The organism is Streptomyces anulatus (assembly GCF_014650675.1).
GTDB classification, from domain to species: Bacteria; Actinomycetota; Actinomycetes; order Streptomycetales; family Streptomycetaceae; genus Streptomyces; species Streptomyces anulatus.
This window is the reverse complement of sequence record NZ_BMVK01000002.1, coordinates 581,208-696,550: the sequence shown is the minus strand read 5'-3', so window position 1 is coordinate 696,550 and position 115,343 is coordinate 581,208. Positions and strand designations below refer to the sequence as shown.

93 protein-coding genes and 3 pseudogenes (2 of these 96 cut by a window edge) are annotated in these 115,343 nt (G+C 72.1%); 46 read left to right on the top strand and 50 right to left on the bottom strand.

Going from position 1 to position 115,343, the window contains the following annotated elements; all coding sequences use genetic code 11:
• Positions 1-138, top strand: the end of a protein-coding gene (locus tag IE272_RS07745) for a transglycosylase domain-containing protein (protein WP_190006512.1). Its footprint begins 2,097 nt before the window's first position; only the last 138 of its 2,235 coding nucleotides appear in the window; its start codon lies beyond the left edge, outside the window; it ends in the stop codon at positions 136-138.
• Positions 139-209: 71 nt separating this feature from the next.
• On the opposite strand, the pseudogene IE272_RS07740 reads toward IE272_RS07745, so the two are convergent.
• The 3 genes and pseudogenes from IE272_RS07740 to IE272_RS07730 form a co-directional block, all read right to left on the bottom strand.
• Positions 210-2,118 (bottom strand): annotated as a pseudogene (locus tag IE272_RS07740) (SpoIIE family protein phosphatase).
• 384 nt (positions 2,119-2,502) lie between these two features.
• Positions 2,503-3,189 carry a cytidylyl-2-hydroxypropylphosphonate hydrolase gene (fomD, locus tag IE272_RS07735; RefSeq protein ID WP_047178536.1) on the bottom strand — a complete coding sequence of 229 codons (687 nt, stop codon included), beginning with the start codon at positions 3,187-3,189 and terminating at the stop codon, positions 2,503-2,505.
• A gap of 124 nt (positions 3,190-3,313) precedes the next feature.
• On the bottom strand, positions 3,314-4,729 hold the full coding sequence (locus IE272_RS07730; RefSeq protein ID WP_050360685.1) for a class II fumarate hydratase: 1,416 nt from the start codon (positions 4,727-4,729) through the stop codon (positions 3,314-3,316).
• A gap of 105 nt (positions 4,730-4,834) precedes the next feature.
• Here IE272_RS07730 and IE272_RS07725 point away from each other — a divergent pair, with 105 nt between their 5' ends.
• Positions 4,835-6,388: a ricin-type beta-trefoil lectin domain protein gene (locus tag IE272_RS07725; RefSeq protein WP_056700882.1), complete on the top strand. Its 1,554-nt coding sequence runs from the start codon at positions 4,835-4,837 to the stop codon at positions 6,386-6,388.
• A gap of 60 nt (positions 6,389-6,448) precedes the next feature.
• On the opposite strand, the gene IE272_RS07720 is transcribed toward IE272_RS07725, so the two are convergent.
• The 7 genes from IE272_RS07720 to IE272_RS07690 form a co-directional block, all read right to left on the bottom strand.
• Positions 6,449-9,043: an amino acid adenylation domain-containing protein gene (locus tag IE272_RS07720; protein ID WP_190006511.1), complete on the bottom strand. Its 2,595-nt coding sequence runs from the start codon at positions 9,041-9,043 to the stop codon at positions 6,449-6,451.
• Positions 9,044-9,080: 37 nt separating this feature from the next.
• Positions 9,081-9,947, bottom strand: coding sequence for an SDR family oxidoreductase (locus tag IE272_RS07715; protein ID WP_190006569.1), 867 nt, complete (start codon positions 9,945-9,947; stop codon positions 9,081-9,083).
• A 77-nt stretch (positions 9,948-10,024) separates the two neighbouring features.
• Positions 10,025-10,759 (bottom strand): thioesterase II family protein, encoded by a 735-nt coding sequence (locus IE272_RS07710; RefSeq protein WP_050360682.1) that lies wholly within the window; start codon positions 10,757-10,759, stop codon positions 10,025-10,027.
• 64 nt (positions 10,760-10,823) lie between these two features.
• On the bottom strand, positions 10,824-12,125 hold the full coding sequence (locus IE272_RS07705) for a M18 family aminopeptidase (protein ID WP_050360681.1): 1,302 nt from the start codon (positions 12,123-12,125) through the stop codon (positions 10,824-10,826).
• Complete coding sequence (locus tag IE272_RS07700; protein ID WP_229897230.1) at positions 12,122-17,944, bottom strand: MupA/Atu3671 family FMN-dependent luciferase-like monooxygenase; 5,823 nt, start codon at positions 17,942-17,944, stop codon at positions 12,122-12,124. The genes IE272_RS07705 and IE272_RS07700 overlap by 4 nt, the downstream gene beginning before the upstream one ends.
• On the bottom strand, positions 17,941-21,312 hold the full coding sequence (locus tag IE272_RS07695; protein WP_190006510.1) for a type I polyketide synthase: 3,372 nt from the start codon (positions 21,310-21,312) through the stop codon (positions 17,941-17,943). The genes IE272_RS07700 and IE272_RS07695 overlap by 4 nt, the downstream gene beginning before the upstream one ends.
• Complete coding sequence (locus IE272_RS07690; protein ID WP_190006567.1) at positions 21,257-22,684, bottom strand: MFS transporter; 1,428 nt, start codon at positions 22,682-22,684, stop codon at positions 21,257-21,259. The genes IE272_RS07695 and IE272_RS07690 overlap by 56 nt, the downstream gene beginning before the upstream one ends.
• A gap of 82 nt (positions 22,685-22,766) precedes the next feature.
• On the opposite strand from IE272_RS07690, the gene IE272_RS07685 reads away from it, so the two are divergent.
• Positions 22,767-23,768 (top strand): LuxR C-terminal-related transcriptional regulator, encoded by a 1,002-nt coding sequence (locus IE272_RS07685; RefSeq protein WP_050360678.1) that lies wholly within the window; start codon positions 22,767-22,769, stop codon positions 23,766-23,768.
• 66 nt (positions 23,769-23,834) lie between these two features.
• On the opposite strand, the gene IE272_RS07680 is transcribed toward IE272_RS07685, so the two are convergent.
• Positions 23,835-25,505, bottom strand: coding sequence for a fumarate hydratase (locus IE272_RS07680; protein WP_032790107.1), 1,671 nt, complete (start codon positions 25,503-25,505; stop codon positions 23,835-23,837).
• A 190-nt stretch (positions 25,506-25,695) separates the two neighbouring features.
• Between IE272_RS07680 and IE272_RS07675 the strand changes: the two genes are divergently transcribed.
• Positions 25,696-26,388, top strand: coding sequence for a DUF1707 SHOCT-like domain-containing protein (locus IE272_RS07675; RefSeq protein WP_050360677.1), 693 nt, complete (start codon positions 25,696-25,698; stop codon positions 26,386-26,388).
• 165 nt (positions 26,389-26,553) lie between these two features.
• On the top strand, positions 26,554-26,925 hold the full coding sequence (locus IE272_RS07670; RefSeq protein WP_050360676.1) for a WhiB family transcriptional regulator: 372 nt from the start codon (positions 26,554-26,556) through the stop codon (positions 26,923-26,925).
• A 103-nt stretch (positions 26,926-27,028) separates the two neighbouring features.
• Here IE272_RS07670 and glpX read toward each other — a convergent pair whose 3' ends face one another.
• Positions 27,029-28,060, bottom strand: coding sequence for a class II fructose-bisphosphatase (gene glpX / locus IE272_RS07665; protein ID WP_007446943.1), 1,032 nt, complete (start codon positions 28,058-28,060; stop codon positions 27,029-27,031).
• Positions 28,061-28,218: 158 nt separating this feature from the next.
• Here glpX and IE272_RS07660 point away from each other — a divergent pair, with 158 nt between their 5' ends.
• Positions 28,219-28,767 (top strand): DUF4245 domain-containing protein, encoded by a 549-nt coding sequence (locus IE272_RS07660; protein ID WP_073957789.1) that lies wholly within the window; start codon positions 28,219-28,221, stop codon positions 28,765-28,767.
• A gap of 101 nt (positions 28,768-28,868) precedes the next feature.
• Here IE272_RS07660 and IE272_RS07655 read toward each other — a convergent pair whose 3' ends face one another.
• The 4 genes from IE272_RS07655 to IE272_RS07640 form a co-directional block, all read right to left on the bottom strand.
• On the bottom strand, positions 28,869-29,459 hold the full coding sequence (locus tag IE272_RS07655; protein ID WP_050360674.1) for a malonic semialdehyde reductase: 591 nt from the start codon (positions 29,457-29,459) through the stop codon (positions 28,869-28,871).
• 327 nt (positions 29,460-29,786) lie between these two features.
• Positions 29,787-30,029, bottom strand: coding sequence for an exodeoxyribonuclease VII small subunit (locus IE272_RS07650; protein WP_050360673.1), 243 nt, complete (start codon positions 30,027-30,029; stop codon positions 29,787-29,789).
• 138 nt (positions 30,030-30,167) lie between these two features.
• Positions 30,168-31,379 carry an exodeoxyribonuclease VII large subunit gene (gene xseA, locus IE272_RS07645; protein WP_050360672.1) on the bottom strand — a complete coding sequence of 404 codons (1,212 nt, stop codon included), beginning with the start codon at positions 31,377-31,379 and terminating at the stop codon, positions 30,168-30,170.
• 209 nt (positions 31,380-31,588) lie between these two features.
• Positions 31,589-33,022: an APC family permease gene (locus IE272_RS07640; protein ID WP_190006509.1), complete on the bottom strand. Its 1,434-nt coding sequence runs from the start codon at positions 33,020-33,022 to the stop codon at positions 31,589-31,591.
• Between the two features lie 93 nt (positions 33,023-33,115).
• On the opposite strand from IE272_RS07640, the gene IE272_RS07635 reads away from it, so the two are divergent.
• On the top strand, positions 33,116-34,105 hold the full coding sequence (locus tag IE272_RS07635) for a 4-hydroxy-3-methylbut-2-enyl diphosphate reductase (protein ID WP_073957787.1): 990 nt from the start codon (positions 33,116-33,118) through the stop codon (positions 34,103-34,105).
• A 38-nt stretch (positions 34,106-34,143) separates the two neighbouring features.
• Positions 34,144-34,893: a polyphosphate--glucose phosphotransferase gene (gene ppgK / locus IE272_RS07630; RefSeq protein ID WP_050360669.1), complete on the top strand. Its 750-nt coding sequence runs from the start codon at positions 34,144-34,146 to the stop codon at positions 34,891-34,893.
• A 91-nt stretch (positions 34,894-34,984) separates the two neighbouring features.
• On the opposite strand, the gene IE272_RS07625 is transcribed toward ppgK, so the two are convergent.
• Positions 34,985-35,560, bottom strand: coding sequence for a DUF6542 domain-containing protein (locus IE272_RS07625; RefSeq protein ID WP_190006566.1), 576 nt, complete (start codon positions 35,558-35,560; stop codon positions 34,985-34,987).
• A 401-nt stretch (positions 35,561-35,961) separates the two neighbouring features.
• On the opposite strand from IE272_RS07625, the gene ychF reads away from it, so the two are divergent.
• Positions 35,962-37,050: a redox-regulated ATPase YchF gene (gene ychF / locus IE272_RS07620; RefSeq protein WP_007446963.1), complete on the top strand. Its 1,089-nt coding sequence runs from the start codon at positions 35,962-35,964 to the stop codon at positions 37,048-37,050.
• 133 nt (positions 37,051-37,183) lie between these two features.
• On the opposite strand, the gene IE272_RS07615 is transcribed toward ychF, so the two are convergent.
• The 7 genes and pseudogenes from IE272_RS07615 to IE272_RS39460 form a co-directional block, all read right to left on the bottom strand.
• Complete coding sequence (locus IE272_RS07615; RefSeq protein ID WP_190006508.1) at positions 37,184-37,447, bottom strand: type II toxin-antitoxin system RelE family toxin; 264 nt, start codon at positions 37,445-37,447, stop codon at positions 37,184-37,186.
• The gene (locus IE272_RS07610) at positions 37,440-37,706 is read right to left on the bottom strand and encodes a type II toxin-antitoxin system Phd/YefM family antitoxin (protein ID WP_007446980.1); all 267 of its coding nucleotides are present in this window, start codon (positions 37,704-37,706) and stop codon (positions 37,440-37,442) included. The genes IE272_RS07615 and IE272_RS07610 overlap by 8 nt, the downstream gene beginning before the upstream one ends.
• A 335-nt stretch (positions 37,707-38,041) precedes the next feature.
• Positions 38,042-39,130 (bottom strand): hypothetical protein, encoded by a 1,089-nt coding sequence (locus tag IE272_RS07605; protein WP_308433844.1) that lies wholly within the window; start codon positions 39,128-39,130, stop codon positions 38,042-38,044.
• A 53-nt stretch (positions 39,131-39,183) separates the two neighbouring features.
• Positions 39,184-41,163, bottom strand: coding sequence for a hypothetical protein (locus tag IE272_RS07600; protein WP_190006506.1), 1,980 nt, complete (start codon positions 41,161-41,163; stop codon positions 39,184-39,186).
• On the bottom strand, positions 41,160-41,954 hold the full coding sequence (locus IE272_RS07595; protein ID WP_190006505.1) for a toll/interleukin-1 receptor domain-containing protein: 795 nt from the start codon (positions 41,952-41,954) through the stop codon (positions 41,160-41,162). Before IE272_RS07595 ends, IE272_RS07600 begins: the two co-directional genes overlap by 4 nt.
• Positions 41,955-42,263: 309 nt before the next feature.
• Entirely contained in the window at positions 42,264-43,364 is a 1,101-nt protein-coding gene (locus IE272_RS07590; RefSeq protein ID WP_506555324.1) for an NsdA family TPR-like regulatory protein, read from the bottom strand.
• A 26-nt stretch (positions 43,365-43,390) separates the two neighbouring features.
• Positions 43,391-43,522, bottom strand: a pseudogene (locus IE272_RS39460) (helix-turn-helix domain-containing protein); the annotation flags it as partial.
• A 509-nt stretch (positions 43,523-44,031) separates the two neighbouring features.
• On the opposite strand from IE272_RS39460, the gene IE272_RS07585 reads away from it, so the two are divergent.
• From IE272_RS07585 to IE272_RS07575, 3 genes are all read left to right on the top strand, one after another.
• Positions 44,032-44,391 carry an effector-associated constant component EACC1 gene (locus IE272_RS07585; RefSeq protein WP_056700872.1) on the top strand — a complete coding sequence of 120 codons (360 nt, stop codon included), beginning with the start codon at positions 44,032-44,034 and terminating at the stop codon, positions 44,389-44,391.
• The gene (locus IE272_RS07580) at positions 44,388-49,622 is read left to right on the top strand and encodes a caspase, EACC1-associated type (protein ID WP_190006504.1); all 5,235 of its coding nucleotides are present in this window, start codon (positions 44,388-44,390) and stop codon (positions 49,620-49,622) included. Before IE272_RS07585 ends, IE272_RS07580 begins: the two co-directional genes overlap by 4 nt.
• 1,341 nt (positions 49,623-50,963) lie before the next feature.
• Positions 50,964-51,470: a response regulator transcription factor gene (locus IE272_RS07575; RefSeq protein ID WP_157875641.1), complete on the top strand. Its 507-nt coding sequence runs from the start codon at positions 50,964-50,966 to the stop codon at positions 51,468-51,470.
• A gap of 8 nt (positions 51,471-51,478) precedes the next feature.
• Here the strand turns inward: IE272_RS07575 and IE272_RS07570 are convergent, their stop codons facing one another.
• From IE272_RS07570 to IE272_RS07530, 9 genes are all read right to left on the bottom strand, one after another.
• Positions 51,479-52,510, bottom strand: a complete 1,032-nt coding sequence (locus tag IE272_RS07570; RefSeq protein ID WP_190006503.1) for a Gfo/Idh/MocA family protein — start codon at positions 52,508-52,510, stop codon at positions 51,479-51,481.
• Complete coding sequence (locus IE272_RS07565; RefSeq protein WP_190006502.1) at positions 52,507-54,003, bottom strand: NDP-hexose 2,3-dehydratase family protein; 1,497 nt, start codon at positions 54,001-54,003, stop codon at positions 52,507-52,509. The genes IE272_RS07570 and IE272_RS07565 overlap by 4 nt, the downstream gene beginning before the upstream one ends.
• On the bottom strand, positions 54,000-55,307 hold the full coding sequence (rfbH, locus tag IE272_RS07560) for a lipopolysaccharide biosynthesis protein RfbH (RefSeq protein WP_190006501.1): 1,308 nt from the start codon (positions 55,305-55,307) through the stop codon (positions 54,000-54,002). Before rfbH ends, IE272_RS07565 begins: the two co-directional genes overlap by 4 nt.
• A complete protein-coding gene (rfbB, locus tag IE272_RS07555) occupies positions 55,304-56,296 on the bottom strand; it encodes a dTDP-glucose 4,6-dehydratase (RefSeq protein WP_050360657.1) in 993 nt (330 codons plus the stop codon). Before rfbB ends, rfbH begins: the two co-directional genes overlap by 4 nt.
• The gene (locus IE272_RS07550) at positions 56,293-57,360 is read right to left on the bottom strand and encodes a glucose-1-phosphate thymidylyltransferase (protein WP_079045324.1); all 1,068 of its coding nucleotides are present in this window, start codon (positions 57,358-57,360) and stop codon (positions 56,293-56,295) included. The genes rfbB and IE272_RS07550 overlap by 4 nt, the downstream gene beginning before the upstream one ends.
• A 145-nt stretch (positions 57,361-57,505) precedes the next feature.
• Positions 57,506-58,657, bottom strand: coding sequence for a DegT/DnrJ/EryC1/StrS family aminotransferase (locus IE272_RS07545; RefSeq protein ID WP_050360656.1), 1,152 nt, complete (start codon positions 58,655-58,657; stop codon positions 57,506-57,508).
• A gap of 45 nt (positions 58,658-58,702) precedes the next feature.
• A complete protein-coding gene (locus IE272_RS07540) occupies positions 58,703-60,007 on the bottom strand; it encodes a nucleotide disphospho-sugar-binding domain-containing protein (protein ID WP_190006500.1) in 1,305 nt (434 codons plus the stop codon).
• Positions 60,008-60,029: 22 nt separating this feature from the next.
• A complete protein-coding gene (locus IE272_RS07535) occupies positions 60,030-60,671 on the bottom strand; it encodes a class I SAM-dependent methyltransferase (RefSeq protein ID WP_050360654.1) in 642 nt (213 codons plus the stop codon).
• 241 nt (positions 60,672-60,912) lie between these two features.
• Positions 60,913-61,623 carry a class I SAM-dependent methyltransferase gene (locus tag IE272_RS07530; RefSeq protein WP_190006565.1) on the bottom strand — a complete coding sequence of 237 codons (711 nt, stop codon included), beginning with the start codon at positions 61,621-61,623 and terminating at the stop codon, positions 60,913-60,915.
• 342 nt (positions 61,624-61,965) lie between these two features.
• On the opposite strand from IE272_RS07530, the gene IE272_RS07525 reads away from it, so the two are divergent.
• The 8 genes from IE272_RS07525 (at position 61,966) to IE272_RS07490 (ending at position 73,684) form a co-directional block, all read left to right on the top strand.
• Positions 61,966-63,111, top strand: a complete 1,146-nt coding sequence (locus IE272_RS07525; protein ID WP_179890722.1) for a hypothetical protein — start codon at positions 61,966-61,968, stop codon at positions 63,109-63,111.
• Positions 63,108-65,651: a lantibiotic dehydratase family protein gene (locus IE272_RS07520; RefSeq protein WP_056700864.1), complete on the top strand. Its 2,544-nt coding sequence runs from the start codon at positions 63,108-63,110 to the stop codon at positions 65,649-65,651. The genes IE272_RS07525 and IE272_RS07520 overlap by 4 nt, the downstream gene beginning before the upstream one ends.
• The gene (locus IE272_RS07515) at positions 65,648-67,465 is read left to right on the top strand and encodes a hypothetical protein (protein WP_190006499.1); all 1,818 of its coding nucleotides are present in this window, start codon (positions 65,648-65,650) and stop codon (positions 67,463-67,465) included. The genes IE272_RS07520 and IE272_RS07515 overlap by 4 nt, the downstream gene beginning before the upstream one ends.
• On the top strand, positions 67,458-69,389 hold the full coding sequence (locus tag IE272_RS07510; RefSeq protein ID WP_190006498.1) for a TOMM precursor leader peptide-binding protein: 1,932 nt from the start codon (positions 67,458-67,460) through the stop codon (positions 69,387-69,389). Before IE272_RS07515 ends, IE272_RS07510 begins: the two co-directional genes overlap by 8 nt.
• 82 nt (positions 69,390-69,471) lie before the next feature.
• Positions 69,472-70,956: a nitroreductase family protein gene (locus tag IE272_RS07505; protein WP_190006497.1), complete on the top strand. Its 1,485-nt coding sequence runs from the start codon at positions 69,472-69,474 to the stop codon at positions 70,954-70,956.
• A 14-nt stretch (positions 70,957-70,970) separates the two neighbouring features.
• Positions 70,971-71,996, top strand: coding sequence for a thiopeptide-type bacteriocin biosynthesis protein (locus tag IE272_RS07500; protein ID WP_057665541.1), 1,026 nt, complete (start codon positions 70,971-70,973; stop codon positions 71,994-71,996).
• Entirely contained in the window at positions 71,993-72,910 is a 918-nt protein-coding gene (locus tag IE272_RS07495; RefSeq protein WP_050360649.1) for an ABC transporter ATP-binding protein, read from the top strand. The genes IE272_RS07500 and IE272_RS07495 overlap by 4 nt, the downstream gene beginning before the upstream one ends.
• Before the next feature lie 33 nt (positions 72,911-72,943).
• Positions 72,944-73,684 carry an ABC transporter permease gene (locus tag IE272_RS07490; RefSeq protein WP_057665543.1) on the top strand — a complete coding sequence of 247 codons (741 nt, stop codon included), beginning with the start codon at positions 72,944-72,946 and terminating at the stop codon, positions 73,682-73,684.
• Here the strand turns inward: IE272_RS07490 and mhpA are convergent.
• The gene (gene mhpA, locus IE272_RS07485) at positions 73,675-75,363 is read right to left on the bottom strand and encodes a bifunctional 3-(3-hydroxy-phenyl)propionate/3-hydroxycinnamic acid hydroxylase MhpA (RefSeq protein WP_190006496.1); all 1,689 of its coding nucleotides are present in this window, start codon (positions 75,361-75,363) and stop codon (positions 73,675-73,677) included. The genes IE272_RS07490 and mhpA overlap by 10 nt on opposite strands.
• A 242-nt stretch (positions 75,364-75,605) precedes the next feature.
• Between mhpA and IE272_RS07480 the strand changes: the two genes are divergently transcribed.
• The 9 genes from IE272_RS07480 (at position 75,606) to IE272_RS07440 (ending at position 83,321) form a co-directional block, all read left to right on the top strand.
• Positions 75,606-75,770 (top strand): thiazolylpeptide-type bacteriocin, encoded by a 165-nt coding sequence (locus IE272_RS07480; protein ID WP_073740161.1) that lies wholly within the window; start codon positions 75,606-75,608, stop codon positions 75,768-75,770.
• A gap of 212 nt (positions 75,771-75,982) precedes the next feature.
• Positions 75,983-76,147, top strand: coding sequence for a thiazolylpeptide-type bacteriocin (locus tag IE272_RS07475; RefSeq protein ID WP_073957776.1), 165 nt, complete (start codon positions 75,983-75,985; stop codon positions 76,145-76,147).
• A gap of 396 nt (positions 76,148-76,543) precedes the next feature.
• Positions 76,544-76,714 (top strand): thiazolylpeptide-type bacteriocin, encoded by a 171-nt coding sequence (locus tag IE272_RS07470; protein WP_073957775.1) that lies wholly within the window; start codon positions 76,544-76,546, stop codon positions 76,712-76,714.
• A 115-nt stretch (positions 76,715-76,829) separates the two neighbouring features.
• Positions 76,830-78,476, top strand: coding sequence for a class I adenylate-forming enzyme family protein (locus tag IE272_RS07465; protein WP_190006495.1), 1,647 nt, complete (start codon positions 76,830-76,832; stop codon positions 78,474-78,476).
• Positions 78,473-79,315, top strand: a complete 843-nt coding sequence (locus IE272_RS07460; protein WP_050360644.1) for a 2-amino-3,7-dideoxy-D-threo-hept-6-ulosonate synthase — start codon at positions 78,473-78,475, stop codon at positions 79,313-79,315. The genes IE272_RS07465 and IE272_RS07460 overlap by 4 nt, the downstream gene beginning before the upstream one ends.
• Entirely contained in the window at positions 79,287-80,396 is a 1,110-nt protein-coding gene (locus IE272_RS07455) for a 3-dehydroquinate synthase II family protein (protein ID WP_056700857.1), read from the top strand. The genes IE272_RS07460 and IE272_RS07455 overlap by 29 nt, the downstream gene beginning before the upstream one ends.
• Complete coding sequence (locus IE272_RS07450) at positions 80,386-81,594, top strand: FAD-dependent monooxygenase (RefSeq protein ID WP_190006494.1); 1,209 nt, start codon at positions 80,386-80,388, stop codon at positions 81,592-81,594. Before IE272_RS07455 ends, IE272_RS07450 begins: the two co-directional genes overlap by 11 nt.
• Before the next feature lie 150 nt (positions 81,595-81,744).
• Complete coding sequence (locus IE272_RS07445; RefSeq protein WP_057665551.1) at positions 81,745-82,182, top strand: NfeD family protein; 438 nt, start codon at positions 81,745-81,747, stop codon at positions 82,180-82,182.
• Between the two features lie 29 nt (positions 82,183-82,211).
• Positions 82,212-83,321: an SPFH domain-containing protein gene (locus IE272_RS07440; RefSeq protein ID WP_190006493.1), complete on the top strand. Its 1,110-nt coding sequence runs from the start codon at positions 82,212-82,214 to the stop codon at positions 83,319-83,321.
• 73 nt (positions 83,322-83,394) lie between these two features.
• On the opposite strand, the gene IE272_RS07435 is transcribed toward IE272_RS07440, so the two are convergent.
• The 3 genes from IE272_RS07435 to IE272_RS07425 form a co-directional block, all read right to left on the bottom strand.
• On the bottom strand, positions 83,395-83,643 hold the full coding sequence (locus tag IE272_RS07435; protein ID WP_050360639.1) for an SCO4226 family nickel-binding protein: 249 nt from the start codon (positions 83,641-83,643) through the stop codon (positions 83,395-83,397).
• Positions 83,644-83,744: 101 nt separating this feature from the next.
• Positions 83,745-86,408, bottom strand: a complete 2,664-nt coding sequence (locus IE272_RS07430; protein WP_190006492.1) for a discoidin domain-containing protein — start codon at positions 86,406-86,408, stop codon at positions 83,745-83,747.
• 247 nt (positions 86,409-86,655) lie between these two features.
• Positions 86,656-87,765, bottom strand: coding sequence for a threonine synthase (locus IE272_RS07425; RefSeq protein WP_229897226.1), 1,110 nt, complete (start codon positions 87,763-87,765; stop codon positions 86,656-86,658).
• Between the two features lie 242 nt (positions 87,766-88,007).
• On the opposite strand from IE272_RS07425, the gene IE272_RS07420 reads away from it, so the two are divergent.
• Positions 88,008-89,594 carry a S8 family peptidase gene (locus IE272_RS07420; RefSeq protein WP_050360636.1) on the top strand — a complete coding sequence of 529 codons (1,587 nt, stop codon included), beginning with the start codon at positions 88,008-88,010 and terminating at the stop codon, positions 89,592-89,594.
• A 94-nt stretch (positions 89,595-89,688) separates the two neighbouring features.
• On the opposite strand, the gene IE272_RS07415 is transcribed toward IE272_RS07420, so the two are convergent.
• Positions 89,689-91,086: a glycoside hydrolase family 18 protein gene (locus IE272_RS07415; RefSeq protein WP_073957770.1), complete on the bottom strand. Its 1,398-nt coding sequence runs from the start codon at positions 91,084-91,086 to the stop codon at positions 89,689-89,691.
• 335 nt (positions 91,087-91,421) lie between these two features.
• Here IE272_RS07415 and IE272_RS07410 point away from each other — a divergent pair, with 335 nt between their 5' ends.
• The 5 genes from IE272_RS07410 (at position 91,422) to IE272_RS07390 (ending at position 96,579) form a co-directional block, all read left to right on the top strand.
• On the top strand, positions 91,422-92,174 hold the full coding sequence (locus IE272_RS07410; RefSeq protein ID WP_050360634.1) for a GntR family transcriptional regulator: 753 nt from the start codon (positions 91,422-91,424) through the stop codon (positions 92,172-92,174).
• 249 nt (positions 92,175-92,423) lie between these two features.
• Positions 92,424-92,624, top strand: a complete 201-nt coding sequence (locus IE272_RS07405) for a hypothetical protein (RefSeq protein WP_050360633.1) — start codon at positions 92,424-92,426, stop codon at positions 92,622-92,624.
• Between the two features lie 194 nt (positions 92,625-92,818).
• Positions 92,819-93,223, top strand: a complete 405-nt coding sequence (locus IE272_RS07400) for an NUDIX hydrolase (RefSeq protein ID WP_190006490.1) — start codon at positions 92,819-92,821, stop codon at positions 93,221-93,223.
• Between the two features lie 130 nt (positions 93,224-93,353).
• A complete protein-coding gene (locus IE272_RS07395; RefSeq protein WP_056700845.1) occupies positions 93,354-93,797 on the top strand; it encodes an ATP-binding protein in 444 nt (147 codons plus the stop codon).
• A 214-nt stretch (positions 93,798-94,011) separates the two neighbouring features.
• Positions 94,012-96,579, top strand: a complete 2,568-nt coding sequence (locus tag IE272_RS07390; protein WP_190006564.1) for a SpoIIE family protein phosphatase — start codon at positions 94,012-94,014, stop codon at positions 96,577-96,579.
• A 26-nt stretch (positions 96,580-96,605) separates the two neighbouring features.
• On the opposite strand, the gene IE272_RS07385 is transcribed toward IE272_RS07390, so the two are convergent.
• Positions 96,606-97,319, bottom strand: coding sequence for a PspA/IM30 family protein (locus IE272_RS07385; RefSeq protein ID WP_050360629.1), 714 nt, complete (start codon positions 97,317-97,319; stop codon positions 96,606-96,608).
• Positions 97,320-97,390: 71 nt separating this feature from the next.
• Positions 97,391-99,547 carry a TPM domain-containing protein gene (locus IE272_RS07380; RefSeq protein ID WP_373304160.1) on the bottom strand — a complete coding sequence of 719 codons (2,157 nt, stop codon included), beginning with the start codon at positions 99,545-99,547 and terminating at the stop codon, positions 97,391-97,393.
• 257 nt (positions 99,548-99,804) lie between these two features.
• Between IE272_RS07380 and IE272_RS07375 the strand changes: the two genes are divergently transcribed.
• Positions 99,805-101,313 carry a glycosyltransferase gene (locus tag IE272_RS07375; protein WP_050360628.1) on the top strand — a complete coding sequence of 503 codons (1,509 nt, stop codon included), beginning with the start codon at positions 99,805-99,807 and terminating at the stop codon, positions 101,311-101,313.
• A 9-nt stretch (positions 101,314-101,322) separates the two neighbouring features.
• Positions 101,323-102,834: a DUF6056 family protein gene (locus IE272_RS07370; RefSeq protein WP_050360627.1), complete on the top strand. Its 1,512-nt coding sequence runs from the start codon at positions 101,323-101,325 to the stop codon at positions 102,832-102,834.
• Positions 102,835-102,841: 7 nt separating this feature from the next.
• Here the strand turns inward: IE272_RS07370 and IE272_RS07365 are convergent, their stop codons facing one another.
• Both IE272_RS07365 and melC1 read right to left on the bottom strand, forming a co-directional pair.
• Positions 102,842-103,666 (bottom strand): tyrosinase family protein, encoded by an 825-nt coding sequence (locus tag IE272_RS07365; protein ID WP_050360626.1) that lies wholly within the window; start codon positions 103,664-103,666, stop codon positions 102,842-102,844.
• 16 nt (positions 103,667-103,682) lie between these two features.
• Entirely contained in the window at positions 103,683-104,105 is a 423-nt protein-coding gene (gene melC1, locus IE272_RS07360) for an apotyrosinase chaperone MelC1 (protein WP_190006489.1), read from the bottom strand.
• A 578-nt stretch (positions 104,106-104,683) separates the two neighbouring features.
• Between melC1 and IE272_RS07355 the strand changes: the two genes are divergently transcribed.
• Complete coding sequence (locus IE272_RS07355) at positions 104,684-105,352, top strand: DUF4232 domain-containing protein (protein WP_190006488.1); 669 nt, start codon at positions 104,684-104,686, stop codon at positions 105,350-105,352.
• Between the two features lie 55 nt (positions 105,353-105,407).
• Here the strand turns inward: IE272_RS07355 and IE272_RS07350 are convergent, their stop codons facing one another.
• Positions 105,408-106,427, bottom strand: coding sequence for a TY-Chap domain-containing protein (locus IE272_RS07350; RefSeq protein WP_190006487.1), 1,020 nt, complete (start codon positions 106,425-106,427; stop codon positions 105,408-105,410).
• 104 nt (positions 106,428-106,531) lie between these two features.
• On the opposite strand from IE272_RS07350, the gene IE272_RS07345 reads away from it, so the two are divergent.
• Complete coding sequence (locus tag IE272_RS07345) at positions 106,532-106,963, top strand: PaaI family thioesterase (RefSeq protein WP_050360622.1); 432 nt, start codon at positions 106,532-106,534, stop codon at positions 106,961-106,963.
• 73 nt (positions 106,964-107,036) lie between these two features.
• Here IE272_RS07345 and IE272_RS07340 read toward each other — a convergent pair whose 3' ends face one another.
• Positions 107,037-107,819: a D-Ala-D-Ala carboxypeptidase family metallohydrolase gene (locus IE272_RS07340; RefSeq protein WP_050360621.1), complete on the bottom strand. Its 783-nt coding sequence runs from the start codon at positions 107,817-107,819 to the stop codon at positions 107,037-107,039.
• A 131-nt stretch (positions 107,820-107,950) separates the two neighbouring features.
• On the opposite strand from IE272_RS07340, the gene IE272_RS07335 reads away from it, so the two are divergent.
• Positions 107,951-108,481 (top strand): MepB family protein, encoded by a 531-nt coding sequence (locus IE272_RS07335; RefSeq protein ID WP_190006486.1) that lies wholly within the window; start codon positions 107,951-107,953, stop codon positions 108,479-108,481.
• A gap of 72 nt (positions 108,482-108,553) precedes the next feature.
• Here IE272_RS07335 and IE272_RS07330 read toward each other — a convergent pair whose 3' ends face one another.
• From IE272_RS07330 to IE272_RS07315, 4 genes are all read right to left on the bottom strand, one after another.
• Positions 108,554-109,207 (bottom strand): class I SAM-dependent methyltransferase, encoded by a 654-nt coding sequence (locus tag IE272_RS07330; protein WP_057665593.1) that lies wholly within the window; start codon positions 109,205-109,207, stop codon positions 108,554-108,556.
• A 48-nt stretch (positions 109,208-109,255) separates the two neighbouring features.
• The gene (locus IE272_RS07325) at positions 109,256-109,579 is read right to left on the bottom strand and encodes a hypothetical protein (RefSeq protein WP_056700822.1); all 324 of its coding nucleotides are present in this window, start codon (positions 109,577-109,579) and stop codon (positions 109,256-109,258) included.
• Between the two features lie 440 nt (positions 109,580-110,019).
• Positions 110,020-110,235 carry a DUF397 domain-containing protein gene (locus IE272_RS07320; RefSeq protein WP_190006485.1) on the bottom strand — a complete coding sequence of 72 codons (216 nt, stop codon included), beginning with the start codon at positions 110,233-110,235 and terminating at the stop codon, positions 110,020-110,022.
• Positions 110,232-111,071 carry a DUF5753 domain-containing protein gene (locus IE272_RS07315; RefSeq protein WP_190006484.1) on the bottom strand — a complete coding sequence of 280 codons (840 nt, stop codon included), beginning with the start codon at positions 111,069-111,071 and terminating at the stop codon, positions 110,232-110,234. The genes IE272_RS07320 and IE272_RS07315 overlap by 4 nt, the downstream gene beginning before the upstream one ends.
• 93 nt (positions 111,072-111,164) lie before the next feature.
• On the opposite strand from IE272_RS07315, the gene IE272_RS07310 reads away from it, so the two are divergent.
• From IE272_RS07310 to IE272_RS38610, 5 genes and pseudogenes are all read left to right on the top strand, one after another.
• On the top strand, positions 111,165-111,425 hold the full coding sequence (locus tag IE272_RS07310; RefSeq protein WP_057665604.1) for a hypothetical protein: 261 nt from the start codon (positions 111,165-111,167) through the stop codon (positions 111,423-111,425).
• Positions 111,422-111,883: a hypothetical protein gene (locus IE272_RS07305; RefSeq protein ID WP_190006483.1), complete on the top strand. Its 462-nt coding sequence runs from the start codon at positions 111,422-111,424 to the stop codon at positions 111,881-111,883. The genes IE272_RS07310 and IE272_RS07305 overlap by 4 nt, the downstream gene beginning before the upstream one ends.
• Before the next feature lie 4 nt (positions 111,884-111,887).
• Positions 111,888-112,343 (top strand): hypothetical protein, encoded by a 456-nt coding sequence (locus tag IE272_RS07300; protein WP_190006482.1) that lies wholly within the window; start codon positions 111,888-111,890, stop codon positions 112,341-112,343.
• 24 nt (positions 112,344-112,367) lie between these two features.
• Positions 112,368-112,736, top strand: coding sequence for a hypothetical protein (locus IE272_RS07295; protein ID WP_190006481.1), 369 nt, complete (start codon positions 112,368-112,370; stop codon positions 112,734-112,736).
• A 28-nt stretch (positions 112,737-112,764) separates the two neighbouring features.
• Positions 112,765-112,929 (top strand): annotated as a pseudogene (locus IE272_RS38610) (transcriptional regulator); the annotation flags it as partial.
• Positions 112,930-113,093: 164 nt separating this feature from the next.
• Here the strand turns inward: IE272_RS38610 and IE272_RS07290 are convergent.
• Positions 113,094-114,035 carry an alpha/beta fold hydrolase gene (locus tag IE272_RS07290; RefSeq protein WP_190006480.1) on the bottom strand — a complete coding sequence of 314 codons (942 nt, stop codon included), beginning with the start codon at positions 114,033-114,035 and terminating at the stop codon, positions 113,094-113,096.
• A 116-nt stretch (positions 114,036-114,151) separates the two neighbouring features.
• Here IE272_RS07290 and IE272_RS07285 point away from each other — a divergent pair, with 116 nt between their 5' ends.
• Entirely contained in the window at positions 114,152-115,132 is a 981-nt protein-coding gene (locus IE272_RS07285) for a helix-turn-helix transcriptional regulator (RefSeq protein ID WP_190006562.1), read from the top strand.
• A 72-nt stretch (positions 115,133-115,204) separates the two neighbouring features.
• Here the strand turns inward: IE272_RS07285 and IE272_RS07280 are convergent, their stop codons facing one another.
• A protein-coding gene (locus IE272_RS07280; RefSeq protein ID WP_056700803.1) for a YdeI/OmpD-associated family protein crosses the window boundary here: on the bottom strand, positions 115,205-115,343 show its final stretch. It continues 473 nt past the right edge of the window; the window shows 139 of its 612 coding nt (coding positions 474-612); the start codon falls outside the window, past its right edge; the stop codon is at positions 115,205-115,207.

Here is a 115,343-nt window from a genome sequence, read left to right as displayed (position 1 = left end):
TCGTCGACGCCGCCTCCGTCCAGCAGCCCGCCCGCCACCACGCCTCCCACGAGCCCGGAGTTCCCGCCGCTGCCCGGGGACGGCGACGGCCAGCCGGGCGAACGGCCGGGCGGCGGCAACGGAGTGGCCCCGCAGTGAGGCCGTGATGACAGGAGGGGGCGGGCCCGCGGGCCCGCCCCCTCCTGTCGTGACGCCCGCGACGGCCGCCGCTACTGCCCCCGGGTCGCCATCTCGAACCAGACGACCTTGCCCGTCGACAGCCGCGTGGCCCCCCCACCGCCGGGCCAGCCGGTTGACCAGGAACAGCCCGCGTCCGCCCTCGTCCGTCTCCCGCGCCCGGCGCTGCCGGGGCAGCTGCGGGGAGTCGTCGCCGACCTCGCAGCGCAGGATGTCGGTCCGCAGCAGCCGCAGCGTCACCGGCCGCTCCGCATAGCGCACGGCATTGGTGACGACCTCGCTGACCAGCAGCTCCACCTCGTCGGCCAGGTCGTCCAGACCCCAGCGGCTCAGCGCCCGCCGGGCCAGCCTGCGGGCCCGGCCCGGAGCCGCGTCCTCCGGCTCCAGGTACCAGTACGCCACATCGCTCGGCGCGATCCCGTCGAAGCGGGCGGCGAGCAGCGCGATGTCGTCGTCCCGGTCACCCGGGCCGAGCATGTCCAGCACGTCGTCGCACAGGGCCTCCAGCGGCGGCGAATGGTCCGGGCCGGTGAGCTGCGCGGTCGCCGCGAGGCGCTCCCGCAGCTGCTCGATGCCCGTCCACACGTCCCGCAGCCGCGACTCCACCAGACCGTCGGTGTAGAGGAGCAGCGTGGCGCCGGCCGGGGCGTCCAGCTCGACGGCCTCGAAGTCGACGCCGCCCACCCCGATCGGGGCGCCCGGCGGCACCACCAGCACCTCGGCCCGCCCGCCCAGGTGCAGCAGCACGGGCGGCGGATGTCCGGCGTTGGCGATGGTGATCCGGTGCGCGACCGGATCGTAGACGGCGTACAGGCAGGTCGCCATCCGGTCGCTGCCCAGGCGCTGCGCCTGCTCGTCCAGGTGGTGCAGGACCTCCTGCGGCGGCAGGTCGAGCTGCGCCAGGGTCTGCGCCGTCGTCCGGAGCTGGCCCATGATCGCCGCCGAGGTCATGGAGTGGCCCATCACATCGCCGACGACCAGCGCGACCCGGCTGCCGGGCAGCGGGATCGCGTCATACCAGTCGCCGCCGACACGGGCCGTCTCGGCCGCCGGGAGGTAGCGCGAGGCGAGCCGGACGCCGGTGGGCTGGGGGAGCGAGTCGGGCAGCATCGTGCGCTGCAGCTCGTCGGCGATGTAGGCCTCGCGCCCGTACAGCACGGCCTTGTCGATGCCGAGCGCGGTGTGCGTCGCCAGTTGTGCCGCGACCAGCAGATCGCTGGCCTCGAACGGGGTGCGCTCGGTGCCGCGCACGAACACCGCGGCCCCGATGACCCGGCGCCGGCCGCGCAGCGGGGCGAGGATCGCCCGGTGCCCGGTGGGGACGGACCGGCCGGGGCCGAGCAGCTCCGGCAGGGCGGCCCGCGCCGCGGCTGAGTCGCCGAAGACCGGCCGCACCCCGCGCAGCACCTCGGCCAGCGCACCGCCCGCCCGCACCTCGCAGAGCTCGGCGGCGGGCATCAGGTCGGCCTGCGGGTCGAGGATCAGCGGGCGCAGCCGCTCGGTCTCGGAGCCGGACGCGTCGCCGCCCTCCTCGTCGGTGACGCGCAGCCGGTCGCTGCGGCGCAGCCGCAGGACGAACGGGCTCACCGGGCGCTCGTCGCCCACCGGGAGCGGGTCGCGCAGATAGACGAGGATCGCGTCGGAGAACGTCGGCACGCTGGCCCGGCACAGGCCGAGGACGATCTCGTCCAGGTCTATGCCCCGGGCGATCCGCCGGGTCGCCGCGCCGACGAAGCGCAGCCGGTCGCCCTCGCGGCGGGTGGCCGCCTGCGCCTCGGCGACGGCGGCCGCTCCTGGACCCGGGTTCGGCGCGGCGGCCGGAGCCGGGACCGCGGCAGCGGCGGCCGCGGCCGCGGCGTCCTGCTGCCGGGGCCGGGTGCGCTCCTGCTGCCGGGCCGCCAGAGGCTGCCGGCCTTCGTGGGAGGTGGGGTGCTCCGTCACGCGTGGGATTCCGTCCGTCCGGGCCGGTTGTATGAGGCAGTCACCTCGTGGGGCGCTACTGTGCCCCGGCAAGCGCGGGAAGAACAACGGCTGTCACCGGATGCCCCCGATGAAGGGGCCGAAACCGAGCGCCTCGGAGATGGCCGACAGGCGACCCCTCCGGTGGCGGACGCGGCGAGAGGGCAGCGGACAGCGTGCACGTCTCCACCCCCTCGTAGTGGCTTCCGCGACCGAACGGAACGTCCGGGTCCGTGGCCCGTCCCTCCGCACGACCGGTGTGGTGACTTGTGGTCAGTTCCGGTGTGGTGCCCGCTGGTTGCGGCGATCAGCCCTCCGTACGACCGGACCTGCCGACCGGACCGCCCGAAGGGTTCTTCCAGGGTCTCACGACGGCATACGGGCAGGGGTGCGGTCCCAGTCATCCGGCAGCGGCGGCACCTGCCACCGCGGATCGGGCCGCCAGTGCTCCCAGCCGTCCCGGAACGGCGCCCCCCACCCGGTGATCACCTCGACCGCCGCGAGGCCCGCCTCGCGGACCCGGGCGGCGGTCTCCCGGTCCATCAGACCGACCTGTTGCGCCTGGGCGAACTCGTCCTCGTCGAGCCATTTCCAGCTCCGGTCGGGGTTCACGGAGATGTCGAGAAAGTGATCCTCGGAATCCACCCCTCCGGACCACCGGGTCCGGGGCTCCTCCAGGTTCACGTACCAGTTGCGGAACATCCAGCCCCGGTCCCAGAACAGCCACACCGACCACGGGTCCCCGGGCGCGGCCAGCTTCAGCACCCCGGAGCCGAACCAGGTCGAGCGGGCCGTGGTGCGCGGCGCGGTGTAGCGGGTGGCCAGCGGTTCGGCGTGCACCTGGGTGCCGTCGGCCAGCACCGGCCGCACGCACTCGGTGCCGGGCGCCATCCACACGGCGAGCAGCTCGTCGGTGTCCTGGACGACGGTCACCGGACGGCAGATGTGCACGGGCGGGACGCCGGCCGTCCGGTGGGCCCGGCCGTTGTCGCGGTAGCGCCAGAGGATCCGGTCCCCCGGCGCCCAGCGTGCGTACTCTCCCGTACCTGTCATGGAGAGATCTTACGGAGCGCTCCCACCGGCCCGCTGCGACTCAGGTCACCCGGTCCTGATCCGGCCGGGAGCCCTCGGACGCCGCGGGGAGCCCCCCGGCGTCACCGGGCGCCCGGCGGCGCGCTCACGGACGCGTCATCCGCAGCACGTCCAGCGCCTCGTCGAGCTGCTCCATCGTCAGGTCGCCGCGCTCGACGTAGCCCGAGGCCAGGACCGTCTCGCGGATCGTCGTCCCGTCCTTGAGGGACTTCTTGGCGACCTTCGCCGCCTCCTCGTAGCCGATGTACTTGTTCAGCGGGGTCACCACGGACGGCGAGGACTCGGCGTAGGCGCGGGCCCGCTCCACGTCGGCGGTGATGCCGTCGACCGTACGGTCCGCGAGCAGCCGGGATGCGTTGGCCAGCAGCCGTACGGACTCCAGCAGGTTCTTCGCGATGACCGGGAGCATCACGTTCAGCTCGAAGTTGCCCGCGGCGCCGGCCGTGGCGACCGTCGCGTCGTTGCCGGTGACCTGGGCGGCGACCATCAGGACCGCCTCGGGGATCACCGGGTTGACCTTGCCCGGCATGATCGACGAGCCCGGCTGGAGGTCGGGCAGCGCGATCTCGGCGAGACCGGTGCGCGGGCCCGACGCCATCCACCGCAGATCGTTGGAGATCTTGGTCAGCGACACGGCGATGGTCCGCAGCTGGCCGGAGGTCTCCACCAGCCCGTCCCGCGCGCCCTGCGCCTCGAAGTGGTCGCGGGCCTCGGTGAGCGGCAGCCCCGTGGCGTCCGCGACCTCCGCGATCACGGCGGCGGAGAAGCCGGGCGGGGTGTTGATGCCGGTGCCCACCGCCGTACCTCCCAGAGGCAGTTCGGCGAGCCGGGGGAGGGAGGCGCGCAGCCGCTCCACGCCGTAGCGGATCTGGGCCGCGTAGCCGCCGAACTCCTGGCCGAGGGTGACCGGGGTGGCGTCCATCAGATGCGTACGGCCGGACTTCACGACCTCCGAGAATTCGGCCGATTTCCGCCCCAGGGATTCCGCCAGGTGATCCAGGGCGGGGATCAGGTCGGCGGTGACGGCGGCGGTGGCCGCGATGTGGATGGAGGACGGGAAGACGTCGTTGGACGACTGGGAGGCGTTCACATGGTCGTTGGGGTGGACCTCGCGGCCGAGGCGCTCGGTGGCGAGGGTGGCGATCACCTCGTTGGTGTTCATGTTCGACGAGGTGCCCGAACCCGTCTGGAACACGTCGACCGGGAAGTGCTCGTCCCAGCGGCCCGAGGCGACCTCGGCGGCGGCCTCCTGGATCGCGGCGGCGATGTCCGGATCCAGTACCTTCAGCTCGGCGTTGACCTTGGCCGCCGCCCCCTTGATCCGGGCCAGCGCCTCGATGTGCGCCCGCTCCAGACGCTGCCCGGAGACGGGGAAGTTCTCCACCGCCCGCTGGGTCTGGGCGCGCCATTTGGCGCCGACGGGGACCTTCACCTCACCCATCGAGTCGTGCTCGATCCGGAACCCGCTGCCACCGGGTGTGTCACCTGACGTGTCGACCATGGTGTTTAAACCTCCTGAAAAAGATGAGCACTTCTCTTGTTCTATGTATTCCCAAGTGGCCTACCGACCAGTAAATACCGGGGGTAACCACTACCGGGAGGCGCAATGAGGCGCACCAGCACCAGACTTCGAGGGCTCGGAAGCCTTCGCCGGCTCCGCTGTACGGTCGCGGCCGCCGTCGCTCTCGCGGCCGCCGTGGGCGGTATGGCCGCCGCCGGACCCGCGGGCGCGACGGAGTCGGGTACCAGCTCTATCGCATCCACCCCTCTCCCGCCCGCGCTGGAGGCCGTCCGGGCCGCCGAGGCCACCCAGCTGTACGGGAGCCCCGCCGAGCGGCCGCTCGGCGACCGCAAGACCGGGCTGATCTCGCTCGGCGACAGCGAGATCTCCGGCGAGGGCGTCGGCACCTACGACCCCGGCACCAACGGGCCGGACAACTGGTGCCACCGCTCACCGGACGCCGCCATCCACCGCACGGGCATCGCGGCGGACGTCACGTACAACGTCTCGTGCTCCGGCGCCTATACCGGGAACATCAAAATCGGCGGGAACAAGCAGTACGCCGATGAGCTCGTGCAGAGCGACAGCCTCGCGATCAAGGCCCGCAACACCCGGATCAAGATGATCGTCCTGGTCGCCGGGGCCAACGACGACCTCCAGTTCGGCCCGGTCATGACCGACTGCGTGGTCCGCTACATCAGCCTCCAGGGGCCCTGCGAGCCGAAGTACGCGGGCGGCTGGCAGGCCCGCGTCGACGCGCTGGTCCCCAAGGTCGAGCAGACCGTCCGCGATCTGCGCACCGTGATGACGGACGCCGGGTACGCCAACGGCGACTACAAGCTCGTCCTGATGGGCTACCCGAGCCCGATCGGCCCGGACTTCCGCGACAACCCGAAGTTCCCCGGCAAGCTGGTCTGCGGCGGACTCGGCTACGACTCCGACACCGTCTGGGGCCGCAACACCGCCGTGCCCGCCTTCCAGGTCGGCATGCGCAAGGCCGCGGCCGCCACCGGGGCCTCCTACCTGGACAACTCGCGGCTCTTCCACGGCCACGAGGTCTGCACCGAGAACACCTGGGCGCGCGGGCTGTTCATCGACGTGAGCAAGCCGGGCCTGCCCGACGAGAACTCCGTCCGGCAGTCCTTCCACCCCAACGCGGCCGGCCACCGGGCCTTCGCGTCCTGCCTCACCCAGCTGTACGACTCCGGGCTGCGCGAGGCGAGCTGTGCCGACCCGGCGAGCACCGGCAACCCGGTCCTGACCCGAGCGGCCTTCGACGACCTGTTCGTCCCGCTGAAGAACGTGGCGACCGGTTCCTGTGCGGACGTGCCCGCCTCGGTCACCCGTAACGGCACCGCGATCGGCGGCTGGGACTGCCACGGCGGGCGCAACCAGAACTGGTGGTACGACGCCGGTACGCAGACGGCCCGCACCGCGCTGAGCCACGACCGCTGCATGGACGTGCCGGGCGCGAAGTACGACGCCGGCGCCACGCTCGTCGTGTGGGACTGCTCGGGCGCGGCCAACCAGAAGTTCGTCCGGCAGGCGGGCACCCTCCGCCCGGCCGCCGCGACCAACCTGTGTCTGACGCTGGCGGGGGCCAAGGACCCGCTCAAGCTCCAGACATGCGACGGCGGCGCGAACCAGCGCTTCGTGTAACCACCGCGTGCGAGGGGGCGGCCACCGTTGTGCGGTCGCCCCTTCTCCATGCCCTTCGTCTCACACCCCCCGGGCCAGCGCTTCGGACAGCGCCCCCAGCGTCGGCGTCAGATACAGCTGACGCAGCGCCACATTGGGCAGCCCGCGCTCCCGGGCAAGCGTGCCGATCCGGATCGCGTACAGCGAATTGCCGCCCAGGTCCCAGAAATCGTCGTCCGGGCCGATCTCCTCGACGCCGAACACGTCCCGCCAGATGCCCGCGAGGACGGCGGCCGGGGCTTCGGGGGCGTCGGCCGCCGGAGCCGCCGGAGCCGCCGGGACTGCCGGAGCCGGGGTCCGGCGCGTTCCGGGCGCGGGCAGCCGGGCCGGGTCCAGCTTGCCGTTCGCGGTGAGGGGGAGGGCCGGCAGCACGGTCACCGTCGCGGGCACCATGTGCGGGGGGAGCAGCCGGGCGGCCCGGTCCCGTACGGACCCGGGGTCCTCGCCCGCACCCGGGGCCGGGACCACGTACGCGTCGATGCGCACGGCCGCCGCGTCCCCGCCCGCACCGCCGGTCACGGTGACCGCCGCCGCCGACACCGCCGGGTCCTCCAGCAGCACATGCCGGATCTCGCCCGGCTCGATCCGGAAGCCCCGCACCTTCACCTGGTCGTCGATCCGGCCCAGGTGCTCCAGCGTCCCGTCGGGCAGCAGCCGCCCCAGGTCGCCGCTGCGGTAGAGCCGCCCGGCCGGGTCCACGACGTCCGGGACGAAGCGTTCGGCGGTCGGGGCTGGCCGGTGCAGATAGCCGAGCGCCACGCCCGCCCCGCCCACGTGGATCTCCCCGGGCGCGCCCGGCGGCACCGGCCGCCCGTGCGGGTCCAGGACCCGGACCGACCAGCCGGGCAGGGGCCGCCCCACCGACCGGGATCCGGCGAGCGCCTCGCGGCGGGTCACCGTGGCCGCCGTGACATGGACCGTGGTCTCGGTGATCCCGTACATGTTGACCAGGCGGCAGCGGTCCTCCGGGTGCCGGTCGAACCAGCCCAGCAGCGGACGGGCGTCCAGCGGCTCGCCGCCCAGCACCACCAGCCGGAGGGCGGGCAGCCCGCCGCCCGTCCGGTCGGCCGCCGCGAGCTGGGTGAACGCCGAAGGGGTCTGGCTCAGCACGCTCACCCGCTCCCGGACCAGCAGCGCGTGGAAGTCCTCCGGCTGGCGCGAGGTCCAGTGGTCCACGACCACCAGCCGCCCGCCCGTCAGCAGCGCGCCCCAGATCTCCCACACCGAGAAGTCGAACGCCGCCGAGTGGAAGCACGTCCAGGCGTCGTCGGGGGAGAGCGCGAAGTCGTCGCGGACGGCGTCGACCAGGGCCGTGACATTGGCGTGCGGGACGAGGACCCCCTTGGGGCGGCCGGTCGAGCCCGAGGTGTGGATGACGTACGCGGGACCGGCGGCCGGACCCCGGGCCGCGGCGGGGCGGCGCGGGTGACCGGTGAGGGCGGCCGGGTCATCGACCGTCAGCCGCACCTTCGCGTCCCGTGCGGTGCGCTCCCGCCGGTCCGCCGGATGCTCCGGATCCAGCGGTACGTAGACGGCGTCCGCCTTCAGCGCGGCGAGCATCGCCGCCACCAGGTCGGCCCCGCGGGGCAGGCAGAGGCCCACGAGATCACCGGGGCGGACACCGTGGGCGTACAGGCCGTCCGCCAACTCCTCGGCCCGGTCGTCGAGTTCGGCGTAGGAGAGGGTGGCGGAACCGGCGGTGAGCGCGGGGGCGTCCGGGCGGGCGGCGACCTGCGCGGCGAAGACCTCGTCGATACGGAGGGGGGCGGCGGCCTTGTGCGGTGTGCGGAAGGCCAGTTGCTCCGCCGACTCCTCCCTGCTCAACGGATTCAGCTGCGAGAGCGGCGTGTTCGGCGCGCTGCCCGCCAACTGTTCCTGCACGAATCTCACTTGGTGGGCCGGTACGGGCAGGGCGTCCGGGCCGGTCGGCAGCATGGCCGGCCCGTCCCCGTCCCCGTCCCCGCCCGGTTCGCCCGCCACCAGCGTCAGCACGGGCGGATCGTCACCCTCGGCCGGAGCGGACGGCTCGGTGGCGAGCAGGTCCGCGACCGTGCGGCCGGGCGACAGGTCCGCCGTGAACACCGCGTACCCGTCGAGCGCCCCCAGCGCGTACGGAGGCCGGTCCCGGGCCGGTACGGGGACGGCGACGCGCACCGAGGCCGCACCCTCGTACCGTCCGACGGTGACCGCGAGCGCCGAGGCGAGCCCCCGGGTCTCCCCGTCCATGCGCAGGTCCGGGGGGAGCGGCCCGTCGAGCGGCGTCACGGCGTCCGGGGCCAGGTCGCCCCGCAGCACCCGGGCGACGAGCCGCAGCGAACGGGCGTCCAGGGCGGCTCCGCCGGCGGTCAGGACGAGGTCGGCCAGGTGCTCGCCCGCGTACCGCAGCAGCACCGCCCGCAGCCGGTGGCCGGGCGCGACCGGGCGGCGGGCCTCGGCAGCGCGCCGCCGGGCGGCGGTCCCGGATCCGGCCGGGGCGGGCACGGTCTCCGTCCACAGCCGGGGGCGGCGCTCCCCGGGCCACCACAGCTCCGCCGCCGTCGTCAGGGCGTCGGCGAGCGCGGCGTCGGCGGCGTCCGGCGGCAGGCGGACGATCAGGGCGTGATGGGCAGGCGGCACGTGCGCAACTCCTCGTCCACGGAAGGGAAAACGGCGGTCAGCGGGTGGTGAACCCGCCGTCCACGGTGACCACGCTGCCGGTCACCCGGCGGGACTCGTCCGAGGCCAGCCAGAGCACCGCGTCCGCCACATCGCCCGGCTCCACCAGCGCGTTCATCGGCTGGTCCCGGACGAAGGCGGCCTCGTGCTCCGCGACCGGCACCTCCAGCGAGCGGGCGATCTCCGCCAGCATCCGGCCCTCCATCGCCTCGTCGTCCCGCACCGAGCCCGGACACACCGCGTTGACCCGGACCTTGCGGGGCGCGTAGTCGAGGGCCACCGCCTTCGTCAGGCCGACCAGACCGTGCTTGGCCGCGACGTACCCCGCGAAGTGCCGGTAGCCCACCAGGCCCGCCGTCGAGGCGATGTTGACGATCGAACCGGACCCCTGGGCGGCCATCCGGCCGCCGACCGCGCGGATCGCCCGCCACGCCCCGCCCAGATCCACATCGATCATCAGCTGCCACTCGGCCTCGGTGATCTCGTGCGCCGGCCGGCCCGAAGGGGCGGCGATGCCCGCGTTGTTGACCAGGACGTCGATCCGCCCGAAGCGCTCCTCGGCCGCCTCCGCCGCCGACTCCAGCGCCGCCAGGTCCCGGACGTCGGCCTGCCGGGTCAGCACGGCGGACCCCGCCTCGCGGCAGAGCCGCCCGGTGTGCGCGAGCTGCGAGGCCGAACCGAGCGGATACGGCACCCCGGGCAGTTCGCCCGCCACGTCCAGCAGCACCAGGTCCGCACCCTCGCGGGCGAGGGCCAGCGCACAGGCCCGGCCGAGACCGCGCGCCGCTCCCGTGATCAGCGCCGTCCGCCCGGCGAGCCGGGCTCCGCCGCCGGCCGCACGACCCGCACCACCGCCGCCGGTCACCGGCCCCGGACCGCCACCGCCGGTCACCGGCCCCGGGCCGCCACCGCCGTTCACCGGCCCCGGGCCGCCACCGCCGGTCACCGGCCCCTCGCCGCGCGCACCTCGGCGGCCACCAGCTCCAGCAGCTCGCCCGGCCGCTCGGTGAGATACATGTGCCCGCCGGCCGGCTCGGCCACCGTCAGCTTCCCTGTCGTCGCCCGGCCCCACTCGGCCGCCTCCGCCGCCCCGACCAGGGTGTCCTCCCGCCCCCTGACCGAGACGACCGGGGCGTCCAGCTTCCGGTCCGTGGACGGGACATAGCTCTCGTGGAGCCGGACATCCGCCCGCAGCGTCGGCAGCAGCAGCTCCCGCATCTCCGGGTCGGCCAGCGCCGGGTGGTCGTAACCGGCGAACGCCCGGACCCGGGCGGCGAACTCCTCGTCCGGCAGCCCGTCCGCCCGGTCCGTGCGCGGCGTCCAGGGGCCCGGCGCGCCGCTGACGACGAGCGCGGCCAGGCGGACCGGCCCGCCCGACCGCTCGATCCGGTGCGCCAGTTCGTACGCGAGGACCGCACCCATGCTGTGCCCGAACAGCACGACCGGGCCGCCGCTCCCGTCCCCTCCCCCCAGGGCCGCCGTCACCTGCGCGTACGCGTCGTCGACGGCCGGGGCCACCGAGGTGTGGGCGGGCTCGGGGAACCGCTTCTCGCGGCCCGGCAGCGACACCGGGAGGATCCGCAGACCCTCCGGGGCCAGCCCCTGCCAGGGCGCGAAGAAGGAGGGGCCCGCCCCGGCGAAGGGCAGGCAGATGAGGACGGTCTCTTCGTCGGCCACGGTCGTTCCTGTTCTCTTCTGTTCTTCCGGATGCCGCGCCCGTCGGCGGAACCGGGCGGGTCTGTCAGTCCCCGACCATGATCGTGGTGAGGATCGCGGCGAGATAGCCCGGGTCGCGCACCCCGCACAGCTCGCGCGCCGAGTGCATCGACAGGCCGGGCACCCCGACGTCCACCGTGGTGACGCCGAGCCGGGCCGCCGTGAGCGGGCCGATCGACGTCCCGCAGGGCATCGCGTTGTTGGAGACGAACGGCTGCCAGGGAGCCCCGGCCCGCTCGGCCGCCGCCGTGAACACCGCGATGCCGGTGGAGTCGGTGGCGTACCGCTGGTTGACGTTCACCTTGAGCGTCGGGCCGCCGTTGGGGAGCGGGCGGTGGTCGGGGTCGTGCCGCTCCGCGTAGTTGGGGTGCACCGCGTGCGCCATGTCGGCGGAGACGCAGAACGCGCCCGCCAGCGCACGCGACCAGTCCTCGTCGCTGCCGCCGCGCGCCGACACGGACCGCGACAGGATCCGCTCCAGCAGCGGGCTCTGCGCCCCCGTCTCGGAACCGCTGCCGACCTCCTCGTGGTCGAAAGCGGCCAGCACCGGCACGAAGGAGGGCTGCGTGCCCCCCGTCGCCGCGTCCACCAGCGCGGTCACCCCGGCGTGCACCGAGACCTGGTTGTCCAGCCGGGACGCCACCACGAACTCCTGGTCCACGCCCAGGTATCCGGGCGGCTGGATGTCGTGCAGCATCAGGTCCCAGCCCAGCACGTCCGCCGGGTCCTCCCCGGCGGCCGACGCGACCCGGCGCAGCAGCTCGCCCTCCTGGGGATCGCCGAGCGCCCAGATCGGCGCGATGTGCCGCTGCCGGTCCAGGGCCACGCCCTCGTTCACCGTACGGTCCAGGTGGATGGCCAACTGGGGTACCCGCAGCAGGGGTTCGTCGATCTGTACGAGCCGGCTGCGGGGGGCTCCGTCGGGGCCGCGCAGGGCGAGCCGGCCGGAGATGCCCAGGTCCCGGTCGAGCCAGGTGTTCAGCGGGACCCCGCCGTAGATCTCCACCCCGATCTGCCGCCACCCCGAAGTCCCGGTGTCCGGTGCCGGTTTGATCCGCAGGTTCGGCGAGTCGGTGTGGGTGCCGATGATCCGGAACGGGGTGTGGGCGGGCGCGCCCTCGGGGACGTACCAGGCGATCAGCGCACCGGCGCGGCTGACGAAGCAGCCGCCGGTCGCCCCCGTCCAGTCGTCCGTGCCGCGCAGTTCGCGGAACCCGGCCTTCTCCAGACGCTGGGCCGCACTGGCCACCACGTGGTACGGGGAAGGGCTGGCGGCGATGAAGGAGAGCAGGTCGTCGGTGTGGCTGCGGTGGGGGGCCGGAGTCATACGGCGTCCGCCTTTCCGGTGTTCGGCAGTGACTGGGAGGGTGACGGTCCGCCGGGCCGGTCGGGCCCGGCGATGGCGTCCCCGGCGGAGCCTCCGGAGCCATGGCCCGGGGGCCCCTGCGAGGGGCGCTCCCCGAGGAGTTCCCGCACCGGCCGGTCGGGCCGGGCGCTGAACTCCGCGAGCACGTCGGTGTACGACGAGAGCAGGTCGTGGGCGGTCGTGTGGTCCCACAGGTCGGTGGAGAATTCCAGGAATGTTCGATAACCCTTCGCGGGGTCCCGGCGCGGCGCAAGCCCGAAGCACAGCTCGCTGCGGGAAAGAGGCGGTGCCAGATCGGCCACCTCGACCCGGAGCCCGGGGATCTCGATGTCCGTGTCGACGGAGTTCTGGAACGCCAGGACGTGCGGCACCCGGTCGGGGACGCTGACAGCGCCCGACTCCCGCATCGCCCGCATGATGCGCGCGGTGGGCAGCACATGTGCCATGGCGCCGAGCGCGCCCGCGCCCGTACGGACCGCCAGCTCCGCGCAGGTCTCGTCAAGATTGGCTGAATCCAGTCGTACGCGGACCATCACCGCGGTGGACGTCATCGCCACGAGCGACTCCGAGGCGGTGCCCTCGCGGTTGGCGTACGGGACGCTCAGCAAGGTGTCCTCCTCTCCCGACAGCCGGGTCAGGAACACCCCGAGAGCCGCCGCCGCGACCGCGAACGAGGTGGTGTGCCGGTCGGCCGCCAGCTTCTCCACCGCCGCCCGCACCGCACCCGTCGCGACCCCGCGCACCGTGTCCCCGTGCCCGCTCAGCTTCTGCGGACGCGGCCGGTCCGTCGGTACGGGGACGGCGGACGGCACCCCGTCCAGATAGCGGGCGCAGAACGCGGCCCGCTCCGCCTCGACGCCGGGATCCTGCTGCTCCCGCTGCCACCGGGCGTACCCGGGCGCCTGCATCGCCGGATCGGGCAGGCCGTGCGGGACGCCCGCGGCGGCCGCCGTGTACAGCGCGGCGATCTCCGCGAGCACCACGGACAGCGACCAGCCGTCGGCGCAGATGTGGTGCAGGACGAACATCAGCTCCCAGCGGTCCTCCTCGACCCGCAGCAGCCGCGTCCGGGGCACCAGAGGCCGCCCCAGGTCGAAGGGGGCCGCCGCGTCCGCCCGGCACAGGGCGTCCGCCCGCGGCCGCCGCTCGTCGGCCGGCAGCCCGGTCAGATCCTCCACCGGCAGCGCCACCGGCTCCGCGGCCAGGATCTCCTGCCACCACGGCCCGTCCGGCGCCCCCTCCTGCGCGAACCTGGTCCGCAGCCCGTCGTGCCGGGCGACCAGCTCGGACACGGCGGACCGCAAGGCCGCCGGGTCCAGCGCCCCGGTGAACGTGATGCGCGTCGGCACGTTCCACACGGCGGGGTCGGGCACGACGTGGTGCCCGGCGATCATCCGGGCCTGCTGGTCGCTGACGGGGGCGCGGTCGACGACGGCCCCGGCCTCCGCCTCGGGGCCGCCCGCCAGTTGCCCGGTCATGGCCCGCAGGGTGGCGTCGGCGAAGAAGTCCGCCAGCGGGTAGTCGACGCCGAGCGTGTCCCGGACCCGGTTCACCAGGCGGATCGCGGCGATCGAGTTGCCGCCCAGGTCGAAGAAGTTGCGCTCGGCGGGGAAGTCTCGCAGGCCGAGGACGGACTCCCAGACCTCCCGGAGGAGCGCGGCGGTCTCGGAGGAGGTCCGGGCGCCCGGCTCCGTCCTGGCCCCCGGCTCCCCGGCGCCGCCCGGCTCCGTCGTGCCCGCGCCTGCCGTGCCTGCCGCTCCTGTCGCTCCGGCCGTGCCTGCCGTGCCCGCTCCGGCCGTGCTGTCCTCAGCCGGGTCGTCTCCGGCCGGGTCGTCCTCGACCGGGTCCGACAGCGCGTCCAACTGCTCTTCCAGCTCGGCGAGATACCCCTCCGCCGTCGACGCGTCGAACAGGTCCGCGTCGTAACGCAGCCGCAGCCGCAGACTCCCGTCCTGGGCATGGGTGGCCATCAGCGCCAGCTCCAGCGGCGCCGACTCCGTCCCGGCCGCCACCGCCTCCGCCCGCAGCCCGGGCAGGTCGATTCCGGCCAGCGCCGCCCGGTCCAGATCGACCGAAACGGTCACGAGCGGGCGCGGATTCCCCGGGTCCGGATGGACGTCCGCCAGCAGCGCGTCCAAGTCCACCCCGCTGTGCTCGTCCGCCGCGAACAGCGCCCGCCCGGTGGCCCGTACGGCCTCCGGCGGCGAGGTCGCGTCGCTCGCGGACAGCGGCAACGGCAGCAGCGCCACATGGAACCCGACCGTGTCCGCCGTCGAGGGCGGCCGCCGCCCGAACGTCGTGCCCAGCAGGAACGTGTCCTGCCCCGACCGCCGGCGCAGCACCAGCTGCCAGGCCGTGCACAGCGTGGCGAACAGGGTCACGCCCTGCTGCCCGCTCCACTCCCGCAGCCGGTCGGCCCGCTCCCGGCCCACGGTCCTGGCCACCGCCCCGCCGCGCCCCGCCACCCGGCGACCGCGCGGCCGGTCAGTCGGCAGCACCAGCACCGGCGGCCGGTCGCCCAGCAGCTCGCGCCACCAGGCCAGGTCGGCCGTGTCGCCCGAGGGCTCGGGGGCCCCGACGGTCGTCCCGGCGGGACGGCCGAAGACCGGTGGGCGGCCGGCGCGGGCCGCCGTGTACAGCTCCCGGAGGTCCCCGGCGATCAGGGCGGACGAGTGCGCGTCCGTGATGATGTGGTGCGTGCCGAGCACCAGGACGTGGTCGTCCTCGGCCAGCCGCAGCAGCCGGGGCGTGAACAGCGGCCCCGCGGCCAGGTCGTAGGCCCGGGTGCTCTCCTCGGCGAGCAGTGCCCCGATCGCCCGCCCGGCGTCCTCGCCCGGGGCGTCGGTCACCGTCAGCGGGATACGGAGCCCGTCCCGGACGACCTGGACGACGCCCCCCTCGTCCTCGGCCCGGAACACCGTCCGGAGCCCCGCGTGCCTTTCGACCAGGCCGTCCACCGCCGCCCGCAGCGCCGCCACGTCCAGGGGGCCGCGCAGCCGTACGGCCCCCGTCTCGTTGTACGCCGCCGGGTTCTCCATCAACTGCGCGGCCAGCCACAGCCGCCGCTGCGCCGAGGTGGCGGGCGCGACGGTGTCCTCGGGCCGGGCGTCCCGCTCCCGCTCCTGCCCCCGCTCCTTCGTCCGGCGGCGCAGTACGTCCAGGCGCTCCAGCCCCGACCGCAGCCCCTCCCGGTCCATCCCGAAGTCGACCAGGGCGGCGATCTCGTCCACCCCGGCCCCGTGCAGCGCGTCGACCAGCGGGGCGACGCTCGCCGGCGTGCCGATCAGGGCCCGGCGGTCGCAGTAGCGGTTGTACGCCCGGCGGAACAGATAGTCCAGGTCCTCCTCGCTCGCCGCCGCCACGTCCTCGCGCCGGGACCCCGCGGCGGTGGCCGCCGAGCGCATCAGCAGCGAGGACCGCAGATACCGCACCATCGGCTCCAGCGCCTCGGCCCGGGCGGTGGCGTGGTCGTCGCCGAGATACGTGTGCACCAGCACCGTCACCCGCCCGGCCGCCGGGTCGAGCCCGCACTCCGCACGCGTACGCCGGTAGTGCGCGATGTTCGCGGCCAGCTCGTCCACGGTCTGGCTCATCAGGTTGGTGACGACCCCGAGGCCGTGCCGGGCCGCCTCCCCGTACGAGGCCCGCTGCCCGGAGGTGGCCAGGAAGAACGGCGGCTCCTCCTGCACCGGGCGCGGCCGGATCCGGAGCTCCGCCTCCGCGCCCTCGCCCGTGCGCCGCCGCACCGCCTCCCCGCGCCACAGCCGGCGCACCTCGTCGAGGTGGGCGAAGGCGATCCGCCGGCGGTCGGCGAACCGGTCCGGGTGCAGGGCGAAGTCCCGGGCGTGCCAGCCGGTGGCGCAGCCGATGCCGACCCGGCCGCCGGAGAGGTTGTCCACCACCGACCACTCCTCGGCGACCCGCACCGGATCGTGCAGCGGCAGCACCACCGAGCCCGCGTTGATCCGGACGCTCCCGGTCTCCCGGGCCACGGCGGCGGCCAGCACGGCGGGGTTCGGGAAGATCCCGCCGAAGGAGTCGAAGTGCCGCTCGGGCAGCCAGACGGAGGAGAAGCCGTGCTCGTCGGCGAAGCGCGCGGTCTCCAGGACGGTGTCATACGCCTCCGGGGTCCCGCCGCCGCTTCCGTCGGCCTCACCGGTCTCCGGGTAGTCGCCGAAGAAGTAGACGCCGAAGTCGGGTGCGGGCCGCCGCACTTCGGCCCGCCGGGCGGCTGCCGGGCGGGCGGGCCGGGGGAAGAACCCGCCGTCGCGCAGCTCCCGCAGCGAGCCCTCCACCGCCTCCGCGACCCGGTTCACGTCCTCCTGGGTGTGGGCGGTGGAGAGGTAGAAGCTGCGCCACTCCCATACGTACACGCCACGCAGTTGGAGGTGGTGGTAGAGCAACTCCAGGTCGGCGCGGTGCCTGAAGCGGAACATCGACCCGAAGTGGGCCAGCTCCAGCGGGAACTCCTCCTCGCGGAAGAACGCGTTGAGGCGGTCCGCGAGTGCCTGGGTGCGGGCGTTCAGTCCGCTCTGGAGCCCGGGGCCCCGCTCGGTGAGGTGGGTGAGCACCGCGCGGGCCGCCGCCATCGACAGCGGGTGCTGCATGTAGGTGCCGCCGATGAACGTGGTCTCGCGCGAGGGACCGCCGGGCTCGCCGTACCGCCAGAACCCGCCGTCCACCCCGTCGAGCAGATCCGCCCGCCCCGCCACCGCGCCGATCGGGAATCCGGCCCCGAGCGCCTTGCCGTACGTGGCGAGGTCCGGGACCACCCCGAAGTGCTCCTGTGCGCCGCGCGGGTGGGGTCGGAGCCCTGTCAGCATCTCGTCGAAGAGCAGCACGATGCCCCGGCGCGCGGTGAGTTCGCGCAGCGAGCGGACGAACTCCACCGGCCGCAGGCCCGGGTTGCGGCACTGCACGGGCTCGACGAGGACGGCCGCGATGCCGTCCCCGAGGGCCTCGATCGTCTCCAGGGACTCCTGGGCCCCGTACTCCAGCACGATCAGCTCCGCCACCGCGCTGGCCGGGATGCCCCGGGAGACGGGCACGGCGTGCTGCCCGGGCCCGCCCGGCCGGCCGAGGACGGAGTCGATGTGCCCGTGGTACGAGCCCCGGAACATGACGACCTTGTCCCGCCCGGTCGCGGCGCGGGCCAGCCGGATCGCGGCCGAGTTCGCCTCCGTGCCGGACGAGGCGAAGGCGACCCGGTCCAGGCCGGTCAGCGAGGCGAGCAGGGCCGCGGCCTCCCCGGTGTCGGCGGACCGGGAGCCGAAGCGCAGCCCGTCGGAGAGGTGGCGGCGCACGGCTTCGGTGACGGGCTCCGCCTCGTGGCCGAGGAGCAGCGCGCCGAACCCCATGGTGATGTCGGTGTAGGTGTTGCCGTCCACGTCGGTGAGCCGGGAGCCGTGCGCCGAACGGGCCGCGACCGGGTAGAGCATCTCCTTGGTGGCGTCCCGGAACCCCACGACGGCGCGGCTGTCGGCGAGCACCGAACGGTGCCGCTGCGCCAGCTCCTTGGAGGTGCGGGTGCGCTCGGTGAACCGCCGGACCAGGGAGGCGGTGTGGGCCCGCTGGGCCGCGTCGGCCCCCGCCCCGGCCATCCCGCCCGCCGCGTCCACGACGAGACGGGGACCGTGGCCGACAGCGGGTTCGGGCGTCGCGGTCACCGGCGCGGCCGGGACCCGCGTACGGGCCTCCGCGAGCCGGGCGGTGAGCGCGCGGGACAGCTCCGCCGCGCGGGCGACGGCCTCGGCGGCGGAGCCGGTCGTGCCCGCGCTCATCGGCCGTCCGTCCCGGTGGTGCGGGCGGTCAGCAGTGCGACGGCCTCGGAGAGCTGGGCAACCATCGCGGCCTGGACCTCGGCCAGTTGGCGTATCTGCTCGGACAGGGCGGCGACCTCGGCCCGGGTGGCGTACACGGGCGCGTCCGTGACCGGCGCGGGCGTCGGCTCCGTGGCCACCGGCACCGGCCGCATCGCCACGGGCGTCGGCGTCGGCTCCATGGCCACCGACGTCGGCTTCGCCGCCGTTGTTGCTGCTGCTGCTGCTGCCGCTGCCGGCGTCGTCGCGGGAGCCGTCCGCCCGGCTATGAGCGCTGCCGTCAGCCGGGGCGTGCCCGCCTCCTCCAGGACCTCCCGCATGCTGATCTCCGTGCCGAACTCGGCCTCCAACTGCCGCACCATCCCGATGAGCTGGAGCGAGTCCGCGCCGAGGCCGACGAAGGTGCGGTCGGCGGCGACCTCGTCGGGCCGGTGGCCGAGATGGCGCGCGGTCAGCTCCAGCACTCTGTCCAGTACGGCCTGTTCGGTCATGCGGTCCTCCGTGGAGCGTGCGGATGAAGGAGCGGCCCCGCCGGTCGGGGCGGGCGGCTCCGTGAGCGAGGCGGGCGGTGCCGGGGGTGTGTACGGGGCCGGGCCCCTCCAGTGCGACCGGCGCTGGAAGGGGTACGTGGGCAGCCGGACGCGCCGGCCACCGCAGCGGTCGAGCAGCGCGGCCCAGTCGACCCCGGCCCCGGCGCAGTGCAGCGCGGCCACCGCCCGCTCCCACTGCCGTGTCGGCACGCAGACCGCGTCCGGCAGCGACCGGCGGACCATCCCCGTCAGCACGGCGGACGGGCCCAGCTCCAGCAGCAGCGGGGACCCGGCCAGCCGGTCCAGGACGGCGGCGAAGTCGGCCGTGCGGCGGGCCTGCGCGACCAGGTAAGCGGCGTCCGGCCGCCACCCGGCGGGGTGGACCGTGCCGTCGATGCCGTCGACGAACTCCGTGTGCAGCGGCCGGATTTCCGCCTTGTCGGCCAGCACCCGGAAGTCCTCCAGCGCCGGGTCCAGCAGAGCCGTGTGGAACGCCCGGTCCACCGCCAGCACCTCGTACGCCTCCCCCCGCGCCGCCAGCAGCGCCCGTGCCGCGTCCACCGCCTCCGGGGGGCCGCCCAGCACATGGTGCGCGGCGCCGTTGACCACGGAGAGCTCAAGACCGGGGACGGCGGCCAGCAGCTCCCGCACCCGGGCCCGGGGGACGAACGCGGAGACCATCGCGCCCGGGGCCGCCCGCTCCAGCATCAGCCGCCCGCGCCCGCACACCAGCCGCATCGCGTCCCCGGTCTCCAGCGCCCCGGCCACGCACAGCGCCGCGTACGCGCCGACGCTGTGGCCGGCGACCCGGGCCGGGGTGATCCCGAGCCGCTCCCACAGCCGGGCCTGGGCGATCTGGAGGGCGAACAGGGCGGGCTGCGCGAAGGCGGTGTCCCACCGCCCGGGGCCCTGTCCGCCGACGATCCGGTCCAGGAAGTCGTCCTGTCCGGTCTCCTCCGCGTACACCCGGGCGCAGGCTTCCAGCACCTCGGCCACCACCGGGAAGCGCGCGGCGAGTTCCGCGCCCATGCCCGGATGCCCGCCGCCCTGGCCGCTGAAGAGGAACACCGGCCGCCTCTCCCGTACGCCGTCGGCGACCCCGGTCGTGTACGCCTCGCCCGCCGGGGCCCCGGACAGGAAGGCGTCGAGACCGGCCACCGGGTCGGCGGCCGTGACGACCAGCCGGTGCGGCAGGAGCCGCCGCCCGAGCGCGGTGGTGGTCAGCAGATCGGCGGGGGAGGGGGCGGAGTCGGCTTTGTCCGTCGGGTGGTCCGGCCCGTCGGCCGTATGGTCCGGCCTGTCCGGCAAGTGGTGCCGCCCGCCCGCCAGGTGGTCCCGCAGCAGGACGGCGTACGCCCGCAGCGCGTCCTCGTCCGCCGCCGAGAGCGGCAGCAGCGCGGGCACGGGCACATCGTCGGAGGCCGACGCGGTGCGCGGGGTCTCCGGCGCCTGTTCCAGGATCACATGAGCGTTCGTACCTCCCATGCCGATGGAGTGCACACCGGCTCGCCGCACACCCGCCAGCGGCCAGGGACTTTCCCGTACCGGCAGCAGGAACGGGCTGTCCTCCACCGCCAGCGCCGGGTTGGGCCGGGAGAAGTTCACCAGGGGCGGGACCACCCCGTGCCGCAGCACCTCGACGGCCTTGACCAGCCCCGCCAGCCCCGCCGCGCTGTCCAGGTGGCCGATGGCCGGCTTCGTCGAGCCGAGCGCGCAGAAGCCGGTCCGGTCGGTGTGTGCGCGGAACGCCTCGGTCAGGGCCGCGAACTCGATCGGGTCGCCCTTCAGCGTGCCCGTGCCGTGCGCCTCCACGTAGCCGATCGACGCCGCGCCCACGTCCGCCGCGCGCAGCGCCCCGAGCACCGCGTCCCGCTGCCCGGCGACCCCGGGGGCGGCGAAACCCCCGCGCCCCGTACCGTCGTTGGTCGCCTTGTCCGAGCCGTCGTTGGTGACCGCCGAGCCCAGGATCACGGCGTGCACGGTGTCGCCGTCGGCCAGCGCCCGTGCCAGCGGCTTGAGGAGGACGGCGGCCGCCCCGTTCCCCCCGACGGTGCCGTCCGCGTCCGCGTCGAAGGCCCGGACCGTGCCGGTGGGGGAGAGGGTGGAGCCCTTCACCGGGACCTGGCCGGTGACCCCCGGCAGATGCAGGGCGGCGGAGCCCACCAGCATCAGGTCCGCGTCCCCGGCGCGCAGCGCCTGGCAGGCCAGGTGCACCGAGACCAGAGCGCTGGAACAGGCCGTCGACACCGTCAGCGCGGGACCGGTCAGACCGAGCCGGAAGGCGGCCCGGGTGGCGGTGAAATCGGGGTAGTTGCCGACCTGGACCTGCTTGGCGGTCATCCAGTCCCCCGAGCCGGCCTCCGCCGCCAGGTTCTCCGCCAGATAGCTGTGCAGCGAGTACAGGCGGTAGCCGGAGCTGCCGTAGACCCCGATCCGTACGGAGTCGCCGTCGCCGCCCGCGTAACGGTCCTCGCCGCCCGCGTACCCCCCGTCCTCCAGGGCGTGGAAACAGCACTCCAGGAACAGCCGCTGCTGCGGATCGGTCAGCTCCGCCTCCCGCCCGCTCATCCCGAAGAACCCGGCGTCGAAGCCGTCCACGTCCCCCAGGAGTGCGCTCGCGCCGCCGAACCCCGGCCGTTCGTACTCCGCCGCCGGGATTCCCGCCGCGGCGAACTCGGCCCGGGTGAAACGGCGTACGCGGCCGGTCCCCGTCCGGATGTCGTGCCAGTACGCCCCGGGGGTGTCAGCCCCGGGAAACCTCAGCGCCGTCCCGATCACCGCGATCCGGTCGTCCCTCAACGGCTTCTTCCTTTCGCAGCCCCGTACGCTCCGCCCGCCGCACTCCCGCCACCCTCAGCAGGAACACCACGGCGACGACGATGGCGGCGCCGTGGGACCAGCCCACCACGGCCAGCGGGGAGAACCGGTCGAGGGCCGCCGCCACCAGGATCATGCCGACGCCGAAACCGAGGTTCTCGAAAGTGGCCGAAAGACCGAAGGCATGGCCGCGCAAGGTGGCCGGAAGTGTCTGGAGATGCGAGGTGTACGCGACCTCGGTGAGGCCGTCCGCGGCCCCCGCGATCAGCGCGATCACCGCTGTCACGGCCAGCGGGAACCCGGCGAACGCCGCGATGAACGCCGCCGACATCACCACCGTGCCGTAGCCGAATCCGAGCGCCCCCACGGAGCGTCCGGTGCGCTGCGCGTACCGCTGGATGACCTGCTGGGCCCCGATGTTGCCGAGCGCCCACACGCACCAGAACGCGCTGACGAACACCGCGGGATTCGACGCGTCGAGCGACGTGGAGTAGATCGGCAGCGCCGCGTTGTGGGAGGAGGAGCCGAACGCGTCGACCCCGCGCAGGGCCACCATCAGGCCCATCCCGGGGGCGGCGGCGAGCGCGAGGAAGGCCACGGGCCGCCAGCGCCTGCCGCTCTTCGCGGCCGAGGCGTCCTTCCCGGCCCCGGAGCCACCGGAGCTCTCGGAGCCCTCAGAGCCCTCAGAGCCCTCAGAGCCCTCGGAGGCCGATCCGCCGGCTCCCTTGCCTCCCGCGATCGGCAACAGGGCCACCGTCACCGCACAGGCCACGAACGTCGCCATGTCGACGAGGAAGGCGGCGGTGTACCCGACGAGGGACACCACCACGCCCGCCGAGGCGAAGCCCGCCACCATGGCCAGCGAACGGCCGGTGATCGAGAGGGAGTTCGCCCAGGCCCTGCGGTCCTCCCCGACCATCTCGGGGATCGAACTGCGCAACGCCACCATGAACAGCGTCCCGCACGCCCCGATCACCACCGAGACGGCCATCAGCGCCCCGGTCAGCATGCCGTCGGGCGCCAGGATGAGCACCAGCATCACGGCGCCCTGTCCGACATTCGCCCACAGCATGATGCTTTTCGCGCTGAAACGGGCGAGCAGACCGCCCACGACCAGACCGGCGACGAATCCCGAGGCGAGCCGCACCGCCATGAACAGCCCCATGGCCAGCGCCCGGCCCGTCGTCTCGTAGACGAAGAGATTGAGCGCCACCATATTCAGGAATGTGCCGTAGGAAGACACCGCGTATCCGGCGACGAGGAATCGAAAACGGCGCTCGGAGACCGCGGTGTCCCGGGCCTTCCGGGTGTCGCCGTCCGTCTCGTCCGCCTTCGGCCCGTCCGCACTGCCCATTCCAGATGTCACCCGGACATACTCGTCGAGCACGGACGCCGGACGGGGGACTCCCGATTGCACAAAGGTAATCTGCATCCTTGTGAAGGACGATCATTCCCCCTCACCGGTATGTGATTGCCGTGAATCACCCTCGGACCGGTCGATACCGGAACAACCCTGCGAGGCGGCGCTCGCGGCCTATCGCCGTGCGCTGACGGTGGGCGGCCTCCCGGCCGGCGCCGCGCCCCCCTGCCTGCGGTCCCTGCACCTGATGGTGGCCGACCAGGAGTCACCCGGCTACCTCATCCCCGTACCACCGGAGACCGCCTCGTTCGCCGCGCTCGCCCCGATCGAGGAGGCGATCGTCGAGCAGCGCCGCACCCTGCGCTCCGCCCGCGCCACCCTCGCCGCCTTCGAGGGCCTCTACGCCGAGATGCACCGGCAGGAACGCCCCGCCCTCACCCGGCTCTCCGGCGCGGCCGTCATCAGCAAGGCCCTGGACGCCGGGGTCAGCGGCTGCCGCGCCGAGGTGCGCACCGCCCACCCCGGCGGCGGGCGCCCGGCCCACGTCCTGGAGCAGTCGCTCCCGCGCGACCTGGGCAACCTGCGCCGCGGCATCCGGCAGCGGACCCTCTACCAGCACACCGTCCGCTCGGACCGCACCACGCTCGCCTACATCGAGCAGGTGACCGCCGAGGGCGCCGAGATCAGGACCCTTGCCGAGGTCGCGGACCGGTTCATCGTCTTCGACCGGGACCTCGCACTCATCCCGTTCTCCGACGAGCCGCACACCGCCCTGCGCGTCCAGCACCCGTCGCTGGTCCGCTTCCTGGTCCGCCACTTCGACGAGGCGTGGTCCCGCGCCGTCCCGGTCCGCCCCGAACGCGCGCCGCTGCGCAGCCCCGTCGTCACCTCCGACCTCCAGCGCGCCATCCTCCAGGCCGTCGTCAACGGCGAGACGGACGCCGCCATCGCCCGCCGGATCGGCATGAGCCGCCGCAGCGTCGCCGAGCACATGCGCAAGGTCTCCGAGCAGCTGGGCAGCAACAGCCGGGCGCAGCTGGGGTATCTGGTCGCGACCTCGGGCCTGCTGGACGACTGAGGACACGAGGGAGGGCCCGTCCGCGCGGACGGGCCCTCCCCGGGTACTGCTCCGTACGGAGCCGGGTCAGCCGAGACCCGGCCCCCGCACCGGAATGCTGGTGAACGTCGGAGCCGGGGCGGGCTCGGTGAAGAAGTCGTTGCCCTTGTCGTCGACGACGACGAACGCGGGGAAGTCCTCGACCTCGATGCGCCAGACCGCCTCCATGCCGAGCTCCTCGTACTCGACGACCTCGACCTTCTTGATGCAGTCCTGGGCGAGGCGGGCCGCGGGGCCGCCGATCGAGCCGAGGTAGAAGCCGCCGTGCGCGTCGCAGGCGTCGGTGACCTGTTTGCTGCGGTTGCCCTTGGCGAGCATCACCTTGGAGCCGCCCGCCGCCTGGAACTGCTCCACGTAGGAGTCCATCCGGCCGGCCGTCGTCGGGCCGAAGGAGCCGGAGGCGTACCCCTCGGGCGTCTTCGCCGGACCCGCGTAGTACACCGGGTGGTCCTTCAGGTACTGCGGCATCTCCTCGCCCGCGTCCAGCCGCTCCTTGATCTTGGCGTGCGCGATGTCGCGGGCCACGACCAGCGGGCCGGTCAGCGAGAGGCGGGTCTTGACCGGGTACTTGGTCAGCTCGGCCAGCACCTCGTCCATCGGCCGGTTGAGGTCGATCTCCACGACGTCACCGCCCGCCCCGTCGAGGTGCTCGTCGGTGGTGTCGGGGAGGAAGCGCGCCGGGTCCTTCTCCAGCTGCTCCAGGAAGACGCCCTCGGCGGTGATCTTCGCGGTGGCCTGGCGGTCGGCCGAGCAGGACACGGCGATGGCGACGGGCAGCGAGGCCCCGTGCCGGGGCAGGCGCACCACACGCACGTCGTGGCAGAAGTACTTGCCGCCGAACTGGGCGCCGATCCCGATCCTCTGCGTCAGCTCGAAGACCTTCTCCTCCAGCTCCTTGTCCCGGAAGCCGTGCCCGGTGGGGGAGCCCTCGGCGGGCAGCTCGTCCAGGTAGTGCGCGGAGGCGTACTTGGCGGTCTTCAGCGCGAACTCCGCCGACGTGCCGCCGACCACGATCGCCAGGTGGTACGGCGGGCAGGCCGCGGTCCCCAGCGAACGGATCTTCTCCTCCAGGAACTTCATCATGGAGGCCTCGTTCAGGACGGCCTTCGTCTCCTGGTAGAGGAACGACTTGTTGGCCGAGCCGCCGCCCTTCGCCATGAAGAGGAACTTGTACGCGCCGCCGTCGGTGGCGTACAGCTCGATCTGGGCCGGGAGGTTGGAGCCGGTGTTCTTCTCGTCCCACATGGTCAGCGGGGCCATCTGCGAGTAGCGCAGGTTGAGCTTGGTGTACGCGTCGTAGATCCCGTGCGACAGGGCCTCCTCGTCACCGCCCTCGGTCAGCACGTTCTGCCCGCGCTTGCCCATGACGATCGCCGTACCGGTGTCCTGGCACATCGGCAGTACGCCCGCGGCGGCGATGTTCGCGTTCTTCAGGAGGTCCAGCGCCACGAACTTGTCGTTGGAGGACGCCTCCGGGTCGTCGACGATCCGCCGCAGCTGCGCCAGGTGGGCCGGGCGCAGGTAGTGCGAGATGTCGTGCATCGCCTCGGCGGCCAGCGTGCGCAGCGCCTCCGGGTCGACCTTGAGGAACGTACGCCCGTCGGCCTCGAAGGTGGAGACACCCTCGGCGGTCACCAGACGGTACGGCGTGGTGTCCTCCCCCAGGGGGAGCAGATCGGAGTACGCAAACTCTGCCATGACGGCCATTCCTCACTCGGTGACAGCGGCTGACCTCCCTCGGGCAGCGCATCCACCAGGGTAGAGCGCCGCCGCCGGGAGGATCCTGTGAGGTAAGGCTCACCTGGACGCCGTCCCGGAGTGCGGCGCGGCCGGGGCACGCCGGTTGGAGGGGTGGTCGCGATCTATCGCGTCTGGGTACGCTGGGCCGGTGGACCTAGAGAAGCAGCCCCAGCAGCCCCTCGCACCGGCCGTCCCGCCGCCCGCCGAAGTCCTGGACGGCGATGACATCCGCGCCTCCGACGCCGACCGCGACCGGATCGCGGACATCCTGCGGGAGGCGATGGCCGAGGGCCGTCTGACGGCGGACGAGCACGCGGAGCGGATCGACCTGGTCTACCGGGCCAAGACCGTCGGCGAACTCCAGCCGATGGTCCGGGACCTGCCCGCGTCCTCCGGGCCCACGGTCCGCCCGGACTCCCAGCCGTACGTCTACGGCCCCGAGAGCCCCGACGGCCCCGCGGACAATCTTGTCGCGGTGTTCAGCAGCGCCACCCGCAAGGGTCGTTGGCGGGTCGGCGGCCGGACGAACGCCTTCGCGCTCTTCGGCAGCGTGGAGATCGATCTGACCGAAGCGCTTTTCGGCCAACGCTTCACCGTTATCAATGCGACGTCCATCTTCGGCAGCGTCGACATCCGGGTGCCGGAGAACATTTCGCTGCGCGGCAACGGCACGGGCGTCTTCGGCACCTTCGAAGTGCGCACGCTCGAATCGGCGGACGCGGAAGCGCCGGTGGTCGTGGTGAACGGCTATTCCGTGTTCGGGACCGTGGAAGCCAGGCCGAAGCGGGGGAAGTTCGTCGCTGACCTCCAGCGGCGGCTGCGCAAACATCTCGGCCACTGAATACGGCGGGACGGACGACCTCCGGTAATCGGCCAGAAAGCCGCAGGGGCGCATTGCGGTGCGCCGCGCGCCGGTGCCACGCAGTGCATAGGCGTACGCACAGCGGGTAGGGAGTGCTGCATCGACTCTCGCTCGCGAAGCCGTAGCCGTCGTCAGGAGTAGACCGTGCTGCAACCGCCGCATCATCCTCTGCAGGTCGCCGCCGTTCCGGCCCAGCGGACCCCCGCCCGGGAGGACGATGCGGGCCCCTGGCATTCCGAGGCGGCCTGCCGCCGGGACGAGGCCGGCCTGTTCTTCGCCCCGTCGAAGGAACCGACCGCTGCCCGGCTGGCCCGCGAGGAGGCCGCCAAGCGGGTCTGCGCCCGGTGTCCGGTCATGGTGGAGTGCCGGGAGCACGCGCTGATGCAGCCCGAGCCGTACGGGGTGTGGGGCGGGCTCACCGCCGCGGAGCGCCGGGTGGCGCTGGCCCGGCGACGGCGGCGGGACATCGAGCTCACGGCCGCGACGCCGTCGGAGCACATAGCCGCGGCGGGCTGAACGCGCACACGGGGGAGGGGGTGCGGGGAGCGATGATCCGCTCCCCGCACCCCCTCTCTGTCTCCGGTTCCGACTGCTTCGCGCTGCTACGCGCTGCTTCCCACTACTTCGCGCGGTCGAAGTCGATGGCGCTGTAGGCGCGCAGCTTCGACAGGCGGTGCGTCGAGGAGATCGTCCGGATCGTGCCGGACTTGGAGCGCATCACGATCGACTCGGTGGTCGCCGTCTCCGCGCGGTACCGCACACCGCGCATCAGCTCACCGTCGGTGATCCCCGTCGCCACGAAGAACACGTTGTCGCCGCTGACCAGGTCCTCGGTCGACAGCACCCGGTCCAGATCGTGGCCCGCGTCCAGCGCCCGCTGCCGCTCCGCCTCGTCCTTGGGCCAGAGCTTGCCCTGGATGACGCCGCCGAGGCACTTTATGGCGCACGCCGAGATGATGCCCTCGGGCGTCCCGCCGATGCCCATCAGCAGGTCGACGCCGGTGCCCTCGCGGGCCGCCATGATCGAGCCGGCGACGTCGCCGTCGGAGATGAACTTGATCCGCGCGCCGGTCTCCCGGATCTCCTTGACGATGCCCTCGTGCCGGGGCCGGTCGAGGATGACGACGGTGACGTCCTCGGGCATGGAGTTCTTCGCCCGTGCCACACGCCGGATGTTCACCGACACGGGCGCGTTGATGTCGACGAAGTCCGCCGCCTCGGGCCCCGTCACCAACTTGTCCATGTAGAAGACCGCGGACGGGTCGAACATCGCGCCGCGGTCGGCCGCGGCCAGCACGGCGATGGCGTTCGGCATGCCCTTGGCGTTGAGCGTGGTGCCGTCGATCGGGTCGACCGCGATGTCGACCTCGGCGCCGGTGCCGTCGCCGACCCGTTCGCCGTTGAACAGCATGGGCGCTTCGTCCTTCTCGCCCTCGCCGATGACGACGACGCCGTTCATCGAGACGGTCGAGACGAGGGTCCGCATGGCCTTCACGGCGGCGCCGTCGGCGCCGATCTTGTCGCCGCGGCCCACCCAGCGCCCGGCAGCCATGGCGGCGGCCTCGGTGACCCGGACCAACTCCAGGGCCAGGTTGCGGTCGGGGGCCTCCGGGGAGACCTCCAGTTGGGACGGCAGATGATGCTCGGACATCGGAGCGCACCTTTCTGTACGGCGACGACCGGATATGAGGGTGCTGCGACTCTATCGGTAGGTCGATAAAATGAGCAGGCCGGGTCACGCATGAGCGCCCCCGGCGTCGCGGCCGTGACGGGCACCCTGCGGCCGGGCGTGTCAGGCCGCGTGCCACCATGGATCCCGTGGCAAGCAAGCGAGGCAAGCAGACAGTCCGGGACATGATCCTGTCGACCTTGGTGATCGCCGCCTGCGCGGGCGTCATCTACATCTTCATTCCGAAGGACGAGAACGCCGATCCGATCAAGGCCGTCGACTTCACCGTGGAGCTGGCGACCGTGCGGACCGCCGCCCCCTACCCGGTGGCCGCGCCCGAGGGCCTGCCGAAGGAGTGGAAGGCGACCTCCGTCCGGTACGACGACGTCGAGGGCAACGCCTGGCACCTGGGCTTCCTCGACGCGGACCGCAGGTACGTCGCGGTCGAGCAGTCCACCACTGCCGCGGGTACGTACGTCCCCGAGGTCAGCCGGAAGGCCAAGGACACCGGGCGCACCGAGACGGTGGCCGGCCGGGAGTGGCAGTACTGGGAGGGCGCGAAGTACAACGCCCTCGTCCTGCCCGGCAAGGGCCACACCACGGTGGTGACCGGCTCGGCGCCGAAGGAGAGCCTGGTCGAGATGGCCGCAGCCCTGAAGACGACGCCGCCCGCCGCACCGGCTTCCTGACGCGCGGCCCGCTCCGCACCCGCGTACGCGAAGGGGCCCCGGAACACCAGGTGTTCCGGGGCCCCTTCGCGTACGGGCGGCCGGGCTGGGCCGTCGAAGGCTCAGACGGTCGTGACGACCTCGTCGAAGGAGAGGCGCGGGCTGCGCGGGAACCAGGCGTCCTCGCCCGGCTTGCCGATGTTGACGACCATCAGCGGCGCGTGGTCGTCGTCCAGGAACTCCTTCTGGATGCCCGCGGCGTCGTAGCCGGTCATCGGGCCGGCGGCCAGGCCGGCGGCGCGGACGCCGATGATGAAGTAGGCGGCCTGCAGCGCGGCGTTGAGGCCGGCGGCCGATTCGCGGACCGGGCGCTCCGCGAAGAACATGTCCTTGGCCTGCGGGAAGTGCGGGAGCAGCGCCGGGAGCTCCTCGTGGAACTCGTTGTCGGCGGCCAGGATCGCGACCAGCGGGGCCGTGGAGGTCTTCGGACGGTTGCCCTCGGCCATGTGCTGCACCAGGCGCTCGCGGCCCTCGGCGGAGCGGACCAGGACGACGCGCAGCGGCGACTGGTTGAAGGCGGTCGGTCCGAACTTGACCAGGTCGTAGATCGCCTGGACCTGCTCGTCGGTCACCGGCTCGTCGGTGAAGGTGTTGGCGGTACGGGCCTCACGGAAGAGGAGGTCCTGGGCTGCGGAGTCGAGAACGAGGGACATCTGGTGCAAACCTTCCGAACGTACGCGGTGGGGAGAAGTCCCGAACGTACGCCAGAGATAGGTTAACTTTCAACTAAAACTGGCCGGGAGTGATCCATTGCACAGTGCATCCGTCTTGCGCGAGGGCCTCCGCCCCGTACGCGGACGGCCCACCCCGAACGCTGACGGCCCGCCCCGGGGCGGCCGACGGCTGCGCCGCGCACACGGTCGGTTGCCCGCGCGCACGGTCGGTTGCGGCGCGCCCGTGCCGGGCCCCGCGCTCCCTGCCCGGACCCCGCGGCCCCGCCGGCCTCGCGCCCCCTGCCGGAGGACCCTGCGGGCGCTCGCTCAGCCCTGGTCGTCCTCCTGCGGGCGGGCCAGGGCCGCGTCCAGCCGGGCGCGGGCGCCCTCCAGCCAGTGCCGGCAGACCTTCGCCAGCTCCTCGCCCCGCTCCCACAGGGCCAGCGACTCCTCCAGCGTCGTGCCGCCCGCCTCCAGCCGGCGTACGACCTCGATCAGCTCGTCCCGCGCCTGCTCGTACCCGAGCGTGCCCGTGGCGGCAGCCGCCGTCGTCCCGTCGTCGTCCGTCATGTGATCCACCCTAAGCGTGAGCTGTTACGACAATGTGGGGGCTGCGGCCCCTGCGATGCGGCCGCCCGGCCGCCCTGCTCCCAGGCCGTGGCGAGCACGGCCGCCCCGCTCCCCGGTCCGGCGACCCCGCTCTCGGCCTCACCCGTCCACCCGCACCGTGAACTCGCCCTCCGACACCCGCGCCCGCAGCGGCTCGCCGGGCGCCCCGGCCTCCTCGGGGGAGCGGACCACGTGCCCGTCGGGCCGCTGGAGGACCGCGTAGCCCCGCTCCAGGGTCGCGGCCGGAGACAGCGAGACGACCCGGGCGAGCGTGTGCGACAGCTCCGAATCGGCCCGGTCCAGCAGATGACCCAGCACCCGGCGGCTGCGCCCGAGGAGCGCGTCCACCTCGGCCTCGCGCTCGTCCACCAGCCGCTGGGGCCGCTCCATCGCGGGACGCCCCAGCGCGTGCGCGAGCCCCCGCTCCTCGCGGTCCAGCAAGCCCCGTACGGTCCGCAGCGCCCGGTCCCGCAGCTGCTGCACCCGCTCCAGCTCCTCGCCCACGTCGGGGACGACCTTCTTGGCCGCGTCCGTGGGCGTGGAGGCACGCAGATCGGCGACCAGGTCCAGCAGCGGCGAATCGGGCTCGTGGCCGATCGCGGAGACCACCGGCGTACGGCAGGCGGCCACGGTCCGGATCAACTGCTCGTCGGAGAACGGCAGCAGATCCTCGACGCTGCCGCCGCCCCGCGCCACCACGATCACGTCGACCTCGTCCAGCGCGTCCAGCTCCTCGACCGCCTGCACCACCTGGGCGACCGCGTTCACCCCCTGCACGGCGGTGTTGCGGACCTCGAAGCGCACGGCGGGCCAGCGACGGCGGGCGTTCTCCAGCACATCGCGCTCGGCGGCGGAAGCCCGCCCGCAGACCAGCCCGACGAGCTGCGGGAGGAACGGAAGCGGCTTCTTGCGGTCCAGGGCGAAGAGCCCCTCGGCGGCGAGCGACTTCTTCAGCTGCTCCAGCCGCACGAGCAGCTCACCGATGCCGACCGGCCGTATGTCGGTGGCCCGCAGCGACAGCTGCCCCCGGGGGGCGTACCACTCGGGCTTGGCCAGCACGACGACGCGCGCGCCCTCCGTCACCACATCGGCGATCCGGTCGAAGACCTGCCGGAAACAGGTCACGCTCACGGAGATGTCGTGCGACGGATCGCGCAGCGTCAGGAAGACGACCCCGGCGCCCGGGCGCCGCGACAGCTGGGTGATCTGCCCCTCCACCCAGATGGCGCCGAGCCGGTCGATCCACCCGCCGATGAGCCGGGACACCTCACCGACGGGCAGCGGCGCTTCCGCGGACGTGTTGAGAGCCATACGGGCGAGCGTATCGGCCACCACCGACAGGACCCCAGCCCCGCGCGGAGGTCCGCGTCCACGCACAGCCGTACGGGACGCGAAGCCGTAGGGGGAGGCGCGAAGCGGTACGGGACGCGAAGCCCTACGGGGAGCGGAGCCGTACGGGGCACGAAGTCGTACGGGGAGCGGAGCCGTACGAGGCACGAAGTCGTACGGGCCGCAAAGCCCTACGGGACCGGGGCCCCCTTCTCCGACGGGCCGCCCGCGCCGCCCGGGCCCTCCATACCGCCCCGGCGGCCCGTCCCCTGCACCGCCAGCACCACGAGCCCCACCCCGAGCCAGCAGACGCCCACCACCTGGGAGGACGTCGTCGCCTCCACGATGACCGCGACGAGCACCCCCGCCCCGACCACCGGGACCAGGACGTGCCGCCACCACACCGGCGGGCCCTCCATCCGGCGTACGGCGAACCAGCCGACCACCGACGCGTGCAGCAGGATGAACGCCGTCAGCGCGCCGATGTCCACCACGGAGACCAGATGGTCCAGGCCGTCGTCGCGCCGGGCCGCCCACACGGCGGCCACCAGCGTCACGATCGCCGCGCCCAGGATCGCCACCCGCGGCACGCCCGACGAAGGGTCGACCTTCGCGAGGAACGGCGGCAGGCGCCGCTCCCGGGCCATCGCGAAGACGAGCCGGCCGGCGGCGGCCTGACCCGCCAGCGCGGCGAACGCGGCGCCGATCGCCTTGCTGACCGCCACCAGATCGTGCAGCCACGTCCCCACCGAGGCGTCCACCGCGTCGTAGAACGCCGACCCCTGCGCCGCCGGGTCCGCCGCCAGCTCCGCCGAGCTCACCGGCTCCAGCAGCGCCGCCAGATACGACTGCGCCACGAACAGGACACCGGCCAGCACCAGACAGAACAGCACCGCCCGCGCCACCTTCTGCGAGCCGCCCGTCACCTCCTCGGCGAACGAGGCGATGGCGTCGAAGCCCAGATAGGAGAGCACGGCGATCGACACGGCCCCCAGCACCGCAGTCATGGAGAACCCGGAGTCCCCCGTCAGCGGCGTCAGCCAGCCGCGCTGCGCCCCGTCCCGTACGAGCACGACCACGGCCGAGACCACGAAGACCAGCAGCACCACGATCTCCATGGCCAGCACCGCGAAGCCGACCCGGGCGGCCGCCCGTACGCCCCACAGGTTGAGCAGGGTGGTGATGAGCACCGCGATGGCGGTCCACACCCACCGCGAGACCTCCGGGACCAGCGCGTTCATCGCGATTCCGGAGAAGAGGTAGGCGACGGCCGGGATCAGCAGGTAGTCGAGCATGGCCATCCACCCGGCGATGAACCCGGGCCCTTCCCCGAGCCCCTTGCGGGCATACGTGAAGACCGAACCGGCGAAGGGGGCGACCCGCACCATCTGGGCGTAACTGAAGGCGGTGAACCCCATGACCACCGTGGCCACCACGTAGACGAGCGCGACCGCGCCGTCGGACTTCGCGTCCAGGGTGCCGAACACCCCGACGGGGGCCATCGGGGCGATGAACAGGAGCCCGTAGACGACCAGATCCCGGAACCCCAGCGTCCGCCGCAGCCTGCCCGGCCCCGTACTGCTCCCCGCACCGCTGCCCGAACCGCTCTCCGGCACCGACGTCATCGCCCCTCCATCACCATCCGTCATGGCTCACGAACGCACCGCGACCAGTCTCCCGATCCGGCCGTCCTCGCGCCTGTTCGCCACGGCCTTACGATGGGACGCATGACTGCAACTCCTGCCCGTCGTGTCCTGCTCGCCGCACCCCGTGGCTACTGCGCGGGCGTGGACCGTGCCGTGATCGCCGTCGAGAAGGCCCTGGAGCAGTACGGGGCCCCGATCTACGTGCGCCACGAGATCGTGCACAACAAGTACGTCGTGCAGACCCTGGAGAAGAAGGGCGCGATCTTCGTGGACGTCACCGCGGAGGTGCCCGAGGGCTCCATCGTGATGTTCTCCGCGCACGGAGTCGCGCCCACCGTCCACGCGGAGGCCGCCGAGCGCAAGCTCGCCACCATCGACGCGACCTGCCCGCTGGTCACCAAGGTCCACAAGGAAGCCGTCCGGTACGCCAAGGAGGACTACGACATCCTCCTGATCGGCCATGAGGGTCACGAGGAGGTCATCGGCACCTCCGGCGAGGCCCCCGACCACATCACGCTGGTCGACGGCCCCGAGGACGTCGCGAACGTCAAGGTCCGCGACGAGTCGAAGGTCGTCTGGCTCTCCCAGACCACCCTGTCCGTCGACGAGACGATGGAGACGGTCGACGCCATCAAGGCGAAGTTCCCCAACCTCCTCTCGCCGCCCAGCGACGACATCTGCTACGCCACGCAGAACCGCCAGATCGCGGTGAAGAAGCTTGCCGAGGACGCCGAGCTGGTCATCGTGGTCGGCTCCAAGAACTCCTCCAACTCCATTCGCATGGTCGAGGTCGCCCTGGACGCCGGAGCCCCCGCCGCCCACCTGGTCGACTTCGCCGACGAGATCGACGAGGCCTGGCTGGAGGGCGTGACCACGGTTGGCCTGACCTCCGGCGCCTCCGTCCCCGACGTCCTCGTCGACGGCGTCCTGGAATGGCTCGGAGAGCGTGGTTACGGGGACGTGGAGACGGTGAAGACGGCCGACGAGTCGATCACGTTCTCCCTCCCCAAGGAACTGCGGCGCGACCTGCGCGCCGAGGCCGCCGCCCTTTCCGCCGAGTAGCCGCGCAAGGGGCCCGGCCTGCCCGTACCGTGGGTTCCATGGAGATCTTCGGCGTGGACATCGGCGGATCCGGGATCAAGGGTGCTCCCGTGGACCTGGACCGCGGAGACCTGGCGCGGGAGCGCCACAAAGTGCTGACACCGCACCCGGCCACGCCCAAGGGCGTGGCCGACGGCGTTGCCGAGGTCGTAGGCCATTTCGACTGGACGGGCCCCGTCGGCATCACCTTCCCCGGGGTCGTCACGGACGGCGTCACGCGCACCGCGGCCAATGTCGACAAGGGCTGGATCGACACGGACGCCCGCACCCTGCTGGGCGAGCGGATCGGCCGGCCCGTCACCATCCTGAACGACGCGGACGCGGCCGGGGTCGCCGAGATGACCTTCGGCGCGGGCAAGGGCCGCGCGGGCACGGTCATCATGCTGACCTTCGGCACGGGCATCGGCAGCGCGGTCTTCACCGACGGCCGGCTCGTCCCCAACACCGAGCTGGGCCACCTGGAACTGCACGGCCACGACGCGGAGAAGCACGCCTCCACGAAGGCCAAGGAGGACGAGGACCTGAGCTGGCAGCACTGGGCGCACCGGGTCCAGAAGTACCTGCTGCACGTGGAGATGCTGTTCTCGCCCGAGCTGTTCATCATCGGGGGCGGCGTGAGCCGCAAGGCGGAGAAGTTCCTGCCGCTGATCGAGAAGGTCCGGGCCGAGATGGTCCCGGCGCAGCTTCAGAACAACGCGGGCATCGTGGGGGCGGCTATGGCGGCGGGCCAGGCACACGACGAGAGCTGAACGGGACGGACGGCATCAGGGGCCCGCGTACCGGGGGCGGCGCGGGCACTGGCACTGGCGGTGACAGCGTCGCGGACGGGTCGAGACCCGCTCAGGGCCGCTGAGGACGACGGGCAACCGCCCCCGCCCCGCCTGCCCCGCCCGCCCCGGCCCGTACGGGCTTCGCGGCAGCGGACGCGGCGGCGGACCGGGGCGCCCGCTCGGGGGCAGGGGCGCCACCGCGCCCCTGGGCCAGCACATACCGACGCCGGGCCCGCATCTGGCGCACCTTGCGTACGGAGGCGATGAGCCCAGCGATCAGCGTTCCCCCGTACAGCCAGCCGGCGTGCACGGCGAGGGCGGTGACGAGGCCCATGATCTGCCCGCCGAGTCCCTCGGACCCCCCGGAGATCGGGAAGACCCCGACGGCGAAGGCGATCGGCACGCTGATCGGCGCCGTGACCAGGTCGGCGGGCCTGACCCAGAGCGCGGTCAGAGCGCTGACGGGCAGGAAGAGCAGCCCGTAGACGAGCTCGGAGCTGTCGAACAGCAGCCGGTCGACGCAGGCGAGCACGAACATGGTGAGGGCGGCGAACAGCCCGGCCCCGATCCCGGTGAGCCGGGGGTTGGGGAACCGCCGCAGCGCGAGGACCACGGGCGGCACGCTGCGCACCCGTACCCGGTACACGGCGGAACTCTCACCGGCGGAACCACCCGGCGCCGGCGGGGTGGGCGCGGCCTGCGGGGGCTGCCTGCGCTGCGGGGGACGTGTCCTGTGCTGCTCCACCTGCACAACGTAGGTCGCGGGGGGCGGGGAATCAGGCGTTGGACACGCCCTTTGGCCGACCTTGGCGTTGCGTTCGATGTCACACGGCCGAAAGCCGCACTGTTCGGACGGGTGGGGCGGGCCCGGGGCACCGAAGGGTCCGCACCGGCGGGAGGGGTCCGTAAACCGCACTGTCCGGACCCGCGGGGCAGCCCCGTAAACTGGAGAATCGGTCCCACTCCGGGACTCGGCTGACCCGGCCTGAACAGCCGAGCCGGACCCGGACGCCCCTGACCCCCTCCTCACTCCAGGAAGTCGCCAAAGTGTCGCTCACGATCGGAATCGTCGGTCTGCCGAATGTCGGCAAGTCGACCCTGTTCAACGCCCTGACCAAGAACGACGTGCTGGCGGCCAACTACCCGTTCGCCACGATCGAGCCGAACGTCGGCGTGGTCGGCGTCCCGGACCCGCGCCTGAACAAGCTCGCGGAGATCTTCGGCTCCCAGCGGCTCCTCCCGGCGACGGTGGACTTCGTCGACATCGCCGGTATCGTCCGGGGCGCTTCGGAGGGTGAGGGCCTGGGCAACAAATTCCTCGCGAACATCCGCGAGTCCGACGCGATCTGCCAGGTCATCCGGGCCTTCAAGGACGAGAACGTCGTCCACGTCGACGGCAAGGTCTCGCCGAAGGACGACATCGAGACGATCAACACCGAGCTGATCCTCGCCGACCTCCAGTCCGTCGAGAAGGCCGTCCCGCGCCTGACGAAGGAATCCCGCCTCCAGAAGGAGAAGGTCGCGGTCCTCGCCGCGGTCGAGGAGGCCCAGAAGATCCTGGAGTCCGGCCAGACGCTGTTCGCCGCGGGCATCACGGCGGCCACCGAGAAGGGCCGGCTCCTCCACGAGCTGCACCTGCTCACCGTCAAGCCGTTCCTGTACGTCTTCAACGTCGACGAGGACGAGCTGGTCGACGAGGACTTCAAGAACGAGCAGCGCGCCCTGGTCGCCCCCGCCGAGGCGATCTTCCTGAACGCCAAGATCGAGTCCGAGCTGATCGAGCTCGACGACGACGAGGCCCTCGAACTGCTCCAGTCCATGGGCCAGGAAGAGCCCGGCCTCGCCACCCTCGGCCGCGTCGGCTTCGAGACCCTGGGCCTCCAGACCTACCTCACGGCAGGCCCGAAGGAAGCCCGCGCGTGGACCATCAAGAAGGGCGCCACGGCCCCGGAGGCGGCCGGTGTGATCCACACCGACTTCCAGAAGGGCTTCATCAAGGCGGAGATCGTCTCCTTCGACGACCTGGTGGAAACCGGCTCGGTCGCCGAGGCCCGCGCCAAGGGCAAGGCCCGCATGGAGGGCAAGGACTACGTCATGCAGGACGGGGACGTGGTGGAGTTCCGCTTCAACGTGTAGCCGTGGGCGTGCTGTGCGTGAGGTGATTCGTCAAGCGTGCAGATCGGAAGGGGGCTACCTCCTCGGAGGTGGGCCCCTTTCACTTCCCCGTGCTGGACGGGTGCTGGATATTCCGATCTCCTGTCAGAGTGATTCAGCTGTCGTAGACCGTGGAGCGGTGTCCGACGCGAATGACCCACACGACCAGTTCGCCGTTGTCGACGGTGTAGATGACGCGGTAGTCGCCGACTCTGAGGCGGCGGCGCTCGGGCTGGGAAACGAGCGCGGTGGTATTGAAGCCGAAGGGGTCGGCTTCCAGTTCCGTCAGTTTGGTCAGGATGCGGAGCGCGGCGTCGCGCGGGACCTTGCGGAGTTCGGCTCGGGCTTCCGGGTGGAAGACGGTGCGGTACTCACTCACTTCGCGCCAGCGTCTCCTTCATGACGTCCTCGATCGGGATGCCGGCAGACCGGGACGCCATGCGCTCGTCGATGAGGCGGTTGATCTCGCGCTCTTCCCATTCCTGGTACTTGCGGAGCACCTCGATGGACACGACGGCGGCGACTTCTTTGCCTCGTCGCGTGATGACTGTGGGTGTGTCGTCGCGATCGGCGCGTTCGACGACCTCGGCCAAGTGCGCGCGGACGTCGCGGATGGACTCTATGGGCATCTGCGTCATGCACTCAAAGGTACCGAATGTCTCATGTGTACACAACGGCTGCCGTCTCTGGCGGGCCCGGGACGTGCGGGATGACTGTTCCCCGTGCTGGACGCGTGCTGGACGGGACCTTCAGGGCCAGTGTTTCCGCAGGTGGGAGCCTGTATTCAGCGTTCCGCTTCAACGACTGAGCGGATTGCGCCACCACGTGAATGACCTATCAAATGTGCAGGTCGGAAGGGGACTGGTCTTTCGAGGTCACCTTCCGACCGGCGCTGTCTGACGGCAGGAGGGAGAGAGCCTTCTGCCGCGGCATGAGGCCAAAGCGAGCCTCGGGGAGCCGACCGTCTACCGGATCAGTTTCCGACCTCGTCCTGTGTGCGGGGTTCGGCGTGCCGGTGCGTGCTGTGCGAGGGGTCCCAGAAGTGTTGAGACGTCATGTCGCCCTCGCCCGTCTCCCACTGGCCTCCGCTCCTTCCGCTCGCGTTGCCTTCCGCCGCCCAGGGGGTGAACGCGTCGGCATGCGGGTCCGCGGCTGTGTCGGTGTGCGGCGGGCCCTCGGGGGCCGGGGATCGGGGTGGCCAGGGTCCTGTGGTGTTTCCCTCGTCCGGAGCCTCGCCTCCTGGCCCCTCGTCGGGGGCCAGGCCAAAGGCTCGCCCGATCTCGTCGGCGGCCTCGTTCAGCCCCTCCGTATGCAGGGACCGCATCACACGGTGTACGAGCACCGTGTACCCGTCCATGTCCGGCTTGAGGCCCGCAGCCGTCAGCAACAGGCGCAGCCGATCCGAGACCCCCACTTCCTCCTCGCGGTCGAACACTTCCCCTCCTGGGCCGCCCCCGTCCCACGGCGGCCCCCCGACGGTCGCCTCGCTCCGTGCACCCGTGGGCGGAACGAGCAGGTGGCGGAAGAGTTCGGGCACCTCCTCGTCCTTGCGAAGATCGTTCAGCTTCCGCAGGCGCTCACGGTCGGCGGGGGCGAGGGTCAGCGTCACGTCGGCCGCCCAAGCCTTCACCCGTTCGTTCCGGTCCGGGAGCAGGATGCCCAACTCGCCGTCCAGGAGGTACTGCGCGAAGCTCGCCCGGCCGGGTTCCTCATGGCGGACGACCTCCCTGGCCCGGCTGACGACCGAGGCGGCGGCGAGGGCCGGGGAAGCGCTGTCGGACCGGCCGGCGTGATCGAGAACAGGCTTCCACCACACCGTGGCTGTGAAGAGGAAGTCGTAGCCGTCCATCGCGCTCGGCAGCGGTGCGTCGATCACCTGTGTCTCCTGGTACGGCTGCTCCACCGGTGCCGCAGATGGCTCGGGTTCCCCGGGCTCGTACGGGTCGGCCGACGCGCGGCGCCCGCTGAGGACCGTCATCACGAGCAGCAGAGAGCCCGAGGCCGTGACCGTGGACATGAAGCCCCACAGCCACGCCGACCAGTGCAGGACATTTCCGAGCACAGCCGGTGCGAGGCCGCAGAGAGCGATGAACAACAAGATGGAAGAACGGTGTCTCATCGTGCCTCTTCCGTGGTCCGTGGTTCGGCGGTCGTACGCTCCGTACGGCCGTACTGCGCGTGGTCGATGTACTGCCAGAAGAGGGCGGCGACCGCAGCCTGGGACGGGTGACGCGCGGATGCCGTCCAGTCGCAGGCGATGGCGTAGAGCCGGTGGAGGGCAGCCGCACGGCCGCGCGTCGCCCCGACCATCACGTCCAGCGCCATCTTCTGTGTACTGTCGACCGCTGCGGCGTTCAGCCAGCTGCTCACCAGAGGGTTCCAGTGTTCCGTCGGCGGCTGGGAGAACACCGCCTCCCAGCCCAGGAACAGGTCCGGCCACGGCGGCGGAACCGGTGCCCGGCCATCTCTCAACAGCTCGGTGAGCAGCTGGAGATGGGGCTCTGACCGGTGCGGCTCCCGACGCGCCCGGTCCCGCAGGCGGTCGATCAGCAGCCGGTAGAGGCGGCGGTCCTGGCCGGCAAGGTCGAAAAGCGCCTCCCGGGCCTCGCACGCCGCCTCTCCTTTCCGTACGGCGAGGTAGTGGAGCCGTACCACCGCCTGGTCCGGGTGCGTCGCGCCGAGGCTCTGGATGCAGGCTGTGGTCAGGACACGGGCGAGACCGTCCGACAAGGAGCCGGGTCTCACGACGCATTCGTACATCCGCTTGCGGAACCAGCCCCCGAACCTCTCGTGGCCGAGACCGAGTTCGAGGGCCACCACGGCCCGCGGGTCGCAGGGTGTTCCGGTCGCGCGGTCCGCCCAGCGTGCCACGAGGTCGAAGAGATGGTCGGGCCGCCCGACGGCCAGGGCTCGCTCGCCGAAGCGGACGACGACGTTCAACTGATCGTCGGTGGTCAGTCCGCGCAGCCCGGCGGCTCGGCCGATCCAGTCCCTGAGATCGTTGCGTACCCCGGGGAAGTTCGCCCAGAAGTACGTTCGTACCGCGTCGGCGTAGGCCAGGCGGTCGAAGCGGAGCCGTCCGTCAGGATCCCGCTCGATCCCGAGCCCCGCCAACCGCTCTCCGAAATCCGTCCGCGCCAGCTCGGTCGTCACTTCCTCCTCGTGCCTCACCGTCTTCATCAGACCGTGCCACGCCTCGTAGACGGTGTCGGCGGGCGCTTCCTCGAACATCGCCGTCGCGAGCAGCAGGGCCCGCTCGGGCGCGGTGCGGACCGCAGCCACCTGCCGGCCCACCTCGTTGGCACGGTCGGTCACCGCGTGCATCGCCTTGTCGAGCCATCCGGCGAAGTCGGCACCGAACCGGCCGCTGTCGCGAGCGGCCCTCACCAGTCCAGCGAGCCGCGCCAGTTCTCGCATGGGCGAGCGGTCGCACAGGTGGTGAAGTTCGGAGCTTCCCAGGTCCGCGGGGCGGAAGGGCATCCGGTCCATGCGGAGGTACCGGGTGACGACGGCCACGCCCCTGGGACGCCCCAGCCTCACCGTGTGCGGGTCGAGATCCGGCGGGTGGGCGTGCTCCATGCCCGACGGCAGGACGACGACCATGTGGGCCCCCACCTCCTGGACCTGTGACCGGCGCACGGCCAGGCGGCGCTGAGCCTTGTCGTACGTCTCCTCGTCGGCGATTCCGGAGAGGTCGAGGAGGAAGCGGTCTCCTCTACCGGGAACAAGCTGGCTCTCGTCCTCGCCCGTGCCGGGAAGCTCCTCGAACCGGATCTCCTCGTTGTCGGCACCTCGGTCCTCACCGAACCCGTGCAGCAGCATGATCGCCGCGGCACGGCGGCCGCTGCCGGGCTGCCCTTCCAGCAGCACCACCGATCCGGGCTTCTCCAGGCGGTCGGCGGCAACGCGGTAGCCCACCGGCGGAACGAACCGGTCGGCCAGGCGCGACCGGTCCTCGCGGGTGATCCGGAGGGACCCGACGCCTTTGCGGATCATCCAGTCCGCGCCGACGCCGTAGAACACGTACTGGTGCCCCTCGCCGTTGTTCACCGGGCCGCGAGGATCGTTGACGGTGACGCGGTCCTGCTCGGTCATCGCCCGTCGTCCGAGTGCCGGCGCTCGCGCTCGAAGCGCTGGTGGACCGTCCCGCTGTTGTCGCCCGCCGTGAACTGGACCCCGGTGTTGTCGCCCTCGAAGTGAGGCGCGTTGTACTGATGGCCCCCACCGGTGTTCACGGGTCCCTGCGGCTCGTTGACGAAGGTGCCGGAGAGGTCTCCGTTGAGGGTTCCAATGCCGCCGCGCACGCGCTGCTCGACGTCGCGCGTCCGCACCCTGGTGTGCCCGGTGTCCCGGGCCGGCTTTTCGCGGGACTTCACCTCCGACCGCTCCCGCACCGCACGGGCGTCCCGGTCCACCGCACCCAGTTCGGGCAGGAGCCGGGCGAGGGTGTCGCCGAGCGCCGTCAGGTCCGATTCGGCGTTGCGGTGGTCGAACCGCCTGTACTGACAGTCTGCCAGCTCCAGCAGATCGTCCGGAAGGACGGCGCGGTCGATCCGCGTGGCCTTCCCGACGAGCACAGGGATCACCAGGACCCCGCGGTCGAGCGCGGTCTGGATCTCGCGACGGGTCCAGTCCTGCTCAGCTTTGAGGGCGGGGCTGCCGTCGGGGCCCCGCACCTCCGCCCAGCGCGGGCCGATAACGGCGAGAAGAGCCTCGCACTCCTCCACGGCCCTGACCAGTTCCGCCGGGAAACGGCTCCCGGGCTCGATCGAGTTGCTGGCGAAGAAGATCCGCTCGTCGCCGAAGCGGCGGGCGAGTTCCCGAGCGATCATGGTCGCTGCGGACTCCTCGTCGCCTGTGCGGTAGTTGACGAAGACGTCGGGCATGGAGGTTCCCTTCGTGAAGGAAGACGGGGTGAACGGGCACGAGACTGTGGACCGGGGCTCCGGACCGCCCGGGCCCTGGGATCCCGGCCGTGGGAACGCGGCACGGCGCATCCACGGGAGTGCGTTCGGATGGAGGCGACGCGTCCGGCGCGTCACTGGTCGCGGGCAGCCGGAGGAAGCCGGGGACGCGATGCGGCGCGTCGAGCGGTGATCAGAGGATTCCGCCGGAGACCGCGGGATCCGGAGGGCCGGAGCCGGGTATTCCGGCGAGCGGGTCGGCTCGACCCCGTGCCGGTCGTGAAGCGTCTGTCAGCTGTGTGCGGGGGCGAGTACGCGTGCCAGCGCGGGCTGCAGATCACGTACGGCTCGACTGCTCCGGAACCGTGAGAGCTCCCGTGCGAGACGCCGGATGTCGCTGTTCACGGTCGCCGAGGGCACGGCCGGCATCACACCCAGGAGATCCTTGGCGATCGCGCACGCGTGCTCGACCTCCCCGGAGGCGGCATGGGCCAAGGACCGGCGGAAGCCGTACCGTGCGCGGGTACGCAGCGCGTGCGGAGGGAGGCGGCGGCACTCCCGGTCGAGTAGCTCGGCGGCGGCCTTGGGGCGGCCGAGGTCGTGCAGGCACCAGCCGGTCGACATCGCCGCAGGATCGCTCACATGGGTGGTGCCGATCACGGGCTCAGCGCCAGTGCGGGCGTCGTCGCCGGCGAGCAGTTCCCGCGCCCTGTCGAGGCTGCGGAGGCAGTCGACCTCGTTGCCGACCAGCGCGTGCCCCTGGGCCTCCCGCTGGGCTGCGAGTCCCCTTATGCGCGGCGGGAGTTCACTGCTCTGGGCGCGGCGTGCCAGGGCCACGGTGCCGGCGGCGTCCCCGCCGTACATAGTGACCAGGGCGCGTCGCACCAGTGCGTAGGAACCGAGGTACGGGTCACCCCCGGCGCGCGCCAGTTCGGCGGCCTCGCCCGTCCAACCGAGGGCTGCGTCGCTGTCCCCGGCCTCCTGGGCCATCCAGCCGGTGAACTCCGCGAAACGCGAGGCGAGCAGGAGCGCAGGAGTCCGATTGCTGGACCGGGCATCTGCGGCCAGCTCGGCGATCATGCGGGTCTGTGTCTCCAGCAGGGGCAGCAGGACCTTGGGTGCGGTGGACTGGCCGAGCTTGCGCAGCTGGTCGAACTGCATGCGGAAGGAAGGCAGCAGGGGTCGTCGGTGGCGGACAGCGCCCGACTGCCGAGATTCAGGCCGAGGTCGATCAGTGCTCCGGTACCCGCAGAGAGAACCGCCCGGCGCCCGACGTGCCAGCGGCCAGGACCACCGGGAGGTTCGGCGGTACCCGAGTCCGAGTCCGGGTCCGTCCCGGGTCGGACGACCAGGCTCTGCAGAGCGCCGTTCGCGCCGAAGAACGCGTCGCACCGCCGGGCCAGTTCGAGGGACGTGGAACGCTCCCCGCGCTCGACCTTGCTTATGTGTCCCTTGTCGTAGTTGAGCGCCGCGGAGAACTCAGTCAGAGTCAGCCCCGCTTCTACTCGTAAACGGCGAAGTTCTGGGCCAAAACGTAACGTCGTGCTCATCGTCAACCTCTCCTTGAATGGTGACTGCGAGAGCCGTCCGCTCTCACGGAAGCCGTCGTCCGACGACCGCCGGGCACACGAATCGCGATGACGAACACTTAATGTGACGACCTCGTCGCGATCTGCATCCGGAAAATGAGTCTGGCACGACGTGTCCCTGGAGAATCGGGGTTCGGCGGTGTTGCCTGTTGCCTCTTTCGTTCACCGTCGCTTCCAGCCCGCTTCCCTTCCTGGGGCCGGTCGTCGATGCGGGCTCGATTGCGTAGCCGTAGCCGGTCTCCTCGGGGGCTGTGGATGCTTCCGAAGTCCTGGTGGTCCGGCTGGGAGGCGAGGGCTGTGGTGGTGAACCCCCGTTCTCGGCGGTGATTGCGTCCCGACGCCGTCGTGCGTAAAGAGGGTGGCGTGGGCGATGTCGCCCGCGCGTGCGGCGGTCCCGTGCTTTCGGTCGAGTGCCTGCTGGTCTGTCCCCTAATATCGACGTCTGTGCACACACGGACGAGGGGGCCCGGATGCGTGTTCGCATCGAAAGTGACGGCGAGAAGCTGGCTCTGACGGAGCTTCAGGAGTGGCTTGCCCGTGATCCGAGGGCGCGGGCGCTGTCTGTCACCGCTGTTTCCACGCCGGGCCCCACCATGGGTGCGCTCGACGCGTTGGAAATCGTTCTGGGATCCGCCGGCGACATCGCGAACTTCGCTGTGGGGTACGCCGGTTGGCGGCTCGCGCGTGCCGGTGGTCGGGTTCGGGGGGCGCGCACCCTGACCTTCGGGAGGTCGACGGTCGACGTCAGCGGGCTCGATCCGGAGCAGTTGGCGGATCTGCTGCGTCGCCTGGAGGCCGGGGACGCGAACGACGACGCCGACCGGTCATGACCGAGCGGTCGGCCCCTGGGTCCCGGGCGGTCTTCTTAGGCATTCACGACTACGAGAGTCTTCCCGAGCTCGAAGGCGTCGCCAAGAACATTCCCGTACTCCTCGGCCAGTTGACCGACCCCGAGGTGGAGGCGCTCGGCAGGGGGGACTGCAACGTCCTCTCCGCCGACAGCACGCGGAGCGAGTTCTTCGAGGCCGTGTCCGCCGCCGCCGATGAGGCGGCCGACCTGCTTCTCATCTACTTCGCCGGGCACGGCCACTACTCCCGGGACGGGCAGGACCTGCTCCTCGCGACGAAGAAGTCCAGCCATCGGCATGGCTACCACTCGATCGAGTACAGAGAGCTCAAGGCGATCGTCGAGGCCTCTCGGGCACGGCACAAGGTCGTCATCATCGACTGCTGCTACAGCGGGCTCGCCGTACGCATGGGGGATGTTGCTCCTGCGCGGGAGGACGAGGCTTTCGCCATCGACGGGGCCTGCGTTCTGACGTCGGCCGCCGAGACCGAGGAGTCGATCTGCCTCCCGGACGGCAGCGTGTTCACCCTCGCGCTGGCGTCCGTGATCCAGGAGGGCATCGCGGGGCCCCTGGGCAGCGAGGGGCGCAGGGGCGAGGAGCAGAAGTACCTCCTGACCGGTGATGTGCTCAGGGCCCTCAGGATGCGGCTCCAGGGCAGGCTGGAGGCCGGGAGGGCGGTTCCGGAGCCCCGCATCGCCAGTCGCGGTGAGGGTGAGCGGATTCCGCTCGCCCTCAACCGGGCCTACACCGGGGAGAAGTTGGTCGCCGCGCCGGCGGGCGGGGCCGATGAACCCCCGACGGCGGGTGCCGACCCGCTGGCCTCGGTGATCGCCCAGGAGCGTTTCGTCAGGGGGCTCGGTGGGTTCGAGCGGAACCTCACCCCCGAATGTCTTCCCTACGTGTCCCCGGGGCCGGACCACGAGACCGAGCGGTCCCGGCTGTTCCGCCGGCTTCGCGACGCGGACGACCGGGGTGTGCTGCTGATCGGTGCGGCCGGCACCGGCAAGACCCGTACGGTCCTCGAGGTGGGGCGGCTGGCGCTGGACGAGGGGTGGCGTGTGCTGCACCTGCGTCCCAGCGGCAAGGAGGACGTCACCACGGAGATCATCCACCAGGTCCTGGCCGGGGACACCCCTGTCCTGGTGGTCCTGGACTACCTCAACCACTACTTCAGGAAGAACGACGACAATCCCCGGCTCGACCTGACCACCCTCCGCCACCAACTCCTGCCGGAGGCACGCCACAAGGGCATCAAGGTCGCCTTCCTCGCCACGGCACGTCCCGGGTGGTTGCGCAAGACGAACGAGATCCACCTGTACGAGCTCTTCGACGAGGTCGAGCTGCGGCAGGACGAGGAATTCCAGCGGCAGGTGGCGGAGCAGGCGCTGGCCAGGATGGCGCCCACGGCCATCGGCCGGTTCGGCATGGACCGGATGTGGGAGATCTGCGGCCACCGGCCCATCATCGCGCTGCTGGTCGCCCGTGAGGTGGAGCGGCGGGTCGCGGCCGGCGGCCTGCGGGACCTGTCCGGTCTGAGGGCGAGCGGCGAGCTGTCCTCCTGGCTGAGGAGCCGACTGGAGGAGGACGATCTCGCCGTCACGCGGCGCGAGGAGACCCGCCACGGGAGGACTGCCTTCCACCGGGTCTCGGCCTCCGAGCTGCTGGTGGCCGCCGCGGCCGCCGCGGCCGCCTGTCCGCAGGAGTACGCCGAGGTGGTCGCGACCGCGAAGGCGGCGCTGCCCCAGGCGTCGGAGGAGACGCCGGAGGCGGAGGAGGTGGTGGAAACCCTGCTCGACCTGGGCTGGCTGCAGCGCGAGGGTCCGGGCGGGACGGTGGCCACCGCGCACGACATCGTCTGCGACCACCTCATGGAGTCCGTGATCCTCCCGCCCGGCTCCCGCCGCCCCGACCGGCGGAGGACCGTGTCCCTGTTGGGCGGTTCCCTCATCGGCCCCCGGACGCTCGGGCGCTACGCGACGAACCTCGCCCGGCTGTTGAACGACCTGCCGGTCCCGTCACGGGACTCCGTGTCGGAACTGCTCGAACGCTGGTTCGCGGACAACTCCTCCACCATCGGCGACGTCATGCGCCGCGACGCGGACGCGGGCAGCTACGCCCTCGGGGCACTCGTGTACGGGCCGCCCTGGTCGCAGCCCGCCGTACGGGACTGGCAGCTCATCGCCGGTCCCTGGCTGGAGGAGTACGGCGACCGGGTCGTCGCCCGTCACCTGCTGCACAGCGGCCTGTCGCGGCTTCCCGCCGACAGCGCGGCCCAGCTCGTCCCGGCGGCACTGCGCTGGCTCGACACGTACGGCTGGCGGCAGGACGCCAGTTACGTCCTGGGGCCGCTTCTCAGCAGGACGGAACTCCCGGCCGAGCTGAGCCCGTCCCTGGAGAACGCGGTCGGCTGGCTGAAACTCCACAGCGAGTCCCCGGGAGCCCACTTCGTCCTGAGCGCCCTGCTCGCCCGCGGTGACCTCACCGGCTATCAGTCGAGGAAGGCCGTCTCGGCGGCCATGCGGTGGTGCGAGGCCTCCATGGCCGCACAGCAGACCGGAGAGGTGCTCCGGTCCCTACTGGGCCGGGCGGACCTGACCGATGCCGACGTGCGCCGCGTGATCGCGGGGGCCTACGTCTGGGTGGGCCACCACATCACCCTCGAACGCTCGTCGCAGACCCTGATCGCGCTGCTGAACTACGCCGACCTGCCACGCGAGGAATTCCGTTACGCAGCCCTGCTGGCGCTCCGATGGCTGGAGCATCACGGGGACACCCGGCGAGCCAACTGGGTCCTGCGGCCCGTGCTGGACATGCGGAGAGCGGGCAAGCCGCAGATCCGGCAGGCCGTCACCCACGCGCTCGGGTGGTTGAGGACGCACGCAGCGGCGAGCGACGCCGACTTCCTGGTCGGCCGGTTGCTCGACCGTGACGACCTCGTTCCCGAGGAACGGGAGCTCGTGGTCGGGTCCGCAGGACTGTGGCTGGAGGCCCATGCCTCGGAGAGGGACGCCGACTTCCTGATCGGCCGACTGCTGGAGCACGACGGCCTCGCTCCCGAGGAGCGGGAGCGCGTGATGGGATACGCCGACCTGTGGCTGGATGCCCACGCGGCCGAGGCCGACGCCAGTTTCACCTTGTCCAGGATGCTGACCCGTCGTGACCTCACCGACGAGCAGGCTCGACTGGCCATCGGGCAGGCGATGTCCTGGCTGGAACTCCACGGAGACGAGAAGACAGCGGGGTTCGTGCTGCAGCACCTGCTCAAGCGCACAGCCATACCCGCCTACGAGATCCGCCGGGTCGCCGCATTCGCCCACGACTGGCTGTCGCGGCACGGGGACTCCGCGGACGCCGGTTTCGTCCTGCCGGCTCTGCTGGCCCGGCCGGACCTCACGGACGATCAGCCGGAGCGGGCCATGGACTCGGCGATGTCCTGGCTGCGCGTACACGGCTTCCTGGACACGGCGGACCGCGTCCTGCAGGCACTTCTGCTCCGGGGCGATCTCCCTCCCGCCCGGGTCCGGTCCGTCGTCCTCCTGACGGCCCGATGGCTGGGACGCCACCGGGAGGAGAAGGGCACCGGCTACCTCCTCGGTGCGCTGCTCGCCCGCGACGACCTCACGGCGGAGGAGGCCGCGGCCGGCGTGCGGGAGGGCCTGGGCCGGCTCGAACGGAAGTGCCCCGCGGCTGAGACCCATCGCCTCCTGCCCGAGCTGCTGGGCCGGCCCGAACTCTCCCCCGAGCAGCGTGCCCGGGCCACCGGGTTTGCCACGATGCTGGAGCAACGGAACACCGACATCCGGGCCGAGGTCCAGAAGATCCGGAGGCTGTTCCAGGAGCGCGCGGCGCGCACGGACGAGGAAGAGGTGCGGCAGCTCGCCTCCGGGGTGGAGTGGCTCGAGGAGAACGCCGCCCGGGCGGAGGCGCTCCCCCTGCTGATCAACGTGCTGGAGCACCCCGTGCTGCGGGATTCCGGGCCGGTGGGGGAGCTCACCGGCAGGGCCGTCGCGGCGGCCCTTGCCTGGCTGGAGGCGCACGGGACGGATGTCACCGCCACGCGCCTGCTCCAGTCACTGCTCGGGGTGCCCGGGATGACGGACGCGCACCTCGGCGACGTGGTCGCGTACAGCCTGCAGTGGCTGGTGAGGCACGAGAATCATGCCCGCGGCCGCTATCTGCTGCAGCCGCTCCTTTCCCATGCCGGTCTGGATGACGACCAGTTCGACGCCGGAGCCCTTCTGGCCATCGGCTGGCTGCGCGACCGGGGCACAGAATCCAGGGCGTCCTTCCTTCTGGAGAGTCTGCTGGAGTGCTCCGGGCTCGTGGCGGAGCGGGTGCGTGACACGGTCGCGCTCGCCCGGACGTGGCTCACCCATCACCGCTCGCTGGCGGAGGCGGGGTTCGTCCTCAAGCCCTTGCTCGTCAGGAACGATCTGACGGACAGTGAGTGGGAGTGGGTGCTCGCGGAGGCGATGGACTGGGTGAGGGATCACCGGAAGAGCCGTGCGGCGCGGCGCGTCATGACCGCGCTCGCCGAGCACCACCGCATCGGCGCGGCCGACCGCGAAGAACTGATGACCACGGGCATCGCCTGGCTGGAAAGCCACAGTCATTCACCGCAGTCGCCCCAGACGCTGCGTTCGCTGTTCGGACCGACGCACCTGAACGAGGCCCAGGCCAGGAGGCTGGTCGACTGCGGGCTGCGCTGGATATCCCAGCAGAAGCCGGCAGACACCTGGCAGATGCTGGGCGTTCTCGCCGAGCGCTCGGACCTGCCGCCCGACCGGGCCGCGGCCGTCGAATCCCTGGTGAACGCCCGCGTGTCGGCCGACCCCACAGCACTCGATGTGCGCTGGGTCCTCGAACCCCGCCTGGCGCGCACCGACATCACCCTGGCGCAGCGCACGAAGGCCATCGCCTGGTCGTTCGCGTGGCTGGAGCGGCACATGCCGCAGTGCGATGCTCACGTGCTCCTCGGCTCTCTGCTCGCGCTGGAGGACCTCTCCACGACCGAGAGGGGCCGGGTGGTGGAGTGGTCGATCGCGTGGCTGGAACACCACCACGCCGACGGCACCGCAGGGACGTTCGCCGTACAGGGGGCCGAAGAGCTTCTCGGCGTGCTTCTTTCCCTGGAGCTCGATGCGGCGCAGGTGCGGCGGCTTGATGCCCACCTCCGGGAAACGGACGGCGCCGGGCGGGAGAGCGTCGGGTGAGCCGACTTCGGCCCGCCGACTCCGTGAAGGTCCGGCATTCGGGTATGTCGGCGGGTAAATGCGCATAGAGGTGCTCACGACGAATCGTCGGCGCACTTCAGGGGGTTCAACGCGGTTTCGGCCACGGTCGACCGCGAAGCGTGGTGATGGAACCGATCGTCGGGCATGGTCGTCGATTCTGGATATCTCCTGGAGGCCCGGGGCTGAGAAGTGCGGGTGTCGGGGCACCGGGGCGAGGGCGCCCGCCGGGCGCCTGAGGAGTCGCCGAGGACCCGCGAACAGGCCTGTGAGCAGGTCCGTGAGCCGGGGGGAGGTTCTTCTTCGCAGGTCACCCTTGAGGTCTTTACTCAACCTAGACCAACCTCTTACTTCTCCTTGCACTTGGCCTGGATTCACCTTTACGCTTCGAAGGGAGCGATCGCATTGGAGCCGGCCGATGGCCTGGAGCGAATGTTGAGGGTGGGCATGCTGGTGGTCGTTTGCTTCGGGGGCGCCGCGTCGACGCATGAGGATGCTCACGCCGGTGGCTTGATTGTGCCGGGTGGTCATGGGGGGTTGAGCCTCGACGGTCCGGACGCCGAAGGCGTCTTACCGATACAGCACGTCACGGAAGCCGTGCGGGTTCGATGGATCAATGAACCCGCACGGGACGGGCGGGCCGACCGGGACCGGCGGGCCTTCCCCCGGCGTCGGCGACCGCGTGACCGGTGGGTGCCGGGCCCTCGTCGAACCCCGCTCCGCCACCACGTACGGTCGCGCCACCCGTCCCGCGTCACGAGTACGCGGAGGGCCCGGAGTGCGACCGGTGTCGACCAGGCGCGATCGCCCGGCCAGAGGTCTGAGTGAGGGGGCGTGCGCGATCCGGCCCCCGGGTGGCGCGGGTTCCTGCCGAGCGGTTTCCTCGGTGGAGGAATATCTGGTGCGAATAATGCGTCTTCGACGCGGCATCCCGCCATATCGGGATTGAGGCCGGCCATGCGGCCGCCGAAACATCCGGAACGTCCACCTCCTCTTGGGGTGGGTGCTCAAGGGGTGTTCGAAGTCTTTCGAAAGTTCAAGGCCGTGCCTATCATCTAAGCGACATCCAGGGGATCTTTCGCCAGGCCGACCGGTTGGCGCTCGACGTCCGCACCGCTGGCCTGACCAGGCCTTCCGGGGACTCGAGGGTGAAGCCTCAAGTTCACGCACGAGGTGTGACCTGGTGGAATTTCCCTTGCATTGACGCAAAACGGGGGAATGGTAATGAGTACGCGTATTCTCGTCGCGGGCGAACACGTCATATACACGGAAGCGCTCGCTGGATTGCTGAATCAGATTCCTGGATTTCGGGTGGCGGGGGTCGTGAGCTCACACCGCGAATTGGTTCCCGCGATCCGCAAGGCGTCCGCCGGCTCTCTGGTCCTGGGCGGAGTGACCCCGTACGTGCTGGAAACGGTTCACGAAGTGCGCAGCCATGTGCCCCACTGCGGGATCACCCTCATCGCCGAACAGCCCGGGCAGGTGGCGCTGGTCAAGGTGCAGGAATCCGAGATGGTGAGCGTCATCTCGCGAGGAGCCCGGCTGAATCAGCTGATCGGCACCATCCGCAGCATGCAGGCGAGACAACAGGACCTCAGGGGGAGCGAGAGACCGGCGGACGGCTCACGCCCGGTCGCCGACCTCCTGAGCCAACGCGAGCGTGACGTCCTGCGCTCCACGGCGACCGGAGCCTCCGTCAAGGAGATCGCCCGCGAGTTCTATCTCGCCCCCGGCACAGTGCGGAACCTGACCTCGTCGGCCATCAAGAAGCTCCAGGCGCGCAATCGGTACGACGCGGCGCGCATAGCGGAAGAACTCGGAAGTATCTGAACTGCCCGTCAATCCAACGGGGTTAGGGCCCGGGGGGTCCGTCCTGTGTGCTCGGGCCGCGCCGTGCGGTGAACTGCCGTGCTGCTGAGGCTGATCGCCTCCAAGAGTTCCGCCTGGCGTTGGATCTCCGGTGCCGGACGCGCGCGGGTACGGACCGCGTGGGCGAAGGCCGTGACAGCGTTGCCCGCCTGGTCGTCCGCGGGCAGGGGGAGCCGGGTCAACGCCCCTGCCCGTTCGAGATGGAGGACCGGTTCGTGGTCGGCGGGCGGGGTGAACGCCCGGTCGACCGTGATCCGTCCCGTGCTGCCCCAGAGCGTGTACGTACTGCGGTAGGTGTGGTCGAGGCCGTAGCCGAGCTGGAGGGCGAGTCCGTCTCCGCCGTCCAGCAGCGCCGTACCGGCCGTGTCCACCGCGTCCGACGGGCCCCGCCGGGCGGTGGCGCCCACCAGCCGCGGGCCGGGGTCCGATCCCAGCAGGTCGAGCGCCGCCCGCAGCGGATACACGCCGAGGTCCCACAGGGCCCCGCCGCCCAGTGCGGGGTGGTAGCGGATGTCGGAGGCGGGCCGGCGCGGCACGGTGAACGCCGCGTCGAAGGCCTGGAGCCGCCCGATCGCCCCGTCGGCGACGTGCCGCATGACCGCCCGGTGCTGGGAGTGATGGACGAACAGGACGTTCTCCACCAGGGCCAGGCCTCGTGAGCGGGCCAGCGCGCACAGTTCGGCGGCGTCCGCCCCGCTCATCGCGGCGGGCTTCTCCACGAGCACGTGCTTGCCCGCGCGCAGTGCTGCACCCGCCCACTCGGCGTGCATCGATGCGGGCAGCGGCAGATAGACCGCGTCCACGTCGTCGTCGGTCAGCGGCTCGGCGTAGTTGTCGGCGGCCCGGCAGCCGTACTCCCGGGCCAGTTCTGCCGCCCTCGCCGGGGCCCTGCTCGCCACGGCGACCACGGTGACGTCGGCGGAGGCCCCGAAGGCGGGCAGCATGCGCCGCCGGGCGAACTCCGCGGTGCCGAGCACCGCGATCCGTACCGGCCTGCTCATGACAGCCTCGCCGCACCGGAGTTGAGGACGGCGAGCAACGTGCGGGCCTGGACGGTGACCTGGTGGCCTCGGCCTGTCAGGGCGCCGAGCTGGCCCGGCGTGATCCAGAGGTGGTCCGGCAGCGGGGTGGGCAGGGCGCTGTCGTCGACGCCGTCCAGCGACACGAAGAGGCAGCGGCTCTCGGCGTGCAGGAACCGTCCTCCCTCCTCGGAGTGCACCGCCGCGTAGCGGACGCGCGCGCCGTCGGCTGCCCGTACGACATCCGCGTACGCCGGGTGGTCGCCGTGGCCGTCCGGTGTGTGGCACACGGTCGGGCCCACCTCGACGGTCTGCGGCAGTCCCGCCTCCGCGCGGGCGTGGGCCAGCAGATGCGGCACACCGTCGAAGTGGCGGAACAGGAACGCGCTGACCCCGGGGGCGCACGGTTCGAACAGCGGCTGGGTCCAGCTGCCCACCTCCCGGCCGTCCGCCTCGACCGCGACCGCGACCACGCGGAAGTGGCGGTCGTCGGTGCGGCGGATGGCCTGCTCGTCCCGGAGCCAGCCCCGCACCCGGGCGAGCCGCACGGGCTCGGCCGTGAGCCGGGAGCGGGAACGGGCGGCACCGAGCCAGGACGACACCTCGGCGTCGGTGTGCCGGGACGGCCGCGGCTCTGCGGTGGTCGGCAGGCAGGCCAGCACGGTTCTGGTGTCCATGTTGACCACGTTGTCCAGCCGCAGGAGCTCGCCGATCTGGCCCAGGGTCAGCCAGCGGAAGTCCGGTTCGGCGGCGGGGTCCTCGGCGACCTCGTCGGCCGTCTCCACCACGACGTTGCGGTTCGACTTGTGCAGGAACCACTCGCCGTGCTCGGACTGCAGCGTGTCGGTCAGTGGCCGGGCGCGGCCGGGCTCGGTGAAGAACTCCAGGAACCGCACGCCCGAACCGCCGTGCACCCGCTGGTAGTTGCTGCGGGTGGCCTGCACGGTCGGCGACAGCTGGAGCATGCCCCGGTTGCCCGGCTCCATCTTGGCCTGGGCCAGGAAGTGGAGTACGCCGTCGAACTCCTTGGCGAGCAGGCCGAGTACGCCGACCTCCGGCTGCCTCATGACCGGCTGCTCCCACGGAGCGCCGGGCCGGTCCGCGTCGTGCACGCGCATGCCCTCGACGGTGAAGAAGCGCCCGCTGCGGTGGACCAGGTTCCCGGTGTCCTCCTGGAACGACCAGCCGTCCAGCTCCGCGAACGGGATGCGCCGGATCCGTGTGCCGTGGGCCCTGCGGCGTTCCGCCAGCCACGCGACGATCTCGCCCGTCGTGGTCCGGGCTCCGGTGGCCGGGCCGGTGGCGGCCACGGAGCGGGCGATCCTGGCCGCCAGTCCACGCTGCCTGTCCCGCCCGCCCTCCTGGCTCAGCCCGTGATGCCCGCGCTGCCCGCCCAGTCCGCCCAGTCCGCCCAGTCCGCCCAGTCCGCCCGGTCCGGTCGCCGCGCCGTGCGGCCGGGAGCCGTCGACTCTCACCGGCGGCCTGCCACGAACTCCCGTACCGAGGCGATGACGTAGTCGGTCATCTCGTCGGTGAGGCCCGGATAGACCCCGGTCCAGAACGTGCGCTCCGTGACGATGTCGCTGTTGGTCAGTTCGCCGACGACGCGGTGGGGCTGCTGGTGATAGGCGGGCTGGCGGGTCAGGTTGCCCGCGAACAGGCGGCGCGTACCGATCTTCCGCTTCTCCAGGAACCCGGTCAGCTCCCCGCACGTGAACGGGGCATCGGGCCCCACCGTCATCACGAATCCGAACCAGCTCGGGTCGCTGCCGGCAGTAGCCTCCGGCAGCAGGAGATGGCGTACGCCGTCCAGGCCCTCACGCATCCGCCGCCAGTTGTGGCGGCGCGCCGCGATGAACCCGTCCAGCTTCCGCAGCTGTGACAGGCCGAGCGCCGCCTGCAGGTCCGTCGACTTCAGGTTGTAGCCGACGTGGGAGAAGATGTACTTGTGGTCGTAGCCGGCGGGCAACGCGCCGAGCTGGTGGTCGAAGCGCTTCAGGCAGGTGTCGCTGTGGCCCGGTTCGCACCAGCAGTCCCGCCCCCAGTCCCGCAGTGATTCGACGATCCGCGCGACCTTGAGGTCCGAGGTCGTCACGATGCCGCCCTCGCCCATCGTCAGATGGTGCGCGGGATAGAAGCTCACGGTGCTGATGTCGCCGAACGTCCCGGTCAGCCGCCCCCGGTAGGTGGTGCCGACCGCGTCGCAGTTGTCCTCGACGAACACCAGGCCGTGGTCCGCCGCGAGTCGGGCGATCTCCTCGACCTCGAACGGGTTGCCGAGGGCGTGCGCGATCATGATGCCCCGGGTCCTGGGCCCGATGGCCGCGGCGACGCGGTCGGCGGTGGTGTTGTACGTGCCGAGCTCGATGTCGACGAAGACCGGCACCAGCCCGTTCTGCAGGATCGGGTTCACCGTGGTGGGAAACCCCGCGGCGACCGTGATGACCTCGTCGCCCGGCAGCAGCCGCCGTTCGCCGAGCTGCGGGGAGGTGTAGGCGGTGAGCGCCAGCAGATTGGCCGACGAACCGGAGTTCGTCAGATGGGCCTTGCGACGCTTCAGGAGCCGCGCGAACTCCGACTCGAAGCGCTTGGAGAGCGGCCCGGCGGCGATCCGCAGATCCAGGGCGGCCTCCACCAGCGCCGCGCGGTCGTCCTCGTCCAGGACGGCGCCGGACGGCCAGATCTCCGTGGTGCCCGGCACGAACTCCCCGGAACCGCGCACGCTCTGGTGGTGCTTCCGCGCCTCTTCCAGGACCCGTGTCCTGTGCTCGTCGTTCACGACCGGTCCTCCGTGTCCGCTGCCTGGCCCTTCGCGGCCCGCCACCACGCCGTGTTCTCCCGGTACCAGTCGACGGTGGCGGCCAGTCCTTCGTCGAAGCCGACCCGTGGCGTGAACCCCAGCTCGGTACGGGCCTTGGACCCGTCCAGCGAGTAGCGCAGGTCGTGTCCCTTGCGGTCGGCCACCTGCCGGATCATGGACCGGTCCGCGCCGCACAGGGCGAGCAGCTGCTCCGCCAGCTCGATGTTGGTCAGCTCGTGGCCGCCGCCCACGTGGTAGATGCCGCCCGCGATTCCCTTGGTCAGCACGAGCTGGACGGCCCGCGCGTGGTCGTCCACATGGATCCAGTCGCGCACGTTCCGCCCGGAGCCGTACAGCGGGATCGGCTCGCCCTCCAGGAGGTTGGTGGTGAAGCGCGGGATGGCCTTCTCCGGGTGCTGGTACGGGCCGTACGTGTTGGAGCAGCGCGTGATCGACACATCGAGCCCGAAGGTCCGCCAGTAGGCGCGCACGGTCAGGTCCGCCGCCGCCTTGGAGGCCGCGTAGGGGGAGTTGGGCAGCAGCGGCGACTCCTCGTGCCAGGAGCCCTCGTCGATGCTGCCGTACACCTCGTCCGTGGAGATGTGCACCACCCGCTCCACCCCGGCGTTCAGGCAGGCGTCCAGGAGGGTCTGGGTGCCCACCACGTTCGTCCGGGTGAAGACGGCGGGGGCGTCCAGCGACCTGTCGACGTGCGACTCGGCCGCGAAGTGCACCACGGCGTCGTGGCCGGGCAGCAGCTCGTTCAGCAGCGGCGCGTCGCAGATGTCGCCCCGGACGAGACGCAGCCGGGGGTGTCCGATCGGAATGTTCTCGGCGTTGCCCGCGTAGCTCAGCTTGTCCAGCACGGTGACGTCGGCCCGCTCGTAGCCCGGGTACCCCTGCGCCAGCATCGTCCGGACGTAGTGCGAGCCGACGAAGCCGGCCCCGCCGGTGACCAGAATCCTCATCGGGTTCCTCCTGTACGGGCGCCGTTCGCAGCCAGTTCGGTGGGCAGTGGCACCGGGGGCGAGTCGGAGCCGATCCGCATCGAGCGGCCGATGAGCAGGTCGCTCGCACCGGTCCGTTCCGTCACCCACGCGCCGTCCATCACGATGGAGTTCTCCAGCTCGGTGCCGCGCAGGACGCAGTCGCCGCCGATCGATGTGCCCGGTCCGATACGGCAGTCCTCGACGCGGGAGCCGGGGCCGACGATCACCGGCCCGGTGATGACGGAGCGCAGCACGGTGGCGCCCGGGGCGATGTGCACCGGGCCGGTCAGCCGGCTGGCGGCGTCGACCGTTCCGTGGACGCCCCGGGCCAGGCTGTCCAGCAGACGCCGGTTGCAGTCCAGCACGTCCTCCACCCGTCCGGTGTCCTTCCAGTAGCCGGTGTATTCGCCGGCCGTGACCGAGCCTCCCCGGTCGACCAGCCACTGGACGGCGTCGGTGATCTCCAGCTCGCCACGTGCGCTCGGGCCGATCGCGGCGACCGCCCGGTGGATGGCGGGGCGGAAGAAGTAGACGCCGATGAGCGCCAGGTCGCTGAGCGGCAGGCGCGGCTTCTCCACCAGCCGTCGGACCCGGCCGAGGGCGTCCAGCTCGGCCACCCCGAAGGCGCGGGGGTCGGCGACCCTGGCCACCACCATGTGCGCGTCGGACCGGCGGGCCCGGAACTCCTCGGCCGGCCCCGCTATGCCGTCCTGCACGACGTTGTCGCCGAGGTACATCACGAAGTCGTCGTCGCCGAGGAACGGACGGGCGATGGCCACGCAGTGCGCCAGCCCCAGCGGCCGCTGCTGCGTGAGGTAGGTGATCCGGGCGCCGAACCGCGATCCGTCGCCGATCCGTGCCGCGATGTCGGGTCCCCACGCGCCGACGACCACACAGATCTCCCGCACGCCCAGCGCGCGGAGGTTCTCCAGCACGTGTTCGAGTACGGGTTGGTTGGCGATGGGTATCAGCTGTTTGGGCATGGTCTCGGTGAACGGCCGCAGCCGCGTCCCGAGCCCTCCGGCGAGTATCAGCGCCTTCATGGGCGTTCCTCCCGTGGAGCGGTGCGGGCCGGGGCGCGCGGGGGGCGTGCTACCCGGCCGGGCGCGTGCGCGTGCGCACCTGGAACGGCTGTCTCGTCGATGCCCACAGGCGGGCGCCTCCCTCGGTGATTCCCGTCGGCGTGCGTCAGGCCCCGGCCAGGGCCAGGTGGTGGGTGACGGCTTCGCACAGCGCGGTCGCCACCGTCCGGATCTCCGCGTCGCTCAGCGCCTGGTGGAGGGGGAGCAGGAGTGTGCTGTCGGTGGCCAGGTCGGTCCCGGGCAGGTCGGTGGCCCGGTCGCCGTAGGCGGGCACCCGGTGCAGCGGCGGGTACTTGAAGGTGGTGTAGATGTCCTGGGCCAGCAGCGTGGCCGCGACCCGGTCACGGATGAGCGGATCCATCTGGACCCAGTAGAAGTAGTACGAGGAGCGGTGCCCCTCGGGCAGCGGGGGCGGCAGGCGTACGCCCGGGGTGTTCGCGAGCAGGCTGTCGTAAGCGGTCGCCACCTCGCGCCGCCGGGCGACGTTGGCGGGCAGCCGGCCGAGCTGCACCGTGCCGAGCGCGGCGGTCAGGTCGTTGCCTATGACGCGGCGGCCGAAGCTCCGTACGTCGAGTTCCCACCACCGCTCGGACACCTTCGCGTGGGCGAAGCCGCTGGGCTGCTCCAGACCGTGGTAGGCGAGGACCCGGGCGCGGCGCGCGAGCTGCGGATCGCGGACGTACAGCATGCCGCCGTCACCGGTCACCAGCACTTTCATCGCGTCGAAGCTCCAGAGGGCGATGTCGCCGAAGGTGCCGCACGCCCTGCCGTCGACCGTGGAGGCCACCGCGCAGGCCGCGTCCTCGACGAGCGGGATCCCCCGCTGCCGGCACAGGGCCGCGATCCCCACGACCTCCCCGGGGTAGCCGCCGTAGTGCAGCACGATGACGGCCCTGGTACGGGGGGTCATGGCACGCTCGACGTGCTCCACGGTCGGGTGGAGACCATGGGGGTCGACGTCGCAGAAGACGGGGCGCGCGCCGGTCGCGGCGATGGCGTTGGCGGCGGCCACGAAGCTCACGGACGGCAGTACCACCTCGTCGCCGGGGCCCAGGTCGAGCAGCTCGGTGGCGAGGAAGAGCCCGGCCGTACCGGAGTTGAGGAAGACCATCCGGTCCGGCTCGACCCCGATGTGGTCCGCGAAGCGTGCTTCGAACTCGTCGGTGCGGGGTCCGTGGCCCAGCCAGTTCGAAGCGAAGACCTCGGACAGGGCGAGGAGTTCCGCCTCGCCCAGGCTCGGCTGGAAGACGTTGATCACGCGGTGGCTCCCTGGCGCGGTGGGGACGATGGGAAGGGGGCGGGTTCAGTCCCGGCTCTGGTGGTGCCGGGTGAGGCGCTCCAGGACGGGGATGATCTCGCTCGGCTCCGGAGCGGTCAGCAGGTCCGTGTACAGCTCCGCCGCGGCGTCGCGGAAGGACGGCGCGGTGAGCAGGCGGGACAGCCCCGCACGCAGTTCGGCGCCGGTGTGCCGGTCGACGCGCACCCCCGTTCCCACGCCGCTCTCGGAGAGGAACCGGCCCGTGATCGGCGCCTCCATGGGGTAGCCGGGGTCCATCACGACGAACTGCGGGATCCGGTTGACCAGGGCGGCGCCGAACGAGCCGTGGCCGCCGTGGTGGATCACCGCCGAACAGGTCGGCAGCAGTTCGGTCAGTGGGACGTAGTCGACGGTCCGGACGTTGTCGGGTATCCGGTCGGCCACCGCGAGCTGGGAGGCGTCCAGCGTGGCGACGGCCTCGACGTCCAGGCCGTCCACCATCTCCAGTACGCGGTTGACGAGCAGGGCGCTGTCCCGCCCCCAGGCCCGTATCGAGGAACCGAGGGTGATGGCCACCCTCGGCCGTGCGGGTGGTTCTCTCAGCCAGTCGGGCAGCACCGCCGGGCCGGCGTAGGCCTGCCAGCGCATCGACACGGTGCGCTTAACGGTGGGCAGGCGCATCCGCTCCAGCACCGGGTTGACCGTCCACTGTCCGAACAGCAGCTCGTCGGTCATGGGGAGCCCGTAGCGCTCGGCCATCGGCCGGACCGACGAGGTCATCGGATCCTCGGGCAGGAGGGCGTCACCGGAGAGATTCCTGCACCGGGTGTACTGCTCGTGCGCCCAGCCGAACAGGTCCGGTCCCCACAGGATGCGGGCGTGGGCCGCGCCGGACACCCGGGCGGCCACACCGGCGGCCGGCATCGTGGGGTCCCACAGGACCAGATCGGGCCGCCAGGAACGGCAGAAGCCGACCAGCGCGTCGAGGGCGTGCTGGGATTCGCCGGCGGGGGCGCCCTCCGGCTGGAAGTCGCGGACCGCCGGCAGCATGTAGTCCCGGTAGTAGGTCCACACGTACCGTTCGTAGCCGTCCAGTTCGAGGGACTTGGTGATGCGGACGAGGTCGGCGTACGTGTCCGGGGAGAGGGGGCGGCCGGCGCCCAGCGGCTGCGGCAGGGTCTGCTCGTCGCCGAGCGACACCCCCGTCAGCCCCGTCGCGTTGATCGTGTCCAGCAGCGACGGGTGGGAGATGACCCGCACCTCGTGGCCCGCGTCGTGCAGGGCCTGGGCCATCGGCACACTGGGGTAGAGGTGGGCCGCGGCGGGCCAGGTGCAGAACAGGACGCGCATGGTCGTCTTCTCTCCGACCCGCTCAGAGGCGGGTCATGGCGGCGAACCAGGCCTGGGCGACCCCGGGGCTGAAGGCGACGTCGAGTTCGGCTGCTTCGAGCGTGTCCACGCGCCACCCGGCGCCGGTGAAACTCTCCCGGACGGCCTGCTCGGGAACGCGCCGCGGACCCCAGGTGCCCGGCTGCCGGTCGCTGAAGCACATCAGGAAGCAGCGTCCGCCGGGCGGTACGACGGAGGCCATGCTGCGGGCGACGAGGGGCCGGTCCTCGGGAGCGAAGCAGTGGAAGAGCCCGACGTCGATGAGCGTGTCGAACTGCTCGCCGAGCGCCGCCAGGTCCAGGGCGTCCCACTCCAGGAAGCGCGCCTTCAGGCCGCGTTCCCGCGCTTTGCCGACGGCGAGGGTGATCGCGCTGGGCGCGGCGTCCACCCCCGTCGTCTCCAGGCCGTGTTCGGCGGCCAGCAGGGCGTTGTCGCCGCTGCCGCAGCCGACGTCGAGCACCCGGCCGCGGAGCGCGCCCTCCTCGGCGAGGCGTACGAGGACCGTCTGCGGCCGCTGGATCTCCCAGCCGGCGCCCGGCTCGCCGGCGTAGTGACGCTCGAAGACCTCCACGCCGCTGTCGGCACGCGCGCCGACTCCGGCGATCCGGTCCGACGGCTCGCTCATGGTCTCCCCCCGGAATGTGCGGTCGATCCGCCGAGGCCCCGGGAGGGGCCGTCGGCATTCTCCGCGGAAAGCTAGCCCACCCCTGGGGCCCGCGGGATCGAAGTGATGGGGGCTGTGACACATATCAGGAACCTGCCTCCGCGCCTTGCTGTCGCGGCGCGGATCTGTCAGGGCGACGCGCGGGATGGGGTTTTCCCGCACCCTCGTCACTGTGCCGGGTCGGTTCCGTGGGTGGTCTCCCTCATGCGCGGACCCCGATGAACAGCCCCCTGCCGTTCGGCCAGTCGGGAAGGAACTCCACCTCGCACCCCGCCTGCCGGAAGGCGTCCAGGTATTCCTCCCGGGTGAACAGTGAGTACGTTTCGTATTCGGTGAATTCACGGATACCGGTTGTTTCCGCGACGGTATAGCGCACCGTCATCCGGCTGATGCGTCCGTCCCGGACCGAGTGCGACAGCCGGCTGACGGCCCGGCCCTCCTCCTGGGCGAGGGAGGCCGATATGAACCCGTCGATGAACTGCTCGGGAAACCACCAGGGTTCGGCGACGAGCACTCCGCCCGGGGCCAGGTGCCGCACCAGGGTCGCCGCGCTCCGACGCAGTTCCTCGACGGTGCTCATGTACCCCAGGGAGAAGCACATGCAGAGCACCGCGTCAAAGGTCCGGCCGAGCTCGAACTGCCGCATGTCCCCCTCGTGCACGCGGGCCGCCGGGACCCTCCTCGTGGCCGTCCTCCGCATCTCGGGGGAGAGCTCGACGCCGGCCACGGCGCCGAAATGTTCGGCGAACCGCTCCAGATGCGCACCGGTGCCGCACGCGACATCGAGCAGCGAACCCGCTTCGGGACAACGCTCCCGGATCAGCCGGGTGATGCCGTCCGCCTCGGCCGACCAGTCCCGGCCCCGGGCCGCGTGGATGAAATCGTAGATCTCGGCGTGCTCCGTGCTGTACACCGTCGAAGGGCGCTGCTGCGTAACCATCCTGATGCTCCGTCCATTGCGTGGAGACCTCGGCGAGCTGTCCGCGGGAGCCAAGGTTCTATCATCCCGGCGACCCGGTCCGGAGGGGCCGGAACCGCCCGGTACGGCCGCTTCTGCGGGCCTTCGGCCGCCCACCGTCCGCGGACCGCGCCACGGCGGACGGTCCGGCGGCACATGACAGATGTCAGGTTCCGTCCACTGCTCGTTGTCCGCGGCCCGGCGCGGCGGCATTGTGAGCTCTGCCGGGCTGCGTCACACCACGTCAGACGGCCGCCATCTCCCGAAACGCCTTCCGATCATGAACGGGTACGCAGCGTGATCACAGACACAGCAGCCGCCGGTCCGGACATGTCCGAGGCGGCGGGCGTACGGCTGTACTCCCGGGTGCCCATCACGCCTCGCTGGCTGGCGAAGACCGTGCTGCCGGTCAGCCGCCGCCTCCGCGAGGACCACCGGGCCGCCCTCCTCCACCTGCGACGGGGCTGGCTGTACGGACCGCACATCGACATCGTCGCCCGGAGCGTGCCCGGGCGGCCGGCCCTCGACTGGGCGGGGATCGCCGCCGCCCTCGACGCCGGCCCCGCCGAGGGCCCGGCCGTGACGGACGAGGAGACCTATCTCGCCCAGGCCCGTGAGATGGGCCGGCTGGAAGGCGTCGCACCGCCCTACCTGCCGATGCGTGAGCACGGCGCCACGGAGGCGCTGAGCCTCCCGTCGGTCGAGACCTGGCCGCAGCCGCTCCAGGACCTGCGGGAACTGGCCCTGGACCAGCTGGACCGGCCGCTGACCACCACGGTCGAGCAGTTGGCCGGGGAGCCGCGCGAGGCGCCGGTGCGCATCATGGAGGCGTTCGCCGCGCTGGCCGCGGCGCACCAGCACGGGGCCGGGAACGGGGCGTTCTCGATGCGTTCGCACGCCGAGGCGTTCTTCGCCTGGGCCGCCGCCCGCAAGGACCCCCGCCCCGCCTTCGCCCAGCGTCTGGCCACCGACGCCCCCCGCCTGCGGCCCGTCGTGGAGCGGGCGCTCTCCGGCACGCCCGACCACGGGACGTCGGCCTGGGCCCGTGCCTTCGCCTATTCCATGGGGGCCTTCGACGCCACGGTCGCCCAGGGAAGGCTGACCCTGGACGACGTCGACGGACTCGGCGCCGGGTTCGACCTGGCCACCATGGGCCCGCCCGGCGGGGACGGCCGTGTGAGCACCGAACCCAGCGCCTTCCACCGCACGATGGAGGAGTCCGGCGTCATCGCCTCGCCGCCGCAGTGGTTCGCCTCCTACCGGCTGCTCGTCAACCTCTTCTACCAGCAGCTGCCGCTGCTGGGCGTACCGCCCATGCACCGCTACTACTTCTGCTTCGCCGTCGCCGAACTGGTGGACGAGGTCCTCGGCTCCTCCTGGCAGGACAGGCTGGAGCAGACGCGACAGGAGATGGCGCAGGCCACCGCCGGGGCGGCGGAATGAGCGACACCGCGGAGCCCCTGTGGATGCTGCGCCTCAACCCGCTGCGCCGCAGAAGGCTCGCGGACCCCGGGCTGCTGGCAGCGCTCCGCACGCTGGACGGGGCCACGACCGAGGTGCGCGAACTGGCCGACCGGTGCTCCGACGCGCTCTACGAAATGATCGGCGCCACCACCGACCGGGAGGCGCGCGGGCAGCTCATCGTGTTGCGCCGCGCCATCCACAACGACACCGCCCCACGGCCGGCGCTGCTCGTCGACCACCCCCTGGTCGGCCGCTGGTGGGAGGCCCGGCAGCGGCGGGAGGCATACGCCGCCGACGTGGTCGGCCACTACCCGCGGGCGGTGGACGCCGAGCGCGGGACGCTGGCCGGGCTGCTGGGCGACGAGAGCCTGCGGCACTCGATGACGCTGGTGGCGCCGGAGGCGGCGGCCGGCGCGGGACGGTACAGGGCGGCCGTCGCCGCCACCGAGCCCGTTCCCACCCGGCTGCGCAAGTCCGAGCGCGGGCTGGTCCAGTACGTCACCCGGGCCATGATCCGCACCAGCCCGATGGCCCGCTTCACCGCCATCGGCCTTGCCGTCCCCGGACCGGACGGACCGGGCCCGGACGCCCCGGAGTTCGGGCGGGTGGTGCCCTTCCAGGGGCTGGACCGCGTCATGCTCGACTACGTACTGGGCGGGCTGCACACCTCGGGCGGCGACCTCACCCCCGACACCCTGCTCCAACTGCCGCCCACGTCCGAGCTGTCGGCCGAAGGCGACCTCCTGTACTTCCTGCAGCCCGGAGCCGACGGCGGGGTGCGCCGCCTGTCGGCCAAGGTCTCCGGCGCGGTCGGGCTGCTGGTGGCCGCCGTCGCCGTCGGCCCACGCCGCGCGGCCGACGTCGCCGCGGACTTCGCCGCACGCTCCGGCTGTGCCCCCGAACTCGCCCGGCAGGCCCTGGCGCGTGCGATCGGCGCCGGCATCCTGTGCACCCGCATCCGGCCCGAGGACGGCGCGGCCGACTTCCCGGATCTGCTCGACCCCGCCGGTCTGACGGTCCCGGAGACGGCCCGGAGGCTGCTGGAGCAGACCGGCGCCGAACTGCGCGGGCTCGCCGACAACTCCGCCGACGAACGGCCCGAGGCGCTGAGCCGGCTGCGCGACACGCTCGTCACGCTGAGCCGCGAGGCGGGACGGCCTGCGCAGATCCTCATCGAGGAGGACGCCGTGCTGGAGGACGTCCGGGTGTCCACCGCCGACTGGCGGAGCCAGCTCGACGACCTCGCCGCCGGAGTGGCCCTGCTGTCCGTCTTCGACTGGATGCACGACATACGGGCGTTGCTGTCCGCCGTCTTCGTCGAGCGGTTCGGCGTCGGCGCCGAGGTCCCCCTCAGCGACCACGCGGACTACCTGAGCGCCGAGACCTACCGGCGCGCCTACCGCCTCCCCGAGAACGAGCCCCCCGGGGAACTGGGCCCGGCCGACCGCTCGTTGGACCGGCTGTACGCCCTGCGGGCCAACATCGTCGACACCGCGATCGCCGGCATCGACCGGGCCGCCGCCACCGGTGAGGCCGTCAGCTGGAGCGCCTCCCAGGCCCTCGACCTGGCCACGGGCCTGCCCGACCGCTTCCGGACCGGCGACCTCCGCTACGGCGTGCTGACCCAGACATGGCGGCGACAGCTGCTCTTCAACGAGGCCTACGCGGGCCACGGCATGCTCTACGGCAGGTTCCTCGGACCGGACCGCGCCCTCGGCGGGCGCGCCCTGCCCCACTTCCGCGAGCAGCTCCGTGCCCGCTACGCCGAGCAGGACGGGCGGCTGGTCGAGGACCCGGGCCTGCACCGGCTCAACGTCAACGCGCACCCGCCGGTGCTCCCGGACCGGCTGGGGCCCGACGACTGGTTCCGGCTGCGACTGCGCCACGACCCGGACACGGACGCGCTCGGCATCCTGGACCCCGACGGCCGCCCGCTGCACATGCTCTCGCTCGGCACCGGGCACCCGGAGCGGCTCCCGGCACCGCTCCGGCTGGCCAACTGGCTCTACTCCGGCGGCGTGCTGCGCGAACCCTTCGTGGCGATCTGGCACGCCGAGCGGCAGTGGGACGGCGACCGCACCCGGGCCTGCCCGCGCTTCCAGGTCGGCTCGGCCATGCTGGCCCGCCGCCGCTGGTACGGGGGCCGGGAGCTGGACGAGGCGGTGGCCGCGGGGCCCGCCGAGCACGACCGGCTGCTGGCGCTCGCCCGGTGGCGGAACCGGCACGGCGTGCCCGAGGAGGTCGTCCTGAAGCCGCCGCCCGGTGACGGCTCCGGCGAGGGCCAGGCCACCGGCGCGGGCCAAGCCGCCGGTGAGGGCAGGAAGCAGAAGCCCCAGTACGTCGATCTGGCCAGCGCCCTCAGCGTGCGCGTGCTGCCCCGGATGCGGGAACGGGGCGACGCGGCCTATGTGGAGGAGGCGCTTCCCCGGGTGGCGGACAGCCCGCACGCCCTGGAGTGGATCGTCGACATCGGCCGCGCTCCCGACGGCCCCTTCCAGTACGGAGGAAAGACCCGATGACGCTACGCGCGCGCCCCCATCTGCACTATGCGCCGGTCTCGGAAGGGGTCTACTTCAACGGCCCCCGCACCCAGTTCGTGATCAGCGGCCCCCAACTGCTCTACCGGGTCGCCGACACCTGTGTGCCGCTGCTGGAAGCGGGAACCACCGAGGACGAGCTGGTCACCGCGCTGGGCAGCGAACGGGCCCGGCCCGTCGTCCGCCGGATCGTCGACGAGCTGCGGGCCCGTGACCTCCTGCTCGACCTGGGCGCGCTGACCGTGCCCGAGCCGTCGGCCGAGATCCGCGCCCGCTACCCGGAGGCCCTGGCACACCTGGAGACGGAGTGTGCCGACCCGTACGCCGTCTTCCAGCGGCTGCGCACCACCGAGGTGCTGCTGTGCGGTCCGGCCGATGCCGTGCTGCCGGCCGCCCGGGGACTGCACCGGGCCGGGATCACCGGTCTCACGCTGGCCACCCCGGACTTCGACGCCGCCGCGGCCACCACCTCCCGGCTGGGCCTGCGGCTGCTGCCGCTCAGCGACTCCGCGTCGCTTCCGGACCCCGGGGACCTGCCCGTGCCGCCGGACGCCGTCCTCTACTGCCCCGGCGCGGACGCCGGCGTGACCCCGGAAGCGCTGACCGCCCTGCTGCCCGAGGGGGCGTTGCTGGTCCCGGTGCGCTGGGACGGTCTCGTCGCCGCCGTCGGCCCCGCCGCCCCCGCTCGTGCGTCGCTCCCGGGCTCGGCCGCGCTCATCGGCCGGGCCGCACGCTGGGCCGCGGCCGACGCCGCCGCCCCCGCCCCTCACCCCACGGCCGAGGCACTGGCCGGGGCGCTCGCGGGGCAGTTGCTGTTCGACACCCTCGCGGGCATCGCGCAGCCCGGCGAAGCGCATGTCCTCCACGGTGAGGAACTGACGGCGGACCAGGTGAGCCTCGCGGCCCCCGGCACCGCTTCCCGCGAAGCCGCCGAGCGGCGCTTCCTGACAGCCGCGCCCGGGGCCGGCGCCGAGCCCGTACCGCTGCCCACCCCCGACGAGGCCGTCGAGGCGGTGACCGCGCTCACCGGGCGCTGGACCGGACCCTTCGCGCTGCTGGGCGGCGAGGAACTGCCCCAGATGCCGCTGGCCCTGCGGGAGACGGCCGACCGCGACGGCGGCGCCGGCTCCGTGGTCGCCTGGGCCGAGGAGCAGCGGACGGCGACGGTCGCGGTCGCCCTCGCCGCGCTCCGCGCCGCCTGCCCGACCCCGGGCGCCGCCGCCGCGGGTCTCACCGAGGAGCACTGGCTGCTGGACGGCGCGCTGCGGCTGATGGCCGATGAAGCCGTGCCGTACGCGACCAGGGCCGTGGGGGCCGTGGAGGCGCGCTCGGAGCCGCTGCTGCGCATGCTGGAGGAAGAGGGCATGCCGGACCCGGCGTTGACCTTGCTGCGCCACCCCGGCCTGGACTGGACGCTGGCGGAGGTACGGACCTCCGGCGGGCCGCGGCCGTGGACCGGACGGAGCTGGGGCCGTGACGACACGGAGGCGGTGCACGGTGCGCTGGCCACCGCGCTGGCCCGGCACCAGAGCCACGGGGTGCCCGGCGCGGGCCCCCTGGCCGACGGCGTGCACACCGACGCCCTGCTGTTCGCCGACGCCTCGGCGCAGGCCGCGCTGCGCAAGCAGATCGCGGACGCGGCGGCGGCCGCCGGGCTCCGCTACGAGGGCACCCCGCGTCGACCGGACCCGGTGACCGGCGCGTTGCCGCTGTGGTCGGGCGGCGTCCGGGCCGTCCCCCTCGACGGAGAGCCGCAGGCGGCGGAGGAGAGCGCCGAGGAGACCGCCCATGGCTGAGAACACGACCACCGTGGCCTGCGCACCCGCCCTGTCCGACGCCGAGGGCACCGAATGGCGTGCCGTGCTGGAGCCGCTGGGCGCCTCCGGGGACGGCACCGTCGGCGCCAATCTCGGCTGGGACCTGGACTGGGAACGCGAGCAGCTGCGGTCCGCCGACGGGCGTGAGCATCTGTCCGTCCGCGTCTACGGAGACGAGGTCCTGGTCGGCCCCCGCTGGGTGCCCGGGACGGACTCCGGCTGCGCGGGCTGCGCCGAGCTGCGATCCCGGCTGGTGATCGACCACCCCCTGACCGATGACCTGACCCGGCCCACCTCGCGGGTCGCCCCACGCCGCCCGTTCCTTCCCGAGCTCACCCGTGCGGCGCTGGCGCGGCTGGCCGTCCGCCCCCTGGGGCCGGGCGAGTTGTACGCGGTGGGGTCGCGGGGGACGCGGACGCACCGCATACCCCGCCACTTCGCCTGTCCGCTCTGCGCGCCGGAGATCCCCGAACGACCGGTGGGGAGGCCGCCGCAGCCCCTGGTCCTGCGGTCCCGCCCCGCCGCCGCGGACAATCCGGGCCGGGCCGCGGCCGGGGCCGGACTGGTGCGGCCCGGTGCGCTGCGCTCACGACTGGTGGATCCGCGCTTCGGACCGGTCCTCGCGCAGCAACGGGAACTGCTGGCCCCCTTCGCCATGAGCATGGCGCTCCAGCCCGACGCGGTGGCCCTCGGCTACGCCCGCGAGACGACCTTCGCCAAGGCGGACCCGATCGCCATCCTGGAGGTGTACGAGCGGCTTTCGGGCTTCCCGCACCAGGCGCCGCTCGTCGAGGGAGTCTCGTACGCCGAACTCGTCCGCACCGAGGGCGGAGCGGAGCTGGCGGTGCGGCCCGCCGCGTTCGGCGAGTACACCGAGGAGCAGGCGGCGCGTCCCACCGCGCGGATCGAGCGGGTGACGGACGACACGCCGATGGACTGGGCGTGGGGGCACGACCTGGCGGACGGCCGGCCCCGGCTCGTCCCCGCCGAACTCGCCTTCTTCCAGTACGACTACCGCTACGGACGGGACCAGCGGGCGGCACGGCGGCACGGCGCCGCGCCGCGCCGGCATCTGTACCAGGAGTCCTCCAGCGGCTGTGCGGTCGGCTCCTGCCTGGAGGAGGCCGCGCTGTACTCCCTGCTGGAACTCGCCGAGCGGGACGCCTTCCTGATCAGCTTCCACCGGGCCCTTTCGCTGCCGGAGATCACCCACTCCTCGATCGCCGATCCGGTCGTCCGGGGGCTGCTGGCGACAGCCGCCTCGCGCGGCTTCCGGGTCCATCTGCTCCGCGCCACCCAGGACATCGACCTCCCGGTGGTCTGGGCGATGGCGGTCAACACACGCGCTCCGTTCCCGGCCACGTTCTCCGCCGCGGGCTCCGGCATCGACCCGGTCTCCGCGGTCCGAGGGGCGCTGTGGGAGGTGGTCCAGATGGCGACCGAGCGCATGGACTGGGAACGCTCCGAGGCCGAGCCGATGCTGGCCGACCCCTGGCTGGTCGACGAGATGGACGACCACCTGCGGCTCTACGCGCTGCCCGAGATGAAGGAGAGGGTCACGTCCGTGCTGGGCGGGCCGGAGATGAGCCTGTCGGAGGCGTTCGCGGGCTGGCCGGACCGGCTGGAACAGGTCGCCGGGGGCGATGTGCGCGGGGCGCTGGACTACATCCGGGGGAGGTACGCCTCGGCCGGACTGGACCGGATCGTCCTGGTGGACTCCACCACACGGGACCACGCCGACCTCGGCCTGGCCGCCGCCAAGGCCGTGGTGCCGGGCATCGTCCCCATGTGCTTCGGCCAGGCCCAGCAACGGGTGGCCGGGCTGCCGCGACTGGAGGCGGCGCTGGCCGGAACCCCCTCCGGCGAGCTGTCGCCGCCCTACGACCCGCACGCCTTCCCCTGATCCCCGGACGTCCCACAGGCCCAGCAGGAGCGGCGGATTCGCGCCGATGTTCACCGAACCACCGAGGCAGACGGAGTTCCCCATGACAGATACCAGCGACCGGGGCGGCCCTGCGTCACCGATCCCGGACGATGCCGATGTCATGTCCCGCGACATGCGGTGGTTCACCTACGCGACGGGGCTCGGCGTGCGGGTGGATGCGGAGGCCGTCCCCGAGCCCCGCCCGGACACCGAGGTCGCGCCCGCGCTCCCGGAGGCGGCGCTCGGCGACCGGACGCCCCTGCCCCGGGGCACGACCGAGCTGCTGGAGCGGGCGCCGTATCCGCACGGCCGGGTGGGCTCCCCGCGCGAGAGCGCCGACGCGCTCGGGCACGCCCTGGTCGCGGGCTTCGGGCTGCAACGGCGGGAGCCGGAGAATCCGTTCAACGACCACCGCCCCTATCCCTCGGTGCGGGCGAAGTTTCCCGTCCAGGTGCTCGTCCGGGACGGCCGCCACCGCCGGGTGCTCGACCTCTACCGGCACGCGCTGACCGGTGTGGGACGCCAGGACGGGGCGGCCGGTCCGCTGGAGGTGGCGCTGGCCGGGAGGTACACCCGGCTGCCCGACACCTACCGGTGGTTCCGCAGCTCCCTGATCGGCCTCGAACTGGGCGTCAACCTGCGCCAGTTGTGCCTGGGAATGGAACTGTTCGGCCTGTCCGGAAAGTTGCGGCTGCCGGACCGGAACGCGGCGGGCCTGCTGACGGACTTCGGCCTGACGCCCGAGTCGGAGTGGTCCCTGCCGTTGACGGTGGCCCTGGAGGACGGCGGGCCGCCCGTCGCCGCGGCCCCGGCGGAGCGGGCTGCCGACCCGGTCCTCGACGGGATCCTGACCGTCAACCGCGCCCAGGACTTCACGGGTTCGGCCGCTCCGCTCGGCCCGTCCGTCCCGGCCGGTCTGCCCGGGGACGGAGCGCTGTCCTGGGCGGAGGTGCTGTGGCGCCGCAGCGCGGGACGGATGCCGCGCGGCATGTACGGCATGACCGGCCGCAGACGACCGGTACCCGAGCGGACCCTGCGCGAGGCCGTCAGCTGGCTGAGCGTCCCGCCCCCCGGCCCGCACCTGGCCGCCGCCTGGGAGGAACTGCGCCTGACCGCCGTGTTCCAGGGCATCGAGGGGCACGCCGACGGCGTCTGGCACCTGAGGGACGGCCGGCCGACCCTGCACCGGGCCCGCCCCGGCGCCGCGGCCGAACTGGAGACGTACTACGGCTACCCCGTCACCCCGTACGCCGGGGGCGACGTCCGGCATGCGAGCGCGGTGTGGTTCCTCTCCGCGCACCCACGACGGCTCGTGGACCGGCTGGGCCCCGGCGGATTCAGCGCCGCCCAGTACGCGGCGGGCTGGGCGGCCCAGGGCATCTCGCTGGCCGCGGCCGCCACCGGTCTGTACGCGAGGCCCGCGCGCGCCTTCCAGGAAGTCCCGACGAGGCAACTCCTCGGCCTGGACCCCGATGAGATGATTGTCTGCGCTGCCATCACCGGGACCCCGCGCTTCGAGGGGCTGTTGTGCGATCTACGCCTGTGACGAGGGAGCAGAAGTTGACGGACACATCCGAGACCGAGCGCGCCGGGGGCGGCGCCGGCCCCGGCGGACCCGACACCGTGTGGCGGACCTGGCATCTGCACGTACCGAGCGGCGACCGAAGCGCGCACGACCGGGTGGTGGTCGACACGGTCGGACCGGTGCTGCGGACCCTGCCGGGCCGCCCGTGGTTCTTCCTGCGCTACTGGCACGGCGGTCCCCATATCCGCCTGCGCATCGGGGACATGACCGATGACCAGGCGGCTTCGGCGGAGCGGCTCCTCGCCGAGCGCCTCGTGGACGCCGGGCGGCTGCGGGAGGGCGAGACGGCGATGGACCCGGCGGACTACGCGCGGACCGCCGCCTCCATGACCACGGCCGGGGACCAGCCCTCCCACCAGGAGGTCACCGGCATGCTGGAGCCCGGTGTCCACCGCTTCGCCTACCACCCGGAACACGAGCGGTACGGCGGCCGGGAGCTCATGCCCGAGAACGAACAGCTCTTCGAGCTCTCCAGCAGGCTGGTCCTCGCCTTCCTCCGGCGTGAACCCTCCACCGGGGCCCGCGCCCTGCTGGCCCTGCGCGCCACCGTCTGCGCCGCGCGGGCCCTCGGCGACGACCCCGCCGAAGAGGCGGCCTTCTACGATCACGGACTGCGCGCCTGGCGGACGTGGGCGGCCGGCTACGGCTACACGGAGCGACAGCTCGACGAGCTGTACCGGACCGCCCGGCCGACCGACGAGCTGCGGGCCAAAGCGACCGGAGGAGACGCCCCGGGCCCGCTGGCGCCGTGGCAGACGGCGCTCACCGGACTGTCGGACCGCATACGGCGGCAGACCCCGCTGCACCCGGCGCAGGTCACCATCTCCCACGTCCACATGCTGCACAACCGCCTCGGTCTGCGGACTGTCGAGGAATACCAGACCTATGCCCGGCTGGCGAGGCTCTTCCCCGTCCGGCCGGCCCCCGAAGGGGCACCCCCTCCCGACCACTCCGGCCCGGCGCAGAGCAGCGCGGTCCCATCAACCGAGGAGCACCGATGAGCACCAGCCCCACCACCGCCACCGCACGCGCCGGGGCTCCCCCCACCCCGGCCGTCGTCGCCCGAGCCATCGGCGTCACCCGGCACTACGGGGACACCGTCGCCCTGGACAACGTGGACTTCACCGTGCGGGAGGGCGAGTTCATCGGCCTGCTCGGGCCGAACGGCGCGGGCAAGACCACGCTGCTCAACTCCCTGCTGGGGCTGCGCAAGCCGACCTCCGGGCGCATCGAGCTGTTCGGAGGCTCCCCCACGAACCCGGCCAGCCGGCGGTTCATCGGCGTCACCCCGCAGGAGAGCGGCGTTCCGCCGACCCTGCGGGTGGCCGAAGCGGTGGACTTCGTGGCCGCGCACTTCAAGGAGACCGAGGACCGGGACGAGCTGCTGGAGCGGTTCGACCTGACCAAGGAGGCCCGCCGCCAGGCCGGTGGCCTCTCCGGCGGACAGAAGCGCCGTCTGGCGCTCGCCCTCGCGTTCGTCGGGCGCCCGCGCCTGGTCATCCTGGACGAGCCGACCACCGGCCTGGACGTGGAGTCCCGGCGGATGCTGTGGGACCGCATCCGCGAGTTCCACGAGGGCGGTGGCACGGTCCTGCTCACCACGCACTATCTGGAGGAGATCGAGGCTCTGGCGAAGCGGGTGGTGGTGATCGCCCAGGGCCGCATCCGGGCGGACGACAGCGTGGGCGCCATCCGGGGGATGGCCCATATGCAGCGCGTGTCCATGAACGCCGGACCGCTGCCGGACCTGCCGGGCGTCATCAGCGAGGAGCGGACGGAGGAGCGGGTCGAGCTGATGACCCACGACGCCGATCAGCTGGTCCGGGCACTGGTGCGTCAGGGCGTGGAGTTCTCCGGCCTCGCCGTCCAGCAGGCCACGCTCGAAGAAGCCTTCCTGGTGATCTCCCAGTCCTGATCCACCGCACCTCCCACGAAAGTGCCTGAGGCCATGTCATCACTGACCCTTGTCCATGCCCGCTACCAGCTGGTCGAGCTGAGCCGCATCCCCATGGCGATCATCGGCGCGGCCTTCTTCCCGGCCGCCTCGCTGTTCTTCTTCGTGGTGCCCAACACCAAGGACGACCCCGCCGGGGCCACCCTCGCCACCGCCTCGATGGTGGTCTTCGCGGCGATGATCAGCAATCTCTTCGGCCACGGCACCGGTGTGGCCGAAGACCGCTCCCAGCCCTGGGACCCCTACACCCGCACCCTTCCGATCGGCCCGGCGGTGCGGTTCGGCAGCCGCATCATCACCGGTCTCGCGATGATGCTGTTCTCGATGTTCCCGGTCGTGATCGTGGCGGCGTTCTTCACCCCCGCCACCATCTCGCCGGTCCGCTTCCTGCTGGCGATCGGCGTGGTGATCATCGTCTCCGTGCCGTTCACCATGATGGGGCTGGCGATCGGCTACCTGCTCTCCACCAAGGCGGCGATCGCCACCGTCCAGCTCGTCTTCCTGCCGCTGGCCTTCGCGGGAGGCCTGCTGGGCGGTCCGGGCGAGGCGCCCGGATTCATCGAGACGATCGCCCCGTTCGTCCCGACGCGCGGCTCGGCCGAGCTGATGTGGGCGACCGTCGGCGACTACGACATCAACCCGGTCGCCATCGTGTCGCTCGTGGTCTGGACCGTCGCCCTGGCCGCTCTCGCGTTCTACGCCTACCAGCGTGACGAGGGACGCCGCTACCACTGAGCCCGACGGTCCGCTGAGGCGGACCCGGCGGCTGCGCCCGGCCCTGGGGTGGCCGGGCTCAGCCGCCGCCGGAAGTCCGCGATCAGCGCGGCGAGCCCGTCCGCGTCGGGGGCCGCGCCGAACAGATAGCGGTCGGGCCGGATCAGGACGGCCCCGGCCGGTACCGACTCCAGCCAGGGCAGGCAGCGGCCGTCGGTGTCCAGCACCGTGTTCGGCCCGGGAGCCGAACCGGTGTCGGCGCGCAGGACGGTCACCACCCGGCCGGATACCAGCCGCAGGGTCTCCAGCGCGGCGGGGGACAGGGTGTCCGCGAGGTTCTCGCGGCACAGCAGGACGAAGCCGGGGCCGAGCACGGAGTCGGCCGGGCCCGGGCCGTCGGGGCCGGTCAGCCGGACCTGGCCCATGAGTCCACCCGCCGGGGGTCCGCCGTCGGCGAGGAAGCCCTTGGCCAGGTGTTCGCCCAGCGGGCTCGCGGAGCGGGCCGGGCCGGCGGGGCGCGCCGGTGCGGACGGGCGCGCCGGGCCGGCGGGGCGCGCGGTCATCGCCCGGTCCCTGTCCGCCGCCGCGGCCGGGTCGGTCACGCAGATCAGGCGCCCGAGCCGTACGGACAGGTCGATCGCGTGCTGGACGTGGGCGCGGCGCTCCTGTTCGTAGCTGTCGAGGAGGGCTTCCCCGGCCCTGCCGCCCAGCACCAGGTCGAGCTTCCAGGCGAGGTTCGCGGCGTCCCGGAAGCCGGAGCACATGCCCTGGCCGGCGAACGGCGGCATCTGATGGGCCGCGTCCCCGGCCAGCAGCACCCGTCCACGTCGCCAGTGCTCCGCGTTGCGGGCCCGGAAGGTGTAGGTGGCGTGGCGGGTGAGTGTGGCGTTGTCCGGCCTGGCGGAGAACATCGACAGCAGCCGCCAGGCGTTCTCCTCGGTGCCGAACTCCGCCCGGTCCTCCCCGGGCATCCGCATGAACTCCCAGCGGCGGCGGCCCGGTCCGCAGGAGACGGCCACCCGGGGCCGGGCGGGATCGGCGATCTGGAGATTGGACGGCGGGAAGTCCTCCGGGCGGTGCGGCACCACATCGCAGGCCAGCCAGTCCAGGGCGAAGCCGGAATCGGCCCAGCCGACGCCCAGGGAGCGCCGCACGAAGCTGCCCGCACCGTCGCAGCCCACCACCCAGGAGGCGGTGAAGGTCCGCCGCACGCCGCCGCGTTCGTCCTCGGCCACCAGCTCCGCGCCGGAGTCGGAGCCGGTCAGCTCCACGGCGCGCAGGCCGCGGTGCACGCGCAGCGTGGGAAGTTCCTCGCCGCGGGCCGCGAGCGCTGCCTCCAGCCCCGGCTGGTACACGGAGGTGGAGTCCGGCCGGCCCGGCCCGTCCGAGCCGCCCAGCCCGATCCGCAGAAGCTGCCGTCCGGCGGCGTCGCTGACCACGTAGTCCTGCGAGGGTTCGGTGATGTCCCCGATCCGGCCGGAGACGCCGACGGCGTCGAGCGTCCGGGCTGCCTCGGCGTCGAACGCCACCGCTCGCGGCAGACTGTACGGTTCCGGATGGCGCTCGACGACGACGACCCGCCACCCGTGCTGGGCCAGCAGGATGGACAGCACCTGCCCCACCGGCCCGTAGCCGACGACCAGGACATCGGCCTCCGGAGCGCCGGCGCTCCGACCGCGTGACCCAGATATCCCGTTCATGCTTCTCCTGTCCTGAATACCCATGGTGTTCGGGCCGTACGCGGGCAACCGTGATAATCGAGGCCCACCGTACCGATTCATCAAAGCGACATTTGTGCCCCTTCGATCGGCTTCCCGGCAGAGGCTGGTGACAAATGTCAGCGCCGCTTCGCGAGAGATTGCCAGCGCCTGAAGTGACCGAAATTATCCATGGTGCCACTTCTACCGAATGGCAGTCTTAATCAAGAAGGGAAATCAAGTCAATGAGCATGGCCATTGAGGCGATGAACGCGGACGCCCTGTTCGACTCCTTCGACATCGAGGAGCTGGACACCATGGAGGTCGCCGACGGCGTCGCCCTGCCCGAGATGGGCGCCTCCACCGGCAACACCATGTGCTGCTCCTCGTCGTCCTCCTCCTGCTGCTGAGGTAGCGACGCCGGCTGTCCGTGCGGCGGGGTCTCCCGACGCGCAGACAGCGTCACCGAGGTGAAGCGCATGCTCGGCAGGCGGTTGTCCGGCAGGAATTGATGACAAATATCAGCGCCGCGCCAAGGGTAATTGCGTGCCGGGTTCCGGATGGAAATCGTATGCACCGTCGGTCTCGTGGCCGGCGGGCCAGAGCTTGGAGGTACACCAAGATGAGCAAGATCCTGGAGACCGTGGACGCGGACGCGATGTTCGACTCCTTCGACATCGAGGAGCTGGGCACCATGGAGCTCGCGGACGGCGTCGCCCTCCCCGAGATGGGCGCCTCGAAGGGTGACTTCACCTGCTGCTCCTCGTCCTCTTCCTCCTGCTGCTGAGGTAGGGACACCGGCTGTCTGCGCGACGGGTCTCCCGACGCGCAGGCAGCGCCACCGACGAGCATTGGGCATCGGCGGAGGCCATTTCGTTTCCGTCGGGAAACGCTGACAAATGTCAGCGCCCGGTCACGGGTCATTGCGTGCCGGGTTCCGGTTGGAAATCGTATGCACCGCCGGTCTCGTGAGCTGTGCCGCTCGTCCCCCTTCTCAGCTGCCGCCCCGGCGGCAGACAGCACCACCCGCGCAACAAGCTTTCGGCAGGCGGCTGTCCGGCGGGAATCGCTGACCACGTCAGCGCCGGGCCCCAAGGGCGATCGTGTGCCGGGTACCGGTTGGAAATCACACGCACGCCGGTCTCCCCGGCCGGCGGGCCAAGAGCTTGGGGGTACACACAAGATGAGATCGACCCTGGAGACCGTGGACGCGGACGCGATGTTCGACTCCTTCGACATCGAGGAGCTGGACACGATGGAGATCGCGGACGGCGTCGCGCTGCCGGAAATGGCCGCGTCGAGCCTGCCCGTGACCTGCTGTTCCTCCTCCTCGTCCTCCTGCTGCTGCTGCTGATCCCGCGGCGCAGTGCTGCCTGCGCGGCGGGTGCAGCGCCCACCGCGCAGGCGGCACCACCGGGTGGTCCGCCCAGCGGAGGGCGGGCCCGGCGCCCGGCCCCGAACGGATGGTCGTGACATTCCCGATTGATGCGCCCGACTCCTGGGCCGGACATGAGCACTACGCGCGGCGCGTGCTGTGGCGGCTGGCCCGTCAACCTTCCCTGCCCACCCTGTACTTCCAGGGCCGGTGGCTGAACGGCGCGACGCTGGCCGACGCGGTACGCGCGACCGCGGTGGGCCTGCGGCGGGCCGGGCTGACCCCCGGCGGCACGGTGGCGGTGCTCACCGAACCCAACCACCCCGCCATGCTGATCGGCCGCTACGCCGCTCACCTCCTGGGGGCCGCGGTCGTCCAGGTGCGCTCGGCCAACCCCCGCTCGGACGCGTTCCCGCTGCCCGCCGCCACCCAGGCGCGGATCCTCGACGAGACCGGCACGTCCGTGATCCTCGTCGACGCCCCCCATCTGGAGCGCGCCCGCGCCCTGTTGTCGCTGACCGAGGGCAGCCCCCGCCTGCTGGGCCACGGAGTCGGCGCCGCCGACTGCCCCGACGCACTGTCCTACCGGGACGAGCCACTCGGAGAACTCCCCGCCCATTCCCCCGACCGCCGCGCCCTGGTGGCCTTCACCAGCGGAAGCAGCGGTACGCCGAAGAGCATCCATCAGACCTTCGGGGTCTGGGACAGCACCGTCAGGTCGGCGGCGAGCGGCGAACCGGACGAGCGGCGGGTGTTCCTCGCCGTGACGCCCCTCAGCCACACCATCGGAGCCATGGCGGACTCGGTGCTGGCCGCCGGCGGCCAGGTCCTCCTGCACCAGGACTTCGACGCTCCGAAGGTGCTACGGGCCTTCGAGGACCACGGCGTCACCGACACCTATCTGGCCGTTCCGCACCTGTACCGGCTCACGGAACTGCTGGTCGACGCACCGGGCCACGAACAGGGGCCCGGCTCGGGCCCCGTCGGGGACGCCCTGTGGTCGCTGCGCCGCGTCGTCTACAGCGGCACCCCCGCCGCGCCGCACCGGATCGCCGAGGCCCTGCGGGTGTTCGGCCCGGTGCTCGTCCAGCTGTACGGCACCACCGAGGCCGGCGGCATCAGCAATCTGAGCCCGTTCGACCACCTGGAACCCGAACTCCTGGGCAGCGTGGGGCGGCCGCTGCCCTGGGTGGAGGTGGAGGTGCGCGAGCCCGGCACCGGCGACCCGGTGCCGCGCGGGGAGGCCGGGGAGATCTGGGTACGCGCCTCCACGGTCATGGACGGCTACCCGAACGACCCGGAGCAGACCGCCCGCGTCCTGCGGGACGGCTGGCTGGACACCGGCGACCTCGGCCACTGGGACCGCTACGGCTATCTGCGGCTGACCGGCCGCAGCGGGCAGGTCATCAAGTCCGGCGGCCTGAAGATATATCCCGCCGCGGTGGAGCGCGCGCTGCTCTCCCACCCGGCGGTACGGCATGCGGCCGTCCACGGCGTACGGGATCCGGACCGGACCGAGTACGTCCACGCGGCCGTCGTGTTCAGGGCGGGCCGGACCTCCTCCGCGGAGGAACTGCGCACCCACGTCGGCGAGCGGCTCTCCCCTCTGCACGCTCCCGCCGAGATCACGTTCTGGGACTCGATGCCGCTCAACGAGCGCGGCAAGCCCGACCTGGCCTGTCTGCGCTCCGGTAACGGCCGGCAGGCGTACGACGGTGCACCGCCGAAGGGAACTCCATGACCACACACCAGCACTTCGGCCGCGCTGTGCGGCTGCGCCGGCTGTTCCACCACGACCCCCAGCGGCTGATGATCGTCCCGCTCGACCATTCGCTCAGCGACGGCCCGGTGGTGCCGCGCGGCAGCAGCATCGACCGGCTCGCCGGGCAGCTCTCCGGCGCCGGGGTGGACGCGATCGTGGTGCACAAGGGCAGCGTCCGCCACATCGACCACTCCCGACTGGCCACGATGTCCCTGATCCTGCACCTCAACGCCAGCACCGCGCACGCGCCGGACCCGGACGCCAAGCACCTGGTCACCGGGGTGGAGGCGGCGCTGCGCCTGGGCGCGGACGCGGTGAGCGTGCACATCAACATGGGTTCGCGGGAAGAGGCGCGGCAGCTGGCCGACCTCGGAGCGGTGGCCGACCAGTGCGACCGCTGGAACCTTCCGCTGCTGGCGATGATGTACCCACGGGGGCCGAAGATCACGGACCCCGCCGACCCCGAACTGGTCGCCCACGCCGTCACCCTCGCGGCCGACCTGGGCGCCGACCTGGTGAAGGCCCCCTGCCTGCGCACGCGGGCGGAGATGCGGGACCTCACCGCGGCCTGCCCGATCCCGCTGATCTGCGCGGGCGGCCCGCAGCGCGACACGGAGGACGAGGTGCTGGCCTTCGCCCGTGAAGCCGTCGCGGGCGGCGCGGCCGGAGTCGCGATGGGCAGAAACATCTTCCAGTCCCCCGACCCCGGGGCGATGGCCGCCAGGGTGGCTGGAGTCGTCCACAACCGCCCCGGGGGCACGCTCGGTCACATCGAGGAAGGGCACGGCAGTGAGCTCAGAGAAACTGTGCTGGCTTGACATCCGTTCGGCCGGCAAGGCACGGCAGGCCATCGTGGAGGAGGCGCTGCACCAGCGGATCGACGGCATAGTCGCCGCCGACCCGGCCGATCTGGAGGGGCTGCCGCCGACCGTCACCAAGGTGCTGATGCCTCCGCCGGGCAAGCAGCCCGCGAGCTACGGCTCCGCCGGGGTCGTCATCCTCGCCGGGGACGCCTCCGCCCGGGCGCAGGCCGCCGAGGCCGCTCCCGACGTGGAGTTCGGGCGGCTGGTGGAGATCACCGACGCCGAGAGCCTGGACGCCGCCATCGAGGCGGCCCGCACCGAACGCTGGAGCGTGCTGGAGTTCCGGGACCCGACCAAGATCCCGCTGGAGATCGTGATCGCCGCCGCCGCCGACGCCGACGGCGCCATCATCACCATGGCGAAGAACACCGAGGAGGCCGCTGTCATCTTCGGCTGTCTCCAACTCGGCTCCGACGGCGTGCTGATGCCCGGCCGGAGCGTGGGCGACGCCACCGCGCTCAAGGCGACCGCGGCCGGCGGCACCGGCGAACTCCTCCTCGTGGAGCTGGAGGTCACCGCCGTGGCCCACATCGGCATGGGTGAGCGCGCCTGCGTGGACACCTGCTCCTACCTGGGCAAGGACGAGGGCATCCTGGTCGGCTCGCACTCCAAGGGCATGATCCTCTGCGTCAGCGAGACCCATCCGCTGCCGTACATGCCCACCCGCCCCTTCCGGGTCAACGCGGGCGCCATCCACTCGTACACCCTCGCCGACGAGGGACGCACCCGCTACCTCAGCGAACTGAGGGCCGGGAGCAAGGTGATGGCCGTGGACACCAAGGGCCGGACCCGGACCGTCGCGGTGGGGCGGGTCAAGATCGAGACGCGTCCGCTGATCTCCATCGACGCGGTGGCCGCGGGTGGCCAGGAGGTCAATCTGATCCTCCAGGACGACTGGCACGTCCGGGTGCTGGGACCGGGGGACGCCGTGCTGAACAGCACCGAACTCCGCCCCGGGGACCGGGTGCTGGGGCATCTGCCGACCGCCGACCGCCATGTGGGCTACCCGATCGACGAGTTCTGCCATGAGCAGTAGCGCCCCGGCGCCGGGCATCGCGGTGATCGGCGCGGGCATCGGCGGCCTCACCCTGGCCGCCGCACTGGCGCGGCTGGGCATCGGCTGCCGCGTCTTCGAACGTGCCGAGCAGCCCGCCGAGGCCGGCGCCGGGGTGCAGTTGGCGCCGAACGCGGTCCGGCTGCTTCGCCGTCTGGGGCTCTCCGATGCCCTGCGGCAGTACGGCGTCCGCCCGCTCTCCCGCGATCTGCTGCGCTGGGACGACGGGCGGCTGCTGGCCAGGACCGGGCTCGGCGAGGAGTGCGAGAAGCTCTTCGGCGCCCCGTACGTCACCGTGCACCGCGCGGACCTGCACCGGGCGCTCCGTGACCTGGTCGGCCCGGTGGTGCGGACCGGCCACCGGCTGACCGGGCTGGCGGAGGAGCCCGGCGCCGTCGTGCTGCGCTTCGCCGACGGCTCGGAGCACCGATCGGAGCTGGCGGTCGGCGCGGACGGCATTCGCTCGGTGGTACGGGAGCATCTCGCCGCGGACGCCCCGGTCTTCTCCGGCCGACGGATCTACCGGGGTCTGGTGCCGGTGGAGCGGGTGCCGGAACTGGCCGACGAGCCCCGCGTCCAGGTGTGGCTGGGACCTGGCCGGCACTGCGTCTGCTATCCGGTCTCCGGCGGCCGGCTGATCAGCTTCGCGGCCACCACGGGCGGTACCGCCCTTCCGGGCGAGTCCTGGACCGCCCTCGGGGACCGGGGAGAGGCGGCCGAGGCTTTCCAGGGGTGGCACCCCACGGTCACCCGGCTGCTCGGGGCGGGCGGCGGCATCGGCTGCTGGGCGCTGCACGATCGCGAGCCGCTGGCGCGCTGGTCGTCCGACGCCCTCACCCTGCTCGGCGACGCGGCGCACCCGATGCTGCCGTTCGCCGCGCAGGGCGCCAATCAGGCGATCGAGGACGCCTTCGCGCTGGCGGCGACGCTGGCGCTGTCGCGCGGCGACATCCCGGAGGCGCTGCGCCGCTACGAGGCGCTGCGGATCCCGCGTACCGAGCGCCTGCAGCGGTCGGCCCGGTCCGTGGCGGTCGGCTCGCATCTGCCGGACGGACCGCTCCAGCGGGCGCGCGACGCGGAGCTGGCCTCGGGTTCGGCGCTGGAGGGGCTGCGCTGGGTGTACGGCCATGACGCCCTGGCCGCCGCGGCACGGTGGACCACGGAGCGGCAGAAGGCGTGAGCGGGCGGGATCCGGGCCGCGCGCGACGGTCGGGCAGCCGGCCGCGGCCGTGTCCACCCGTCCCGCTCGCGGTTCGGGCACCCCGAACGGTTCCGGCCGGTGCCGAAAAGGGTAGATAGCTGAATAAGTCCCCTTGGGGAGGCTGATTCGATGCCGTGGTTCGCTTGGCTGCTCGCCGCCGCGGCGCTCGGCGCCGCGGAGTTCTTCACTCTGACGCTGGTTTTCGGGTTGCTGGCCGGAGCGGCGTTGGTCGCCGCCGTCGTGGCCGGTGTGGGCATCGGCCTGTTCGGCCAGCTCGTGGCGCTCGGTCTGGCGGCGGTGGCGGGTCTCGCCCTCGTCCGCCCGGTCGCGCTGCGGCACCTGGCGCAGGGGCCCCTGACCCTTGAGGGCAGCGACGCGCTGATCGGCAAGCGGGCCGAGGTCATGCAGGAGGTCACCGCGACCCACGGCCTGATCAAGGTCTCCGGTGAGGAGTGGTCGGCCCGCGCTCTCGACGAGAGCCTGGTGATCCCGGTGGGCGCCCTGGTGGACGTCATGGAGATCGAAGGCGCCACAGCCGTCGTGTATCCCCGCGAGCTCCTTCCGTGATCGGCTGAACACGCAGCGCAGGAGGAAGCATGGATCCGGTCGTCATCCCGATTCTCGTGGCGGCGATCGTCGTCGTCTTCCTCGTGGCCGCCACCGTACGTATCGTTCCGCAGGCGCGCCGCTACAACATCGAGCGGTTCGGCCGGTACCGCCGGACCCTGCAGCCCGGTCTGAACTTCGTCCTGCCGGTGGCGGACCGGGTCAACACCAAGCTCGACGTGCGCGAGCAGGTGTACTCGTCCGACCCCAAGCCGGTGATCACCGAGGACAACCTCGTGGTCAACATCGACACCGTGCTGTACTACCAGATCACCGACCCGAGGGCGGCGGCCTACGAGGTCGCCGACTATCTGCACGCCATCGATCAGCTCACCGTGACCACCCTGCGGAACGTCATCGGCAGCATGGACCTGGAGGGGACGCTCACCTCGCGTGAGGAGATCAACGCCCGGCTCCGTGCCGTTCTCGACGAAGCGACCGGGAAGTGGGGCATCCGGGTCAACCGCGTCGAGATCAAGGCCATCGATCCGCCGAACACCATCAAGGAGGCGATGGAGAAGCAGATGCGGGCCGAGCGTGACAAGCGTGCCGCCATCCTGCACGCCGAAGGTGAGCGGCAGGCCAAGATCCTCACCGCGGAAGGCACGAAGCAGAAGGACATCCTGGAGGCGCAGGGCACGCAGCAGGCCATGATCCTGCGGGCGGACGGCGAGTCGAAGGCGGTGGAGCTCGTCTTCCAGGCCGTCCACCGCAACAACGCCGACGCGAAGGTCCTGGCCTACAAGTACCTGGAGACGCTCCCGCATCTGGCGCAGAGCGACAACAACACCTTCTGGGTGATCCCGGGCGAGCTGACCGAGGCCATCCGCACCGTCACCGGCGCGTTCGGCGACCGGTCGGTGGGCACCGGGCTGCCGCCGGCCGCGCAACGCGAGGACGCGACGGACGCCGACGCCTCGGACAAGGACCACGTCGGGGCCCCGGAGGTGGAGGCGAACTCCACGCTCGCGCTGGACGCCGTCGCGGCCGCCGACGAGGCCGCGAAGCAGGCCGCCGTCGCCGTGAGCGACGCGAAGGCCGAGGCGGAGGCCGCGGGAGAGACGCGGCTGCCGGGCCGGCCTCCGGCGTCCGGCACCTGAACGAGCGGGGCGTCGGCGTCCGACGCCCCGCTCGGGGGTTACCCGGTCACACGGTGCTCGGGGGCTTGCCCGGTCACACCGCCAGCGGCACCGCGTGGATCTCGTCTGCCGTGTGGCCCGCGCGCTCGTGGATGCGCTGGACGGCTTCCGCCGAGGGGGCCGAGGACAGGCAGTAGACCGTGCCGGACTGCGGGTCCGCCCAGGCGCGTTCGAAGTGGACGCCCTCGTCCTTCTCGATCGCCGTGTCGGCCGCGTGGGCCTCCTTCAACTGTGCGGACGTGATGCCCTTCATACCCCGGTGGACATCCATGTACATGCCCATGACTCGTACACCTCCGGATGTTCGGTTGTGCCCCCCTTCCATGCTGCACCTGATGCCGATCGCGGGCGCGCGGGCGCTCACCGGTGCGTCTGCGGGCGCCTCTACCGCCCCTCCGCCTCCACCCGCAGGTCCGCCAGCCCCACGGGCTTCTCCGGGTCCTCCGAGCGGACCGTCACACGGACCTTGCGGGCCGTGTCGCCCGCCAGGTAGGGACGCCAGAAGCGGCCGTCGAGGGAGGTCTCCACGGTGTACGAGGCGGGGGCGGTGTCGCTCCAGGCCGGGGTCACGGAGGCGAGCCGGAGGGGCTTCGCACCGAGGTCCACCGTCAGGGACCCCTCCGCGCCGTCAGGGGACCAGGAGGTCGCAGGGGCCCCGTCCACCGCCGCCTCCGCGTACAGGCCCGGGGCCTCGGACGTCGCCGTCACCGGGCGGCAGCGCGCCGCGTCGGCCGTCGGCGTCAGGTCGGGGCGCCGGGTGGGCAGCTCCAGCGTCGAGGAGAGGCGGCGCGGCCCCCGCGCCGTGTGGACCGTGAACGGGGCGCCCGAGGTCAGCCGGACCGTGGTCGTCCGGGGGCCGATCCCGACCTCGTACGTCGCGTCCCGGTACCGCAGGCCCTTCAGCGTGACGCCCTCATGGAGCTGGGGCGGCAGTGTCGGGTCCAGCCGTACGCCGTCCTCGCGGAGGCGCAGGCCCGTCAGGCCGTGCGTGAACACCTGGAGGAAGCCGCCCTTCCCGGTCAGGAAGTCCTCGGCCGGGAAGCCGGACAGCGGGTCCTCGGCGCCGGACTTCTCGCCCCGCGCCTCGGAGAACAGCTCGTACGGGCCCCGCATGAAGGGCCGCACCGAGCGCTGGAGGTAGGTGTACGTCGAACAGCCCGGCTCCCCGATCTCCGCCGCGTCGATCGCGTGCACCGAGTCCGTCATCGCCGGGCCGTCCGGGTCGGTGCGGGCCGCGTAGTAGTCCAGGGTGGCCGCCGCGGCGCCCGGCTCCATCGGCCACTCCAGCGGGTAGGTCAGCAGCACCGTGTCCGCCTGCTTGATCGTGGAGCCGTTGTAGCCCGCGTACTGGAGGAAGACCTTCTTCTCCGCGTCGTACGGGATGCGCAGGTGGTCCGCCACCTTGTTCCAGGCGGCGGGCGGGCTCTGGCCGAGGAGCCGCGCGGCGCGGGTCGCGTTGCGCAGCGCGGTGGCCGCGACGGCGTTGGTGAAGACGCCGTCGTCGACGCCGTTGCTGTACTCGTCGGGGCCCGCCACGCCGGTGATGGAGTAGCTGCCGTCCGCGTTCGCCGTGGCGCGCGACTCCCAGAATTCGGCGATGCCCCGGAGCAGGGGCCAGCCCCGCGCCGCCAGCCAGTCGCGGTCGCCGGTGGCCAGGTAGTACTGCCAGACGGCGAGCGAGACGTCGCCCTGGAGGTGGTTCTGGGTCAGGCAGTGCGGCGGGTCCCAGCTCTGGCACTCGGAGTCCATACGGCCCCGGCTCGCGCTGGTCCACGGGTAGAACAGGCCCCGGTGGCCGTACTTCTCGGCGTTCGCGCGGGCCGCGTCCCGGGTGCGGTAGCGGTATTCGACGACCGAACGCGCCAGCTCCGGGCGGGTGGCGAGCAGCCCCGGGAACATCCACGTCTCGGCGTCCCAGAACACCATCCCCGCGTAGTTGTCACTGGTCAGACCGGCCGGGGCGATGCTGTCGGAGGAGCCCCGCCGGGTGTTCGCCAGCAGTCCGTACTGGGCCGAGCGCAGCCACCCCTGGAGCCCGGGGTCCCCGGGGACCAGCACATCGGCGGACCAGGCCTCGCGCCAGGCGGCCTCGTTCGCCGCGAAGACCCGGTCCCAGCCGCGCCGTGCCGCCCGGTGCGCCGCCTCGCGGGCGTCCTCGGCCGGGGCGGGGGAGGTCAGGGCGGTGTCGATGCCGACGTACTTCTCGAAGGTGTACGTCCGGCCCGCACGGACCGGCGTCGTTCCCGGGGACGTACGAGCCGCCGGCCGCAGGCTCTCGACCACGCCCGAGCCGCGCCGCATCGCCTGGGCGACGGCCCCCTCGATCCCGGTGCCGAGCGTGCGGAACGTGCCGTCCTCGCGGAGCGCGATGCGGCGCGCGCCCCGGTCGTCGAGCCGGCCGGTGACGGTCGCGGCGCCGCTCCAGCGCGGGGTCATCCGCAGGCGTACGGCTCCGGTGTGGACGTCCGACCGGTCGGCCAGCACGTCGTACACGAGGTCGGTGGCGCGGCCGTCCGCGGTCGTCCACCGCAGCGAGGTGCGGACGAGGCCGCAGGCGAGGAAGACCGTCTGGCGGTAGTGCGAGATCCGGCCTGCCGGGGTGTCCGGTCCGAGGGTCTCCTTGCCCACGCCCACATCGATGTTCGTCCAGCTCGGCAGCGCGGCGATCACCTCGCGGCCCTCGGAGACGGCCTTGTCCCGGGCGTAGAGCCCGGAGACGAACGCGCCGTCGTAGCGCGGGGTGTAGAGCGGCCAGCCGGTCTTCTCACCGGTGGCCGCGTATCCGGCTCCGGCCGGGGGGACGCGGTGGCCGAGGTAGCCGTTGCCGATGTACGGGTCGTAGCCGGCGGCCTCCCCGAAGCGGGTGGACGTCGGCGCCCAGGAGGTCCCGGGGGCGCCCTGACCGTCCGTCCGGCCGCAGGCGGGCACGGCCGGGTGCGGGGACGGGAGCGGGGCGGGGGGCTCGGTGGCGTCGGCGAGGGGCGGCAGCGGTGCGATCAGGGCGGCCGCGACGAGGGGCGCGAGGACGGAGATGCGCGAGAGGCTCACAGGACGAAGGTAGGGACGCGTGGGTACGGCCGGCCGTCACGGCACGCACGGCCCCCGCACGGGGGTCCGCCCGACCACCGGATGGAGCAGGTCCCGCGCGCGCCCTCGGCCCGCCGTGCCCGGCTTGGGGCCAGCCGAGGAACGAGGTTTTCCCGACCCGCCGTGCCCCGTCCTGGGGTCGGGTGAGGAACGCGGCTTCCTCGCCCCGCCGTGCCCGGCCTGGAGCCGGCCGAGGAACGCGGCCCTCTCAGCCCGCCATGCCCGTCTTCAGCCCCGCCCCGCACAGCGGCACCACCACACTGCCCGGCGCGGCACGGCCCCCTTCCCGCACCGCCGCCCAGCAGGCCACTCCCGTCGTCTCGACGTAGAAGCCGCGCCCGGCCAGATCCCGTTGCGCCTCGCGGATGCGGTCCTCCGACACCGTCAGGAACGTGCCGCCCGAGGCCCGTACCGCCGCCAGGATCTGCCGGGCGCGCGGCGGGCGGGGGATGGCGATGCCCTCCGCGAGGGTGGCGGGGACCACGGCGGCCGGGTCGGCCGGGGGGAGGTCGTCCGCGCCCGCGTGGAAGGCGGCGGCCAGCGGGGCGACCGCCTCGGCCTGGACGGCGATCAGCCGGGGGCGGGTTTCGATCAGGCCGAGCGCGTGCAGTTCGGCGGTGGCGAGGGCCGCGCCCAGCAGCAGGGTCCCGTTGCCGACCGGGACGGCCAGCGCGTCCGGCAGCCGGCCGCCGAGGTCCTCCCACAGCTCGTACACGTACGTCTTCGTGCCGTGCAGGAAGTACGGGTTGAAGACGTGCGAGGCGTAGAAGACACCCGGTCCGTCCGCCGCCCCGCGGGCGGCGAGCGCGGTCGCCTCCCGGCCGCCCGGGACCGTGACCAGGTGCGCGCCGTGGGCCCGGATCTGCTCGGTCTTCTTCGGGGACGTGCCCTCGGGGACGTACACGGTGCAGGGGAGTCCCGCCCGCGCGCAGTACGCGGCGATCGACGTGCCCGCGTTGCCGGTGCTGTCCGCCACGACCCGGTCCGGGCCCAGCCGCCGGGCCAGCTCCGCGAGCATCACCGCGCCCCGGTCCTTGAAGGAGAGCGTCGGCATGAGGTAGTCGAGCTTCGCCGAGACGGTCTCCGTGAGCGGGACGAGCGGGGTGCGGCCCTCGCCCAGGGAGATCGGCGGGGCGGCGAGCGGCAGGAATTCCTCGTAACGCCACAAGGAATCGACCCGCCCGGAAAGCGCGTTCGGCGCCACGCCCCCGGCGGGGGTGAAGTCGAGGTCCCAGGGGCCCCTGCAGACCGGGCAGCACCAGGTCAGGGCAGTGATCTCGGACCGGGTCCCGTCCGCCGGGCAGTGATAGACCGTCATGCCCACCAGCATGTCAGGCGTATGGCAGGTGAATGGCGCGCGTATGGCACATCCCAAGGCACCCTTGTGAGTTCGTCATGGATCGGTCAATCTTTCGCTGGCAGCAGGGCATGCCGCTCACCGGACGACGCAGAAAACGGGGCGTCCGAACGGCTGATTTGTCATGCCCCTGTCGGGAGTCGATCGTGCGGCTCCGGGCACCACCCCCCACCAGAGCACCGCCTATGAGGAGGACCCCTCACATGTCAGGGACGCGTCACACCCCCCAGGCCCGTCGAAGACTCGCCGCGGCGACCGTCATAGCCACCGCAGCCGCCGTCGCACTCGCCACCGCCGCCCTCCCGGCGACCGCGGCCGAGCGCGCACCCGAAGGCGTGATTCTGAACGCGGACGCCCCGGGCACCATCAGCAACAGCTACATCGTCACGCTGAAGGACTCGGCCGCGAAGTCCGACTCCGCCCAGGGCAAGGCTCTCGCGAAGAAGTACGGTGCCGGCATCGAACGCACGTACCGCTCGGCCCTCAACGGCTACGCGGTCGAGGCCTCGGCCGCCGAGGCGAAGAAGTTCGCCGCCGACCCGGCCGTCGCGTCCGTCTCGCAGAACCGCACCTTCACGGTCTCCGCCACCCAGACCAACCCGCCCTCCTGGGGTCTCGACCGGATCGACCAGCGGAGCCTGCCGCTGGACCAGCGCTACACCTACCCCGACAAGGCCGGTGAGGGCGTCACCGCCTACATCATCGACACCGGGGTCCGCATCAGCCACAGCGACTTCGGCGGCCGGGCCTTCAACGGCTTCGACGCCGTGGACAACGACAACGTGTCGCAGGACGGCAACGGCCACGGCACGCACGTGGCGGGCACCGTGGCGGGTACCGCGCACGGCGTGGCCAAGAAGGCCAAGATCGTCGGCGTGCGGGTGCTGAACAACAGCGGCTCCGGCACCACCGCGGGTGTCGTCGCGGGCATCGACTGGGTGACGGCCAACGCCGTCAAGCCCGCCGTCGCCAACATGAGCCTCGGTGGCGGTGCCGACTCGGTGCTCGACGCCGCCGTGCGCCGGTCCGTCGCCTCCGGCGTCACCTACGCCGTCGCGGCGGGCAACGAGTCCACCGACGCCTCCACCAAGTCGCCGGCGCGTGTCGCCGAGGCGATCACGGTGGGCTCGACGACCAACACCGACGCGCGCTCCAGCTTCTCCAACTACGGCTCTATCGTGGACATCTTCGCCCCCGGTTCCTCGATCACCTCGTCGTGGCACACCAGCGACAGCGCCACGAACACCATCTCCGGCACGTCGATGGCCAGCCCGCACGTCGCCGGCGCCGCCGCCATCTACCTCGCCGACAACCCGGCCTCGACCCCCGCCCAGGTCTCCGCCGGACTCGTCGCGGCCTCCACCCCCGGGGTCGTCACGAACCCGGGCACCGGCTCGCCGAACCGACTGCTGTACGTCGGTCCGGGCGGCACCACCCCGCCCCCCGGCAAGAAGTTCGAGAACACCACCGGGTACGCGATCAACGACAACGCCACCGTCGAGGCGCCGGTCACCGTCACCGGTGTCACCGGTAACGCCCCGGCCGCGCTGAGCGTCCCGGTCAACATCTCGCACACCTACATCGGCGACCTGAAGATCGACCTGGTCGCGCCCGACGGTTCGGTCTACAACCTGAAGGCGTACGGCTCCGGCGGCAGCAGCGACAACGTGGTCACCACGTACACCGTCAACGCCTCCTCCGAGGTCGCCAACGGCACCTGGAAGCTCCGGGTCGGCGACAACGCGAACGCCGACACCGGGCGGATCAACAGCTGGGCGCTCCAGTTCTGAACGCTCCGGCGTGCTGAACCGACCCGCTGAACCACCGAGTCCCTGAAATCGGGCCGGGGCGACCGCGTCACGCGGCCGCCCCGGCCCTTCGGTGTCAGCGGCGGTTGAGCCCGCGGTCGACCGCGGTGATCAGCTCGCCGTTCTCCGTGTCCCCGTCCAGCGACCAGAACATCGCCCCGCCGAGACCCTTGTCCCGGATGTACGAGGCCTTGGTGCGCAGCACCTGCGGGTCGTCGTACGTCCACAGCGTCGTGCCGTCGAACAGCCATGCGTGGCCGTTCTTCGCGTCACGGTGGACCTTGTACGTCCCCGAAGCGGCCAGCTGCTTCAGGACCTTGTAGTCCTCGTAGCCCGCCGCCCAGGTGGCCGGAGCCGGGCCCGTGGCCGGCTGCCCCATGCCCGTGCCGCCGCCGCTCACTCCGGTCCAGCCCTGGCCATAGGTCGGCATGCCCATCACGAGCTTGTGCCTGGGCGCGCCGCGGCGAACCCAGTCGCGCACGGTCTGGTCGACGCTGAAGTCGTTCTTCGCGTACAGGGCCGACTGCTGGGCCGTCTTCTTCTCGCCGGAGACGTGGTAGTCGTAGCCCTGGATGTTGACGAAGTCGAAGTCCTTCATGAGGCGCTTCACGTCGAAGCCCGCGTCGATCGCCTTCGGGTTGGCCGCTACGTAGGCCGACAGGTCGTAGTGCTTGGGCTTCGGCTTCCCGTGCCCGTGGCCCTTGCCCTCGGCCGCCTTCGCCCGGCTCTTCGCGTAGGCGTCGAGCTGGGTGCGGAACTCGTGGATCAGGGCGGTGAAGTTCTTCTTGTCCTCCGGGCGGTAGACGGTGCCCTCGTTGCCCGGCGAGCCGGGCCACTCCCAGTCGACGTCGATGCCGTCGAAGAGGCCGGCCGCGGCGCCCTGGCCGCCGCGGGCCCCGTCCACCGGGAGGTTGCCCTTGATGTACAGGTCGACGCAGGAGGCGACGAGCGCCTTGCGGGAGGCCGCGGTACGGACCGCGTCGGAGAAGTGGGTGGAGTAGCTCCAGCCGCCCAGCGAGATCATGACCTTGAGGCCGGGGTGCTTGGCCTTCAGCTCGCGCAGCTGGTTGAAGTTGCCCGCGAGCGGCTGGGTGTCGGTGTCGGCGACGCCGTCCACCGATCCCGCCGCGTCGAGCGGACGGGCGTAGTCCGCCCAGGCGTCGGCCTGGCCGGGGATGTTGCCGGTGAAGCACTTGCCCTCGGCGTTGACGTTGCCGAAGGCGTAGTTGATGTGGGTCAGCTTGGCCGCGGCCCCGCTGGTGTCCAGGTCCTTGACCTGGAAGTCGCGTCCGTAGACGCCCCATTGGGTGAAGTAGCCGATGCTCTTGTACGCGGGGCGGTGGTGACCCTTGCCGCGGTCGCCGCCGTCGCTCCGGTCGGGGCCGGTGCCGGCGGTTGCCGCGGGCGCGATGCCTGCCAGCAGGGCCAGGGCGACGCCGGCGGTGGTCATTCGGGACAGGTTTCTTCGACGCATGAGGCTCGTTCCTGTGCGTGATCCGGTGCGGAGGGAAAGCGGAAGGAAAGACGGGAGCCGTGCTGTGCACAGGAAGGTATTGGTCTGGACCAAAAATGGTCAAGGGTCCGGGAGTTGCCGGACTTCGGTGGCGATGCCGGCGTCGCCGTGTCGACCGGCCCGATGCTGGGCAGGGTGGAGGCGGAGAACGTCCGGGATCGATCTGGTGCCCGCGTCCGGGGTATGCGTGGACCGTCACGAGATCATCACATTGGGTGAAACTCTGGCCTATGCTTGCGGTGCACAACCCACGGTTGTCAGGCTGTCGCAGACTGTCAACCTGTTGGGAGTGGCCTGTGACTTTCGGTGAGCAGCCCGCCTATCTGCGCGTGGCGAGCGATCTCAGGGAGAAGATCGTCAACGGCGCGCTGCCGCCCCACACCCGCCTGCCGTCGCAGGCTCGTATCCGGGAGGAGTACGGGGTCTCGGACACCGTCGCCCTGGAGGCGCGCAAGGTCCTCATGGCGGAGGGGCTGGTCGAGGGGCGCTCGGGCTCCGGCACCTATGTGCGCGAGCGCCCCGTGCCCCGCATGATCGCCCGCTCCGGCTACCGGCCGGACAAGGGGGCGAGTCCGTTCCGCCAGGAACAGACGGCGGAGGGCGCGCGCGGGACCTGGGAGTCCCGCAGTGAGCAGGAGGGGGCGAACCCCGAGATCGCCGAGCGGCTGGGCATCGAGCCCGGCGACCGCGTGATGCGCACGCACTACGTCTTCCGGGAGGCGGGTGAGCCGATCATGCTCTCCACCTCCTGGGAGCCGCTCGCCGTCACCGGCCGAACGCCCGTGATGCTGCCGGAGGAGGGCCCGTTGGGCGGTTGCGGGGTGGTCGACCGGATGGCCGCGATCGACGTCGTCGTGGACAACGTCGCCGAGGAGGTCGGCGCGCGCCCGGGGCTGGCGGAGGAGCTCCTGGCGCTCGGTGGCGTGCCCGGGCATGTGGTCATCGTCATCGGGCGTACGTACTACGCCTCGGGCCGGGCCGTGGAGACGGCCGACGTGGTGGTGCCGGCGGACCGGTACCGGGTCGCGTACCACCTGCCGGTGAGATGAGGTGAGGTGACGCCCCGTCGGCCCGGCCGAGGGGCGTCGGCCGGGGCTGATGGGCCGTGCGGGCCGGGGCTGTTGGGTCACAAGGGGGCGCACTCCACGGGTGCGCCCCCTTTCGTGATGGCCGGATGTGTATCTCTTTGTGCAAAGTCGCCTGCACTGAGTGAAGGTCAGGCGTACGCTCGGGCATATGCGTACTGCGGTTTCCTGGGGATCCTTAGAGACGTGCACGCCGGTGGGAAGAGGGGCGATATGCGGGGGAGCGACACGATGAGCGACAGCGGCGCCATGCTCCCTTGGCAGGTGATACGGCAGGACGACGGAGGCAACCGCTACCGCGTGGGCAGGTATGCCACGCAGGCCGAGGCGCAGAAGGTCGCCGACGGCCTCGACGACCGCCATCGACACCAGGTCTACCGGGTGGAGCGCGTGGGTCAGGGCACCAGGCCCTGACGCGGCGGACGGCCCCGTGGGGCCCCGGGAGGCCCGTCCGCCTCCCCGGGGCCCCACGGCCTTCGCGGAGCGTCTCCGCCCACGCCCTGCCGCCTCCGTGCCCGTCCCCGCGTTCCACGCGCCGGCGGTGCGGGCGGTAGGGTCCCGCCCGACCGGGGGCGCGGAAGCCGCCGGAGTGCGGCGAGCGGGGCGGAGTGGTGGCGGTGCTGATCGACACGGTGGCGTGGGTGCGGATCGAGGGCGGCAGAATCCTCTGCGCGCGGCCTCGGGGCAAGGGCGTCTTCTACATCCCGGGCGGCAAGCGCGAGGGTGCGGAGACCGATCTGCAGACCCTCCTGCGTGAGGTCGAGGAGGAGCTGACGGTCGGCCTGATCCGGGAGACCGTCGTGCACGCCGGGACCTACGAGGCCCCCGTGGACGACCGGCCCGACGCCGCCGTCGTGCGGATGAGCTGCTACTACGGCGACTACCGCGGCACGCTCGCCGCGAGCAGCGAGATCGAGGAGATGGCGTGGTTCTCCTTCGCCGACCGGGCTCTCGTGCCGCCCGTGGACCAGTTGCTCTTCGATGACCTCAGGGCGGCGGGCGCGCTGAGCTGACCCCCGGCCGGTGGTGCGCGTACGCCCGTCTGCACCAAACGCCGGGTTGCACGGTAGCGGGCAACAAATGGTGGGTATGGGCTGTTTAGTCCCTATTTGCAAGGGGTGCGCCCGTGGTCGTCCCTGGGAAGTGATCGGCGTGATCGATACCGAAGGCGACTGCGCCGAGTGGGCCTTCCCGGCCGAACCCGGTTCCGTGCGGAGCGCCCGGCACGCCGTCCGGGGTGCGCTGGGTTCCTGGGGCCTCGACGCCGCGGTGGGCGACCTGGCGGTCCTGCTCGTCAGCGAGCTGGTGACCAACTCCCTCCGGTACGCCTCCGGGCCCATCGGCGTACGCCTGGTCCAGTCGCACGCGGACGGGGATCTTCCGCTCGCCGACCGCTCTCCCGCCGCCCCGGTGCTGCTGGTGGAAGTCTCCGATCCGCTTCCGGATCCACCCACCGAACGCAGTGCGGGACCCGACGACGAGGGCGGCCGGGGACTCCAGCTCGTGGCCTGTTCCGCACGTCGTTGGGGGACCCGTCGCGGAAAGAGTGGCAAGACGGTGTGGTTCGAGCTGGCTCTCCCTGGTTAGGAGAGTGGAGGGACGCACAGCGATCACCAGAGGTCGGGCAGAACCTGGCTGAAAGGGACTGAGACCTTGCTGTGATCGTGAACGCCGTGTCGGTCGGGGCCGTAGTGCTGAATACTGCGGGCAGGACCGGTCCGGTGTGTGAGCTGGAGGGGACGGTCGCGTGAGCGAAATACCTGGGACAACGGGCGATGTCGTCGGGACCACCGGCGATGTCGTGTGGCAGAGCAGCCCGCCCGGCTCGATCTATGACTACATCAGGGTCGCCTCCTTCTCGATCGGCCCCGACGGTCTGATCGAGCAGTGGAGCAGCCGGGCCGCCGGTCTGTTCGGCATGTCCTCGACCGAGGCGATCGGCCGCGACCCGGTGGAGGCCTTCATGCCCGCCGAGCTGCGCTCGGACGGTCATCGTCGGGTCGGCGAGATCCTCGACGGCAAGGAGTGGACGGGCCTCGTCCCCTTCCGGATGCCGGGCGAGGGCGGGGCGCACGGCGTCGCCGAGGTCTATGTGATGCCGAGTCTGACGGGCCGGGGGGAGCGGGCCGCGCTCTGTATCGTCGTGGACGTCCGGGCCCTGCGCAGCATCGAGACGGACCTCGCGGCGTCACAGGCCATATTCGGTCAATCTCCTTTCGGCTTCGTGCTGTTCGGCATGGACTTCGCCGTCGTCCGGGCCAACCAGCGCTTCGCCACCGTCTTCGGCGGCGCGGCCGACGACCACCGGGGCCGCACGGTGGAGGACTATCTGCCGAGGGCCGAGGCCGACCGGCTGTCCGCCACCCTGAAACGGGTCCTGGAGACCGGGGAGTCGGTCACCGACCTCCAGCTCGTCGGCACCACCCCCGGCGGCACCGAGCGCCGCCACTGGTCCATGAACCTCTACCGGGTGCACAGCGGGGCCGGCCGGCCCGTCGGCATCGCCGGCCTCGCCACCGACGTCACCCGTCGGCACATCGCCGCCCGCGAGGCCGCCAGCGCCCGCCGCAACCTCGCCCTCCTCAACGAGGCCAGCGCCCGCATCGGCAATTCCCTGGACCTGGAGACCACCGCCCGCGAGCTCCTCGACGTGGCCGTCCCCGGCTTCTGCGACCTCGCCACCGTCGATCTCTACCAGGGGCTGCTCACCGGAGAGGAGGCCGCTCCCGGCAGTTGGGGGCCCGCCCACCGCGAGTCCGCCGGAGGCTCGGCCGAGCTGCGCCGGGTGGCCCACGCCAGCGCGGTCTCCGACGCCCTGCCCCCCGCGGTGGCGGGCAGCGGGACCCCGGGCCCGGACGACCTGCCGCCCGCGCTCGGCTCCGTCCACCGCTTCCCGTTCGGCTCGCCCTGCGCCATGGCGCTGCGCTCCGGCCGGGTCGAGGACGTCCCCGGCGACGAGATGGGCTTCGTGCAGTCGACGCTCGCCGTGCCGATGGTCGCGCACGACACCGTCGTCGGCCTCGTCCAGTTCTCCCGTACGAAGGGCAGCGAGCCGTTCGGCGAGCGCGACCGGGCACTGGCCACCGAACTGGCCGCCCGCGCCGCCGTCTGCATCGACAACGCCCGCCTCTACCGCCGCGAGCACGAACGCGCCCTGATCCTCCAGCGCAGCCTCCTGCCCCCCGGCGACCCGGAGGCCGCCGGTCTCGACATCGCCTGCCGCTATCTGCCGGGCAACACCGCCACCGAGGTCGGCGGCGACTGGTTCGACGTGATCGAGCTGCCCGGCCACCGCACCGCCCTCGTCGTCGGCGACGTCATGGGCCGCGGCCTGCGCGCCGCCGTCGCCATGGGCGAACTGCGCACCGCCGTGCGGACCCTGGCCCTCCTCGACCTGGAGCCCGCCGAAGTGCTCTCCGCCCTCGACGAGGTGGCCCGCGGCCTCGGCTCCCCGGGCGGCGGCGAGCGCAGCGAGGGCCTCGGCGGCAGCGGGGGAGCGCAGTGGCCCTCACGCGCCGCGCAGAAGTCCCGCGAGGCGGACCTCTCCGAGGTGTATCTCGCGACCTGTGTGTACGCGGTCTACGACCCGGTCACCCGACGCTGTACGTTCGCCAACGCCGGGCACCTCCCCCCGGCCGTCGTCGAGCCCGGCCGGCCCGCCCGGCTCATCGACGTACCGCCGGGAATGCCGCTGGGCGTCGGCGGCGAGCCGTTCGAGGAGGTCGAGGTCGAGCTGGCCGAGAACGCCCTGCTCACCCTCTACACCGACGGCCTGGTCGAGTCCCGCGACCAGCCGCTGGACGAGGGCCTGGACGCGCTGCGGGCCGTCCTCACCGGCCCGCAGATGGAGCTGGAGGACGCCTGCGACCACGTCCTGAGCACCCTCGACACCCGGCACGGCGAGGACGACATCGCCCTGCTGATGGCCCGCATCCAAGGGCTCCCCGGGGAAGCGGTCGGGGACTGGACGCTGCCGCGCGAACCCCGCTCCGTGGGGCGCGCCCGTGAGCTGGCCCGCACCCAGCTGGTCGCCTGGGGCCTCGACGACCTGGTCGACACCACCGAACTCCTCGTCAGCGAGCTGGTCACCAACGCCCTGCGCTACGGCGAGGGCGAGATCCGGCTCCGGCTGCTGCGCGACCGCACGCTGGTCTGCGAGGTGTGGGACGCCGGACTCGTCCAGCCGCGCCGCCGCCGCGCCCGCGACACCGACGAGGGCGGACGCGGCCTCCAACTGGTCGGCCTGCTCAGCGCCGCCTGGGGCTCGCGCCGCACCCCGCGCGGCAAGACCGTCTGGTTCGAACTGGCCCTGCCGGACGGGGCCCCGGCCGCCGAACTCTCCGTGGAGCAGCTCCTGAGCATGTACTGAACACCCCGCCCGGACATCCCCCAGGGCTACGCGCCCGTCTTCAGGGCCGCCAGCCGGGCCTCGACCTCCGCGCTGTCGCCCAGGCTGTCCAACTGCTCGAACTGGGCGTCCAGCGAGGAGGCCGCCAGCTCCTGCTTGCCCAGCGCCTTCGCCTCCTCGCGCCGCACCTTGTCCTCGAAGCGGCTCAGCTCGCTCGTCGGGTCGAGGACGTCGATGTTCTTCACCGCGTCCATCATCTGGTTCTGCGCCTGCGCGGACTTCGACCGCGCCACCAACTCGTCGCGCTTGGCCTTCAGCTGGGAGAGCTTGACCTTCATCTGGTCGAGCCCCGCCTTCAGCTTCTCCACCACCTCGCTCTGCGAGGCGATCGTCGGCCCGGCCGTCTTCGCCTCCTGCTCGGACTGGAGCTGGCGGCCCAGCGCGACCTTCGCCAGGTTGTCGAACTTGTCGGCCTCCGGGACCGACCCGGCCCCGCGCAGCTCGTCGGCCTTCCGGCTGGCCGCCAGCGCCTTGCCGCCCCACTCGGCCGCCGCCTCGACGTCCTCCTTGTGGTCCTGCTCCATCAGCCGGAGGTTGCCGATGGTGGTCGCGACCGCCTGCTCCGCCTCCGCGATGTTGTTCGTGTAGTCACGGATCAGCTGGTCCAGCATCTTCTGCGGGTCCTCGGCCTGATCGATGAGGGCGTTGATGTTGGCCTTCGCGAGCTGGGTGACGCGGCCGAGGATGGTCTGCTTGGTCATGGCACGGCTCCTTGGATGTCGAAATCGCTGGTAGGGGTCACGGGTGGCGAGGTGGGCGAGGGCCAGGTCGTTCAGAAGCGGCCGCCACCGCCCCGGCGGCCCCGTGTCCCGCCCCCTCCGAAACTGCCCGGCCCGCCGCCGAAGCCGCCGGACCGGCCACCCCCGCCGAAGCCGCCGCCCATGCCCCCGCTCCGGCCGCCGCCCCCGAACAGCCCGCCGAGGATGATGCCGCCGAGCACCGCCCCGCCCATGCCGCCGCCACCGCCCCGCACGGAGCCGGGCCCCTGCGGGGAGCCGAAGCCGCGGACGTCCTGCTCGGCCAGGCTCATCGCCTGCCCGGCCAGCGCGTCCGCCTCGCGCACCTCGGCCAGCGCCCCCTGCGCGTCCGTGGCCGACAGCTCCCGGGCCCGCTCCCACCGCCGCTGCGCCTCCGCGAGCCGGGTACGGGCCTGGCTGCCGACCGCGCCCCGGTTGGTCGTGATGTAGTCGGCCGCCGCCCCGATCGCGGACCGGGCGGTGAGCATCGCCTGATCGAGGAGGGTCCGGGCCTTCGCCTCGCCCCGCTCCTGGTCCCGGGCCCCCGCCAGCGCCTCGTCCAGGGCCGCGTCCGCCTCCTCCACCCGGCGCAGCGCGTCGATCGGGTCGTACGGTCCCGCGGCCGTCGCGCGCCGCACATCGCCGAGCACGGCCTCCGCGCGGGCGATCCGGCCGCGCAGATCGGCGGTCGAGGCTCCTTCCGCGGTCCCTTCGAGCAGCCCGCCCGCGTCCGCGAGGTCGGTCTCCGTCTCGGTCAGCGCGGCGGGCAGCTTCCGGGCGGCTTCGCCCAGCTCCGCCGCCCGCCGGTCCACCGAGTCCAGCAGCGTGCCCGCCTGGCCCACCGCTCCCTCGGCGGCCCGGATGTACACCGCGGCCCGGGAGTTCTCGCCGCCCTCGACCGCCGTACGGGCCTGCCCCACGGCCGAGGCCGCGAAGACGAGCCGGTCCTTCGCCTGCTCGACGTCGGCCGCCACGGGCGCGGCGGCGCCCTCCCCGTACCGCTCGCGCAGCCCGGCGACGCCCGAATCGGCCGCCGCGACCCGTCCGGCGAGGTCGCTGTGCGTGGCGTCCACGGTGGCCAGGGCCTCCGGCGCGGTGCGTTCCAGGGCGCGCAGCCGGTCGAAGTCCTCGGAGACGGTGTCCAGACCTTCGTTCGCGGTCGCGCACCGCCGCAGGATCTCCTCCAGCATCCGACGGCGGGTCGCGTCGTCCTCGGGGAAGGCGTCGTCGAGCTGCTGACGCAACCGGAACGACTGCGTCAGCTCGTCCTTCGCCCGCGCGACCGCCTCGGTGAAGGGCTCGGCCGCCTCCTCGCCGAACTGGGCGGTGGCGAAGCCGAGTTCCTCCTCGCTGGTGCGGACCGCGTCGTCGGTGTCCACCAGCACCTGCTTGACCTGCCCGTCCAGCTCCGGCAGCGGTGTCGGCGGCTCCGGCGCACCGCCCGCCCCCGCGCCCCGGCCCCAGCCGGTGGCCGCCGGGGTGGTGCGGGTCGTCGTGCGCCGTTTGCGCCGGGCGTACGCGTAGGCGCCGACCGCGCCCACGCCCACCACGAGGGCCGCCGGCAGGATGAAGTCGCGGGCGCCGGTGGAGCCGGAGTCACCCGTCCCGGGGTCGGCGGGCCCCGGGGTGATGGCGGGGGCGGTCACCGGGCGTCCGGCCAGTGCGGAGCCGTAGCCGTCGGCCGCGCCGATCGCGGCCCCCGCCCAGTCGTTCTCCCGCAGCGCGGGTTCGATCGCGGTGCCCGCCACGTCCCGCAGCTGCTCGTCGGTGAGCGGGGAGCCGGAGTCGACGGAGTAGGCGTACTGCCGGTCGTGGGTGGCGACGGAGAGCAGCACGTCGTCCTGGCCCAGACCGTTGCGGTTGGCGGTCTCGTCGCTCCAGGTCTGTCCGGACCGGCCGGAGAAATCGCGTACGTACACGACGAAGAGCTGGATGCGCTCGTCGTCGTACAACCGGTCGAGCGCGTCCTCCACCTGCCCCGTCCGGTCGCCCAGGGCTCCCACCCGGTCGGTGATCTGCCCGTCCCGGGACAGCTCGACGGGGTCGTCGGCGCGGGCGGTCGCGGCGGGGAGCAGCAGCCAGCACACGGCGGACAGCACGGCGAGCAGGCCGGTGAGTGTACCGGCGAGAGGCCCGGTGGACCGGCCGGGAAGCCAGGCCCTGCCGGGTGCGGCGCTCCGGGTCCGTGGCAGTCGGGGAGATGTCACCTTTGCGAGGCTATGTGTGCTTTTTCGCCCCCGCGACCCGGCGTTCTGCCGACCCGCGTCCGCTGTTCGCATGAACGGGCGCGGGAAAGAGGCGTCCCCGCGCGTGTGCGGAGAGGCGGAGGCCACCGCCCGTCGTCAGATGGGGCGGACGTGGCGTGTTCCGGGGCCCGGTGCCGGAGGCTGACGGTGCCGCGCCGGTGAGGCCCGGCACCCACGAGGGGCCCGAAGTCCGGAGGTGGCGTGTGACTGGCCTTCAGCTCTCGGTCGTCGTGCCGTGTTTCGACGAGGCCGAGGTGATCGAGGCCTTCCACACCGCCCTGGTCGGCGTCCTGGACCCGCTCGGGGACAGCTTCGAGATCTGTTACGTGGACGACGGCAGCCGGGACCGCACCCGACTGCTGCTGAGCGCCCTCGCCGCGCGCGACCCGCGGGCCCACTACACCGCCTTCAGCCGCAACTTCGGCAAGGAGGCCGCCATGCTCGCCGGCCTCCGCATGTCGCGGGGTGCGGCCGTGGTGATCATGGACGCCGACCTCCAGCACCCGCCCGAGCTGATCCCCCGCATGCTGGAACTGCACCGGCACGGCTACGACCAGGTCATCCCGCGCCGCGACCGCGCGGGCGAGGGCCTGCTCCGCAGCACCCTCAGCCACACCTACTACGCGCTCGTCCGCCGCTGCATGGACGTGGAGCTCATCGACGGCTCGGGGGACTTCCGGCTGCTGTCGAGGCGGGCCGTGGAGAGCGTCCTGTCCCTTCCCGAGAGCAACCGCTTCTCCAAGGGGATCTTCTCCTGGATCGGCTTCGACACGGTCACCTTCCGCTACCGCAACAGCGAGCGGGTGGCGGGCCGGTCGAAATGGGGGAGCAAACGGCTGCTGAACTACGGCATCGACGGACTGCTCTCCTTCAACAACCGGCCGCTCCGCCTCGCGATCTACACCGGGTTCTGGGTCTTCGTCTCGGCCCTGGTCTACGCCCTGTGGACGGTCGTGGGCGTCGTCCTGCACGGCGCGGACACCCCCGGTTACGCCACCCTCCTCACCGCCGTCGTCGCCCTCAGCGGCATCCAGCTGGTGACGCTCGGGGTCATCGGCGAGTACGTGGGCCGCATCTACCACGAGGCGAAACACCGCCCGCCCTACGTCGTGCGGGAGACCGACGCGACCTGCGGGGTGCTGCCGGACGGCCCGCCGCCGCCACCGCGTCTCACCGGAGGCCCGGCCGAACGCGCCGCCCCGGCCCTCGCGACCGCCGCCGCCCCGGTCCCGGCGACCGGCGCCCCCGGCCGGTCCCGTACGGTCCGCCAGTTCGGCAGCTTCGTCCTCATCGGCTGCGTGAACACCGCCGTCTACCTCGGGATCTACGCCTCGCTGAACCGCTGGATCCCCTACCTGACCGCCCACGTCATCGGCTACGTCGTCAGCATCGTGTGCTCGTTCCTGCTCAACTCCTACGTCACCTGCCGGACGAGGCCGACGTGGCACGGGTTCGTCCGCTATCCCCTCTCCAGCCTGGTCAACCTGGTGGCGTCCGGAGCGCTGCTCTACGGGGCGGTGAGCGGTCTCGGGATGGACAAGAACCTCGCGGCGCTGGCGGCGGGCGTTCTCGTCACCCCGGTCTCCTTCCTGCTGGCCCGGTGGGCGATCACCTCGGGCCGGGCCAAGGCCGACGCCGTACCGCAGGCCGAACCGGTGCCCGGCCGTCCGGCGCCCGCACCCCTGCCCACCCGCTCGCCCCAGGACCGGTGAGGGGCCGCGATGTCCGACGACGTTCCCGTGGCCGCCGCCCCGGAGAGACCGGGGAGGGGCGAGGGGACGCCGGACCCGGCCGGGCACCCCGCGGACCGCCCCTGGACCGCCCTCTGGGTCACCGCCCTCGCGCTCCCGCCCCTCGCCCTGCTCGCCGCCGCGTCCTGGTTCGGGCGGTGGGTGCGGCCCGGCGCGGACGACTGGTGCTTCCTGCCCGCCGTACGGGACGACGGCGTCACCGGCCTCGTCGGGAAGTTCTACCTCGACGACAACGGGCGGGTCGCCAACGCGCTCCTGGTCGGCGCGTACGCGAAGTTCCAGGTCGCGGGACACCAGTGGTACCCCCTGGTCAGCGGGGTCCTGGTGCTCGCGGTCCTCTGGGCGGTGGCCGTCCTGGCACTGCGCCGGGCCCGGCTGCGCACCCCGCGCGGGCTGCCGCTCCTGCTCGCGGCCCTGATCACCGCGCTCTTCCTGTTCGTCACCCCGAACACGTACAAGACGTTCTACTGGCCCGCAGCGTCCGTCTCGCACACGCTGCCGCCCGTCCTGGCCTGCGCCGCGCTGATCCCGTTCCTGCTCGCCCGCTCCCGCCGGGGACGGGCCGTCGCGCTCGCCGTCGCGGCCCTCATGGCCGCCTTCCTCGCCACGCTGTCCGAGGAGACGGCGATCGTTGTCGTGGTGGTGCTCCTGACCGCGCTCCTGCTGTCCGGCCGGGTCGTCGCCGGCCCCGACCGGGGGTTCGTCCGGCGCTGGTGCGCGGCGGGAATCGCCGGGACGGCGGCCGGGGCCCTCGTCCTCATCACCTCACCCGGCTCGATGCGGCGGAGGGAGCGGTTCGGCGCGGAGACCACCTCCCTGCTCGCCCCCGACTCCCTCACCGCGTCGCTGCGCGCGTTCGCCGAGATCACCGTCACCGTGGCCACGACCTGGCAGTACGCCGGAGCGGTCGCGGCAGGCGTGCTGCTGGGGCTGCTGTGCCGACGGGCGAACGGGACACCGCCCCGCCCGCCCGCGCACTGGCCCCTGCTCACCGCCGCCGGGGTGCTCGCGCTCCTCGTCTCCGGCTACCTCTGCACGGTCATCGCCTATCCGGTGTTCCACGACCGGGTGAGCGACCCGAGCGCCAACCGGCTGTGGAACGACTACCTCCTGCTGTACGTGATCCTGCTCGTCGGCGCGGGCGCCCTGCTCGGCCTGGGCCTGCGCCGCCTCACCCGCCGCACCGCCCCGGCGAAGGCGGTGTGCGCCGCGCTCTGCGTGCTGGTCTGCGTCGGCCCGGCCGTGTCGCTTACCAACCTCGACACCGCGATGCGGTCCCGGGCCGAGAAGTGGGACGCCCAGGACCGCCGGCTGCGCGAAGGGGCGGAGGCCGGGGAGCGCGTCCTGCCGTACGAGCGCCTGGTGATCAGCAACATGCTGGAGCCGTTCAGCCAGGGCGGGCGTTCATACTGGCCCGGCGGCTGCGTCGCCGACTTCTACCGGCTCGACCGGGTCACGGACGGGGCCAGGAAAGCCCCGTGACGAGCACTCAGGCGTACGTATAGAACGGCGTGTGGTCCAGCATGTCCTGCGGGGTCGTGTTCGGCCAGGGCGGCATGGTGTCGTTCAGGTCGATCACATCGGTCGTACCCCCGGCGGGGAGGTATTCGGCGCTCGTCGGGTGAAGCGCGTGCCAGTCGGCCCAGAGCTTGTCGACGAACGCGTGGTGCAGCCAGAACACCGGATCGTTCGGGGAGACGCTCGTCTCCATGTGGCCCCAGACCCAGGTGTGCACCCGGTTGTGCATGCTCATGTACCCCGCGGAGCCCTCCAGCGCGGAGCGGAAGCCCGCCGAGCCGTCACGGAAGGGCGGGGAATCGTAGGTGGGCATGGCGAGAGCGGCGTCGACGTCGGACCGGGGCGGGAGCGAGGGAACGCGATAGGCGAGCTGACGGGCGAGGAAGGCGCGGCTGTCGACCGAGACGTTGATCGTCCACTTCCCTGCGGAATGCGCGAAGGGCCCGTCCATCACCTGGTCGTCCAGGGGGCGTCCGGTGCCGCCGAGGAAGTCCGGGGCCCAGAGCGAGGAGCCGACGGTGTTGTCGGCGGTCCAGTCCCAGTAGGGGATCGAGACCGACGCGTCGATCTTCTGCAGTTCGTTCTCGAAATCGATGAGGAACTTGCGGTGCCAGGGCAGGAACGACGGCCCGAAGTGGCCCACGTACACGCCGGTGTTCATGTCTATGGAGAACCGCGTGCGATGGGCGAGGACGAATTCGTCGTACACGCCCAGGCGTTTGACCTCCAGTACCGCGTCGACGAAGGCCTTCTTCTCGGGCGCCGTGAGGTTCGCCTGATTCTTCCGTACGGTCATGGCTGCTGCTCCCGGGTCAGGCGGTGGGGTCGAACGGAACGACGACGGCGCCCTTGAGCGAGATGACCGCGGTACGCGCGGCCTCCAGCGGGGTCGCGAATCTCTCGTAGTGGTTGATCGTGCTGCTCCAGCCGCTCTTCCCGTGCTGCATCACGGGGAGTTCGCGGCCGTCGATCAACACGCGGTAGCCGGCGTGCCCCGCGTGCCCGGCGTGTGCGTGTGCGTCGGTGCGGGCCGCGGCGGGCGTGCCCTGGATGCGGCGGCCCTCGAAGACCTCGTCGAAGGAACCGGGTGCTCCGGTCCCGCCGGGTGCGATGCCGCTGCTGTCGGCCTCGGCCGCCACGGTTTCCGTGGACGCGGCGGCCATACCGACGAGCGCTCCGCTCGCGGCGACGCCGATGACGGCCCCGAGGGCCTGACGGCGAGTGGGTCTGGGCATGGCGGATGTACCCCCAAAACATGGCGGAGGCGGCCCCCCGGATGGGTGGCTGGGGCCGCCGTGATCATGTCTACACGGGGGTGACCGTCCGCATAAGCAGGGAAAAAGGGGTTGGCTCTCATATGGACACGTCTTCACGTACACAGAGGGCCAACCGGCCCCGCGTCCCGCTCCGCGCCGGTGCCCGAGGGGCCGGAAGGCGCAGGTCTTGCCGTGTATGTGCCCTGCCTGTGAAGGATCTTCGGAATCCGTCGCGCCGTCGCCCGTCGGAACGATCATCCGTGCATGGCCGGAAGTAGGAGTGGGTGCTCGCTCCGGGGAGACGTACCTGCCCGTCTGCGCACCCGAGTTCGTCGGGGGAGCCGGAGCGGGCCGGACGCGTTCCGTCCGGAGGGTGACGGTTGTGTGCGGGCCGAGCGCCCACGCCGTGATCATGTCTTCGGTCTGTGACAGCGCTGTCCTGGAACGGCACATGAGGCCTCCTGCGGCCCTCGGCCCCTCATAGTGATCAAGGAACACCCGGGCGGTCGGACTCGCTTCGGTGCCACGACCACGCTCACGACCACCAAGGGGATCTCATGTTCGGCAAGCGTCGCAAGGCCTTCCTCGTCTCCGCAGCCCTCGTGGGCGGCGCCCTGCTGATGACGGCGTGCCAGGACACGGAGGACGGCGCCGCGCCGAGTGCCTCCGCCACCGACGTGCCCGCCGCGGACGCGGCCGGGGCCGACGCCTCGAAGGGCGCCGACAAGGGCGCGGAGCAGGGTGCCGGCCAGGAGCCCGACGCCAAGGACGGGGGCAGCGCGGAGGGGTCCGGCGCCGACGCCGGCGACGGCACGAAGGTGCCGGTCCAGCAGGCCTGCGGTGCCAACGACATCTCCTGGAGCACCCGGTCCGAGAGCCAGGCCGGCGGCTACATCCTGATCATGGCGAAGGCCAAGCAGGGGATCACCTGCATCCTGCCGGCCGCGCTCCCGACGGTGGCGTTCGGCTCCGACGGCACCGAGGCGGGCCCCGCCGAGCAGTCGGTCGGCGACGCGGTCACGCTGAGCGGCGCCACCACCGCCTACGCCGGGGTGAACCCGAAGACCACTAACACCGACGGCGGCAAGGAGCTGGACTCCATCATCGTCGGCGTCGGCAACGAGGACCCCGACCCGGTCTCCCTGGAGGTCGGCACCATCACGGTCGACAAGCCGGTCGTCACCAACTGGCACACCGCCCCGGCGGACGCCGTTCCCTCCGCCTGAGAGAACGGGCGCCGGGCCGGGGCGGGTGCGTCGAGCGCGAGACCGCGATCCGGCGTCACACGGGGGGCCGGTGGACGCGGGGGATTCCCAGGTCCGGCAGTTCGAGGTGGAAGCCGCGCCCGCGGCCGGTCATGGTTCCGTCGTAGGAGAGGTCGGCCGGGTCGACGCCCAGATGACGCAGTTCCTCGACAAGCATGCGGGCCCCCGTCGCGGCGTGCGCGGGCTGGTCCATGGCGTCGGGGAAGCGGCGCTGCCAGACCGAGCGGGAGGCGTCCCAGCCGTTGTCCGTCAGCCGGGCGGCGTCGACGGCCTCCGGCTGGTGCAGGTAGCCGGTGGCTTCGATGACGAGACCCAGATCCTGGCTCCAGCACTGGACGAAGCGCTGGGGATCGCCGGCGGATCCCAGGTGGAGGATGAACCTGCCGGGGAAGAACGGGGTGTCGTGGTCGAGGGAGCGCAGGGCTTCGGACAGACGCTTCTCCACCTCCTCCCAGGTGGTGCCGGGCGCAGACGACGCTGCGGGCGCGCTCGGCAGACCGGCGAGCTCGGCGGCACGCCAGCGGCCACGGGAGTAGCCGCCTCCGGCGGCGTCGGCGTCCGCGTCGGGAGGCAGGAGTTCGAGGCTCACCTCGCCCTCGTCGTGCGTGTGCACGAGGAGGCAGGCGCCGGGGCGGCGCCACAGCATCCACGGGCCGGAGTCGCCTCCCCACATCGTCGGCGGGCCGAGCTCCTCCTCCATGACCCACCAGGCGGCGCGGACGAGGCCCGCGGCAGTGGCTATGTCCTCGGCGGGCAGGTCGACGACGCGTACGTTCAGCTTGCGCAGCTGGTCGGGTTCCGAGGCGTCGGCGATCACGGTGCCGTAGCCGCCCCAGGGCCCCTTCCGGGGAGCGAATCTGCGCCAGACCTGGCCCACGACCTTCTTGGGCTCCCGGAGTTCCCAGCCCAGCTCCGAGGTGGCGTGCTCGAACTCCGACAGGCTCCACGAGCCGAAGCGGAGCGGGGTGACCTCGCGGACCAACTCGCGGAAGGTGTCGTCGTCGAGCCAGCTGCCCCGGGGGATCTTGTTCTCCATCCGGCAGAGCGTAGCGGCCCGGTGCGCACGGGGGCCGATGGGCCGACGTTGACGGAACGGTCCCGGGAGGCGACGCTCACCCCACCAGGAGAGAGAGGTGGAGCATGGAGGCACATGCCTCGGAACTCGCTTTGGGACAGAAGGTGTTGGAGGCCCAGCCCTTCAGCGTCCTGCTGGGCGCACGGCTGACGGCCTTCGGTGACGGAGCGGCGGTCCTGGAGCTGGACGTACGGGGCGAGCTGCGCCAGCAGAACGGCTTCGTTCACGGAGGCGTCCTGAGCTACGCGGCCGACAACGCCCTGACCTTCGCGGCGGGCGCGGCCGTCGGCCCGTCCGTCCTGACGGCCGGTTTCACCATCGACTATCTGCGCCCGGCCCGGGGCGAGGTGCTGCGCGCGCGGGCGAAGGTGGTCCGCCCCGGCCGTACCCGGGTCGTCTGCCGCTGCGATCTGCTGATGGTGGACGCCGCAGGGGTGGAAACCCTCTGCGCGGTGGCCCAGGGCACGATCGCCGTCGCCGGGGACTCCGGAAGCTGACCGCCGCACTCGCCCCTGCGAGCGGGTGGGGAGGCGCGGCCCGTCGGGCCACGCCTCCCCATCACGCCGTGCCTCAGATGCCGCAGCTGGGCGCGGACCAGAAGCGGCCGCTGCCCCCGGCGACGTGGGTGTGGTCGTTGTGGCCGGGGTAGCCCGGGCCGAGGATCTCGGTGAAGCCGTGGTTGCGTGCCGCCTGGGCGAGGCCGCAGAAGCCCTGGGAGCCCGCGCCGAGGTCCGCCGCGTGCCCGTACATGTGGCGGCTGTTGGCGGCTCCGCCGACCGCGCTGTTGCAGGACACGCTGCGGAAGCCGCCGTTGACGGTCATGGGTCGGTCGCCCATGGCGTGCCGCATGGCCTGGAGCTTCCACATGGTCACCAGGGCGTTGGCGCGCGCGGTGGCGGCGCTGACCTTGCCGCCGGACCAGTCGGAGTTGCAGCGGTTCAGCTCGGCGTAGGTGAAGTTGACCGGGGTGCAGTCGTCGTCCTGCAACGCGTAGATCTTGCTGAACGTCTGGGCGCCCGCGATGCCGTCGGAGGCCAGCCCGTACGCCGACTGGAAGCGCGCGACGGCCGCCTTGGTGGCCGGGCCGAACTGGCCGTCGATGGCGATCTGGTTGCCGTAGCCCGGATAGCCCGCGACCCGGATCTGGAGCTGTCGTACGGCCTCGCCGCTGGAGCCTTCACGGAGGGTACCGCTCCAGGTGTAACAGGCGTCGGCCGTCCCGACGTTACCGCTCGGGGCGGCGGTGGGGGCGGGTGCCGAGGGCGGGGTCGCGGAGGCGGCTGCGGTGCCGCCGAACGCGAGGGCCGCGCCCGCGAGGGCCGAGAGGAGGAATCCGACGGGGCGTGATCGCATGGGGCTGCACCTCATTGTCGTCAAGCTGTCCACGGGGGGTTCCGAGCCTCGGGCGCAGAGCCGAATGTGTCAAGGTCATGTCAACTTGCTGCCATGGGGTCGGCCTCCTGGCGGGGTGGCAGGATACGAGCATGGCGACAAATCGACCCTGGGCGGGGCTTCACGGTGACCTGCGGGCAGCGAAGTCATCGGTGTACGACCCGAGTGGTTTCACCTGCTCGCAGCCGGTGCCCGAACCGGAGAGCGCCGACTACGCGGCGCACGGGTTCACGCTCGACGGGCGGGTGGTCGCCTTTCGCGTGGCCAGAACCACCCCGACCAAGGCCGGACAGTTCGTCACTGTGTGGCAGCGGTCGGCGGAGGGCCCGATCCGGCCCTTCGACGCCGACGACGGGGTTGATCTCTTCGTCATCGGCAGCCGCGACAACGGGCACTTCGGGCAGTTCGTGTTCCCGCGAGAGGTCCTCTGCGAGCGCGACATCGTGTCCCGGAACGGCGTGGGCGGGAAGCGGGGCTTCCGCGTCTACCCTCCGGATGCGATCACCGTCAGTCGCCAGGCGCGGGGCACTCAGGCGTGGCAGGTGAAGTACTTCCTGGACCTCGGGGAGGACGGGCACGGGCCGGTCGACCTGGTGCGCGCCCGGGCTCTCCACCACCCGTAGCGCACCACCCGCCCGGAAGCCCTTCGGCACCGATGAGCGCCGGAAGCCCTTCACCGTGGTCCGTGAAGGTACTCACCGATTCCAGACCAACGTGTAGCGCCAGAACAGCCGTCGGCGCAGCCGCGCGCCGGGCAGCACGAGGCGGGCGTCGCGAACGATGTCCGGAAAGGCCGTGGTCGCCGGTCGGGTCGGTGCGGTCATGGCGGCGGGGCGCGGCGCCCTGCGGCCCTTGTTCTTGATCCAGGCCATGGCGATGTTCGACGGAATGGCGACGGCGTCGATCAGGTGGTCGCTCCGGGACCGCGTGCGGTAGAGGCCGACGACGATCAGGGTTCCCCCGGGAGCCAGGTGCTCGCGGAAGCGGGTGAGCGCGTCGGTCAACGGCATGTGGTGGATGGTGGCGACGCAGGTGATGACGTCGTAGGGCCCGGCCGGTACGTCCTTGAGCGCGTCCCCGACGAAGAAGGTCACCGGAGCCCCGGTCCCTGTGCGTTCCCGCGCGCGTTCGACGATGGCGGGGTCGGCGTCGATGCCGTGCACCACCTCGGCCCGGGTGGCCAGCAGCCGGGCGAGGTCGCCACTGCCCGATCCGACGTCCAGGGCGCCGGCGAAACGACTGGGGAGCCGGCGCAGGATCCACCGGTGGTAGTGGGCGTTGTGATCCCACGGGTGGGTGGCGTGGAACCGGTCGAGTGCGCGCAGGAGGCGGGGGAGTACGGCCGTCATGAGGCGAGTCCATCAGAACCACGGTCGTCCGTGCCGAGGGAGGTGCGGCTACCGCTCTGCCGGGGCGGCCCGTTCGGGAAAGTCGCGGGCGGCCATCCAGATCGTCAGGTCGAGGGCGATCCGGCCGATGCTGGTCCCGGTGACGACCTCGTGTTCGTGGCGGGTGGTGTCACGGCGGACGACCTCGTAGCCGCCCTTGCCCAGGTACGTGACGGAGGCGGACCAGGCGGGGTCGTCCTGGTCGGGCCGGATGACGACGAAGGTGTTGTCCGAGCCGTTGAGGTCGTCGAACAGCATGAACAGCGCGTCCTCGGACGGGTCCTCGATGTGGTCGCCGTTCTCGCTGTCGGCCCGGTAGTAATCGGCTCGCATCGACCTGTCTCCTCTCGGCCTGTTGACCTGATCGCGGCCACCATGACACATGGGTACGACACTCCCCCCGGTCGCCACCACGCTCTCATCCCGCCGATACGCGGATCGAGGTGGCGGTTCTCGGACCGCACCGTGTGCGTCTGCCCGGCGTGCGAACTCCCCTACGGGGTACGGGAATGGCAAAACGCCGACGACGGGGGACGGGGATGGCGGCGGCGACGGGAGGCCCGACCGATCCTGATCCGCTGATCGGCTTCTCGTTCCTCGTGCCGTGCGTGGGCGGGGCCCTGCTCGTGATGACCGTGGCAGGGTCCCGTGGCCTGAAACGGCCGTCCTGACCGCCACTTCGCGTGCTCACCGCACGTTCCCTGCCCGGACCGCGGGACGCCCCACCGTGCGGGCACGGTGGGGCGTAGCCGGAGTGGCGGCAGCGGCGGCGGTCAGGCGGTGGTGTCGAAGCCGCCGGTCTTGACGCCCGCCACGAAGGAGGAGAACGCCTCGGCGGCGACGGCCAGGGCCGGGCCGCCCGGGTTCTTCGAGTCGCGTACGGGGACGGTGCCGGTGGCGGACGCGGTGGTCGGGGCCCACTCGACGCACGAACCGCTGTTGCTGTAGGAGGACTTGACCCACTGCGGGGTCGTGGATTCGGTCGTCACGGGGTGCCCTTTCGATGCTGGTGGATCATGTCCACGGTATCTGCCTGCGACAGAGACACAGCCTGCAACTGATGGTAGGCCCTCACCATCGGGATGACAGAGCTGAGTTCACGGTCCAGATGCCCCTGTGACTCGGACTCGACGTAGGAGACCGCGGACCGGTCCTGGAGCGTCAGCAGATTCACCAGCCGATCGAAAGGCCGCTGCTCGCCGATGCTGAACGGCGCGATCTGCAGCATGGTGTGCGACTGCGTGGCGAAGTCGGCCAGATACTGCAATTGGGCATCCATCACCGCAGGGCTGCCGATCGGGCGGCGGATACAGCTCTCGTCCAGCACCGCGATCAGCATCGGTGGCACGGTGCGCAGCAGTGCACCCTGCCGTTCCATCAGTAACGAGACGCGATGGTCGGCCTGTTCGGCGGTCATGACGCCCCGGTCGACCGCCCCGCGCGCCAGCGCCTCCGCGTACTCCCGGGTCTGCAGCAGCCCAGGGATGACGCCCACCTCGAACAGCCGGATCTCCGCTGCCCGGCCCTCCAGTGCCACGTACTCGGGGAAGCCCTGCAACAGCACCCCGTGCTTGATCTTGCGCCACTCGCGCTCGAACGAATCAGTGGTTCCCGTATAGCTCATCGCCACGTCAACGGCGATCGAGAACTTGCGAGTTGGGGACTTGTGACACAGTTCCACGCCGGAAACGTGCCGTCCCGTATAACCGATGCGCGCACCGAGATCGTCCTGCTTCCAGCCCCGTGCTTCGCGCTCCCTACGCAGACGTGCTCCGTAGGCCGCCTCCGGGCCCCCGTCAGGGTTCACTTCTTTGCGGTTGACCAACGTATCCCCCAGATCCGAAACGTTGAAGACATCTCCACGCTAGGCCACGCTGAGTCGCCCCGGTAGTCATTCGACTACAGAGAGGAGCGAACGGTGTACGGCGAGAACGCCAGCCCGAATACGGAGTCGCCCCCACATGTCCCGGCCCCCGGGGCCCTGCTCGCGGACACCAGTCGCGGTGACCGTGTGGGGGAGTTCCAGGGCGTCGCCGGTCCGTACTGGTCCCTCCGGCCGGTCGGCGGTGGGCGGGAGTGGGAGGTCGAACCGCGCTACGTACGGCCCGCGTTGCTCATGGAGCAGCTTCGGGCCCGTACCGCACGGCTCAACGCCCGCAGTCGGGGGGAAGTGCTGTGAAGGCGGCATCCTCGGCCCCGGGCCGTGTGAGGGCGCTGGACTACGTCGCGGCCGTCACGGTGAAGTCCGGCGGGCGGGCTCTCCCGCTCGGCGGGGTCGCCCTGCCGAACCGCCGGCTCGTCCTCCGCTGGCTCCGGCGGCAGGCGCTGCGCCTGGCGGACGGGCATGGGTGTGATCCGCTACGGGCCGCTCCGTGGCTCGGTGTGCGAGACGTCCGGCCGGTGACCTTCCACGGTTCCGACGCCCCCGAGGCGCTCCGGGCGTGGGTGGGTGACGACGGCAGCCAGGACCACGCCATAAACACACTGGCATCCGGGCGCCCCGCCCTGCTCACCGTGGTCGACCCCTTCGTGGGGCTGCGGGTCACCCTCGGCGCGTGGCCCGTGGACCTGTGCGGGTGGGCGGCGGCCTCGGCGAACCACCCGTACCCGCCCCGTACGGAAACGGAAGGGACCTGACCCCGTGCTGCAATGCACCGCCGTGACCCAAGTCCCGTACGCCGAAACGCTGCTGGTGCTCGCCACCATGGAAGGCGGGCCGGAGCACCCGCCCGACGTCGTGGAGCAGGAGGACTTCGTCCTGTGCGAGCTGGGCGACCACGACGAGTCGGCGGAGCACGCCGCGCACCTGTGGACGGCGGACGTGCCGGACGACCGGGATCTGTGGTTCCTCTGGTCGGGGACCGGCGCCCACCGCGTCCACCGGCTCGACACGCTGCGCCTGTGCCCCGCCGTGCTCCGGGAGATGGCGACCCGCACGGTCGCCACGTGCGCCTTCTTCGACCACCACCCCGGGCCGCACTCCTTCTCCGTGACCGACCCCCTCGGCGAACTCATCGCCGACCACGTCCACAGCGAGGTCCGGCGACTCGTCTCCGAGGACGACGCTTCCGACGTACCCGACACCGACGCGCCCTGACGGCGACCGGAGGTTTTCCACCCCATGAACCAGTGCACCGCCGTGGCCCTGCTGCCGCCCCCGGAGTTCCTGATCCGGCTCGCCGCTCCCGGCGGCAGCCGCCCGGAAGCCGGGCACCTCCTCTGTGAACTGGCCGCCGGCCACCACGGCGACCACGCGATGGCGCTGTGGGACGACGACGCGAGCCGCACTGCCGTCTGGGCCCGCTGGAGCGGCAGCCGGGTGACCCTGGCGGAGCTGGCCTGGTGCGGCGCGATCGACCCCCGGGGCGAGGACGCGTGCGGCCTGTTCGCCGGCCACCCCTCCGCCCATGACTGGAGCATCGTCGATCCGACGCTCGTAGCGGTGGACGCCGTGCTCGCGGGGGAGCGCCCGGGGAAGCCCGCAGAGTGAATGCCGCCTCCCCGTTCTCACGTGATCAGTGGGACGCGGCCTTCTCGCCTTGTTCCGGAACGCCGACGGTATGCGGATCGGCTGGAGACAGACGGAGGAGGCCGGGCTCAAGCAGGCGCAGGAAGCACGGTTGCCGCTGTTCGAGCGCACTCGCCGCATCCGTTCGTACTCCTCCTGGCTCATGCCGGGCCTGACAGGACGGACGAGCCGGCGGCAGCGATCCTGGTCGGCAAGACCGACGCCACCGGCGAAGGTGACACCGACTCCGACTGAAAGCGGCCCTGCTCGGCCGCTCGCGCGGCGGCCGGACCAGCAAGGTTCACATCGCCGCCGACCGCAGGTGCCGCCCGCTCGCGCTCAGCCCTGCCGTTCCAGCCATTCCGAAATCACCTGGTTGGTTTCTTCCGGCATTTCCTCCTGGACCCAGTGACCGCAGTCCAGGCCGACCACTTCCACGTTGGGCACGAACTCTGCCAGTCTTTCGAACCTCGGGATCGCGAAGTCCTGGTCGCCGTAGATCATGAGGGCGGGCTGCTTGATGATCGGGTCCGCGTCCGCCAGCTGGTGCCAGTTGCGGTCGAGGTTCCTGTACCAGTTGATGCCGCCCGTGAATCCCGACGTCTCGAACGCGGAGACGTAGACGGCCAGGTCGCTGTCGCTCATGACGGGCTCACCGAGCGGTGTTTCCGCCTTGGCGAGATTGATGAATGCCATGCCCGGCTCAGGGGGCGCGGGCGGCACGTTCTTCCGGTAGAGGTTGCGGAGGAACCGGGAGGTGTTGGCATCGAATGCGGCGTCCGCGACACCCGGGTGCCGATTGAAGTGGACGAAGTAGAAGTCGCCGCCGAGGAAGGTTTCCATGACCTCGATCCACGGCGTTTCTCCGCGCTCCTGATAAGGCAGGCTCAGGTTGATCAGCTTGTTCACCCGGTCGGGGTGCAACAGGGTCAGTCCCCAGACGACGAACGCACCCCAGTCATGGCCGACGAAGGTGGCGTCCTCGTAGCCATAGTGGTCCAGGAGCGCGACGAGGTCACCCGTCAGGTGTTCGATGTCGTAGTCCGTCACCTCGGCCGGGCGGGATGAGTTGCCGTAACCCCGCTGGTTCGGCGCGATGACGTGGTAGCCGGCCGCTGCGAGGACGGGCATCTGGTGACGCCAGGAGAAGGCGTGCTCCGGCCAGCCGTGGCAGAGCACGATGGGCTTGCCCTTGTTTTCCCGGCCTGCCTCGAAGACTTCGAGCTCCACACCGTTGACCTGGATGAGGGTGGGCTCGGGAAATTCTGCTTGATGGAACACTGCAATTCCTCTCTGGGGGCGTTCGCCGGCGGTCGACCTCCTCGATGAGGTCCTGCCGCCACCTTGCTCCCCAAACCGGCCAGCTTGTGACCGGTTTTTATGAGAGTTTTGTCGGTATGCGATCCGATCGGCTGGTGGCCGTACTCCTCTTGCTCCAACGGCGCGAGCAGGTGACAGCCGCGGAGGTCTCCCGGGAGCTGGACGTCTCCGAGCGCACCGCCCGCCGTGACCTCGACGCCCTGGCCACGGCCGGGGTGCCCGTGTACTCCGTGCAGGGCCGAGGCGGCGGCTGGCGCCTCGTGGGCGGCGCTCGTACCGATCTGTCCGGGTTGACCGCCAGTGAGGCACGCGCCCTGTTCCTGGCGCTCGGTCCGGCCTCGGATGCGACGCCGGCGATGAAAGCAGCTCTGCGCAAGCTCGTCCATGCTCTGCCGAAGCCCTTCCAGGTGCAGGCCGAGGCAGCGGCGTCGTCGCTGGTCATAGACCCGCAGCGATGGGGGGCGAGCCGGCTCGAGCCCCGGCCGCTTCGCTTCCTCGACGAACTCCAGGACGCGGTGATCAGCGGCGTCCAGGTGTCGCTCGGCTACGTCGACAGCAAAGGCATCGAAACCCGGAGGACCGTCCACCCGCTGGGCATCGTCGCCAAAGGTCCTGTGTGGTATCTCGTCTCCGACACCGAAACCGGCCGACGGGTCTTCCGGATCGACCGCGTGTCGTCCGCCGACCCGACCGGCGACCCTGTGCACCGGCCCGGGGACTTCGACCTTGCCGAGAGCTGGAATGAGATCGCCGAAGAGGTCGATCGCAGACGAACGCCGCTGGAGGTCCGGGCGGTATGCACACCGGACGGGATAGGCATCCTCCGGATGGCGCTCGGCGACCGGCTCGACGTGGGAGGTTCCACGACCGACGGCCGCATCGAGGTCGTGATCCGCGGCCCCAATGAGTACATCCTCGCCGGCGAGCTCTCCGGGCTGGTCGAATGGGTCGAGGTGACCGGCCCTCCGAGTGTCCGAGACCGCCTGGCCTCGATCGGCAACGCCCTCGTCGAACGATACGGCCGGCCGCGCACCAGCGGAGACCTTCACCCGTCCTGAAGCGGACGAGGCAGGGCTTCGAGAACAGTTCCGCTCAACAGGCTGGGTCTGTCCGTTCCGGCAGGAGCCCGGTCACGACGTCGGCGGGTCCGCTGGCCTGGCTTTCTGCGGGTGGATCGTCTCGTGCCGGACCAGCATCGCCACGTACTCGGCGATCTTCCGGGTTCGCGTCTCGGCCCGCTTGACGGCATTGACCCGGCTGATGAGGGCG

What these genes read in the sequence shown, in the direction of transcription:
- fomD (WP_047178536.1), bottom strand. Translation starts at nt 3,189, where the DNA reads ATGACAGGTACGGGAGAGTACGCACGCTGGGCGCCGGGGGACCGGATC.
- IE272_RS07730 (WP_050360685.1), bottom strand. Translation starts at nt 4,729, where the DNA reads ATGGTCGACACGTCAGGTGACACACCCGGTGGCAGCGGGTTCCGGATC.
- IE272_RS07725 (WP_056700882.1), top strand. Translation starts at nt 4,835, where the DNA reads ATGAGGCGCACCAGCACCAGACTTCGAGGGCTCGGAAGCCTTCGCCGG.
- IE272_RS07705 (WP_050360681.1), bottom strand. Translation starts at nt 12,125, where the DNA reads ATGACTCCGGCCCCCCACCGCAGCCACACCGACGACCTGCTCTCCTTC.
- IE272_RS07700 (WP_229897230.1), bottom strand. Translation starts at nt 17,944, where the DNA reads ATGAGCGCGGGCACGACCGGCTCCGCCGCCGAGGCCGTCGCCCGCGCG.
- IE272_RS07690 (WP_190006567.1), bottom strand. Translation starts at nt 22,684, where the DNA reads ATGGGCAGTGCGGACGGGCCGAAGGCGGACGAGACGGACGGCGACACC.
- IE272_RS07680 (WP_032790107.1), bottom strand. Translation starts at nt 25,505, where the DNA reads ATGGCAGAGTTTGCGTACTCCGATCTGCTCCCCCTGGGGGAGGACACC.
- glpX (WP_007446943.1), bottom strand. Translation starts at nt 28,060, where the DNA reads ATGTCCGAGCATCATCTGCCGTCCCAACTGGAGGTCTCCCCGGAGGCC.
- IE272_RS07660 (WP_073957789.1), top strand. Translation starts at nt 28,219, where the DNA reads ATGGATCCCGTGGCAAGCAAGCGAGGCAAGCAGACAGTCCGGGACATG.
- IE272_RS07655 (WP_050360674.1), bottom strand. Translation starts at nt 29,459, where the DNA reads ATGTCCCTCGTTCTCGACTCCGCAGCCCAGGACCTCCTCTTCCGTGAG.
- IE272_RS07650 (WP_050360673.1), bottom strand. Translation starts at nt 30,029, where the DNA reads ATGACGGACGACGACGGGACGACGGCGGCTGCCGCCACGGGCACGCTC.
- xseA (WP_050360672.1), bottom strand. Translation starts at nt 31,379, where the DNA reads ATGGCTCTCAACACGTCCGCGGAAGCGCCGCTGCCCGTCGGTGAGGTG.
- IE272_RS07640 (WP_190006509.1), bottom strand. Translation starts at nt 33,022, where the DNA reads ATGACGTCGGTGCCGGAGAGCGGTTCGGGCAGCGGTGCGGGGAGCAGT.
- IE272_RS07635 (WP_073957787.1), top strand. Translation starts at nt 33,116, where the DNA reads ATGGGACGCATGACTGCAACTCCTGCCCGTCGTGTCCTGCTCGCCGCA.
- ppgK (WP_050360669.1), top strand. Translation starts at nt 34,144, where the DNA reads ATGGAGATCTTCGGCGTGGACATCGGCGGATCCGGGATCAAGGGTGCT.
- IE272_RS07610 (WP_007446980.1), bottom strand. Translation starts at nt 37,706, where the DNA reads ATGACGCAGATGCCCATAGAGTCCATCCGCGACGTCCGCGCGCACTTG.
- IE272_RS07600 (WP_190006506.1), bottom strand. Translation starts at nt 41,163, where the DNA reads ATGACCGAGCAGGACCGCGTCACCGTCAACGATCCTCGCGGCCCGGTG.
- IE272_RS07595 (WP_190006505.1), bottom strand. Translation starts at nt 41,954, where the DNA reads ATGCCCGACGTCTTCGTCAACTACCGCACAGGCGACGAGGAGTCCGCA.
- IE272_RS07585 (WP_056700872.1), top strand. Translation starts at nt 44,032, where the DNA reads ATGCGTGTTCGCATCGAAAGTGACGGCGAGAAGCTGGCTCTGACGGAG.
- IE272_RS07580 (WP_190006504.1), top strand. Translation starts at nt 44,388, where the DNA reads ATGACCGAGCGGTCGGCCCCTGGGTCCCGGGCGGTCTTCTTAGGCATT.
- IE272_RS07570 (WP_190006503.1), bottom strand. Translation starts at nt 52,510, where the DNA reads ATGAGCAGGCCGGTACGGATCGCGGTGCTCGGCACCGCGGAGTTCGCC.
- rfbB (WP_050360657.1), bottom strand. Translation starts at nt 56,296, where the DNA reads ATGAGGATTCTGGTCACCGGCGGGGCCGGCTTCGTCGGCTCGCACTAC.
- IE272_RS07550 (WP_079045324.1), bottom strand. Translation starts at nt 57,360, where the DNA reads ATGAAGGCGCTGATACTCGCCGGAGGGCTCGGGACGCGGCTGCGGCCG.
- IE272_RS07540 (WP_190006500.1), bottom strand. Translation starts at nt 60,007, where the DNA reads ATGCGCGTCCTGTTCTGCACCTGGCCCGCCGCGGCCCACCTCTACCCC.
- IE272_RS07535 (WP_050360654.1), bottom strand. Translation starts at nt 60,671, where the DNA reads ATGAGCGAGCCGTCGGACCGGATCGCCGGAGTCGGCGCGCGTGCCGAC.
- IE272_RS07520 (WP_056700864.1), top strand. Translation starts at nt 63,108, where the DNA reads ATGAGCGACACCGCGGAGCCCCTGTGGATGCTGCGCCTCAACCCGCTG.
- IE272_RS07515 (WP_190006499.1), top strand. Translation starts at nt 65,648, where the DNA reads ATGACGCTACGCGCGCGCCCCCATCTGCACTATGCGCCGGTCTCGGAA.
- IE272_RS07510 (WP_190006498.1), top strand. Translation starts at nt 67,458, where the DNA reads ATGGCTGAGAACACGACCACCGTGGCCTGCGCACCCGCCCTGTCCGAC.
- IE272_RS07505 (WP_190006497.1), top strand. Translation starts at nt 69,472, where the DNA reads ATGACAGATACCAGCGACCGGGGCGGCCCTGCGTCACCGATCCCGGAC.
- IE272_RS07495 (WP_050360649.1), top strand. Translation starts at nt 71,993, where the DNA reads ATGAGCACCAGCCCCACCACCGCCACCGCACGCGCCGGGGCTCCCCCC.
- IE272_RS07490 (WP_057665543.1), top strand. Translation starts at nt 72,944, where the DNA reads ATGTCATCACTGACCCTTGTCCATGCCCGCTACCAGCTGGTCGAGCTG.
- mhpA (WP_190006496.1), bottom strand. Translation starts at nt 75,363, where the DNA reads ATGAACGGGATATCTGGGTCACGCGGTCGGAGCGCCGGCGCTCCGGAG.
- IE272_RS07480 (WP_073740161.1), top strand. Translation starts at nt 75,606, where the DNA reads ATGAGCATGGCCATTGAGGCGATGAACGCGGACGCCCTGTTCGACTCC.
- IE272_RS07475 (WP_073957776.1), top strand. Translation starts at nt 75,983, where the DNA reads ATGAGCAAGATCCTGGAGACCGTGGACGCGGACGCGATGTTCGACTCC.
- IE272_RS07470 (WP_073957775.1), top strand. Translation starts at nt 76,544, where the DNA reads ATGAGATCGACCCTGGAGACCGTGGACGCGGACGCGATGTTCGACTCC.
- IE272_RS07460 (WP_050360644.1), top strand. Translation starts at nt 78,473, where the DNA reads ATGACCACACACCAGCACTTCGGCCGCGCTGTGCGGCTGCGCCGGCTG.
- IE272_RS07450 (WP_190006494.1), top strand. Translation starts at nt 80,386, where the DNA reads ATGAGCAGTAGCGCCCCGGCGCCGGGCATCGCGGTGATCGGCGCGGGC.
- IE272_RS07445 (WP_057665551.1), top strand. Translation starts at nt 81,745, where the DNA reads ATGCCGTGGTTCGCTTGGCTGCTCGCCGCCGCGGCGCTCGGCGCCGCG.
- IE272_RS07440 (WP_190006493.1), top strand. Translation starts at nt 82,212, where the DNA reads ATGGATCCGGTCGTCATCCCGATTCTCGTGGCGGCGATCGTCGTCGTC.
- IE272_RS07435 (WP_050360639.1), bottom strand. Translation starts at nt 83,643, where the DNA reads ATGGGCATGTACATGGATGTCCACCGGGGTATGAAGGGCATCACGTCC.
- IE272_RS07425 (WP_229897226.1), bottom strand. Translation starts at nt 87,765, where the DNA reads ATGACGGTCTATCACTGCCCGGCGGACGGGACCCGGTCCGAGATCACT.
- IE272_RS07420 (WP_050360636.1), top strand. Translation starts at nt 88,008, where the DNA reads ATGTCAGGGACGCGTCACACCCCCCAGGCCCGTCGAAGACTCGCCGCG.
- IE272_RS07415 (WP_073957770.1), bottom strand. Translation starts at nt 91,086, where the DNA reads ATGCGTCGAAGAAACCTGTCCCGAATGACCACCGCCGGCGTCGCCCTG.
- IE272_RS07405 (WP_050360633.1), top strand. Translation starts at nt 92,424, where the DNA reads ATGCGGGGGAGCGACACGATGAGCGACAGCGGCGCCATGCTCCCTTGG.
- IE272_RS07385 (WP_050360629.1), bottom strand. Translation starts at nt 97,319, where the DNA reads ATGACCAAGCAGACCATCCTCGGCCGCGTCACCCAGCTCGCGAAGGCC.
- IE272_RS07370 (WP_050360627.1), top strand. Translation starts at nt 101,323, where the DNA reads ATGTCCGACGACGTTCCCGTGGCCGCCGCCCCGGAGAGACCGGGGAGG.
- IE272_RS07365 (WP_050360626.1), bottom strand. Translation starts at nt 103,666, where the DNA reads ATGACCGTACGGAAGAATCAGGCGAACCTCACGGCGCCCGAGAAGAAG.
- melC1 (WP_190006489.1), bottom strand. Translation starts at nt 104,105, where the DNA reads ATGCCCAGACCCACTCGCCGTCAGGCCCTCGGGGCCGTCATCGGCGTC.
- IE272_RS07355 (WP_190006488.1), top strand. Translation starts at nt 104,684, where the DNA reads ATGTTCGGCAAGCGTCGCAAGGCCTTCCTCGTCTCCGCAGCCCTCGTG.
- IE272_RS07350 (WP_190006487.1), bottom strand. Translation starts at nt 106,427, where the DNA reads ATGGAGAACAAGATCCCCCGGGGCAGCTGGCTCGACGACGACACCTTC.
- IE272_RS07345 (WP_050360622.1), top strand. Translation starts at nt 106,532, where the DNA reads ATGGAGGCACATGCCTCGGAACTCGCTTTGGGACAGAAGGTGTTGGAG.
- IE272_RS07340 (WP_050360621.1), bottom strand. Translation starts at nt 107,819, where the DNA reads ATGCGATCACGCCCCGTCGGATTCCTCCTCTCGGCCCTCGCGGGCGCG.
- IE272_RS07335 (WP_190006486.1), top strand. Translation starts at nt 107,951, where the DNA reads ATGGCGACAAATCGACCCTGGGCGGGGCTTCACGGTGACCTGCGGGCA.
- IE272_RS07330 (WP_057665593.1), bottom strand. Translation starts at nt 109,207, where the DNA reads ATGACGGCCGTACTCCCCCGCCTCCTGCGCGCACTCGACCGGTTCCAC.
- IE272_RS07325 (WP_056700822.1), bottom strand. Translation starts at nt 109,579, where the DNA reads ATGCGAGCCGATTACTACCGGGCCGACAGCGAGAACGGCGACCACATC.
- IE272_RS07295 (WP_190006481.1), top strand. Translation starts at nt 112,368, where the DNA reads ATGAACCAGTGCACCGCCGTGGCCCTGCTGCCGCCCCCGGAGTTCCTG.
- IE272_RS07285 (WP_190006562.1), top strand. Translation starts at nt 114,152, where the DNA reads ATGCGATCCGATCGGCTGGTGGCCGTACTCCTCTTGCTCCAACGGCGC.